Origin of the sequence: Candidatus Oscillochloris fontis (assembly GCF_004138135.1) — a bacterium.
Lineage (GTDB): Bacteria > Chloroflexota > Chloroflexia > Chloroflexales > Chloroflexaceae > Oscillochloris > Oscillochloris fontis.
In genome coordinates this window covers 1-86837 of the sequence record NZ_RYFD01000012.1, presented here as the reverse complement: position 1 = coordinate 86837, position 86837 = coordinate 1, and the positions used below count along the sequence as shown (strand labels likewise).

The window sequence follows — 86837 nt, the reverse complement described above, 5'->3', positions numbered from 1 at the left end:
CCAGCCATACCACACCGGAGGTCTTTGGTCAACCTCCCAGACCTGCTATGAACCAATTTTCAACTAGCACAACCCCCGAGTTAGTAGCTCATACAGAACGGGTGGTACTTTCATATAATCTTTAGTACGGCTAATCCGTAAACCACCCTCAATATCTGCCATATCGCTCTGATCATTGAGATCATCGCTTATTTCGGATTGATCATCACCAATTCCCGCTAGTGTTGCTCCAATCTCACGCCATAGTCCGTCAATCAGGGCATCGCCTTCTAATGTTGCCTGTACATCATCAGGAACAAGATAGACGACACCATCAGGGAAAAAGAGGTATGGACGGTAGCCTTGCCCCTCAAAAACTCGTATCAAACTGTTGTTTATCAAGTTTGAGAGTAACCCACGTGCTTCAGTTAGTTGGTGATACGCTAAACGCGGTGGGTGCGCAGCACCAAAGAGCATGCCCAACGTAGAGCGGAGATTTTGTGCTGTATCACGCCCTCGGCTGTCGCGTTCAGCAACATCTGCTGGATGCGTAATATGAACAAGCACATCAGCAAATGAAGCAAGGTAACGCAGCGTAAGAATACGGCGCTCATCAAGTTGAAGGTGTGGATAGAGGCTCCAATTCATCGCCGCATCTTTTACCTTCTGAGTATTCTGGGCCAGAAAGGTGATGTCATCAAGGTAGTCACGCCAATTCGGGAGAAATGCGTCAAAATTGAGGCGTTCACCTTGGTGCGCAATGATGTTACGAATCTGTGTGATATAGCGCGGATCAATCGAGACACCATGTATTTTGGTATAGTCGTGTACGATGAAGCCGAGAATCCAGACTTGCCATTCAATATCTTGCAATTGTTTTGCTGGAGGCAATAGCTCAGCTATATGTGCTCCGGCAAAAATGCCATTAAAAAGGTGAGCAGAAAGACTCTGATCAGGATTGGCTTGCCCAAACCGTGCCCGTACTTCCGGCGTATAAGCAATAGCCTCTGGTGGAAGTGTTGTCTCTTGTTGGCTTGGCAACACTGCCCCTGAGCCACCTAGGGCAGGAATACGACTGAAAGCGAGTAATAAGTGTGGTGCCAGAGTCTCAACAAAGTGCTGGATCATCGGGTGACGTGAGGCAACTGCACGACGCAGGAGTTCTTGGTGAATCATCATCGGCTCCTATAAGATGATTGGCTCGTCTTCTTCATCCTTACGTTTAAGCCAGAGGGCTTCTGCTTCCAATAGCAGTGCCGCTTGTCCCAAAGCCAATGTATAAGGCTTTTCGTGGCTGTCATGCAGGATGTAAAGAGGAAAGAATGAAGGTAACTTCAGCTTCTGGCGCAGTTCTTTCGGTTCTTTGGTTGTAATATAACCAACTACTCGCTGCCTACGTAAAATCATATTCAGTTGTTTAGTGTCTTCGTTGATGGGTCGCTTAATTGAGAGACCATTGAGCAGTATGGCCTGATTAGACTGGATTCTTGGCTCAAATCGGTCAATCTGAAGAATTAACCGTTCACGATCAGGTAAGAATGATTCAACATAGAGCACCACAGGATGATCATTACTACTGAGACAGTAGCGAAAGCGATCTTGTACCGCTTTCCGTTCTTGTGGGTCTGGGTAACGTATGGCTAGTGCCTCCTGAAATGGCTCGTGGTCAGCAAGGCAGAGATCACTACTCTGGGCAATCACAAGGGCGTCATAACTCAAAAATGTTGATGGATCAGTCGAGTCATCCCAAACTACCACTTGGAAGGGTGAGCTACCACGAAACGACAGTACTTCATCAAGAATAGCCTTGCATTGTGGACTGTTTGGTTCATTCTTACTATTGAGCAGACTGCGATACCGCTTAAGTGCGCTACCAATACTCTTTAGCCCAAGGGTTTTCTGGTACTGCTCCCGAAGTTTTGTGGCTGCCTCAGCATGGCTTCCGCCAAGGCGTCGCTCTTCCATTCCAGCAATGATATGTGCCGCTTGTAATGCACCCCAACGGCGTATATAGCGAGCAAAACCCGTTGTTGAAGGAGAGGCCGCTACTATTGCATCACGTAAGGTCGTCGGACGATCAACTGTATCACCCTCTTGGATCTGACGTTCGTTCAACTCCTTGATAAAGTTGTCATAGATCCAGGGGGTCTTCCCATTAAATAGCGCATGGGCCTCATAATGAGCAAACGCGGGCTGATTACGGCGAACACGACCTAAGCGACCAAAGCGCTGCAAGAAGGTACCCGCATCCGGTGCCTCAAAAATCAGTAGACTGATATTGAAATCTACTCCAACATCTATGGTTGAGGTACCAACGATAATATCGGCGTGCTCCATTGCCATCCGACGTCGCTCAGTGTCGGTTAGGCCTGTATTCTCACCAATCTTCAATGAAGGTAGCTGAGTTTGTAGCATACGGGCAATTCGGCGTGCTTCCACAACACTATTTACAATGATGACACCACGTGGACGTGGTTCACTTACATTAGACCAATGATTTTGAATGACAGTAAGATTGGCTTGAAGCCATTGTTCTAGTGTTTGTTGTTCATTTAATTTATGCAGGTTCAGTTCCGTACCATGAAGCACCTGACGGTAATCACTGCCGGGTTGATGGCTATAAATACCTTGAATTTCACGAACCCGCAGATTGCTTTCGCGTAAAAGTTTGGCAAAAATAGGATTTGGTGTTGCTGAAGAGAATAGAAACCGTGGACGTTTATGCGCAACTTGCGGTGCCGTTGCTTGAAGAAAGAGCATTGCTGTTATTGCTGAGACCATCTGGGGTGTATTAAAGATATGAAACTCATCGAAAATATAGTTTTTGTAGCATGCATTGACGAGGGCAGGTAATTCTTGGATCGAGAGGATATTTGATCCGTAACGGTAATTAATCATCAGATGGAAGATGTCAGGATTTGTAAGGAGTACTTGATGATCCTGCATCAATGCGGCAAGTGCCTCGGCCCGGCGGGCGAATTCAGACCGTTCACTAATAAAATTCCCTAGTACCTCCCCAGTAAGACTCATAAAAGTCAGTTGGTTGGCAAAGGCCCGGTTGTACTCATCAAACTGACGACGCTGATCGTAAGCTAACTCATTAGTTGGATACATCCCGAAGGCACCACGACTGGGATCAATCAAGGTCGGTAAGTATCCCGCCAAACTCTTCCCATCCCCGGTCATCGCCGTGTTGATCACCACATCAACGTCACTGCTACACAATGCCGCGTAGGTCTCGATCTGGTGCTGCGAGAGTTGCCAACCTGGTGGTACGTTCTTGGCAACCTCCACTGGAATCTCTGCTGCATCGGCTAACTTCGAGTAGACCGGGAAGGTGGTGATCTGCATGGATGCTCCTCTCATCACGTCGCTTGTGGCTCTAGCATAACATGCCCCATAGGACTCGGGGAGTCCTAATAACCTGGGAAGATGACATGTTTTGAAGGTCAGAGTAAGTATCGCTGAATAAGATAACACTTCAGTTCAGAGATTGCAAAGTTTAGACTTACATTCTGACCGTAGATGCTAGATGCTTTTTGACGTATACAAGGATCTATTCCCCTCTACCCCTCCCCATACAACTTCACCAGCCGCCCTACCTCCTCGATCATCCGCTGGCGTAGCTCCGGCGGGCTGAGGAGTTCGGCATTGGCTCGGTACCGTAAAAGCGTCTGGATGATGAAGAAGTCGCTGCGCCCCTCCGCTTCGATGATTACGTCACCATTCGCTAACCGCTCGACCACCCGTTGCGCGGTGAAGCGTTGACTCAGTTCGCCTTGGGCCAGGTTGGCCGCTAATCGGTAACGAAAGATTACGGGTTCTCGTGTGCGCTGTATGCCCGGTGGGCGGGTGTGTAAGTATTCAAGGTTTTTGATGCGGTCGATCCGTAGGTCTTGTATCTGTCCGCTTTTGGGGATGTAGGCAACGAGGTAGAAGTGACGATCATAGTACTCGATGGCGTATGGCTCAATACGGGTATGAATACGCTCCTTACCCGCCGATGTGCGGTAGCGGAATGTAAGTAAACGACGACTCACGATGGCGCGCTCCAGATCGGCGATGAGTTGGGCGTAGGGTGTGTAGTTGATTGCGGGTTGCAGCGCAACGCTGCTGCTACGTTGGCTCTGGTAGATTTCGCGTTGTTCGCTGCTTAGTCCTGCTGTGAGGCGTGTCAGTAGGCGTTCAACCGATTCGGTGTATGGATGGTTTGTGCCTATCGTGTCGCGCAGAACTCCGAGGGCTAATAGATCTTCACCACTGTATATCGGTATTCCGCCTTGGAGGGTGTAGGTGATGGGTGAATGCTTGCTGCGCGTGATCACAATACCAAGGGTGGCAAGGTGCTGGATGTCGCGGGTAATCATGCGCCGCGCACTCTGCCGTGATGGGTATGTTGTGGCGAGGCGCTCAAGTAAGTCAGGGTAGCTCAATGGCCCTTCACGGAGGGCGTTGATCAGGGCGTTTAGACGCGTAATGATTGTGGTTGCGCTTTTAGGTGGTGGGATGCTCATATTTGTTGGCTTTGGTTGCCGGTATTGCTGCTGTCTTGTTTGAGTATAGCCGAGAATAGCTCGCATCCTTTTCCCCTTCTCCAACGGTATAGATGTAGTTGGCAGCATGCTTCACCACAGGAGGTGCCTATGGGCAGATGGGATCGCGTGCGTTGGGATGCCGGGGCCGCTGAGGCGGCGATGACGGCGCTGGAACAGGCGGCGCAGCAGGTCGAGCGCCTCGCCACGCAGCGGGTGGATGCGGCTCGTGTGATGCTACGCGAGTGGCGTGGCCCCTTTCGCCAGCAGTTTGATGCGCGTCTGCGCCAAGCCGATGCTGAGGATGCCGCCCTCGTGGCCGATCTGCGCCGTGCCCGCGCTGAGTTGGCGCGCCTCACGCAGTTGGCCCGCGAGGAGCAGGCCCGCCGCGACCGCGCCCGTGCGCGGTGGGAGGCGGAGCAACGTCAACGGCAACAGCAACAGCAGCAGGCGGCTTCGTAGCATTGTTCACTGACGCAAAGGCGCCAAGGCGCAAAGCCTTCAAAATTGGTTCCAATTGCACCCTTTGCGTCTTCGCGCCTTTGCGTCAAGAAGCGGCTCTGCTGGGAGTGGCAACCCATGCACCGCCATAAGGAGCTTCCTCCATGCACCTCGCACCCTTTAATCGCCCGCCTCGCGTCCGCCCGCGCTGGCCCACCGAGTCGATCCAGCTTCCCGCGCCGCCTGCGCCGCCTGCGCGTTCTCACACCGACCACCTGACGATGCTGATGCCGCTCGTTGGCGCGAGCTTGATGGCGTCGGTCTCGGTGGTTGGTGGCGGCAATTGGCTCTTTCTGTTGCCCACCGGCGCGATGGCGGGTTTGGGGGTGGTGGCCGCTGTGCGCTCTGAACGTTCTAATGCTCGTCGTGAGGCGGCCACCTTTGCTACGCGTCAGGCGTTTTTTGAAGATCAGTTGGATGCGGCACGTTCTCGCTTGCACCGCCTCTATGATCAAGAACTCCTGGCGCGTTTGCACCTCGATCCTGACCCAGAGACGCTGCTGGCGATTGTTGGGGTGGGCAGCCGCGCTGCGCCCGATCCGCGTCTCTGGGAGCGTCGCCCAACTGATGATGATTTTCTGCGCCTGCGCCTCGGTCTGGGCGATCTGCCGGCTGCCTCGCAGGCGCTGTTGCCCCCGGCAACTGCCGATAGCCCGGTGGATCTGCGGCTGCCCCGGCTGGCTGCCGAGTATGCCACCTTGCGCCAGGTTCCGATCACGCTGCCTCTCGCCCAACTCGCGGCGTTGGGTGTGGCCGGGCCGCGTCCGCAGGCGCTCGCGCTGCTCTATGCGCTCGTCTGGCAGGCGGTGACGCTCCACGCGCCTGCTGATCTGCGGCTGGCTCTCGTCGCCCATAATGATTCTCCCGCCTGGGAGTGGCTGCGCTGGTTGCCGCATACGGTTCCGCTCCATAATGATCCTGCCTATCGCCAGCGCATGTGTGCGACCACCCCCACTTCAGCGGCGCGGCTGATGAGCGATCTGCTCGATCATGTCAGTCGGCGCCGCGATCTGCCCCGCCGTGATGCTGCGCCGCCGCCCTTGCCGCGCCTCTTGCTGTTGGTGGATGGGGCTGAGGTGGCGGCGACCTACCCTGCCGTGCGTGAGATCATGCGCCACGGGGCCAGTCTGGGGATGGCGGTGGTGGTGGTGGTGGTGGTACACTCCTGGCCCCAGATTCCTGAAGCCTGTGCGGCCATGCTCGATCTTGGCCCCCACGGGGCGCGCTGGGTGTCGGCAGGTGAGGCGTGGCCGAGTGTTGCCTTTCATCCCGATCTGGTTGATCTGGCCCAGAGTGATCGCCTCGCCCGCCGTCTGGCTGCGATTCGGCTGCAAGAGGTTGGTGGGAATCAGGATGTGCCGCGTCAGGTGCGTCTCTTCGATCTCTTGGGTCTGCGCTCCCCCGCCGATCTCTCCCCGCCGCGCTTCTGGGCCGATCCTCCCGCTGGGGCGTGGCGCAGCGATGTGCCGATTGGCGCGCTCGCCGAGGGGCAGCCGATCTTTCTTGACCTGAGTGAGCAGCGCCACGGCCCGCACGGGATTATCGCCGGGGCGACCGGCGCGGGGAAGAGTGTGCTGCTTCAGAGTGTGATTGCCGCGCTCGTTGTCACCCACCATCCGGATCGCTTACAGGTCTTGTTGATTGATTTTAAGGGCGGGGCCGCGCTTTCGATGTTTGCGCCCTTGCCGCATGTGGCCGGTCTCGTCACCGATCTTGAGGGCCGCTTGGCCGAACGCGCGATGACCGCGATTACCAGCGAGTTGCGCCGCCGTAAGGCGTTGCTCAAGACCACGGCGGCGCAGTTTGGCACCAAGGTGGAGCATATCGGTGATTATCGCGCCTTGGCTGCGCTCCACGATCTGCCGCCTTTGCCCAATCTCTTGATCGTGGTGGACGAGTTTGATGAGATGGCGGCCAATTATCAGGAGTTTGTGCATGAGTTGGTGCGGGTGGTGAAGCAGGGCCGTTCGCTGGGGGTGCATCTGCTGGTGGCCACCCAGCAGCCCGCCCGCGCCGTGAGTGATGAGATTAGAAGCCAACTCAAGTTCTTTATTGCCTTGCGGCTGGGCAGTAGTGAGGATAGCCGCGAGATGATCCTCAAGCCTGATGCGGCCTTCTTGCCGACCGATATTCCCGGTCGGGCCTACTTCCGCGCCGGGAATGATCTGCGGCTCTTCCAGGTCGCGCAGGTCACCAACCGCGCTCCGAGCCAGACGGAGCGCGCCGCGCCGCAGGTGCGCTTCGTCTCTGGCGACCAGGAGCATCCTCTAGGTGGGGTTGAAACCGAGGAGGCCGAGCCATCCCGCGAGACCGATCTGGATCACTTGGTGCGCGCTTTGGCGGGGGTTGCGTTGCCCACGCGCCAGCCGCCGATCTGGCGTGCGCCTTTACCGGGGCGGATCGGGCTGGGGCAGTTGGTATCCGAGAATCTCTCCCCTCTCCCGCTTGCGGGAGAGGGGCCGGGGGTGAGGGAAAACACGCTCCTCTCCGCCCCCATCGGGCTGCTCGATATTCCCCAGGAGTGTCGCCAGGAGCCGTTGTGCCTCGATCTGGCCGCTGCCCACCTCGCGCTGATTGGGGCACCAGGGAGTGGCAAGACGCTGCTGCTGCGCACGCTGGTGCTGAGTCTGGCGGCGCACTATGCGCCCCGCGATCTCTGGTGCTACTTGGTGGATGCAGGTGGACAGGGCTTGGCTCCACTGGCCGGTTTGCCCCATGTGGGCGCGTTGATCCAGGCGCGTGAGCGCGAACGGGTGCGGCGCTTGATCCGTATCCTTGATGCGACGATCCGTGAGCGTCAGGATCACCTGCGTGCCGCTGATGTGGCCGATCTCGCTGCCTAACGCGCCCAGACCGGGGCGGCAATGCCCGCACTGCTGGTGATCGTGGATAAGGTGGCGGTGCTGAGTGAGGAGTTCCGCGACGCCCCCGGCGAGACGACGATCCTTGATGATCTGGTGCGGATTGCGCGTGTCGGGCGCAGTTGTGGCATCATTCTGGTGCTGAGTGCCGACCGGGCGAACGATCTGAGTTACCGCCTGCTCTCGCTGTGTGAGGCACGGCTGGCGCTGCGCCAAACCGATCTCCACGATTATTCCGAGGTGCTGGGCGCACGGGTTCAGACGCCCATCCCGGCTACGCTGCCCGGTCGGGCGCTCTGGCTGCACCCCGATCATGGCCCGCTGGAGGTGCAGATTGCGCTGCCCACCACCCATACCGACGATCCCGCCGCTGCGGAGGGCGGGCGCATGCTGGATGCCGAGTTGAGTAGCGACCTGCGCGAGCAGGTGCAGATGCTGGTCCAACGCTGGCAGGATGATCCGCTGTGCCCGCAGCCGGTCGAGCTACTCCCCGAACGGATCAGTCTGGCCAGCCTACCCGCGCTCCCCCCGGCAAGCTCCGGCGTGCAGATCGCGTTGGGTCGTGAGGCGCTTAACCTGGAAGTGGCCGCGCTGCAACTCAGCGCCGAGAACCCCCACGCGCTGATTGTCGGCCCGCGCCGCAGTGGTAAGACCACCCTGCTGCGCACGATCATCCACGGGTTGGCCGCGCAGCACCCCGCCGGGGCACTCGAACTCCTCATCCTGGATAGCCCGCGTGGTGGGTTGGCCGATCTGCGTGCGCTGCCCCACACCAGCCACTATGCGCGGGCCGAGCAGGGGGCGGCGGATCTGATCGCCGCAGTCGCGCAGCTACGCTTGGCCCCGGCAGGCCCGCGCCGGGTGATCGTCATTGATGACTACACGCTCTGCCGCGAACGCATGCGTGAACATCTGACCCCCAGCTATGGCGCTGAACCCAATCTCTTGGCCAACCTGGGCGATCTCGCCCAGAGCGGTGGCATGCAGGGAGTTCACATCCTGCTCACCACCACCCTCACCTACGCCGACGATGCCCTCCTGCGGGCGCTCGATGCCGGGCGCACCGGCACCATCCTCTGGCCCGGTCGCTATGATGGTGGCACACGCTTGTTGGGTATCAGCCTGCCCCTCGCCGAGCAGCGCGACGCTGAACAACCACCCGGTCGCGCCCTGCTCGTCCACGAGGAGAGTCAGGTGGTGGTGCAGGTTGCGGTTTGTTGACGCCAAGACGCCAAGACGCCAAGACGCCAAGACGCCAAGACGCCAAGACGCCAAGACGCCAAGACGCCAAGACGCCAAGATTATATAGAAACCTTTGCGTCTCTGCGCCTTTGCGTCAAACAATAATGCCCGTGTATCCACTGCGTCTCCGCGCCTTTGCGTCAAACAATAATGCCCGTGTATCCACTGCGTCTCCGCGCCTTTGCGTCAAACAATAATGCCCGTGTATCCACTGCGTCTCCGCGCCTTTGCGTCAAACAATAATGCCCGTGTATCCACTGCGTCTCCGCGCCTTTGCGTCAAACAATAATGCCCGTGTATCCACTGCGTCTCCGCGCCTTTGCGTCGAACAATAATGTCCGTGTACCCAACACAATGCAGGAGCTAAATATGCCCCCCACCAACATCACCATCACCCTACACTGGCAGAACCAGCATGGCACCCGTGCCGCCAACATCGTATGTGAAGACAGCCCGCCCCAGACGCTCATTCCCATCCTGCGCGCCGGTTGCGGCCTGCCCGCCGCCGATCCGCAGGGCAGCGCGATCCCCTACCTGTTGCGCGTGGGCAACCCCAGTGGCCCGCACCTCCAGAACGAGCGCCCCCTTAGTCAGCAGGGGGTCTGCGATGGCAGCCACCTCTGGATCGGGGCGCTGCGGGCCAACCCCAGCAGCCCGCGCCACTGTGGCCTGGTGCTGGGGGAGGGCGGGGCGCTGCTGTTGCCCCCAATGGGTGTCGCGATCACCCGCCGTTGGCTGCTTGATGCGCTCGCGCTCTTCCACCCTGACGCCTACGCCCACGAGATGCGCCTCTTTGATGCGGGGCGCTCCGACTACCGTTTTGTCTCCAAGCATCCCCACTGCCGCATCGGGATGATCGCCGGCGTGTGGCAGATTCACACCGAGCGCGACGATGTGGCGACCATTCACAACAATGCCCCGCTCATCCCGCAGCAGCCGCGCCCACTCAGCGATGGTGACACGCTGCAACTCGGTGAGGCGGGGCCGCAGGTGGGGATTATGCTGCTCTAGCGAGATGCTCCATAAACGCCCGCATATCCGGCAGCCGTTGGCGCGGATCATCCGCAGTCGCCTCGGCAATCAGGCTGGTTAGCCCCCGTGGGATGGGCTGGCCAGCCAGCATGGTGCGTAGCGTCATCCCCAGGGCATACACATCCACTAGGGGGCTGGCGGGCATCCCGTGCTGGCTCTCCGGGGCCAGCGCATCGGGCGCGGCATAGATCGCGCTGCGCCGGGGCGCATCCAGGCTCTCCGCCGATCCCAGATCGAGCAACGTCACATGCAAGTGACGCCCCGCTGCCACCAGCAGATTGGCCGGGCGCACATCATAATGCACGATACCCACCCGGCGGTGCAGATGATCGAGCGCCAGCGCCGCTTGGTAGGCAATCGCACATGCCAGATGCGGCGCCAGCCCGCGCCCGCGCCGCCGCCTCAACCACACCGCCACGGTCTCGCCGGGTAGGTAGGCCAGCGCCAGAAACGGGCGCGGCGGCTGCCCATGCAGACTCAGGTAGCCCAGATCGCCGCGCCCACCGTAGCGCTGGGTGTAGAGTTGGGGCAGGTGCGGGTGCGCCGTGCTGGGCAACGCCAACCAGCCGTGTTCATCATGCAAGCCCGCCGCATGGCCGGGGTGCGCCACCTTAAGCGCCGCCAACTCCCCACCGCCACGCGGTCGCCCCAAAAAGACCTCGGCCTGCCCGCCGTGGCCAATCCGGCGCACGGGCTGGAAGCTGCAACTGATGTTGGCGTGCATTAATCTGCCAACTGTAAGCGGCAGCGCACTGCACCGGCCAACCAGAACTCATCGCCCACCTGCAACGCACTCGGCTGGTGCGGGCTGAGACGCAGCCCCCCTGGGCCAAGCGTCGTCCCCTGCGGGCTACCCAGATCCACCAGACTCAGCGTGTGGCCCACCCGGCTCACCCGCACATGTAGATCGGCCACCTGGGGATGATCGAGCTGAATATCGCAGCCGGGGCTACTCCCGATGACGCACTGGCGTTCAGTGAGGCTGTGGCTGACCCACGTTTGCCCCGCCGCGATCACCAACTGGTAGGCGGGGCCAACCGTCTGCGGGCTGCGGCGCTGCCCGCGCTCCGTGACAACTTCCCAACTCTGCGGGCTGGCCCCGTTCTTGTTCGCCACAGGTACCAACGAGCGCGGGCGCACCCAGGCCCATCCGATCCACAACCCCAGGCTCACGCCACCCCCAAAGGGGAGAAGGAGTTGCCATACCAGTGCCGTCGGCAACCAGACCAGACTCAGGCCCAACAGAGACAGCGCCAGCAGGTTGGCGATGACGATGCGTGTGGGTGGCATAGGGGATCTCCTTGGTGTTGACGGAGGTGTCACCCATATACCGTTGGAGCAGGTGGAAAAGATACGTTCCCGCTACCGACTCAGCCACGCCACCGTGCGCCGCCGCGCTTCTTCCGCACTGATCGGCGGAATATAGCCCAGATCGCGCCTAGCCCGTTCCCCACTAAAGAAGAGATCTAGGCAGGTTGAGGCCACCGTATAGCGCGTGAGTGGTGGGGCTGCCGCCAACCACCGTCCTGCCGTTAGGCTAAACAACTCAAAGACCGTGGCTAGGAGATAGGCCGTGCGGTAGGGGATGCTACGCGTAGGCAGCGGTAAGCCCAAGTCATGCAGGAAGGGATCGAAGAAGTTGAAGAAATTCTCCGGCGGATGATCAATGATGAAGTAGCTGGCCCCCGCAATGGGCGAACCGAGCCGCAAGCGCTCGGCGGCGAGCAGGTGGGCATAAACCACATTCTCCACATACACATGGTTGAAGCGTGATCTCCCATCGCCCAGCCGTATGCCCCGGTTCGCCCGCGCTAGATCGAGGACCGCCGGGAAGCGGTGGTTATCACCGGGGCCATACACCCCGGCCAGCCGCAGCGCACAGGTGGCTAAGCCGCCGCGTCCATTCGCGTGCAGCACCTCGCGCTCGGCCAGCATCTTGGTGCGCCCATAAGTATCGAGGTAGCGCGTCGGGTAGGGCAGATCCTCATCCCCGTTGCGGATGGGCCGCCCACTAAAGACTACATCTATCGAGCTGGTGTAGATCAGCCGTTGCACCCCTGCGGCCACACATCCGGCGATCACATGGCGGTTGCCATGCACATTCACCGCATAGAGTTGCTCGGCATGCCCCGGACGCACCTCCACCAACGAGGCCGATTGGTAGACCGTGTCCACCCCGCGACATGCCTCGGCCACCGCTGCCGGATCGCGCAGATCGCCGACCCAATCTTCCACCTGCGGGTTCTGGATGGGCACGCGGTCGAAGACCCGCACTGACTGACCGGCCTGTAACAACGCGGCCACAATATGCCGCCCCACAAATCCCGCCCCACCAATAACCAGACTCTTCTCTGCCTTAGCGGCCATAGCGCAGCGCATCCTCTAGGTCGTGGAAGGTTCGCACCTCGTCCATCTCTAGCCCCAGGCCGACCATCGCCTGGGCTACTTCGGGGCGAATACCCGCCAATGTTACGAGGACACCCAGCAAACGGGCGGCGCGCACCGTATTCAACAAGCCCAAGGCGACTTGGCTATCTACGAGTGGAACGCCACTAACATCCATGATCAGTCGCCGTATCTGGCCACCTTCAAGTGCATCCAGCGTGCGCCCTTGCAGCGCATCAAGCCGGGCGCTATCCAGCGCACCCACCAGCGGCAGCACCAAGGTCTGCGCATCAACCGGCAGTAAGGGGACACTCAGTTCGCGGATGGCCTCGCGCTGCTGGCTAATCTCCTCTAACATCTCAGCCTGCGCCTGCATGCGCGTCTCAACCTCGGCCAGCGCACTCCGCAGTTCCGCCGTTCGCGCATCCACCACCGCTTCGAGCGCATCACGTTGAGCCGCGACCTCTTGTTCATGGCGCAGCGACTCGTACAACGTATCACGCAGCGTGCGCCCAAAACGGGCCACAAAGAAGCCCAGCACCGTTGCTACTGAGAGAAACCCGCCCATCACCCCGCCAATGTTGGCGTCATGCGGAGTGGCAAAGCCCACCAGTGTTGAACCAGTAACTTCGAGCGCTAACACCATCCCGATCCCCAACGCACTCAGCCCGATACTCCAAAACGCCCCGCGCCCTCCAGCGAGTAATCCGGCAAAGATGATCGGCAACGCAAAAGTGAACATGGTCGCACCCGAACTGCGCGTCCCAGTCGAGAAGAGGATGCCCGTACACAGCACCACCACGCTCACACTCGTCAGGATGATCGCTGAGGTAAAATGGCCGCGCCGCAATACCACCAGCGCCAAGATATAGAGTGGTAACTCGATCAGCACCAGTGCGGTCAAACCCAGGGCGATACCGGGTTGTACAGCGGTGAGGAAGGGCAGCGGTAAAGCAAGCAGCGATACCCCGATCAGTGCCAGCAGAAAGGTCTGCACCAAAAAGGACTGGCGCTGCTCAAGCGGATCTTTCATGGTGACGGCATAGAGCCAGGTGTGAAGACGTTGGAGCATAGAAGTTGGCACCATTTCTCACCTGTTATTGATTACCCACGCTTCGGCTTGTTCGCGGGTCTGGATCACCCCGTCGAGATAGGCTGTGCGCAACTCAGCCAAGATCTTGCCAATTGCAGGGCCAGGTGCGATTCCCAGGCGCTGGATGTCGCGGCCATCCAGGGGCAGGCGCAGCGGGCGCATCTCTTCGAGGTAGTGCATAGCGCGTTGCGCAGCTATTCCCGTCTCTGCGTAGTGTAGCACATGGATGGCTACGTCGCTGTACGGGCGGAGCAGTTGATCGATCTGACTCGGACACAGATCGGTGTGGAGTTGCGGCCCAAGATCGCGCAATCGCGGCACATCGCTCAACAGACGCGCAAAGGGGCTGGGCAGGGGGTAACGCTGGGTCAGAGCGTGCAGATCGTCCACTGTAAGATCGTAGCATAACAGCCCCGCCACCACCTGGCTCAACACCACACTCCGTGGCGGATGTGCCGCATAACGCGCCAACCGCGCCGCGAGGTGGGGCGTGGCGTGCAGTCCGGGCACAATCTGGGGCGTGAGTCTCCAGGCATCGGCATGGGCGAGCAGCCGCAGCGGCTGCGGCTCCTCTAGCGCAAGGCAGATTTCGCCCAGGATGCGCTCTGGGCTGAGTAAACCCAAGTAGCCCTGGCTGAGTGCATGGCGGATCTGAATCTGCGTGGCGGGATGGAGATGCAGGCTGAGGCGTGCTGCTAGGCGTACCCCACGCAACAGCCGCGTCGGATCATCGCGGAGGCTCTGCTGGTGCAGCAGACGCAGGCAGCGCTGGGAGAGATCGGCCTGCCCCGCAAAGGGATCGTGCCACTCTCCGGCGCACAGGTGCCCATCCACGATCCGCAGCTCCAGCGCCATGGCATTCACACTAAAATCGCGGCGGCCCAGATCCTCCTCCAACGTGGCTGGTTCTACCACCGGCAATACCGCTGGTTGTGGGTAAACCTCGCGGCGTGCCCGCGCCAGATCGAGTACCACCGCCGCCCCATCAAGATCAAAGGCCAGACTCGCCGTTCCAAACTCCGGGTGCGCAGCGCGCAGGTTCGCCCCCAACTCTGCCACCAGCGCCGCACTCAGTGCGGCCACATCACCCTCCACCACCAGATCTAGATCGCGGCCCAATGGCACCCCCAGCAACAGATCACGGATCACCCCGCCCACTAACCAGAGCGCGGTACCTTGCTGATTCGCCAGCAGCGTTACCTGCTCTAGTAGGTTGGATAGCGGGGGAGGGAGGAGTGAGATGAGTTGGTAAGAAGGATTCATAGGAGGGGCTTACGGTTTCTAGCGCCAATCATCAATCTGAAATGTAGGGTCAAAGGGATTGACAAACCTGACACCTTCCAGCAATGAACCACTCGAAAAGTCCTCGCTCAGTATAATCGGCAATTGGTAGAGGCGGGCTGTTGCCCAAATTTGGGCATCCCAATAGCTCAGTTGATGATCACGTACCCCACGGGCTGCTTCGAGAACAATCAACCCTGATGTCTCATAGATCGTCCACGTCAGTAAGAAATGCTCAATCCGTGTATACGCATCAGCAGGGCTTAGAGGTGCAGTTAGCTTACGGGTAACAGTGACAAAAAACTCAGCAAGAATTTGGGTTGTTAGTGCCCCCATATCGCGCTGAATGAGTTGGTCAAGGAGCAGAATCGCCTTCTGTTGCTTCTGCGGCTCAGCCCGATCATACGCATAGACGAGGATATTCGTGTCAATTAGTACTTTATCGCTCATATAAGTCCTCGCGTCGCCAGGAGCGAGCGCCCTCAACGGGGCCTAATGCAACAAGTTGTGCAAGATAGGCTTGCTCAACGGCCCAGATGCGACGGTCACGGCGCGGCATTTGTACACTTTGCAGGTGCCGGTCTATCGCCTGACGGATGATCTCCGCTTCCGTCACACCCGTCACACCTGCAATACGCTTCAGCATTGTTTCTTGGATCGGCTCTAGGTAGATCTGTTTACGAATTTTGACTGGCATGGGGTACCTCCTTAATATACATTACAATATACATCAAATTCACCTTCGGTGGGGAGACGCATCGTCCCAATGACTTTGACGTGTCCCGATTTGTCATGGATACTTGACAGCCTCCGCATTCAATGGTAGCATAGCGCTGCGTTCGGGCGATTAGCTCAGTTGGTTAGAGCGCCACGTTGACATCGTGGAGGTCAGTGGTTCGAATCCACTATCGCCCACCACCACTCGATTGTACCACGCCGGTTGGGGTCTCCGTTCCGGCGAAGCGCATGCCTCTTGGTACACTACCTTACTCCTAATTTTTCCTTGGTACAGCGGCAGTTGCCGCTCTTTTTTTTGTGTCCCGCCGTCAACAGGGCATGGGTAAAGTCACCTCCGGTGGGGGTTCGGGGGCGGCGAAGCCGCCAAAACACCACAAAAATTGAGGTTTGGGGCGCAGCCCCAAGGGCTTTGCACAAGCCCTGTCGGCATCAACGCTGCCGTTGGCGCATTGCCAATAAGTGGTATGATGAGCCAGTTTCTCCACCCAAGAGGAGGATCATCGTGCGCGTCTTTATCACCGGAATCACTGGGCCGGTAGGCAGCTTCTTAGCCGATCATCTGCTCACCATCCCCGGCCTTGAGCTACACGTCTTTAAGCGTTGGCGCAGCGATCCGCGCCCCATCGAGCACCTGATCGGGCGGGTGACGATCCACGAGGGCGATCTCGAAGATGCCTTCGCGGTGGATACGGCGGTGCAAGCGGCTGCGCCGGATCGGGTCTTCCATCTCGCGGCGCAGAGCTACCCCAGTGCTTCGTGGCAAGCACCGGTGCTGACGATGCGCGCCAATGTTGAGGGGACGCTCAATCTGCTCGAAGCCCTGCGCCGCCACGCGCCCCAGGCCCGCATCCACTTGGCTGGTACCAGCGCTCAGTATGGCACCGTGCGCCCCGATGAGGTACCCATCCGTGAGGATCACCCCATGCGCCCCGGTAGCCCCTATGGGGTCAGTAAGGTGGCGATGGAACTCACCGGCCTCCAGTACCACGATAACTTCGGGATGCATGTTCTGGTCACGCGCTCCTTCAACCACGTCGGCCCGCGCCAGGGAGATCGCTGCTCCATCCAGACCTTCTGCCGCCAGATGGCCGAGATTGAAGCCGGTCGCCAGCCGCCGGTCATGCTCGTGGGCAATCTGGAGCCGCGCCGCGATTTCACCCATACCCGCGATGTGGCCCGCGCCCTCTGGTTGCTGCTTGAACATGGAACACCCGGCGAGGTCTATAATCTCTGCTCCGGGCGCACTACGCGCATCGGCGATATTGTTGATCTGGTGGTCGCACGTGGTCGGGTGCCAGTCGAGGTGCGCCAAGACCCGGCTCGCCTCCGTCCCAGCGATGAGCCGATCCTCCAAGGCGATAACTCCAAACTGCGTGCCGCCACCGGCTGGGAGCCAATCATCGGCATGGAGGAGATTGTCGAAGAGGTGCTGGATTACTGGCGGGCGCAGCTAAAAGGGTTGACTGCTCAGCAGTGAAGCCTTCTTTTTGACGCAAAGGCGCGAAGACGCAAAGATTGAGATTGCTTATGTTGTTGAACGCTTTGCGCCTTGGCGTCTTTGCGTCAAAATCGTGGTTTACGAAGCAGGAGTCTTCTTGTGGGCACCCTCTTTCTCGTCGCCACCCCCATCGGCAACCTCGAAGACATCACCATGCGGGCGCTGCGGGTGCTGCGCGAGGTGCGCCTGATCGCGGCTGAGGATACCCGCCATACCCAGCGCCTCCTTAGCCATTACCAGATCACCACGCACTCGATCTCCTACCACGAGCATAACAAACTGGCCCGTCTGGATGCCATTCTCGCCGCCCTCGCCGAAGGTGATGTGGCCCTCGTCTCCGATGCCGGCACCCCCGGTGTCTCCGACCCCGGCTATGAACTGGTCTGCGCGTGCATCGCCGCCGGGTTCACCGTCACGCCCGTACCCGGCCCCAGCGCCCCGGTAGCTGCCCTGACCGCATCGGGCCTCCCAAGTGACCGCTTCATCTTCGTGGGGTTTCTGCCGCGCCAGGGGGGCGAACGTCGCTCCCTGCTGGCCGAACTGGCCCCTCTGACGGTCTCGCTGGTCTGTTTTGAGGCACCCCATCGCTTAATCGAGGCGCTAGAAGATATTCAGGCCACCCTCGGTGCGCGCCAGATGGTGGTGGCTAAGGATCTCACCAAGCGCTTCGAGGATCTGCGGCGGGGCAGTGTGGGCGATCTTCTGGCCCACTTCCAGGCCAACCCACCCCGTGGTGAGTATACCCTGGTGATCGCGGGCCAGACCGCTAGTGGCGAGCATAAACGTGAGCGCCGCCGCCTGAGTGCGCCGAGTAGTGATGCGCCGCCTACAACCGAGGCGATTGCCGAGCGGCTGCGCCACCTGCGCGACGCCGGGCAGAGCGGCAGCGCGGCGGCGCGCAGCGTCGCCCGCGAGTTGGGGTTGCAAAAGAGCGTCGTCTATGCGATCTGGTTGGAGTTAAACGGGTAGAGGCGCAGTTGCGGGTAGAGGCGCAATATCTTGCGCCTCTACCCGCAACTGCGCCTCCGCCGCATCACTTAGGGGCAGCAACGGCAGCCGCACGTTCGTCTCCGGCAGATCGCTCGTCCACGCCAGCGCCGCCTTCATCGCCGCAGGCGTATTGAGCGGATCGATCTGCGCCCGCAGGTGGCTCAGGCGTGCTTGGGCTGCTGCGACATCCCCGCCCGTATGGTGGGCATCATAGACGGCGCGGATGAGGTGCGGAAAGGCGCTGGCCAGCGCCGTAATTGCACCCGCTGCTCCACCTGCGAGCGCCTGGGCCACCAGCCGATCACTGCCGGTAAAGATCTTCAGGTGCGGGTAGCGTGCGATCAACTGCGAACTATGCACCCAATCACCACTACTATCCTTCATCCCGTAGAAGATCGTCGGGTGGCTCTCTAACAGCCCCTCAATAATCGTCGGCGTAATTGGCACCCCCGTCACTTGCGGAATGTGGTAGAGCAACAGACGGCTCCCGGCGGGCAGCGCATCGGCCAAGGCGCGGTAGTAACTCAGAATCCCCAACTCACTCGGCTGCTTAATGTAAAAGGGCGGCATCACCAACACCGCATCCGCCCCGCGCTCCAGCGCATACCGACTCAGACTGATCGTCTCGGTCAGCGCGGCACAGCCCGTCCCCGCCAAGACCGCCAGATCGCCCTTATGCGCCAGCACCGTCTCCAGCACCCGTTCACGTTCGGCCATACTCATAGATGGCCCCTCACCCGTGGTACCCAGACACAACACTCCATGTAGCCCACCGCGCTCCAAAAAGCGCAGGTACGCGGGCAACCACTCGTAATCAACTGGGCCAACATCACTGGTGAAGGGGGTCAGCATGGCACCGATCACCCCACGAAGTTCAAGCATCATCTACTCCTAGGTAAGAAATGACACAGTTCACCTTTGGATTTCCCGATCATCCCGTAGGGGCGAAGCATCGCCCTCCATGGGTAACCGAGTCCAGCGGTCGCTTTGCAGGCGATGCTTCGCTCGTGCGGTCATAACGCCCATTCCGGTCACGGGATGGGGTTGGGCGATGCCTCGTCTCTACATTATGCTATTATAAAGCCTCCTCACGGTGCCGTTAGCGTTAAAAGAAGGTGCCCATGCATCACGAAGTAAGTGTCGGCGTCACCCTGTTGTTGATCGCGGTCGTGTTGGTCGTTGCCAAACTCTCCGCATTCCTAGAGCGTTTTGGCCAACCCCCAGTTCTCGGCGAACTTCTTGCAGGCGTCCTCCTCGGTAATCTCTATCTGGTCGGGATCACCTTCTTTGAACCGATCAAAGAGAATGCGATTATTCAGTTTATGGCCGAACTGGGCGTGGTGATTCTGCTCTTTCAGGTTGGCCTAGAGACCAACATCCGCGATATGGCACGGGTGGGTATCCGGGCCTTCTTAGTCGCCACGGTGGGCGTGATTGCACCCTTTGTTCTGGGTACCTACTTGGTTGGCCCCTGGCTCATGCCCGGCCTAGAGAGTCACACCTACCTCTTCTTGGGTGCCACTCTCACCGCCACCTCGGTTGGCATTACTGCTCGTGTCTTCCGCGACCTCGGCTTTCTCCAGTCCCAAGAGGCACGCATCGTGCTGGGGGCGGCAGTGATAGATGACGTCATGGGTCTCGTCATCCTCGCCGTCGTCTCCGCCATCGTCACCGTCGGCTCCGTCAGTGCGCTGGATGTCGGGGTGATCATCCTCAAGGCACTCGCCTTCCTGGCAGGCGCGGTGCTGCTCGGCCAAATGGTGGCCAGTTGGTTAGGGCGGATACTGGCCAAGATCAACACCGGCAGCGGCATGAAGTTCACCCTCGCCATCGCCTTCGGCTTCATCTTCGCCTACCTCGCCGAACTGATCGGTCTGGCCCCGATTGTCGGAGCTTTCGCGGCTGGTTTGGTGTTGGATGCGGTACACTTTGAGTCGTTTGAGAACCCACGGGTGGTGTCCGAGATCTACCATGAGATCAAGGAGCACAACATCCAGAATGTCAGCCAGATCGAGAAGATCATGAAACACCATTCCCATCGCCATATCGAAGATATTATCGAGCCGGTGGGAATGCTCCTCACTCCGATCTTCTTCGTCATCACCGGAATGAGTGTCCAGATTACCGCCCTGCTCAACCCCTCCGTCCTTATGGTCGCACTCGGATTCACCATCGCCGCCTTCGTGGGCAAAGTGGTTGCTGGGCTGGTTGCCGGCAACGTGGACAAGCAGATCGTTGGTTGGGGCATGGTGCCGCGTGGCGAGGTTGGGCTGATTTTCGCCGCCACCGGGCGGGCACTCGGCGTGATTGACGATGCCACCTTCTCGGTGATCGTCGTGATGGTGCTGCTCAGTACGTTGCTCACCCCACTCATCCTGACCAACATCATTCGCCGCAAGTTGGCTGTACAGCCGGTGGCGCAATAGGGGAATACCCTATGCCTCCTACTCTTGGTGCGCTCCCTCACCTGCGCTGGCTGCGGCCAGTGGGGGTTGCGCTGATCTACTTTGCCAGTGCCTGGTTGAGTCTTCACGTCGCAGGCTCACCAAATGGTCCGCCAATCTTCTGGCCTACCGCCGGAGTTGCCCTGGCGGCGGTGTTCGTCTATGGTTGGCCTGCTGTATGGGGCATCCTCCTGGGAGGCTTGCTTACCTTTCTGGTTCTCTTTAGCGACCGGATTACGCCGGGCTTAGCCGTATTCAGTGCATGCGCGGTCTTGATTCAGGTTGGTCTCGCTACCTTCCTGCTGCGCCGCTTTGTGCGACCACTTCCGCCGACTACCATTCGGCTCACCCTGCGCGCTATTGGTATTAGCCTTGCCTGTTCGATGATCAGCCCCGCAATGATTGCGATCAGTGTTGGCCTCGTGGGTTTCATGCCCTGGAACCAGATCGCGGGTGTCGTCTCCCGCTGGTGGGTCGGTATTGCGACCGGGATGTTGATGATTGCTCCTGGCTTGATTGTGCTAAGCCAGTGGCGGCATCGTCAACTCGTGGTTCAGCCGTTCCTTTGGCCCGTTACCAGCCTGATGATCGGCCTGGCTCTGCTGACCTTCACCCTCGCCGTGCATGAGGAAGATCGCCAGGTTGCGGTGCGTTTAGAGACCGATGCGAACGAGATGGTGCATACCATTACGACGCGCCTGATCGAGCATGAGTATAATCTGATTGCCCTGAGCTCATTCTATGCTGCATCGCAAGAGGTTGACTTGGCTGAGTTTCGCCAATTTGCAACTCCGCTGCTCGCACGCTCCCCAACGATCCATCTGATGGCATGGGCACCCTATGTCTCGCATGCTGAACGTGCATCGTTTGAACTCTCTCAGCACCTCATTGGCCGCGTGGATTTCACGATTACCCAGCGGACTCCCTCCGGTCAATTTGTTCCTGCTACTCCCCGTGACGACTACTTCCCAGCTACCTTCTTCGAGCCGTTTGAGATCAATCAGGTCGCACTGGGCTTCGATTTAGCCTCTGAACCGGTACGCCATGCAACGCTCACCCGTGCGTGGCAGTCTGGTGAGCGTGCCATGACCAGCCCCATCCATATCGTCTCGCAGCCACATGCTGATCGGTATCTGTTGTTGATGAGTCCGATTTATGTGCGCAACGTTCCACTCACCACCCTCGCTGAACGTAAAGCGGCGCTGCGTGGAATCGTGTATGTCTCGATCCAGATAGACACGCTCGTGAGTTCCGCACTTGATCATCTGACACCCCAGGCGATTGATCTGACCTTCTATGATGTTACCGATGCGGTTCCCCAATTACTCGCCTATCGCTCACTTGATCCCCAGCGCTCTCCGCCGCCACCTGATCCCCAGGCGGCACTTGCCGCTGGCTATAGCTATACCCAGACGTTCACGATCTTTGGGCGGCGCTGGCAGGTGTTGGCGCGTGCGGATACGCCCTATGTCGCCGATATTCGCGGCCGCCTTGCTTGGCCTATTCTGTTGATTGGCCTCGGTTCAGTACTGACTTTTCTCCTCTTTATGGCCGGTTGGTTGCGTAGTACACGTGCGCTGCGTGCGCGTGAGGAGATCTTTTCGGCAATTGTTGCCCAAGCCTTAGATGCGATTGTGTTACTTGACACCTCCAATGGCCGGTTTGTTGAGTTTAATACCGCTGCCCATGAGGGTTTGGGCTATACCCGCGATGAGTTTGTAACGAAGAGTCTTGCTGATATTCAGGTAGAACATTCAGTTGATCAGATTCATAATCATATTGCCCAAATTTTGACAGAAGGTAGCGCTAGTTTCGAGACCCAACACATCCATAAGGATGGTTCGTTACGTGTCGTGGAGGTGCTCGCCCGCCGCCTCAACCTCCAGCGCCAGAACTATATTGCGGCGGTCTGGATCGATATTACTGAGCGTAAGGCTCATGATTCTCGTCTGCATAAGCTCAATCGTGCCTATGTGGTTCTGAGTGCGGTCAATGAGATGATCGTGCGTGAACGTGACCCGCAACGCCTCTTTATGACCACCTGTACGATTTCGGTTGAACGGGGTGGCTTCCGTATGGCTTGGGTCGGCCTTCTTGATCCCACGACTCGTGCGGTGCTGCCCGTAGCGAGTGCCGGGTTCACCAATGGCTATCTGGATCAACTCCAGATTACGCTTGATGAAAATCCACGCGGCCATGGCCCCGTGGCAACCGCACTACGGACGGAGCATTATGTTGTTACCAACGACATTGCGCATGATCCAAAGATGACACCCTGGCGTGCTGCTGCCCTCGAACGCGGCTATGGCGCGGTCGGGGTCTTCCCGCTGATGGTTGGTGGTCATGTGTGTGGCACTATCAACCTCTATGCTGCTGAGGCCAATTTCTTTGATGAAGCTGAGATCCATCTCTTTGATGAGATGGCCAGTGATCTTGCCTTCGCTTTAGAATTTACCGAACAGGAACAACAGCGCCGCGTTGCTGAGGAACAATTACGCACCAATGAACACCGTAGTCGGGTGTTGCTGAATGCTATTCCTGATATGATGTTTCGCTTGAGCCTCGATGGTCGCCTGCTCGACTATTCGGGCAAACCTGATCAACATCTCTATGTCCCACCTGAACACTTTATCGGGCGCATGCTCGATGAGGTCTTGCCCCCTGCTGTCACCGCACAGTGGCGTGCCGCATTACGAGACGCCTCCCATGGCTTGCAGACCTTCGAGTACCAATTGGTGATTGATGATCAACCCACCTTCTTCGAGGCGCGCTTGGCCTTCAATGCAGAAGAGAACGAGGTTGTCGCATTAGTCCGCGATATTACCGAGCGCAAGCAGATGGAGCAAGATCTCCATAACGAACGGAACTCGCTGGCGCGCCGCGTGGCCGAGCGTACCGCTGATCTGAGCCGCGCTAACCAGGAGTTGGCGCGGGCTGTGCGTGCCAAGGATGATTTCTTGGCCAATATGAGCCATGAACTCCGCACGCCGCTTAATGCTATCCTTGCCCTGAGTGAAGGGATGCTCGAACAACTGCGTGGCCCGCTCAATGAACGCCAGATGGCTTCACTGCGTAATATTGAGTCGAGTGGTCTTCATCTGTTATCGCTGATTAACGATATTCTCGATCTCTCGAAGATTGAAGCCGGACGTATGGATCTTCAGACCGATCTTGTCCTGATGAGTGATGTCTGTGCCGCGAGCCTGATCTTTATTAAGGAACAGGCAAACAAGAAACAACTCAAGGTCAATCTCTTCCAAGAGGATATGAGTCTTCGTATCTATGCCGATCAGCGCCGTCTGAAACAGATGTTGGTCAATCTGCTCACCAATGCAGTCAAGTTTACCCCTGTGGGTGGGCGGATCGATCTGATTGTCAATGCCGACGCCAGCCGGGGTGTGCTCGATATGACGGTGGCTGATACGGGGATGGGAATTACGGCTGAGGAGATGCAGCGCCTCTTCAAGCCCTTTATTCAGCTCGATTCGGGCCTGACCCGCCAGCATGAAGGGACGGGGCTGGGCTTGGCGCTGGTGCGACGTTTGGCTGAGTTGCATGGCGGGAGCGTTGCACTGGAGAGTACGCCGGGGGTTGGTAGCCGCTTCACCGTCTCGCTGCCCTATCGGCAGATGGATACATCTACCCCCACCATAACAACCGATGTCCTTGCGTGGATCAAGTTCCGCTCGGCGTTGGTGATTGAGGATTCAGAGACCTCCGGTGAGCAGATCGCTCGTTACTTGGGCGAACTCCGGATTGAGGCGACGATCCATTCCCGTGGTGCGGGCGCACTTGAACGGGTTGTTGCACTCCATCCAGATGTGATCTTCCTCGATCTCCAAATGCCCGATCAATCGGGTTGGGATGTGCTCGCCCAACTCAAGGCTGATCCACAGGTGCGCTCCATCCCAGTGATCATCATCTCGGTGGTAGATGACCGTATCCGGGGTATAGCGTCGGGTGCCTCGGCCTATCTGGTCAAACCGATCTCGCGCGATGTTTTACGTCAAACCCTGTCGAGTATTGGTACGTCTGCCAATAGCTCTTCGCCCTTTAACGATCCTATCGAAGCGCTGCCCAGCATACCCGAAACACCGATTGCCCGTATCCTGTTAGCAGAGGATAATGAGATCAATATTACGGCGATTGGTGATTATCTCTCCGATAAGGGCTATGATCTCACCGTCGCCCGCAATGGCCGTGAGGCAGTTGCACTGGCGAACGAAATCCATCCCGATCTGATCCTCATGGATATTCAGATGCCCGAACTTGATGGCCTCTCCGCCATCCGTCAGTTACGGGCCAACCCTGTCTTCGCTAAGACCCCGATTATCGCGCTCACGGCCCTGGCCATGCCGGGAGACCGTGAGCGCTGTCTGGCTGCCGGAGCGAATGAGTATATGGCTAAGCCGGTCAGCCTGCGCAGCTTGGTTACCATGATGAATCAGTTACTCCAGCCCGAACATTAGCGCACTTGCCCCGCGTATTCACGTAATAGCTTTGAGTCGCTGAGCGCCCGTTGACCCCACAACCGCTCCCGCGCCATCCAGGCCGCGTCGGCATAGCCGGCTTCGAGTTCGAGTGCGCGTTGGTAGTATGCCCAACCCTGCTCAAACTCTCCCTTGGCCGCCAGCGCCGTGCCTAGCCCTGCATTCGCATCCGGGCTTTTGGCTTCGAGTTCCAGTGCCTGCTCCCAGAGGCGAATCGCATCATCGTCGCGTCCCTGCTCATAGAAGATGCCAGCCAGATTGTTGTAGGGTTCGTAGAAGCGTGAATCACGCTCAATCGCGTTCTGAAAACAGATCGAGGCATTGAGCAAATCCCCGCTCTTCAGTGCCTGCTTCCCCGCTTCATTCAGTTCATGGGCATTCAACGTCAGCAGGCAGGGCGGCAGCGGTGTGGGTGTCGTTTGCAATACGGCAGTGCCGAATAATCCTGACGAGCTTGGGGTAGGGATAGGTGTTGTACTAACGGGTTGAGTGAAGCGAATAAACAACATCACTAACCCACCCACGAAGAGGACAATAAGAACGTTGCGCACAAAGCCTCCTCCTCCTGATGAACCATGATCCTCATGTCCACACACGCTCATGCAGGTTTGCAACGGGCAGGTGCGGCAAGTTTGGCTTGTTCGCGATGCGCGGGTCATGCATACCTCCGTTTGGTTTGATTGCGACCTGCGGAGAGAGGCTCCAGTTTTGGTGTTGTTTGGCGGCTGCGCCGCCAAACAACACCAAAAAAGATCTTCGGGGGTGGCGAAGCCGCCCCCGAACCCCCACCGGAGGTGACTCACATGGCGGGCGATGCTTCGCCCTTGCTATTTATATAAGTACCAATCCATGTCGTATTCCGTGCCATTTTTCTCAACGTGCTATAATTCCTCACGGAACACTAATGCAAACAGAAGGAGTACATCCGTGGCCCACAAGTGGAGCAACCCACCTGAGATGCAGATTGATGCCACCAAGACCTATAAGGTCACGATGGATACGACCAAAGGCTTTATCGAACTCGAACTCTACCCCCAGTCCGCCCCGATGACGGTCAACAACTTTGTCTTCCTCGCCAAGCAGGGTTTCTACGATGGCCTCAAGTTCCATCGCGTGATCAGCAACTTTATGATCCAGGGCGGCGATCCTACCGGCACTGGCACGGGTGGCCCCGGCTATAAGTTTGCCGATGAGGTACGCGGCAATCCGCTCACCCACCAGGCGGGGGTCATCTCCATGGCCAACGCTGGCCCGAATACCAATGGCAGCCAGTTCTTTATTACTCATAGCCCCCAGCCCCACCTTGATGGCAAGCACACCGTTTTTGGCCGCGTCGTCAAGGGCATGGATGTCGTCAACGCCATTCGCCAGGGCGATGTGATGGTCGAAGTTTCGATTGATGAATAAGTGACGCACCCCCATTACAAACATGGCGCAGGCAAACAGCCTGCGCCATGTTTGTTTCTGGATTGTGCATTCATTGTTCAGGTACTGTGTTACGGCCTTCTCTATTGACGTAGCCTCTTCATACGCCATATAATGCGTTCTTAACAATTCCCTTTCCAAACTCTCACCGCCTACCCCGCCCTCCCCATGGGCGGCCTCGACGGTTTAGTCAAGGAGGACGACCATGCGAGCATATGGCCCGGAAAGGATCCACAACATCGGCATATTTGGTCACCTCGGCAGCGGCAAGACAACGCTGGCCGAGGCAATGCTGATGACCGCCCACGCCATCCCGCGAATGGGGCGCGTCGAGGATGGCTCAACTACGAGCGATTATGATCCCGACGAAGCCCGTCGCGGGATGTCTGTTTCGCTCTCCGTGCTGCCCCTCGAATGGCACGATGATAAGGTCAATCTGATTGATGTCCCCGGTTTTGCCGATTTTGCCGGTGACATGGCCGCCACGATGCGGATCATTGATGGCGCGGTGATCCTCCTGGATGCCTCCGGTGGCGTTGAGGTCGGTACCGAATTGGCCTGGGAGATGGCGGTGCAGAATAAGGTGCCGCGTCTGCTCTTCGTCAATAAGCTCGACCGCGATAATGCCAATTTCTATCGCACCATCGAGCAGGCCCGCGAACGCCTTGATGCGGCGGTCATTCCGATGCAGATCCCGATTGGAAGCGGCAAGGATTTTAAGGGCGTGATCTCCCTCCGTCAGCAGCGCGCCTGGCTCATCTCGCCTCAGCACGACGGTGGCTTTGTCGAGGCCGACGTTCCTGCCGAGATGAACGATTTGATGCACGAGTGGCGTACCGCGCTGATTGATAAGATCGCCGCAACAAATGATCACCTGATCGAGCGCTATCTGGAGGGTGGTGAGGATGCGCTCACCCGCGAGGAGTTGCTGATTGGGCTGCGTGCTGGTATCGCTGATGGCTCGATTGTCCCGGTCTTCTGTGGCTCGGCGACGGAAGTGACGGGTATTGCCCAGTTGCTCAATGGGATTGTTGACTCAATTCCCTCCGCCGCCCGCAAGCCGGTGTCCGCTACCGACCTTACCTCTGGTGAGGAGATGACGCTGCGGGCTGCCTCCGATGAGCCGCTGAGTGCCTTGGTCTTTAAGACGGTCTCCGATACCTATGGCCGCGTGAGCTACTTCCGCGTCTATAGCGGCGAGATACGCGCTAACTCTACCGCGCTCAATTCGCGCACCCGCAAAGAGGAGCGCATCGCGCATATCTATAGCGTGCGTGGCAAGGAGCAGACTGAGGTTGAGGTGCTTGGAGCCGGAGATATTGGTGTGGTGACGAAGCTCACCGAGACGGCTACCAACGATACGCTCTGTGCGCCCGGTCATCCGCTCCAACTTACGCCGATCACCTTCCCCACCGCTTCCTTTATCGCCACGGTTAAGCCGCATAGCCGCGCCGACCTCGATAAGCTGGGGGTCGCGCTCGGTCGGATGATCGAAGAAGATCCGACCCTCCACACCAACCGCGATGCCCAGACGGGTGAGACCTTGCTCTCAGGGCTTGGTGAGAGCCACCTTGCGCTCATTGCTGAGCGCATGAAGCGCAAGTTTGATGTCAGTATTGATATCGAACTGCCCCGCATCCCCTACCGCGAGTCCATCCGTGGCCGTGCTGAGGCACAGTATCGCCATAAGAAGCAGACTGGCGGTGCCGGTCAGTTCGCCGATGTGACCCTGCGGGTTGAAGCACTCGCGCCCGATCCGACCCGCGAAGATCCGCTGGAGTTTGTCAACGAGATTGTCGGCGGGGTGATCTCACGCGGCTTTATGCCCGCAATTGAGAAGGGTGTCCGCGAGGCCATGGCTGAGGGTCTGCTCTCCGGTAATCCACTGATTGATGTTCGTGTTGCCGTCATTGACGGCAAAGAACACCCAGTTGATAGTAAGGAGATCGCCTTCAAAAGCGCCGGAAAAGAAGCCTTCAAGCTTGCTGCGGCCAAGGCCCACCCCGCGATTACCGAGCCGATCTATCATCTTGAGATCATCGTCCCCGATCAGTTCGCTGGTGACATCATGAGCGACATGAGCACCCGCCGTGGCCGCGTCCAGGGCATGTTGCCCACCGGCACCGGCAAGACGGTCATTACCGCCCAGGCTCCGTTAGCCGAGATCCAGCGCTATGCCACCGACCTCAAGGGTATGACTCAGGGGCGCGGGCGCTTCTCGATGACCTTCGAGCACTACGATGATGTGCCCAGCCACCTTGTGGATGCGATCATCGCTGCGCACAAGAAGGAAGTCGAGGCGGCGCATTAGAAGAGACGCAAGATGTTGCGTCTCTCCTCGTGGGGGAGACGCAACATCTTGCGTCTCTCCACGTGGGGGCAACGCAACATCTTGCGTCTCTTCACGAGACGCAACATCTTGCGTCTCTCCTCGTGGGGGCAACGCAACATCTTGCGTCTCTCCTCGTGGGGGCAACGCAACATCTTGCGTCTCTTCACGAGACGTAACATCTTGCGTCTCTACGGCGTATAAATATACCCCGTCATCCGCGCTTGGTAGGTCACCATGTTGTTCGCATCCGGCCCCCCCACCTGCACCGCACTCCCTACCGTGCTGGGCGGGGCGTTTTGGTTGATCAGCGTACCCGTACCAAACTGCGCTCGTGCTGCGGCCAGGAATGCACTCTGGAGTGCGCTGCGGATCTGGGTCTCGTTCGCACTGGCCGATATCTGTACCGTCACATCGGCCTCGAACTCGCGGGAGGTGAGCGTGGTTGGGGTATTGGTGGCGATGGGGTTGCTGATCGGGGCCAGTAGGCTGTCCGACCAAGCTGGACGCGCAATATAGATATAGGCTCCCATCCCAATTGCGCCAAGTAGCAGCAGCACCAGCATCCAACTGAAGACCGCGATTAGGCTGCCGAGACAGTTACCGCGTGGTTGGGCCACTTGCACTACCGGTGGTGGGGTGGGTGGCGGCGCGGGCCGGGTGGGTGGCGGTGTGGGTGGTGGTGTGGGCCGGGCCGGAGCCGGTGTCGGGGCCGGTGTCGGTTTGTTCGCCACCTGCGCCGCTGGTTGTTGCGGTAAGGCCACCGTCGGTTGGGCCACCCGTACCTGCGCCGGTCTCCGGCTACGCTCTGGGCGCAGCGCATTCCAGAGATCGTTCATGGTGCTGAAGCGATCCTGTGGAACCTTCTGCAACGCCCGTTGGAGCGCCTCGCTGGTGCGCTTCGAGACACTCGAATTGATGCTGTGTGCGGGCGGAAAGTCGAACGGCATCTGCTCGGTCGGGTCGCGCCCGGTGAGCATGTGATGGAGTGTTGCCCCCAGCGCATAGATGTCCGAGGCCGGTGTCGCCAACCCCTGATACTGTTCGGGTGGGGCGTAGCCGGGCGTCCCGATCTGGGTGCCGCGCTCGGTGGGCTTGAAGAGCTTGGTGATGCCGAAGTCCACCAACTTCACCGCCCCCGATGCGTCTTCGATCATCACATTCGAGGGCTTCATGTCGCGGTAGATCAGCCCCTTGCCATGCAAATAGACCAGCACATCACAGATCTGATCCGCATATTCCAGCACCAACGCCTCACTCAGCACCCCGCGCTCATCAACGACCTCCTCCAGATCCTTACCCCGGATGAAATCCATGGTCAGGTAGTGGCGGCCCTCGTCGGTGAAGTGGCTATAGACCCGTGGAATACGTGGGTGATCCAGTCCCTGAAGGAGTTGCGCCTCGGCATTGAAGCGCTCGATGGCCTCGTCACGTTCTCTGGGATCAGTGAACTTATCCAGCATCTCCTTGATCGCGAAGATCTGGCCGCTCTCATCAATCCCCTCGTAGACCGCGCCCTGGCCACCCTGCTTGATCACTCGCGTAATCACATAGCGCCGCTCATCACTGGGCACATGATTATTCAACACCACATCATGGCCGCAGTGCTGGCAGAAGCGCGCACGGCGCAGGTTGGCTTTATGGCACTTGGGGCACAGGATTTGCGTAACCTCAGCCATAATGCTCCAAGTTCTGACGCCAAGGCGCAAAGTCTTTAAGGTAGACTCCCATCAAAATCTTTGCGCCTTGGCGCCTTTGCGTCAACACGGGGCTTCTTTTTACCCCAAGTGTGAATAGTTACCCGCTGATTCTATCTACGCAACCAGAAGCGGTTTTGTTGCAAACGCTCAACGCCAATCCTTCATCCGGTAGCCCAGCCAACCCATGGCACCGAGATCGTCGCGCCAATTCTCGCGCACCTTGACCCACAGTTCCAAAAAGACCTTCTTGTCTACCATCCGTTCAATATCGCGCCGGGCGGTACTGCCGATCCGCTTGAGCATCGTGCCCCCCGCGCCGATCAGGATGCCTTTCTGGCTCTCCTTCTCGACATTGATCGTCATGCGGATGTAGATCGCCTGCTCCTTGGTCTCCCACTCATCCACCTCCACCGCCACCGCATGCGGCACTTCCTGTTGGATGAAGTAGAGCACCTTCTCGCGCACCAACTCCGCCGCCAGTTGCTGTTCGCTCTGATCCGTCACTTGCTCGCTGGGGTAGAGCGCATGACCTACGGGCAGCCGGGCGACAATCTCATCGAGCAGGCTACTCAAACCCTGGCCGCGTTGCGCCGAAATCGCCAACTCCATGGCCCACTGGCCCAAGTCGCGATACTCCTCCAGGTAGGTCGTACCCCGCCGGGGCGGAATGTCCACCTTGTTCAGGAGCAACAGCTTGTGCCCCCGTGAACGCTGCACCTGTTCGGCAATGCTACGGTCAAGCTGGCTGGGCGGCTGGCTGATGTCCACCATAAAGCAGATCACATCCGCATTCGGCAGCGTGCGCTCGGCCAGTTCGACCATAAACTTGCCCAGTTTATGGCTCGGTTGGTGAATGCCGGGCGTATCAATAAAGACAACCTGGGCATCCGTGCGATTCAGGATGCCGCGCACTGGTACGCGGGTGGTCTGGGCGCGGGGCGAAACAATCGTCACCTTCTGGCCCAAGAGGGTATTCAGCAGGGTACTCTTGCCGACATTCGGCTTACCCACCAGCGCCACAAACCCGGAGCGGAGCGTGGGATTCTTCGGCTGCTCGCTGCCCGCCTCGGCCTCCTCGCTCTCCACCTGCTCATCATCATTGGGTTCAGCCGCAAACACCACCGGCCCCTCACCATCCTGGGCCACCTCGTCCAGCGCTACCATCAGCGTGGCCAACCGGGCGAGGCGCTGCGGGTCGAACCCATCCGGCAAGCCCAACTCGACACCCAAAATCCGCTCATCCGCATCCAGATCGAGCAGCGCGGTCTGTGCGAGCGCCTCGTGCTGGATCGCCTCGGCATCGGGGATCAGAATACTCAGAAACCCCGTCTCCATATCCAGCCGCCCAAACTCACCATCCAGCGCCAATTCGAGGTGCGCCAGCGTCACCTCATCATCCAGATCAAGGCGCAGGCCCACCACCATGCCCTCGGCATCAAGCAGCAGATGGGCCGGATACTCCAGGGTGTAGATCGCCTGCCCCGCCTCTAGTTCGGTAAAGTAGGCATAGAGCGTATTGACTTCCGGGTCATGTGAAAACTGTAACATACTCTCTCGTTCAGGTTACTGTATCGCCTGCTGCGGCGCACTTGCCTCACCCTCCGCACTTGGCGTGATAGGCGGCAGTGGCGGTTCGGGTTGGTCGGTCAGCTTGCGATAGAGATAACTCAAGATAATGCGGATAATCGCGGCCACCGGGATACTCATAAAAAGCCCGAAGGCTCCTGCTAAAGCACCCCCGGCAAGAATGGCGAAGATCACCACCGCCGGATGCAGCCGCACCAGCGGCCCCATCACATTCGGGATGATAAAGTGATCTTCAATTTGACGTAACGTGAAGTAAATAATACCCACCAATGCGGCCAATCCCAGGTGCGAAAGACCGAAGGGAATATTCGTTTGGAAGAGCGTGGCAATAACTGCGATCCCCGCCGCCGACCATGGCCCGATAATGGGCAGAATCTCCAGCACCCCCGACGCCACCGCGATCACGAGGGCGTAGGGCACCTTGAGGATGGAGAGCGGAATATAGAGCAGCACCGACATGATCACAATCAGGATCAGTTGGCCACGGATGTAGGCACTAAAGACGGCATCAATCTGCCGCCCCAGGCTACCAATCTCCTCGCGGTAGGGGGCCGGAATAAGATTGCTGGCCCAGCGTTTCAGATGCCCGGCCTCCAGCAACAGGTAGAAGGTGATAATCAGATAGACCAGGATATAGATCACCGTCTCCAGCGCCGAGAAGACCAAACCCGGCACATTCCCACTGAGCCACGTACCGAGATCGCGCACCAGGCTGATCAGTTGCTCTTCGAGGGGACTCAAGTCAATCACAAAGCCGCCCAGGTCAAGCTCCTGGTGGTCTGCGAAGAAATCCGCAATCTGATTCGCCAGTTGAGGAGCAGCGCGCGCCAAGTCGCTCGTCTGCTGCACAATAATCGGCCAGATCCAGGTAAAGAGGCTATACAGCAGCAGGAAGGTGATCACATACATGACCACGATCCAGATTGCGCGCCCGGTTTTGACCCGCCGCTGAAGCCACGAGACCAAGGGATTGAAGAGGTACGCAGTAATGATCGCGGCAATAAAAGGCGGCAGGACGTGCTCAATATGCTGGATGAAGAGAATCGTCAGGGCGACGATAATCCCCGCCGTAATCAACTTAGTTTGGGGCGAAAAGCGAATCGGTTTGGGCATCACGGACATAACGCGCCCCTCGTCACCTGGTGGTACGGGCAGTGGGCCATCCCCACTCCACAATAATAAGCGGGGGCGGCCTTGCCGTCCCCGTCGCTACAGCAGCAACGGTTAGCTCTCCGAACCGCCCCGCCGTAACGGAATATCGGCCTTGAGGTGGTCATTCGACTCACCACGGAGCAGCGTCACCTCGATCTGATCCGGGTCAATGGACGGCAAATAGCGTGCCAACACCTCAGCGATGTCGAGCTTCATCTGCTCCTTCATCTCCGGGGTGAGCTTATAGCGATCATCAACCAACACCGTCGCCAAGCGTTCCTTAGCCACCTGGGCGCTGCGATTGTTGCGCGGACCAAAGATCGAGTTGAAGAAGCCCACAATTCTCCCCTTCCGCTACGCCCGCCGCCGCCCAAAGAGGCCCAACAGCCGCTCAAGCACACCTTGCTGATCGCTGAGTGCCATAAATGGAACATCTTCACCCGCAATCCGTCGTGCCACATTCAAGAATGCCTTGCCGGCCAGCGAGGTTTGATCATAAACGACCGCCTCGCCACGATTGGTTGAAGTGACAATACTCTCATCATCGGGGACGATGCCCACCAAGTTGATCGCCAGCAGTTCGATCACATCTTCAACCGAGAGCATCTCGCCGCGATTCACCAAACGGGGCTTGATACGATTGACAATCAGGCTCGGTGGCCCCTTCTCGGCAGCCTCAACCAAGCCCACAATCCGGTCGGCGTCGCGAACTGCCGAAACCTCCGGCGTGGTCACGATCAACACCTCATCAGCACCAGCAATCGCATTACGAAAGCCACCCTCGATCCCCGCCGGGCTATCAATCAACACATAATCAAACTCACTGCGGAGCTGGTTGGTCAGATCAATCATCTGATTACTACTCACCGCGTCCTTATCGCGAGTCTGTGCGGCGGGGAGGAGACACAATTCAGGCAGCCGCTTATCCTTGATCAAGGCTTGGCGCAGGCGAGCCCGCCCCTCAACCACATCAACCAGATCATAGACGATTCGGTTCTCCAGCCCCATCACCACATCCAGGTTCCGCAGCCCGATGTCGGCATCAATCACCGCCACCTTCGCCCCCTGCATGGCCAGCGCCGTTCCAAGATTTGCGGTTGTGGTGGTCTTACCTACCCCACCCTTACCCGATGTGATCGTGATGATACGCGCCATAACTTCTCCGTTAACCCCGCTTCGCACCTTCCCACGGTTCAACCACAATCTGGTTCTCTTCGATGCGGGCGATCTCCGGGCCAAGATTTTTGGCTTTATCGGGCGAACGAGTAATCTGTTCACAGATACGTAGTTGGGTTGGCCGCAACTCCAAGGCACAGACGACAACATTGGGGTTGCCCAAGGCTCCTGCATGCACCAGACCCATCAACCGCCCCCAGACGACCACACTCCCCCCGGCGATAATCTCAGCCCCAGGGTTGACATCACCGATCAGGGTGATATGCCCATGGTGGCGCAGCACCTGCCCAGAACGGATGGTTCGCGACACCAACATGCCCTCGTGCTCATTCTGAACAGCGGGCTGCGCTGGCTCGGAGTAGCGCGGGAGAGGGCGCGCCGTCACCCCTGAGGCACGTGCCGCATTGCGGCTCTCACGCGCCGTAGCGCCTAAGGCTTCGATCTGTACACCATGCTGCTGAATACTCCCCAGCAAGGTGGTCATCTGTTCGTCATTGATCGCTCGATCACCAATCTCTAGGATCAACCGTGCGCCAGCGAAGAATCCGCTATTCTGCGCCAATTGTTGCTCAAGTGCGCTCATCAGGTGCGCCCACTCGGCAGTATCATCGAGCCGCAGCCGCAGACCGTCGCGCCCGCCTTTAATGCTGATCAGGTCGCCCATGCACCTGTGTCCATTTTGAACGAGAAATAATGGGGTAATTATAGCATACCGAGTAGCGCCGCAATATATTGCGGCGCTACTCCGGGTTCTCCTCGCTATCCTCCGGCACCACATCCCCCGGCATCACCGGGCATATTTGTGGCGGTTCGGCGGGCGGGGTGATCTTGAAATAGGCTTGCATGATCTGGGTGGCCGCTGGTACTGCCATGGTCGAAGATCCGTCGCCGAGATCGCCAGTGCCCTCGATCAGTACCGCTACCACAATCTGCGGGTCGTCGTAGGGCGCAAACCCGACAAACCAGGCATGACTCTGGCGTCGCCCGTCTTCGGTCAGGATCGGCCCAAATTCGGCGGTTCCCGTCTTGCCCGCGATGCTCAGCCCTGAACATTCATCCCGCGCTGCAATGTTTAAGCCCTCGGTTACGGAACGCCGCATGCCGTCGCGGATCACCGCGAGATATTCCGCACTCACCGGGGCGACTGAGCGCACTTCTGGCTCGATCATCCGCAGAATCTCGCCCTCGCTGTTGGTGATCGCCTGCACGACATGCGGGCGGTAGACGGTGCCGTCGCGGGCGATGGCTCCCGCCGCAGCCGCGAGTTGCAAGGGTGTGACTTGGAGGTAGCCCTGGCCAATCGCCATATTGTAGGTGTCGCCGGTGGTCCAACTCTCACGCAGAGTCTGCGCCTTCCAGGTCTTGGTCGGCAGCAATCCCGCTGCCTCCCCGGTGATGTCTACCCCCATCGTGCGCCCAAAGTTGAACCAGGCAAATCCCTCGACGAGTTGATCAATCCCTAGCCCTTCGGTGCGGAAATCTTCGTCTTTGAGGTTGATTACCTGATCATTGCCGCCTGCAATCGAGGCGAAAAAGACGTTCGAGGAGACCCGTAGCGCATCAAGAATGTTGATCTCGCCGTTGTCGCGGTTGCGCACCGAGTTGGGTAAGATGAAGATTGAACCGTTACGCTCGCGCAACCGGATTAGGCCGGGGTCGCGCAGGGTGGTTTCGGGGCTGATGATGCCTTGTTGGAGCGCCGTAATGCCGACAAATTGCTTGATCGTCGAACCCGGTGGGTATTGTCCGGCAATCGCCCGATCTAGCAGCGGGGCGCTGGCCGGGTCTTCGGGGGTGAGCAGGGCTTGTAGTTCGGCGCTCAGGCTCGGATCAACCCAGACATTGTTGTTATAACTGGGGATGCTCACAATCGCGAGGATGCGCCCGTCACGCGGATCTATCGCGACCGCAATCCCGTTGGTGATCGGCTTGTAGTTGCGTTTGTAGTCCTCGGCAACGGTCTGGCGGCGGCGTTCACCCTCGGCGACCCAGCGCTGCATGATCCGCTCGACTTCGGTCTGGAAGGTGGCGTCAATCGTCAGGATCAGGTTGTGGCCATGTTCCACTGGGCGTAGCGTGCCGGTCGAACTGGCCGGACGTTCGAGCGCGTCAACGAGCAGCGTCTCGATGCCAGTCTGCCCGCGCAGTTCGGCTTCGTAGGCGCTCTCAATCCCATCTTTGCCAATCCGGTCATCGCCCTGGTAGGGTGGCAACCCGATACTGCTTGGATCAATCGCTTTGCGAATCAGGCCGCAGCGCCCCGCATGGCCGATTACGTTGTTCATGCTGGTTAGCCACGAGGTGGCTGGATTTTCGGCGACGAGTTCACACTCGCTGATGCGCCCAATATAGCCCAGGGTGTGCGAAAGCGAGGGGATGTTGGCACTCTGCGGGTAGCGCCGCTGGTAGCCTTCAATCACCTGTACGCCGGGCAGGTTGTTGCTGTTCTCGATCACCACCAAGGCGAGTTCAGGGCTAATTGCCTCTTTGACGATCAGATTTTCATAACGCCGAATATTCTGTTTGGTGATCTGTTCTTCGATAATATTATTTAGTTTTAACACATCACTATAGGTAGTGGTCAATTCAAGCGCATGCAGACTCAACTGCGGTGCCACGGTGATCGTGAAGGGCGTGTTGGCTTGAAGTAGGGGTAGCTCGCCAAATTGGCTCAGATCGCTGCGTAGCTCTGGGCGCAGATCGAGCACACTCGTGGGTGAGAGAGTCAGGGTATTGGTAATCCCGGCAATCTGGCTGATCCGCGCCAGTACCAGGTTGCGCCGCTCTGGCTCACTGATCGCCGAGGGTAACCGTCCCGGTGTGATCGCAATCGAATAGATCGGCACACTTTCGGCCAAGATCGTCGTGCCATCAGCGGCAAAGATCTCGCCGCGCCGGGGGGCCACCGTCAAGTAACGCCGCGTCGTCGCTTCGGGGGTCTCGCCAAAGCGTTGCTGGTTGCCCGTGATGATCTGCAACTCATAGAGCCGTCCGATCAAGATGATGGACGTAAGCAGCAGTAGAATGCGCAGCACGATCATGCGTGACATACCCACATCCTCGATCTATGCACGTAACATCCAGCGGAGTAAAAAGAAGATCGGGAGTGTCATAATAAGCGCCAAAAGGGTACCGGGAATGAGTGCGACCCGCAAGGTGTCGCCCCACATGACCGGGCCGGGTTGGATGAGCAGCGCCATCACACTCTCATAGATCAGGCTGGCGACGAGCATGGCGAGGAGCGGCAGGAGTGGCCCCTCAATGCGTAACCGACGGGTGGCGAAGGCCACCGTGATGGTAGCAAGCAACAGGGCGAATGCATGCGTGCCGAGTGGCGTTGCGGCCAGAATATCGAGCATCAATCCGCTGTAGAACGCCCAGCGTACCCCCTGTACCATACCGATGTCGCGGAAGGCGGCCCCCATCCCGATCAGGGTACGACAGATCGTGATCACCAGTAACAACGGCGCACTAAAACCGAGCGGTGTGCGCAGGAGTGTCACCTGCACTAGTGCGAGGACACCGATCAAGAGGATGTAGCCCACTTCACGGGCGACAAGTTCTTCTACTCGTTTTGATTGAGAATCACCCAAACGTAGCGTACCTGATCGGGGTTGACGAAGGGGCGCAGCTCGGCGCTCTGGCCTTGTCCTCCCGGATTGATCTCTTCTATCGAACCAATCGGAATGTTGGCGGGCACGGTGGCAAGATCCAACTGAAGATTGAGCGAGCCAGTCAACCCCGCACTCACCACCGCATCACCGGGGCTGATTGCGGCACTGCGATCCACTTGCCCGATGCTCAAGCGTGATCCGCGCTGCCACTGCCCTTGCACTAAGCCTAAGTGGGCCTGCCCCGCATGCATCACCCGTGCACTGATGCGACTACTCACATCGGTGATCAAGAGCACCTCGGCGGTATGTGTCCCCACCGACTCGATCACCCCCACGAGTGCCGCTGGGCCACTCGGATCTTGGCCGATCACCGCCATACCCACCTGCACCCCATCGGCACTGCCCCGTGCAATCAGCATCACTTGGCGGCCTGCATCGGGCGGGCGCACGGTCACTTCGGCTCCTACCAAGTGCCAGGGCTGTTCGCGCTGGATCTGGAGTTGCTGGCGCAACGACTCGTTCTCGACCTGAGCCTGCTGCAAGCGCAGGTTCTCGGCCTTGAGTTGGCTCACCTCCTGCTCCAACGCGGTGATCGTTGCCCGCAGATCATCTTCACTACGCGGCGCTCCGATCAGATCTTCCGTATGGTTGCGCAGTCCCGTCAGTTGTAGTGCTGCTGGACTGAATGCCTGCTGAAGTAGCATGCGCAACGGGCTGATGATGCCCTGCTGATCAAGGTAGATCAGGCTGAGTGCAACCAGACATAACACCCCCGCCAGCACAAACGGGCGGGCTGAGGCGGGTTGGTCGCTGCGCTCGCGGCGCAACCTCAGCGACCTGTCGTCAAGATAGTCGCGCATAGTCACAATTCATGGTGGGGTAAACGGAGCCGCTATAGTGACGCAAAGGCGCGAAGACGCAAAGGTCGTGGTTGGTCATACTCCTCAAGGCTTTGCGTCAAAATCTTGGCGCTAGGAGTAGGTGTTGGCCCCTACAGCTTGGCCCGTCGGCTGCTCTGGGTACGGGTGAGAATATCCTGGTAGACGCGATTCTCGAAATTCTCGACCATCTTGCCCGCCCCGCGTGCCACGCAGGAGAGTGGATCTTCGGCAATATGGACGGGCATGCGTGTTTCGGCGGCGATACGCTTATCGAGGCCGTGCAGCAACGAGCCACCTCCGGCCAGCGTGATACCGTGCTCCATCACATCGGCCACCAGTTCAGGCGGGGTCTCTTCAAGGGCGGCGCGCACCTCGGCAACGATGGCATTGATCGGCCCAACAATCCCCTCGCGGATCTCGACGCTGCTTACCTCAACCGCCTTGGGCAGCCCGGTCAGCAAGTCACGTCCGCGCAGTACCACCTTGATCTCCTCGTCCAAGGGGTAGGCCGATCCAGCGGCGATCTTGGCCTTCTCGGCCATACGCTCGCCGATCAGCAGATTATATTCGCGACGCGCAAACTGGATGATCGCCTCGTCAATCTCATCACCAGCGGTACGGATGGAGTGATTGATCACGATCCCACCCAGCGAGATGACCGCAACCTCGGTGGTGCCACCACCAATATCCACGATCATCGAACCCATCGGCTCTTCCACCGGCAACCCGGCCCCAATCGCGGCAGCCATCGGCTCCTCAACCACATAGGCTTCGCGGGCCTTAGCATTCAGGGTTGCATCGCGGGCCGCCCGCTTCTCCACCTCGGTGACACCGGAGGGAACCCCCACCACCACCCGTGGGCGCGGGTCCATCAGGCGCATTGAGGAGTAGGCATGGGCCTTCTTGATGAAATAGGCCAGCATCTTCTCGACCACTTCGAAGTCAGCGATGACTCCATCCTTGAGCGGGCGCACCGCGATGATATTGGCTGGGGTCTTCCCTACCATCGCTTTGGCCTCGGCCCCAACGGCGTGTACCTTCTTCGTCTTGCGATCTATTGCTACTACCGATGGCTCGCTGATGACAATGCCCTTGCCCCGCACGTATACGAGGGTATTTGCCGTGCCTAAGTCGATCCCTAGATCACGACTGAAGGCACCAAACAGCGAGTTGATTGGGTTAAAGCCCACAGATATACTCCAAACACATCTGGTTGTTATGGCACACATCCATCTTCGAGTTGCGCCGATGCAGCGACTTATTGCTCGTGATGGTTCGATATTCGCATTGATATAACGCGAACCCACGGGTTCTCCCGCTGAAGGTTCGGCATCCGATTATAGCATAGCTCCTTCGTTGCTTCGCATTCAGATGTACCATGGTAGATGATAAACAGATGATAGCATCATTTGACTTTTAGCAAGCTTTGTGCGACAATAGTACCGTCGTGAAGATTGTAGCGACACTCGGTTAACGTCTGGTCAACAGCCGTGTTAACGTCGGTTCCTGTCGGCATCATTCGGTTTTTCCGCCACATCGAATCACGGCGCTGCTGCTAGTGCTTCTGGCTCCATTCGGGCTGGGAGATTTTTATTGTTGTGAGCACGTCGGTATTGCGCCCAGTCTATCCATTCACCGCCATCGTTGGCCAAGAGCGCCTCAAGCGCGCGCTCATCCTCAATGCGGTCAACCCACGGGTTGGCGGTGTTCTTATCCGTGGCGAAAAGGGTACAGCCAAATCTACGGCGGTACGCGGTCTCGCTCGTCTCCTTCCCTCTATTACGGTAGTCACCGATTGTCCCTATAGCTGCACCCCGGATCGTCCCGCAGGGCTGTGTGCGACATGTCAGTCGCGGATCACAGGGGCGGAATTGCCGACCTACGAGCGCCCGATTCGGCTCGTCGAGTTACCAGTTTCGGCCTCCGAGGATCGCGTGGTGGGGTCGCTAGATCTGGAGCATGCGATTACCGAGGGCCAGCGCCGTTTTGAACCCGGCCTACTCGCGCACGTCAACCGTGGCCTGCTCTATGTTGATGAGGTCAACCTGCTTGATGATCACCTCGTTGATCTGCTGCTTGATGCAGCGGCGATGGGGGTGAATACCGTCGAGCGCGAAGGGGTCAGTATCTCGCACCCGTCCCGTTTCATTCTTGTGGGGACGATGAACCCTGAAGAGGGTGAGTTGCGCCCGCAGTTGCTGGATCGCTTCGGCCTTGCGGTTGAGGTGGTGGGACTGAGTGATATTGGCTCACGGATCGCCGTGATCGAGCGCCGTATGGCCTATGAGGCCGATGCGCAGCAGTTTATGGCCGAGTGGCAAGCCAGCGAGAACGAACTGGCTGATCGCATCGCTGCGGCCAGTCAACTCCTGCCGCGTGTGCAGATCGAGCGCCCCGACATGGCCGCTGTGGCCGGGCTCTGCTTGGAGTTGGGGGTGGATGGCCATCGTGCCGACCTCACCATTCTTGAGACGGCGCGTACCCACGCGGCGTGGAGTGGTCGCTTGTACTTGAGCGCCGAAGATATTCGTCTTGCGGCAGAGTTGGCGTTGCCGCATCGGATGCGTCGCCAACCCTTTGCCGAGATCAAGGTGGATGAGCAGCGCATCGCTCAGATTCTTGAGCGTAGTGGTAAGCCCGCCGAGGGCATGCCTGGCGATGATGTAAAAAAAAAGTCTGAACTAGGCGAAAAGACCGAGTCGGCTGAAGATGGCGATGAGAATGACTCGGGAACCGGCGGCGGCAGTATGACACCAATCGGTAGTGTGGGAACTGGCGAGAGCCAGCAGACGGGTGAGAAGAATAGCGGCGGTAAGCAGATCGAGGCCGAATCGATCTTCCGTACCCGTCGGCTTGAGGCTCAGGCGGATCGCATGCAGCGCCGTTCGCCTGGGAAGCGTTCGCGTTCGCGCACGACGCGCAAACAGGGGCGCTACATCACCAGTAAGATTGTCCCACGTGTTACTGATCTGGCCCTCGATGCGACCCTGCGCGAAGCGGCGATCTACCAGCGCAAGCGGCGGGCAGAGTTGACTCATCAGCCCCATGTCTCCCACCGCCGTCGCCCCAAAGTCTTGATCACCCGTAGCGACCTGCGTCAGAAGGTGCGCGTGCGCCGCACGCGCAATGCTGTCTGCTTCGTGGTTGATGCGAGTTGGAGTATGGCCGCCGAAGAGCGTATGCAGGCCACCAAGGCGGCGGTGCTGTCACTGTTGCGGGACGCCTACCAGCGCCGCGATCAGGTTGGTCTGGTGAGTTTTCAGCGCGACTATGCGCGTGTATTGTTACCCCTGACGAATAGTGTTGAACTCGCTCAGCGTCGGCTCCAGACCATGCCGACCGGTGGGAAGACACCCCTTGCACGAGGGATGCTGACAGCTTATGAGTTGCTGGAGCGTGCCCGGCGTCAGGATCATGAAGTTGTCCCGCTGATGGTGTTGCTAACCGATGGCCAAGCAAATGTCGCCATTGGCAATGCGCCCCCGCAGCAAGAGGCATATGCAATAGCCGATCTGATCGCGGCGCACGATATTCGTGCGATTGTGATTGATACCGAGCACCCGAACTTCGAGCGGGGGCTTTCACGGCGCTTGTCCGAGCACCTGAAGGGGCGCTACTATCGGCTCGAAGATCTGCACGATGACGGCTTAGTGCAGGCCGTCCGACAGCAGATGCAACTCTAATCAAGGGAACATATCGTTTTGTCCACCAACGACGTAGGAGGGATCCAGGAGATGACCGATCAGGTACGTAGGGAAGAAGTCGCTGAGAGCGAGCTGCCGACTACGGTGCTCGACGCAGCCGACGCTCCGGCGGCTCAGGCCGATGCCACCACGCCGGAGCATGCGGCGGAGGAGGCTGAGGCACAGCCTACCCCTGAAACTGAGGCGCAGGTTTCCGCTGAGGCGGAGCCGGTGACGTCGGACGCTTCGGCGACGGGTGCTGAGGCGGAGGGGGAAGACGCGGCTCAGGAGACGGGGGCAGAAGGGGCGAGTTTCACGCCGGTAGCCGAAGAGGGTGGCCGCCCGCGCCGCCTCAAGGATCTCCAGGCAGGGATGGATCTGGAGGGTCGGGTTACCTCGATTGCCCTCTATGGTATCTTCGTTGATCTGGGCGTGGGCCGTGATGGCCTCGTGCATATCTCGGAGATGAGCGATACGCGCATTGACACCCCCTCTGATCTGGTGCAGATCGGCGATACGGTGACGGTGCGGGTCAAGAGTGTTGATCCTGATGTGCGCCGGATTAGCCTCACGATGCGTTCGCAGGAGCGCAGTGAGGGTGGCCGCAGTCGCAGTCGCCCCAAGCGAGCTGAGGTTGATCGTGATCGCCTCTCTTCGCTCAAGGTTGGTGATGTGGTTGATGGTAAGATTACGGGCTTTGCACCCTTCGGTGCCTTTGCTGATATCGGGGTGGGTAAGGATGGCCTCATCCACGTCTCCGAATTGGCCGAGGGCCGTGTCGAGAAGCCTGAGGATGCCGTTAAGGTTGGCGAGCAGTTCAACTTTAAGATCCTGGAGATTGATCCTGATGGCACCCGCATCAGCCTGAGCCTGCGTCGTGCGATGCGCAGCCAGCGCATGCAGGGCTTGGAGCCAGGCCAGATCCTGGATGGTACGGTGAGCGGTCTGGCCCCCTTCGGTGCCTTTGTTGATATTGGGGTTGGGCGTGATGGCCTCGTCCATATCTCGGCGCTCTCCTCCAGCCGCGTTGGCAAGGTTGAGGATGTGGTTAAGGTGGGCGATAAGGTCACCGTTAAGGTGTTGGAGGTTGATCAGCAGAGCAAGCGGATTAGCCTGACCATGCGCCTTGATGATAGTGAACCGACGGTCTCCTACGACGATGAGCCAGCGACTCAGGTCATCCCGCGCACCGGCCCCGGTGCCGCCCCGCGCTTCGCCGCAGCGGCCGCCGCTGCCCGCGAGAACCGGCCTGATCGGGGTGATCGTGGCCGCGACCGCCGCCGCAATCAGTCCCAACCGTCGGTGCCAGAGACGTATAGCACCGAGGATGATACCGAGGAGTTTGTTGGTGATGCCACGCTTGAGGATCTGCTCAGCAAGTATGGCAGCCCATCCAACACTCGTCGTGATCGCCGCAAGGAGCGCGTCGAAGTGGAGGAGACCGAGGGCCAAGATGGTAGCGACCGCCGCCAGCGTGATGCCATCCGGCGCACGCTCCAGCAGGTCGGGCGCGACGATTAGGTAGCGTTCTTCCGAACGCTCGCGTAAGGGCTGGGGACGGTCTTGCCGTCCCCAACCCCATTTTTGCGCGGCTAGGCCATGTGCAAAGTCCTTGGGGCGTAGCCCCAAACCCTAAGTTGTTGTTGTTTGGCGGCTTTGCCGCCAAACAACAACAACAGAGATCTTCGGGGGGCGGCGCAGCCGCCCCCCGAACTCCCACCGTATTTGACCTGTCGTAGCGCGACAAGTATAATGGTGAGAGTTTTTGCCCATACGATGCTAGAGTGCGCACTCTTGCGCAGAGGAGAAATAGACGATGCCAAAGCGAACTTGGCAGCCGAAACGAATTCCACGTCGGCGCAAGCATGGCTTTTTGTCGCGGATGGAGACCAAAGATGGCCGCGAGGTGTTGCGCCGTCGCCGCCTCAAGGGGCGCTGGAAGTTGACCGTGAGCGATGAGCGCCGTGGGGTGCGTCGCGGTCATCGTTAGATGCCACGCTCTTTTGGGGGGGCACTGCGCTGCCTCCCCTCCACACCGGCCACGCTGTTATGAAACGTGCCTATCGTTTGCGGCGACCAGATCAGTTTCGGCGAGCACGCCGCGAAGGCCGTACCTTTGCTACCCCACTCTTCTTGCTCAATCTGGTCGCTGGTCGCCAGAGACGTACCCGTTGTGGGTTTGTAGTCGGAAAGCAGATCGGCGGTGCCGTGCAGCGTAATCGGGCGAAACGACGACTGCGTGAAGTCATGCGTCTGGCCCTTCCTCATATCACCCCCGGCTATGATCTGGTTCTGGTGGTGCGTAGCACCGATGTGATCGAGATGCCATTTGTCACCCTCCAGACGGCGGTTGAGGATCTGTTGCGCCGGGCGCAAGTCTGGCGTACCCCGGCGCTATCGGAGCGTTCATAACCAATTCCTACGGGTTGCTGCGGTGGCTCGTTGTGAGAAGAGGCGTTAATTATGGGTCAAATCTGGGGCGGCTTTGTTGGTCTCCTTGAGCAGATCTTGCTCTGGTTCAGTACGACGACCGGAAGCGTCGGGCTGGGCATTGTCATCTTTACGATCTGCGCTCGTTTGATCATTCTGCCGCTGACACTCACCTCGCTGCGCTCAAGCCGACAGATGCAGCAGATCCAGCCGCTGATCAAAGAGCTACAGCGCAAATATGGCAAGGATCAGCAGAAACTCCAAGAAGAGACACTGAAACTCTACCGCGATTATAAGATCAATCCGGTGGGTGGTTGTCTCCCCGTGCTGCTTCAGTTGCCGATCTTCTTCGGGGTCTATCAGGCGGTCTACCACTTGATGGTGGTGGAGCAACGGGTGAACCTGAGCGCTGGGGCCAAGGCGTCTATGGAGAATCCTGAGGTCGTGGCGCTCTTTAGTGAGAAGTTACTCGGCATTATTGATCTGGGACGTACTGCCTTTGGCCCCCATGGAAGTGGCTTTGCCGACCCGATCTATTTCATCTTGCCCGTTCTCTCTATTCTGCTCCAGTTGCTCCAGACGGCTATGGCTACGCCGCGTGTCCAAGATCCACAGCAGAAGGCGATGACCCAGGCGATGATGTTTATGCCGCTGGTCTTTGGGTATATCGCCTTCACCTTCCCTTCGGGTGCGGTGCTCTACTGGGTGGTGAGTAGTTTGGTGGGCGTGGTTCAGCAGTATTTCACCTCTGGTTGGGGTTCGCTGGCCAACTATCTCAAGTTCTTGCCAGTAGATAGTGGCCCTGGTGCGGCGACGCAGATGGTTCCGGCCATTGCGACCGCTCCGTCAGGTGATGCAACCTCCGTAGGTGAGGCCGCTAAACGGGCTGATTTCTGGACGGTGATGCGTCCGTTGACCGAAACTGAATCGTCAAGCGGGAGCACGAGTGGTTCATCTGAACCGGCTGATACTACCGATGAGGCGATGGAAGAGGCCCGTACCCAGGGTCGTTCGCAGCCAAACCCGCGTCGCCCGCGCCGTCGGCGTTGATTCTAGCCTGAGAGTGTCGCACTAGCGAGGTACACGATGAAGAGCATCGAGATAAGCGCGCGAACAGTCGCTGAGGCCGTGGAGCTTGCTCTTGCCCAACTGGGTAAGGATCGTGACGAGGTGGCTATCGCGGTGCTCGACTCGGGGGAGGCGGGCGATGAGGCACTGGTGCGCGTGACGGTCGTTGATGATGACGACGAGGCGGATGTCGCCCCGCCACCCCTGCTTGATGATGCGGTTGGTGAGGTGGGTGCGATTGCACGCCAGATCCTTGAGGATCTGCTCTCTCGCATGGATATTCATGCCTACGTTACTGCGGTGCTGACCCGCGTGCCCGGCCAGAAGGGTGATGTCGAGGAGACGGTGACGCTGCATGTCGAGGGGGCCGATGAGGAGGCGATGGGCCTGATGATCGGTCGCCGTGGCGAGACCCTGCGTTCGCTCCAGTTCTTGCTCAACCTGCTCGTCAGCCGCCGGGTGCAGAAGTGGCCCCAGGTGGTGGTGGATGTTGGGAACTACCGCCAGCGCCGCCAGGAGTCGCTGGAGGGCTTGGCTCGCCGCATGGCCGAGCGCGTGCGCCAAACCGGGCGCCCGATTATGCTCGAACCGATGGCGGCCTATGAGCGGCGGATTGTTCACCTTGCTCTGCGTGAGGATAAGAGTATCTATACCGAGAGTTCTGGTGAGGGTGAACAGCGCAAGATTGTTATCTATCCGGCCAAATAGTCTCATTTTGGTGGGGGTTCGGGGGCGGTACAGCCGCCCCCGAAGATCTTTTTTGGTGGTGTTGGGCGGCACAGCCGCCCAACACCACCAAACATTGCGTGTTGCCCTATGACAACTCCTACCTACCTCGTCATTGGCGATCTCACCTACGACCTCTTGCCCGATGGGAGTAGCGTTCTGGGCGGTACAGCGCTCTACGCGGCGGCTACGGCGGCATGGTTGGGGGTTCCAGCGGCGATCTTTACGTCGGGTGATCCAGCAAGTCCGCCAAGCCTCCCCAAAGGGGTTGCGGTAGCGTTAGTGCCTACGCCTCAGCCCTCAACCTTCGAGAACCGCTATACGTCCCATGGGCGGCTCCAACTCCTGCATGCGCAGGGGGCTACGTTGCAGATCGCCGATCTGCCTCCGGCTTGGCGTGCGGCTCCATTGGTACACCTTGGCCCACTCACCGGTGAGTTCGGCCTCGATCTGGCCGCCGCCTTCTCCGATGCGCTCGTGGCGGTTACGCCCCAGGGCTGGATGCGTCGTTGGGATCTGCCGCTGCCAGCCCCGATCCGGCGGGTGTCCTGGCATCCCGATCCCGCCGCGCTTGCCCACGTCGATCTGTTGGTCTTGAGTATTGAGGATGTGGGCGGCGATGAGGCGCTGGTGGCGGCGTATGCCCAGCATTGCCACCTCGTCGCGCTGACCCGTGGCTCGCGTGGTTCGACGCTCTATATCGCGGGCGCCCCACACCAGATCGCAGCCTACCCCGCAGAGGAGCGCGACCCCACCGGGGCGGGTGATGTCTTTGCAGCGGCACTGCTGATTCACCTCCATCAGTGTGGCGATCCACTGGCGGCAGCGGCATTTGCGAGTGCGGTGGCGGCCTCTGCCGTTGAGGGGCGCGGGATTACTGCGCTGCCGACCTGGGAGCAGGCTGTCGCACGGATGACAAGCTAACCCACTACATCCTGCGTATTCAGCAGAATGATTTCACTCGCGATCACCTCGGCGATCGTTCCGTTCCGCCCATTGCTCTCGGCCAACTGACGTATCTTCAGACGACCCTCGATATAGATGTGGTCGCCTTTGACGAGCGATTGTTGGCACAGATCGGCGAGTTGATCCCAGGCCACCACATGAAACCACTCTGTCTCGCGGTGAGCCACCCCAGACGAAGAGCGCCACGAGCGGTTGGAGGCGATGCGAAAAGTCGAGATTGCACTGCCCTGCGCGGTATGGCGGATCGTAGGGTTGGCCCCCAAGCGTCCGGTTAGTTGCACTTTGTTCAGATCGCGTGCCATGGCTCACCTGGATTGAAGATAGCACAAATGATCTTTAACAGTGTACGCGACCGAGGATGCTTTGTCAAGCGGGGTTTGGGGCCGTCCAGGGTATGTGCAAAGTCACCTCCGGTGGGGGTGCGGGGGCGGCGCAGCCGCCCCCGCAGATATTTTTTGGTATGTTTTGGCGGCGCAGCCGCCAAAACATACCAAAAATGGGGTTTGGGGCGTAGCCCCAAGAACTTTGCACATGCCCTGTGGGGCCGTCTCTACTCAGGCTCGATACTCCAGCGATAGCCAACTCCACGCACGGACTGGATGTAGATCGGGCGTTGCGGGTTGGGTTCGAGTTTACGGCGCAGGCGCACGATATGTGGACGAATGACGGTACGCGCCTCGTCCTCTTCCATCTGCACGTTTTGGAAGGCTTGGATGATCTGCACACATGGGATCACCATACCGGGTTGACGGGCCAGCGTATGCAGGATCGCAAACTCGGTAGGTGTAACCTCTACCGTTTGGCCACGCATACGCACCGTGTGTTGTTGGATATCAATACTGAGATCGCCCACCCGCAGGCTCGATCCATGGTTGTGGTTGTTTGTGAGCATAGGCTCACTCCCCATCTCCATTCCTTCATCCTTAACGATCTCTTGAAGTTGCTGGTACATCGAACGAATCCGCTCGTGGCGCTGTTGGTTGCTGCGGTAGCGTTCGATCACTGCGGCGACGCGGGTACGCAACGCCTCAATCCCAATCGGCTTGAGCAGATAATCGGCGGCTTCAAGACGCACCGCCTCAATCGCGCTACTCATTGAGCCGTGGGCAGTTAGGATAACAATCGGCAGATGGGGCCACTTACTCCGTGCGATACGCATCACCTCCACCCCATCATCATCACCCAATTGAAGGTCGAGCAACATCAGATCGGCACCGGGATGCTCAAGGAGTTCCAGTGCTTCACTACTGTTACGGGCGCGTTGGACGCGATAACCGGCTTGTGCGAGGGCATCACCGAGGATACGACGCACCACAGCCTCATCATCAACCACGAGGATACTGGCGGTTTCGGTATTGAGAGAGCGTTGCACCATCAATCCTCCTCCAACTCAATCTCATCATCATCTTCGGGGCGTTGCCACGGGCCGGCATCACTCCACGGAAACTGGATAGTGATACTGGTACCCTGGCCAGATCGGCTCTTCACATCAATATGCCCTGTATGTTGCTCAATAATCTGGCGGCTCAGGTAGAGCCCCAAGCCGACACCTTGGGCCTTCTTGGATTGAAAAGGCTCGAAGAGACGGCCAAGTTGTTCGCTACTCATACCAACGCCGGTATCTTGCACCACAATGACACATAGGCGGTCGGTTGGTTTGGCGTGGGTGGTAATCTGGATACTTCCGCCTTCAGTCATGGCTTGTTGGGCATTCAGGACGAGATTCAGGAACACCTGACGCAGCGCATCGGGTTGGCCGGTGATCATGGGCAAGCGTTCCGCAAGGTGGAGGTACAACTTCACCTTGGCCCGTTCGAGTTGACGCTGGGTAAACTGGGCCACTTGGCGTAACAGATGATTCAGATCAACTGCTTCCCATGTGATTTCGGGTGGGCGATAGAGGTTGCGCAGGCTGGCCATTGTGCGACTCATCCGTTCCAACTCACCCAGCGCCAGATCGAGGTACTCGCGGCTACCCTCACTCAGCCCCGGATCAGCGCGGCAGAGTTCGAGGCAACCCATAGCACTCTGAAGCGGATTGCCCACCTCGTGGGCCACACTCGCTGCCAAGCGCCCCAGACTGGTGAGTTGTTCATGGACGAGCAGCCGACGCTGAAGTTCCTCTTGGTGGGTAATATCGCGCCAGCGCTCCAGACACTGTTCGGGGAGATCGGGGCTTTCGCTGATTGGGATGCGATCCACCGTGTACCAACGATGTTGGCCGACCATATCCGAGGAGAGAATGCGCCAGTTGGCATGAATCAGCGGAAAGTTGCCATCCAGGGGAGGAATGATAGCCACCCCATGTTCGGAGGGACCTTGTGGGGTCAGACTGAGATCCGAGAGCGGGGCCAGTTCGCTCCAGATCTGGGCATAATGCTTCCCAACCACATAACGCGGGGATTGGCCAAGAATGCCATAACAGAACGCATTGTTGGCTGCTAAGAGTACCCCCTGGCCATCAACGAGGATCAAACCTTCGGGGAGGTGATCAAACACAATCCGTAATAGATCACGGGAGCGTTGCAGCGCCATTTCATTCTGCGGGTCGGGAAGCATTGCTACGGCCTTCACTACCTGACATATGTACAACGATAGGATACCATGGCAATGCAATAGTTATGTGTTGGTTGTGCTTTTGTTATCACATTGGTTCGCTCCGTTCGCTATACTAGCGACATAGGGAACTCAATCAATACCCACAAGGTTACGCAGAAGACACAAGTGACGCAGAAAAAGTCACACACACTACTTGAAAGGAACCACCATGGCTTCTCGACAGGAACAGATTGCCAGCGCCCTTGAGCGTCTGATGAACAATGCCGGTAGCGATGTCTCTGGCGTAGCTGCGGTCAGCATGGACGGAATCGTCCTCGTCTCCAAACTATCGGCGGACGTGAATGCAGATCGTGTCGGCGCTGTCGCCGCAACGATGATGGGTGTCACCCGTCGTGTATCGGGCGAGTTGAAGATCGGCGTCACCGAAGAGACAATCATCAAGGCTGATAACGGGCTCTTCATGGTACTTCCGGCTGGTGATCAGAGCCTGTTGGCAGTTAACCTGCGTCAGGGAGCTAATCTGGGTCTGGTACGCATCGAAGCCCGCGAAGCTGCCAAGACGATTGGCACCATCCTCTAAAAAGCATAGCTCAGCTTCCCGGGAGTTCCACCAAACTTCCGGGAAGCTGTTGGCATAAAGGAGACCTGTGTATGGATGATCGTAGTAGCTGGCAGATCAAAGACGAGGCCACACTCACCGAGTTGGTGGCCTTGATGAATCTCTCAGCCGAAGAGATTGCCGCGATGAAGGACATGCTCCCAGAGGCACAAGCCTCTGCCCCGGAGATGACGAAGACCTTCTATGAGCGGCTTTTTGCGCATGCGGCCACCGCAGAGTACCTGCAAAATGTCAGCGTTGATCGTCTGCATGGCATGGTTCAGACCTGGTTTGCAGAACTCTTTAGTGGGAAGTATGATACAGCCTATGCGCAGCGTCGCTTGACGATTGGCCATGTGCATGTCAAAATCGGCCTGCCGGTGCGCTACCCACTTGCGATGCTCGATGTGGTGATGCCCTTTGGGGAACAGGTTGCGGCCAAGCATGCCAATCCGACTCTGGCTGCCCAGGCGTTCCGTAAGGTTCTTGCGCTTGATGTGGCGATCTTTAACCAAGCTTACGAAGATAATCAACTCAAGCATCTTGCTGAATTGGTGGGTGGTGAGCGTCTTGCTCGCCGCTTGTTGGCTGGCACCTAAACAGCAGTCTGGTGCGGGTCACTTGCACCCTATATTTTGGGGCTACCTTCCTACAACATACCCTATTCTGAGGAAGGTGGCCTCCTTGGCCTCCTTTCGCTTTTGCGTATGGAGGAGCTATGGCTCTTGATGGTACGCTCCGAGATATGTCCTTGAGTGACCTCTTCCAGGTCTTTCGTATGGGTCCGAAGACTGGAATATTGTTGTTGACAAGTGACGAACAGCGTGGAATCATCTATGTTGCTGCTGGACAACTGATTGATGCGGCGATCATGGCGAGTGAAGATCGCTCGATCTTAGCCTCACATGATGAGGCTGTGATCCTTATGCTCCTTTGGGATGATGCACGCTTTACCTTCCGCCCTACGCAGTCGGTGTTGGATCGACCCTTACGCATGAAACATGATAGTGAGTGGTTGGTCATGGAGAGCTTGCGTCGTCGCGATGACCCGACGCAGGTTATTTCGTACCATACCATCACACTCGATACGCAATTGCAACTCTCACCCTTACCAAGTAGCGCCGAGAGCGGGGTGAGCCTTGATGTCAATCAGTGGCGCATCCTCAGCCAGGTCTCAAGTGCGCCAGATCTGCGTACGATTTGCGAGGCAACCGGAATTGATCCGACCCAAGCCATTCGTACCGTTGCTGAATTGCTCGCGGTGGGTTTGGTGGAGATTGTGCCGCCTAAACTTCAAACGTCTAAGGTTCATGTCCACGAAGAGACACTCTTGCACCATGGCAGGGCAATGTTGGGCAGCGGCCTCTCGGCTGAACAGGGGGGGCATGCGGCTGGCCGAGTTCTGCTCGATGCGATTATGCGGCGCGTCCGCGGGTTGTAACTGAAAGGATCCCTCGACTATGCAGCCGCTCAAGATCGTGATTACTGGGAGTTATTCGGCTGGCAAGACTCAGTTTATCCGTACTATCAGCGATATCGAGACGGTCTCGACTGATTACGCCGTTACTCTCGACGAGGAACGTGAACTCAAGCGTGAAACCACCGTTGCACTCGACTTTGGGACGATTGCAATTAACGATAAGCTCAATCTCTACCTCTTCGGTACACCAGGTCAGGAGCGCTTTGACTTTATGTGGGAGCATCTGGCGCTTGGCGCGTTGGGGTATGTGGTCTTGGTAGATAGTTGTCGTCCGGGCCACTTTGCTGAGACTCAGCGGCTGATGGCGCGCTTTATCGAGATCACCGACGCGCCCTTTGTCGTGGCGGCGAATAAGCAGGATGACCCATCGGCGCTGCCGGTGAGTTATGTGCGTCGCCGTTTGGGTATCCCGCTGGAGATCCCGGTGTTACCGTGTGTCGCCACGGAGCGTCTGAGTGTAAAGACAGTTCTGCTCTCGTTGCTGCGCCATATTGCTTCGCGTTATCAGGAAGATTCGGGTGAGGGTGGGGCGGAGTCCGTTGAGGACTAGGTGTGTGGATCGCCCAAGAAGAATCAAAAATGGCCGCTGTGCGGCCATTTTTGATTCTTCGTATAGCTACACATCGCGCTTTAGGTGGTAGGGGATGCTGGTGACAACCACGTTCTTGTTGAGCATCAACGTGGCCTTGATCAGGAAGCCAGTCTGATTGTGGAGGAGATGTTCCCACCAGTGGGCAGGCACAAACTCTGGTAATACCACGGTGAGTACGTCATCATCGTAGCGCGCATCAAGCTCTCGGATGTAGTTGAAGAGTGGGGTGATGAGTGAGCGGTAGGGTGATTCGAGCACTACGAGTGGTACGTCACACCCCCAGTCGCTCCAGCGCTGCTGGAGCTTGGCGGTATGATCGGGATCAAGGTTGACATAGACCGCCGAGACGTTATCTGGGGCCAGCGAGCGCCCGTACTGAAGTGCAGGGAGCACCCCACGGTGAATACCGCTCACCAGCACGACTGCCGTGTGGCGGCGTAGCGCGATGGGTAGGTCGGCCCCTTCGAGCGAAAGTTGGCGTGCCACGCTGTGGTAGTGGCGGTGGATGCTGTTGAAGATGATCACCAAGATGGGGATGAGAACCATCACGGCCCATGCCCCATGGGTAAATTTGGTGATTGTGAGGACAACCAACACAATTGCGGTCAGACTTGCGCCAATGCTGTTGATGATCGCCCCTCGTTTCCATCCCTCTTCCTTGATACGGAAGTGCCGTCGCACCATGCCAGATTGTGAGAGGGTGAAGGAGATGAAGACACCAATCGCGTAGAGCGGGAGCATCGCGATTTCGTTGGCTTGGAAGATGACCACCAGCATTGCCGAGAAGAAGCCGAGCGCCAGGATGCCATTCGAGAAGACGAGGCGGTCGCCACGCGACGAGAACTGGCGCGGGAGAAAACGATCCCGTGAGAGGAACGAAGCCAGCCGGGGGAAGTCGGCGTAGGCGGTATTGGCCGCTAAGACCAGGATGATGGCGGTGGCGACCTGGATGACAAAATAGATCGGGCCGTTGCCAAAGATGGTGCGGGCAATCTGCGAGATGACGGTCTCGTGGGTGAGTTCGTTAGGGATGGCTCCGTGGGCGTTGGCGAGCCAGGTGATGCCCAAGAACATCGTCACCAGAATCGTGACCATCCAGGTGAGGGTTGAGGCGGCATTTTTAGATTCGGGGCTTTTGAAGGCCGGTACACCATCGCTGATCGCCTCGATTCCCGTAAGCGCGGTACATCCGGCGGCGAATGCGCGCAAGATCAGCCAGAGACCGATGGTTTCGCCATGAATGAATTCATGCGCGAGGTGTTGCTCAACCGGTTTGGCTCCGAAGAGCAGATCGATACTAATACCATACACCACCAGCACGAGAATACTGGCAATGAAGACATACGTCGGAACGGCGAAGATCACGCCGCTCTCTTTAACACCACGCAGATTGGCAAGGGTGACGAGAATAATACAGAACAACGCAATTTCCACTGCGTAGTCCTTGAACCATGGTGCGCCCCACGTAATCGCTAACGAGGTGATGGCCGCGACACCCGCCGAAATACTTACTGCCACGGTGAGAACATAGTCAATCAGCAATGCTCCGGCGGCAATCAGGCCGGGTAGCTTTCCCAGGTTCTCGTGGGCCACAATATAGCCCCCACCGCCTTTGGGGTAGGCACGGATGGTTTGGCGGTAGGAGAAAGCCACCACCACAAGGAGCACCGCAATGCCACCCGCAACTGGAAGAGCGAGACCAAGTGCGGCAGCACCGCCAAGGATGAGGATCGTCAGAATGGCCTCGGTTGCGTAGGCCACCGATGAGAGCGCGTCCGACGAGAAGACAGCCAGGGCTGTGATGCGACTTAGTCGCTCGTGGTGTTGATGTTCGGTTGCAATCGGCTTGCCAACGAGAAAACGCTTGATCTGGCCCACGATACACCATACCTGCGTAGTCCGAGTCACCCCAACTCGGAAGGTTCGAGAATCAATAAAGACGACAACAAAAAACCACCGAACTGGCGGCAGTCCGGCGGAGGTCGGCTGTCGTATTCATCATCGAAGTTGAGTGTTGTACCGGGGGGGGTGATGCCCGGTGTCCAATGCGCGGCGCTGATCATAGCACTTAGGAGGGATGACGTCAATAGGGGATCAGCCCGTAACTGTTCACACTTGGGGTAAAGGAAGCTTCTGATTGACGCAAAGGTGCAAAGACGCAAAGGTTTTGTTGAAGGCTTTGCGTCTTTGCGTCAAAACCTGGATGCTAGGAGAAGTGTGAACAGTTACAGCATCTCATTCTTTTGCCGCAAAGAACGCAGAGAGGATAGCGCCCCATAGGTGTTCGGTTAAGGAACATCGCGTAGGGGCGCGTCGCGACGCGCCCCTACATCCCGTCCTCTGCGGCTACGCAGTATCCTGCCTCTATGCTCGTTTCGGGGAATCCTGCTCATCATTCCCGATCCCTAAGAGGAGCCAATCAAAACTAACCCCCAGAATGTTGTGCAATGCTACCAAAACATCTGCATTGGGTAGCGCATCACCATTCTCAATCCGGCTATAGTGGGTTCGGCTGATATAGACATGCGCAAGTTCCATACGTGCCCGAAGGTACTCTTGGGTCAGATCGAGGGCTTTCCGACGTAGACGTATGCGCGCACCAATGGCACGCGCCAGGGTGTGCTGGTGGGTGAGGTATTCCTCTGGAAGATCGTGCATCCGCTTGGGCATAGTCGCTCCAAGCGGATACTATGCACGCTGATGCCACTTCCATTTCCTTGGATTCTCGGCGTCCTTTGCGGCTCTCCCTACCCTCGCTCGCGGATTGTCGCTGCCGCCTGATACCACGGCTCACGCAGTTCGAGCGGCCACGTATTCACATGACTCGCCAGATCATCCAGCGTCTCGGCATCCCCGATCCAGGCGAGGGCTTCGATGGCCTTGCGCCGCAGGTAGACCGGCACCCCCTCGCGGTCGCTGGTGCGCCCATTGACACTGAACGTACCGAGTTGGAAGCGGCGCAACTCGCGCCCAGCGGCAATGTCCTGGATCACCTGCTTTAGCGTCGGGCCAGGGCGGCCATCGCGCAGTTCGAGGCGCTCCTTCTCAATCCCCATCCCCATCCAGGCGAGGCTCTGTAACGCCTTGCTCTTGATCGTCTGGCTGGGGTTGGTGATCAACAGCCGCATCAACCAGCGGATCACCGTCGGGTTGGCCGCACGCACGCGCCCCGCCAGGTAGGCCAGTTGTTGTGCCGCGCTGTTGGGCAGATCGCGTTCACGCCGCACCAGAATGGTCAACAGCGGCTCGACCAACGTTGGCTCGAAGAGAGTCAGCGCATCCGCCGCTGCCCACATCGTATCCTCCCAGTCATCACTAATCTGCATAGCGGCGTGGTCGCTGGGGCTGAGGATGATACGCAGCAGTTGGCGGACATCGAGCAACTTGCGCTGATCACTGTCAATCATGTCGCCGAGGGCAAAGGCGGCCAGTGCGCGCTCCGGCGGGTGCGGCGAGTAGCGCAGAATATGTTGGAATTCGCGGCGACCCGCTGGCCCCTGCTCCCAGATCTCCATCAAGCGCACCAACATGCGGTCGTTGCGCAGATTACTGATCGAAAAGTTGGCATCGGGCTGTTCACTCGGTGGTTCCGCTAACGAGACCATATCGTGGTAGCCGCGAGTCATCAGCAGATCGTCTGCGCTGAGCATCTGGGTCTGTTGGTGCAGATCAACATTGCCGGGCAGGTAGATATTGCGCAGGGCGCGGGCGGCGGCAATCCGGACATTGGTATATTCATAGCGCGGGCCACTACTCGTCTCACGCACCCGTTCGACCAGAATGCGCCGCAGTTCGTGGCGCACCTGGGGGTGACTTAGTCGCCCCAGCGCGGTGGCCATCTGCTCGCGGCGCTCGGCAACCGGCTCGCGGTCGGCGCGGAGGCGTAAGACGCACGCATCCAGTAACTCCTCACGCAACGCTACTGCTAAGCGGGCATCCTGTTCGGGAGGCAACGCCTCCAGGCAACGCGCCGCGAGTAGGGCGTGGGTGTAACTCCCCGCCCGGATCGCCGCCGCAAGGTGGGCGAAGAGCGGCTCTGGATCGCTGAGCAGACCGGCCAAGGCACACAACACATCCTCCCACCAAACCTGCCGCCGGGGGTTGCTACACAGGCTGATGATGTCACTCACCCGCTCGTCCATATCTGGGCGCACCGCCAGCGCCACCGCCGCACAGTAGGCGTGCAGCGCCGGGTTGACAAAGCGAGTGGCGCTGTGGCCAATGCTTACCAGCACCCGCGCTTCACACAGGGCTTGGTAGAGATCTTCGAGGCTGTAGTCGCGCTCGCGGCGCGTTTCCGCCAGAATACGGAACATGTCATGCAGCGGAATCTGATCGAGGTGGTTCCAGCGACTATACCAGGCCAAGGCCCCCAGGCTGACGCGCGCCACATCACCGGTGCTGTAGCGCGGGGTGAGCAGACTCAACGCCTGATCCAGATACTCCTGCACCACTTGGTTGCGGGTGAGTTGTGCCTGTGGGTTGCCCGCCACCCGTGCATAGATCATGGCTAACAGGCTAGGATCGCTGGCCAATGCGAGCAGCCGATTGTCGCGGATCTGACAAAAGATCTTATAGCCGCCGCGTTCTTCACGTTGGCGGACATAACGTAGGATCTGTTGTTCGCTGAGGGGTTGGAGCACCAACACATGTGCTTGATGGAGGATCTGGGTCGGGAAGTTCTCTTGGGTGGCGGTAATCACGAACTTCTGATCAACCAAGCGGCTACTCATCGCCGCCAGTTCGTGGGCCAGATCGAGCCGTACTTGGGCCGGCAGGCTATCCAGATTATCCAGCAAGAAGATGTAGCGCGGGCGCTGAGCGCTGGGTTGGTATGGGCGGAAGAGATCACAGATCGCATTGCCCAGTGCGGGGTTGGCAATACTGGCCTGCTCGATGATCTGGCGCTCTAAACGCCCCGCTCCACGCTGGCTCTCGTAGCCACTGAGCGAGATCATCATCCCCGGTGGGTCCTGTGGGTTATGTGTTACCTGAACGGCCAGATCATAGGCGATGCGTTGCAGAATCGTCGTCTGCCCGGAGTGGGGCGGGCCAATCACCGCGATCAGGTTGCTCTGGCTCACCAACACCTTGTGCGGGCGTGGTTTGGGCGTCGGCTGGGTGAGCAGGCGGTGCAGCGTTTCGAGCACACTCACACTGGTTGGCGCATCCTCCGGGCGGCTTCGGAGTAGATGCCAACTCTGACCGGGCGCGGCCACCAAGACCCCGGCTTCGATAAACTCCGGCCCACTCCAGCGCAGATAGTCGGGGTTGGCCAGAATGTTGGCCACATACTCCAACTGTACGTTGGGGGCAAAGAGGCGGCCATCGGCTGAGCGCATGTAGAGCGTGGGGATACTCCAGCCCAGATCATCGGTCGCATAGACCCGCCTGCGGGCCGTATTGACCGCGACATCAATGATGCCCTCGCGCAGCAGATGATCGCTCAGGTGGTAGGTGAAGCGCCGGGCGAGGCTGATCTCGATGATCCGCTGCATGGCTAAGACAGACGGCACCCCCCCACTGATCACCAATTGTGCCGCGAGACTATTCATGGAGCGGTGCGGGGAGGTCTGGGCCGTACTACAGGAGATCAGAACGATCAGCCTGGGGCGGCGCGGCTGGGGGAGTTGCTGCATAAGTCCCACCAACTCTTCGCTGGGGTAGAGTTCGCCTTTGCCAGTTTCGCCATGTTCGAGAAGCAGCCGAGTCCCATACTTCTCGGTATAAACTCCGTGGCCCATAAACAGAATAACATCATAGCCACGGACTTCTTCGTGTACCAGGCCACCCTGAGCGATAGCTTGATGCAATGCCTCAGGTGATGCTACGGGCAAGATATCGTAGGCGAACTGGCCCGAACTGATCAGGGCGCTAAAGCGGGTTCGCATATCGCGTGCTTCGCTTTCGCGGCCCACCGGAGCCAGGTTCCAGCGCTCAGCCAGATCACTCGGATCAGCAATGACCAACAGCAGGCGGATGGGCCGCTGATCCACCAGACGCGCCTCATCGAAGGCATCACTCTCAATATAGCGCGAGAAGGCGATGCGGCCATCAGTTGCGAGCGGGCGCGGAGGGGCCATACCGCCACTATCATCAAAGTGGAGCAACTCCCAGGGGATGGCGTGCAGTTCGGGCGCATGCGGGTCGAGCGCTAGGCGCACGCGCAAGATCCGATCCCGCGAGACCGCCGAGGCCCATGCTTGCTGAAACGCGACCGCCAAACGCCCACTTAAGAGCCAGTTGAAGAGATCCAACCCGTAATTGGCAAGGTCTTCACCTAACTCCACCACTGAAATGCCCGCATCCTGGAGTTGGCGATCCTCCTCGGCATGCACCCGCCGCCCACCACTTAGCCACAGCTCAACCGCATAGGTGTAGCTCGTCCCCGTGGTTCGTCGGCTCACTCGTATCAGCAGATCATCTATTGGCTGCATCGGCACCTCCTCGGCTCTATCCTACCCTATTTTGCACCCTCACCATGCGCCATGCTATACTCTCTCCGTTCTCTGCGTGGAAAGCGAGGCAACCGTGACCGCATGGCAGCACATGGGGCGTTTCTTGGTCACTGGACTTCTTCTCTGTTGCTTGGTGGCCTGTCAGCCCCTCTCAGCGGAATCGATCCCGTCTGCGGCCACGGCTCAGCCCCTCCCAGCGCGTACCGTTCTGATTCTCTGGCATGCCTGGCCAGATCCGCAGGATCGTGTGCTGGCTGGGTTGGTTGATCGCTATAACCGAAGCCAGTCTAACGTCCAGATTATCGTCCAGAGTCATTCGGTGGCGACGATCAGCAGTGATCTGGCGCTGGCGGTCAGTGAGGGCGGCGGCCCCCATATGACGCTCATCAAGAGCCATACCCTGGGTACGCTCGTCGAGACTGGTACCATCCTACCGCTCGACGGGTACTTCACCACCACTGAGTTGGGCCAACTTTTGCCCACCACGCTCGCTACTGGGCAGCTACAGACCACGCCCGCGCAGATCTATGGCATCCCGATCACCTTCGATACGCTCGCACTCTACTACAACCAAGCCAACTTTGCTGCCACTCCACCCGCCGACCTTCCCACGCTCCTGCGTGTGGCGCGTGGTCTCACCGATACCCAGAGTGACCCATCCACCTGGGGCTTGGCGTTCAATCTGAGTTTGGATCGGACGATTGGCTACCTCTACGCCTTTGATGGGCGCATCTTCGATACCCAAAACAACGTGGTTATTGGAACTACCGGGCGTGCTGGGGCCGAAGCATGGTTGGCTTGGGTCGAGAGCTTGCACAGTGATCCCCAGATACTCGCCAGTACCGATGGCATCGCGGTTGAGAATGCGATCATGCGCCGCGAAGTCATCATGACTTTTGATTGGTCGTATGCGCTCAGTACCTACCATGATCTCTGGCAGGAACACTTGGGGGTAGCCATGTTGCCTCAACTCGGTGAAGACGCACCACCCGTACAACCCTATGTCCAGACTGATCTGATGGTACTCAACGCCCGCAGTAGCAGCACCGAGCGCCAGATGACGAGCGACTTCATCCGCTATCTCCTCGGCGCTGAAGCCCAGGGCATCCTGCTGCAAGCTGGCTGTCAGCCGACCAGTAGGCTGCTCGATCTGGAACAACAACCCGATCTCAGCCCCTATCTGCGCGAAGCTGCCATCATCTTTCGCCGCCAGGCTGAACAGGGCCAACCCATGCCCAATCGCCGCGAAGCCAACGAGATTGTCTGGAATGTACTCGCCGAGATGCAGGCCAATACCCTCCGCCACCTGCTCACCCCCGAACAAGCGGTGAGCGAAACCGAAGATCTGTTACGCCAGCGGCTCAATCTGACGCCCTAAACTGGCTACATTCTCGTAATGCAAACATGCTATAATCTACTACATTCCCTAATCATTACACTTCGTTGCCTGTGTACGGCCAACATTGCTGATTACCACCGAGTAAGCTAGTTGCCCAGGCTCCCGAAATGTAGTAGAATAAGCCCAGATGGCCGTTAACAGCGGCCTTATCCTGGCACCGACTGCCAGTTCGTTCTCGCCTCTGCTCCAGAACTGCTGACGGCCCCTAAGGAGGATCTGAATGGCAAGCAGAACCGAAGAGATGGTGCGGCATCTGAAGGCCTTGTCCATGAACACACCCGACATCGAAGCTTCAGCCGTCGTGAGTGTTGATGGCCTCATCATGGCTTCGGCGTTGCCGGCGGATGTTGAGGAAGACCGGGTCTCGGCCATGAGCGCAGCCATGCTCTCCCTGGGTGAGCGTATCGCTAATGAGCTTAAGCGTGGCCAGCTCGACCAGGTTTTTGTTCGTGGTGAGGATGGATATGTGATTCTAATGGCTATTGGTGAAGAGGCAGTGCTGACCGCACTTGCGCAGAGCCGTGCCAAACTCGGTCTTGTTTTCCTTGATATGCGCCGAACGGCGAACGAACTGATCAACCTGGTCTAATCCAGGGCGATCCTCCAAAGGTTCAACCGATGCGGGCCGAGCAGCATGCTGCTCGGCCCTGTCTGCGTTGGGGGTGCTACCTACGGGCATGTGTCGTGTAGGGGCGCGTCGCGACGCGCCCCTACATGTTCCTTAACCGAACGTCAGGACAACCCTACTCATTAAACAGGCTGCCCAGGTTGATGCTCGGCCCGCTCCCACTGCTGCTACTGCCAGTAGAAGGCAGATACTGGGCAATCTTCTTGGCCAGATTCATGGCGGGCATCGTCTGGAGCCACACCCGGCCCGGCCCACGCAGGGTCGCCAGGAAGAGCCCCTCGCCACCAAAGAGGATATTCTTAAAGCCGCGTACCATCTCCACATCAAATTGCACGGTTGGTTCGTACATCGCGACGTGGCCGGTATCCACCTTAAGCATCTGATTGGCCTCAAGGGTATACTCGACAATCTCACCATCAAGCTCGACGAAAGCCAAGCCAGGGCCGGTGATCTTCTGCATAATGAAGCCTTCGCCACCAAAGAAACCCGCCCCCAGCTTACGCCGGAAGTGCAGATCGAGGGTGACGCTGCGCTCCGCGCACATGAACGAGTCCTTCTGGCAGATCATCTGCTGGCCGCTGCCCAGGTTAAGCGGCACGATCTTACCGGGGAACTCGGCGGAGAAACCGATGATCCCCATTCCTCCCTGCGAGGTGAAGCTGACCATAAAGAGCGACTCGCCGGAGAACATGCGCTTGAAGGCACCGCCTAAGCCGCCCTCCATGTTGGTCTGCATGTTGATGTTGGCGCTCATCCAACTCATGCCACCGCGCTCGGAGAAGATGGTCTGGTTGGGGGGCAGTTCGATCACCACCGCCTGCATGGTGGTACCGATGATCTTGTACTTGAGGCCACTGGCTCCCTGACCAGCGCCGACAATGGCGGGATCGGGCAGATCAATCCGTTCACCGGGGTGGTTATCATAGACATCGGCCATTGTCTGTGACTCGCTACCGCCACTAGGTGCCATTGGGGCGGATGTGGTGGTTACGGGCGTGCCACAGGTGGTGCAGAAACGGGCATTCGGGGCGAGCTCGGCGTCACAATTGTTGCATCGCATGAGAGATGTCTCCTCTCCAATGCGCCCAATGGCGCATCACTTGCATATCACTGTTGCATTGTACGTCGTTTGGGCAATTTTTGTTTCCGTTTTGCAGCCAAACGGCCACGTAGCATCCAAATAGTGCTACGTGGCCGTTTGCTGGTGTGGGTCTGGGGGCGGCGAAGCCGCCCCCAACGATCATTCATTGTTGGTGTTGTGTGGCGGCGAAGCCGCCACACAACACCAACCACCTACCCTTGGCTGCCCTTACTGAGGGTAGCCAAGAAATCAATATTGGTCTTGGTTTTGGCCATCCGGGTGAGCATCAGTTCGGTGCCTTCGTTATCACCGAGCATACTCACCATACGCCGCAAGGTCCAGACCTGACGCAGTGCATCGGGGCTAAGCAGCAACTCTTCGCGGCGGGTGCTGCTGCGCTGGATGTCGAGGGCCGGGAAGATGCGCTTCTCGGCCAGTTTACGATCCAGGTGCAACTCCATATTGCCGGTGCCCTTAAACTCCTCATAGATCACGTCGTCCATACGCGAACCGGTATCTACCAGACATGTGGCGATGATCGTCAGCGAGCCACCGCCCTCAATATTACGCGCCGCACCAAAGAAACGCTTGGGTGGGTAGAGCGCAACCGGATCAATACCGCCGGAGAGGGTGCGCCCGCTCGGTGGCATGTCCAGGTTGTAGGCGCGCGCCAGACGGGTGATCGAGTCCATCAGGATGACCACGTCCTGCCCGCCTTCAACCAGGCGCTTGGCGCGGTCGAGGGTCATCTCGGCAACCTTGGTGTGATCCTCTACTGGCTCATCAAAGGTCGAGGAGATGACATCACCCTTGACACTACGGCGCATATCGGTCACTTCCTCAGGCCGCTCACCGATCAGGAGCACCATGAGATGAATGTCCTGATAGTTGGAGGTCAGGCCATTGGCAATCGCCTTGAGTAGCATCGTCTTGCCCGCTTTGGGTGGCGAGACAATCAAACCGCGCTGGCCGCGCCCAATCGGGGCGATCAGGTCAACCAATCGCGTATGCAGCAGATTGGGTTCGGTTTCGAGCTTCATTTGCTCATTTGGGAAGATGGGCGTGAGTTGATCGAAGGAGGGGCGTTTGCGGGCAGTTTCGGGGTCAACCCCATTGATCATCTCGACCCGCAAGAGTGAATAGAAGCGCTCGCTCTCCTTGGGAGGGCGAATCTGGCCCCAGATGCGGTCGCCGGTACGCAAACCAAAGCGGCGGATCTGTGATTGGGAGACATAAACATCGTCCGAACCGGGCAGCATGCGGTCGCCGCGCAAGAAGCCGAATCCATCCGAGACGATATCGAGAATGCCATCACTGAAGGTGTTGCCCTGCTCTTCGGATTGTGCCTGAAGCAGCTTGTAGATGAGATCCTGCTTTTTGAGCCCGCTAAAGCCAGTAATATCAAGTTTGCGGGCCATCTCGCGCAGGTCGCTGAGAGTCTTGGACTCCAATTCTGCGACATTCACGACGGGTTTCTCCTTGCGGTCACATAGTACTCTGAGGGTGTTGTGGGTGCAGGTGGATGACAGCGCGGAAGGTACTAGACGAGGAATTGTCTTTTTAGCGGGTCGACTCGGGCATCAACGCTGATCGAGTGACGAGCGGATGGGACACGTCGTGTCGCTTGCGCTGCACTAGGACTCTAGCCTACGGACGTTAGGTGCGGAAACAAAACCATGAAAGCCTACGACCGGCCTTCACACGCGCCGCGCATATAGGTTGCTGCGTGACGTGAGCGAGATTAGGTGCAATGGGACACAGAAGAATGGGGAGTGATGGCCAATGCGTTGGTTGCGACATTGACACAACCCGAAGAGGTTTGCAGGAATCTTCCCTGCTCCTTCGCGGAAGTATAGCATATATGTCAATGATCTGCAACTTTTCCAAATCCCTTTGACATGCGTGCATATGGTTTGCTATACTTTATGACGCAGTGTGTAAAAAACCATATCGCAAGGAGGCCACGACGATGGAGTACGAGCACACCGATGAGATCAAGATGCTGCGCCAGACAATCCGCGACTTTGTGGACAAGGAGATCCGTCCGATCGCGCATGACCTCGACGAAGAGGAACGGGTACCGTTTGAGGTAGTAAAGAAGGCTGGCGAATTGGGGTTGCTCGGTGTGCCATTCCCGGAGAAGTACGGTGGTTTGGACATGGGCATCACCGGCTACTGCGTGTTAATGGAGGAGTTGAACCGTTCCTGTGCGAGCACGGCCACGATCATTGGCGCTCATACCCAACTCACCGCGATGAGCATCCACTTGGGTGGAACCGCAGCCCAAAAGGAGAAGTACCTCAGGGCACTGATCAAGGGCGAGATGATCGGTGCGTGGGCACTCACCGAACCCAACGCAGGCTCAGATGCAGCCCACTTGCAGACAACCGCCGAGTTGCACGGCGATGAGTGGGTGCTGAATGGCCAGAAGATGTGGATCACGAACGGCAGTTTTGCCGATGTGATCGTCGTCCATGCGGTCAATGATCGCCACAAGGGAGCACGGGGTGGTATTACAGCCTTTATTGTCGAGAAGGATACTCCCGGATTCCGTGTTGGTAAGGTCGAACACAAGATGGGCCTCAAGGCGTCGCACACGGCCAGCCTCTTCTTTGAGGATTGCCGCGTATCGGCGGAGAATGTGATTGGTGGGGCACATGGGGTGGGGCACGGGTTCCCATTAGCAATGAAGACGCTGGATATCGGTCGGGTGGGCCTCGGTGGAAGCAGCGTGGGTGGGGCCAAAGAGGCATTTGAACTGAGCCGTAAGTATGCTGTCGAGCGCCATCAGTTCGGGCGTGCTCTGGCCGATTTCCAGGCCATCCAGTTCAAACTAGCTGAAATGGCGGTCAAGATCTATACCATGGAGCAGATCGTCTACGATTGCGCCCGCTTGGTTGATGCTGGGAAACCAGCTACCCTGGAGAGCAGTATTGTCAAGCTCTACTGCACCGAGATGGCCAGCCAAGTGATTGATGAGGCGATCCAGATCTATGGTGGCATGGGCTTCTCACGTGAGGTGCCACTTGAGCGGATGTACCGTGATGCACGTGTCACACGTATCTTTGAGGGTACCAACGAGATCCAGAAGAACGTTATCGCCCGCGAGATCCTTAAAGAAGTTGGCCATAAGATGAAGATGTAAACGATTTGGCCCCGTCGGAGTAGAGACGCAAGATATTGCGTCTCTACTCCGTTGTTTTGGTTATACCAATCTGCTACAATTACCCGCGTGTATATTGATATACATAAATTTAATGGTTGATGCGAACCAAAATGATGAGGAGCACTCGATGAAAGCAGCGGACTTCAACATGCAGCAGGCGCTTCAGTTCCACCCCCAGGATGGATTACTGAAACTTGGTGATAGCCGAGTGATCGTGATGGGCACCGAGGCGATAGGTTCGCTCTACCAGGAGTTGTTTAACGTCGGTGATATCATTGCGGCTCAGGTGGTGATGCGCCGCTTTGGCGAAGCCAATGGCCGTGAGCGGGCACGTATGGTCAAGGAGATGTTCAAGCCAGAAAGCCAAGAGGAGTGGTTGGCTTTTGGTCCCACCATTCATGCCTGGGAAGGTGTGGGCTTGCCCAAGTTGGCCGTATTTGAGCATGATGCCGCTGCCAAGAAGTTTCGTCTGCTGGTGGAGTTTAAGGATAGTTACTTGGCTGAGCAGTATGTGCGCGTGATGGGCCCGGCGACTGAGCCGGTTTGCTGGCAGTTGGCGGGCTATATTGCTGGGTATTGTAGTGTGGTCTTTGGGATGGATCTGCACTGCCGTGAAACCAAATGTGTCGCCAAGGGCGATCCGCACTGTGAGTTTGATACCCGCCCGCGCCACGAGTGGCTCTAAACCCCGTTCTGTGCCTGCGTCGGCTCTGCCACCGCTGTTCTGTGATCAACAGAACAGCGGTGTTTGCTTGATGGATGGACATCACTACCCACGCGCAATATCACGCACCAGATCGGTAATTGAGAGTACACCAATTGGGCGCACGCCGCCTTCGGCATCTTCAATCACCACCACCCGATGAATATGGCGCTCCATCATACGGCGGCTGGCATACTGAAGCGAATCCTCAGAACGTACCGAAACTACATCCGTGACCATAATGTGCCCAGCGGTGAGGCCGCGCCAATTCTTCCAATATTGCTCGTAGAGGCGGGCGTTGACGAGATCGGTACGTGAGATCAGGCCGATCATGTTGCCAACTTCATCCACCACTACCAATGCACTAATATCTTGTTCGGTCATCTGGCGGGCGACATCCTGAACCGGCGTGTCACGCTGGCATGTCAACACGCCACGATGCATCACTTCACTCACCGTGCGCTCCATCAGGGCATCCTTTCAGCGGTATTGGGACGTTCATTGGGTTAAGGGTAGTGTACACTGTTTGGCATACTCGGTCAAACCGTTGACGTAGCCCCTCCTCGGTGCTATCATATCCGCAGTACCTTCAAGATGGATCGCGATGACGAGGACGAGTAACCCGGCAACCACCGCCAGGGAGGGGGCGTCAGAGACTGGAAACGCCTCTCGGTATGGAACTGGGCCAAAACCACCTCCGAGCGGGCCTCGGAACCCCCAGCGGGTAGTATGAGGCCACGGGTTGCGCCCGTTACAGCGCCCCAGAGTGTGCATCATACCCATGGTGCATCGAATGTGGGTGGAACCACGAAGCAAACCTTCGTCCCATGCGGACGCGGGTTTTTTGGTGTTTAGGAGTAGTTGACTCATGTCGCAACGTCCACCACGTCGCCGCGTGCCGCGCCCGGTACGCCGCCGCCCACCGCGTCGGGGGTGTCTCAATCAGTTGCTGGTGCTCGCGACGGTGCTTCTGGTTGGCGTGGCGATCTATGGCTTCTTCCTGCGCCCGGCACTCAGTAGTATGCTCGGTGCGCAGATCAGTGAACGGATCGCCCCACTAACCCAGGCTGAAGCGTTGGGCGACGCCGCGCTGCCCGGTGTGATTGCAGCCTTGCCCTCTGGCCCGGTGGTGGTCGAGCAGGCCCAGGCAAATGCCTTCCTCGCCGATCATCAGGGGGACTATGGGCCGCTGGAGCAGGCGCAACTCCAGTTTCGCCCCGGTGAGGCCAGCGCGAATGTGCAGGCGCTGGGGGTGCGCGGGGTGGTGCGCAGTGGGGTGGCGGTGGTGGATGGCCGCATCACGCTCGTCAATCCCCAGATTGATGGCCCGCTAGGGCTGATCGTCTCCAGCCAGGATCTGATCAACCCGTTGCTGGATCGCTTGAATGCCGAGTTGGCCAATCAGGGCCGCGTGATTGAGGATATTCAGATTGAGGATGGCCGCGTGGTTGTGATTACCCGCTAAGGCTTTCTCTATAGAAACAGGAGGCTCCTAATGCCCGTCTCACCCGACAATGACCCCTACTACCGTCTGCGCCACTCGTTAGCCCATGTGATGGCCGAGGCGGTCTTGCAGATCTTCCCCGAAGGCAAGGTGGCGATTGGGCCACCGATTGAGCATGGCTTCTACTACGACTTTGATCTGCCGCGTGCGCTCACGCCAGAGGATCTGGGCGCTATTGAGCATGGCATGCAGAAGATCATTGCCGGGAACTTCCCCTTCACCTACCGCGAGGTGAGTGCCGCTGAGGCACGCCAGATCTTCGCCAACCAACCCTACAAGTTGGAGTTGATTGATGGCCTCTCCAAAGGGCTTGATGAGAATGGCGAGACCCACCATGGCGATACGGTCATCTCGACCTATACCCACGATACGTTTGAGGATCTCTGTCGTGGCCCGCACCTGGAGCATACCGGCCAGATCCCCGCTGAGGGCTTCAAGCTGATGAGTATTGCCGGTGCCTATTGGCGTGGCGATGAGAAGCAGAAGCAGTTGCAGCGTATCTATGGGACGGCGTGGAATAGTAAAGCCGAGCTTGAGCAGCATATCCACAATCTGGAAGAGGCCAAGCGCCGCGACCACCGCAAGCTGGGCAAGGAGTTGGGCCTCTTCTTCTTCTCCGAGGATGTGGGGCCAGGGTTGCCGCTCTTTACGCCCAAGGGCGAGATCCTGCGCTACGAGATGGAACGTTATGTGCGCGAGGTGCAGACGCGCTACGGCTACCAGCATGTCTGGACGGGGAATGTGGTCAAGGAGCAACTCTACCACCGCTCTGGCCACTACGAGAACTACCGCGATAGCATGTTCCCGCCCATGGTCGAGAGCGAAGATCTGGTCTTCCGGCTCAAGCCGATGAACTGCCCCAGCCACATGACGCTCTTCAACCAGATGGGCGTGATCAGCTACCGTGATCTGCCTATGCGCTTTGCCGAGTTTGCCACGCTCTACCGCTACGAGGATAGCGGGGCCTTGAATGGCTTGACCCGCGTGCGCGCCTTGACGCAGGATGATTGCCACATCTTCTGTCTCCCCGACCAGATTCAGGAAGAGTTCAACCTGGCGCTCAACCTGATTCGTGAGGTGCTGGAGACCTACCACTTCAGTGACTATAAGGTGCGCCTCTCGCTGCGTGGCGATACGGGCAAGTTTGTGGCCGATGATGAGAAGTGGGAGCAGGCCACCAGTGCGCTGCGGGCGGCGCTCGATGCCAACGGGGTTGAATATACCGAGGAGGAGGGCGAGGCGGCCTTCTATGGCCCCAAAGCCGACTTCCTGGCGCGGGATGTACTGGGCCGCGAGTGGCAACTCAGCACGATCCAGGTAGACTTCATCCAGCCCTCGCGGCTGGGCTGCGAATATATCGGCGAGGACAACCAGCCCCACACGCCGGTTGTGCTACACCGCGCCGTAACCGGCACCACCGAGCGCTTCCTGGGCGTCCTGATCGAGCACTACGCCGGAGCCTTCCCACTCTGGCTGGCCCCGGTGCAGGCGGTGATCATCCCGATTACCGACAAGCAGATGGAAGCCGCCCAAGCGGTGCGCCAACGCCTGATGGCAGTCGGGATGCGGGTTGAAGTGGATAACAGCCGTGACCGCATGCAGGGCAAGATCCGGCGCGCCCAGTTGCAGAAGATCCCCTATATGCTTATAATCGGCAACAAAGAGCTAGAAGCCGGTGCGGTTGCTGTGCGCATGCGTTCCGGCGAAGATCTCGGTGCAATCCCAGTAGACGACTTCATCGCCCGCGCCCTGGAAGAGATCAAAACCCGTTCGTAAGGTCATACTGACTTCCGGGAAGCTCTAAGCTTCCCGGAAGCTGGCCTACCATGAGTAACTTCATAAACCCCTCATCGCGAAGGAGACCCGCATGACCGTCGAGTCCGATACTCTGGTGGAGGCCGCCCGCCGTTTCGGTGAGGTCATCGCGGCGGAGCGCGCCTCAACTGTTGCTGCCCTAGAGGCTGAACGTGCGGCGACGATCAAGATCATTGCCGCGCTACGCAAAGAGAATGAGCGTCACGCCCGCGCATCGGGAGGCAAGTTTGTGGTTGGGTTGCTCCTCGGTGCCGCGATTGGGGCCGCCGTGGTGAGTATGGCCGTCTCTGAACCGGGTGAAGAGACACGGGTGAACTTCAAGCTCAAGGCCGATGACCTGCGTAGTACCCTGACCAAACGGGTGCAGGTGGCGATTGAGGCGGGCAAACGGGCGGCAGCGGCGGCGGAACAGGAATTGTGGGCGCAATACCGCCAGCGGGTTGCGCCAAGCACATGAACGACAACTGTTCACGATAGAGGGAAATAAAAGCCTCATACTGACGCAAAGGCGCAAAGACGCAAAGGGTTTAAGAGGGGTCTATCTTGAAAGCTTTGCGCCTTAGCGTCTTTGCGTCAAAACCAAAATGCTAGAAGAAGTGTGAACAGTTAGCATGAACGCCGAAATCATTGCCATAGGCTCCGAGTTGCTGTTGGGGGCGACCGTAGACACCAACAGTACCTACCTCGCTCGCCAATTGGCGGCGGCGGGGATCAACCTCTTCCGCAAAGCGGTGGTGGGCGACAATACCGAGCGCATCGCGGCCATGGTGCGTGAGGCATTGGAACGGGTGGATCTGGTGATCTGTACGGGTGGGTTAGGCCCAACCGTGGATGACGTGACCCGTGAAGGGGTGGCGTTGGCCTTGGGACGCGAGTTGGAGTTTTATGAGGAGTTGCTGGAACAGATCGCGGCGCGTTTTGCGGCCATGAACCGCACGATGAGTCCCAGCAACCGCCAGCAAGCCTATTTGCCCGCCGGTGCGCGAGCGATAGAGAACCCACGTGGCACCGCGCCTGCGTTTCTGGTTGAGGATGTGCGGGGCACCGTGATCGTATTGCCCGGTGTGCCCCACGAGATGCGCTACCTCTTTGAGCATGCCGTGGTGTCCTACCTGCGCAATGAGCGTGGCATCACCAGCGTCATCCTGGTGAAGACGCTGCACGCGGTGGGGTTGGGCGAGAGCGTGATCGGCGAGATGGTGGCCGACCTGATGCAGGCCGAGAACCCCACGCTGGGCATCTCGGCCAAGCAGGCGCACTACGAGTTACGGATTGGTGCCCGCGCTAACAGCTACGCCGAGGCCGAGGGGTTGGTGGCGCAGGTGGAGGCTACCATCCGCGAGCGTCTGGGCAACAACCTGATCGGCGCTGAAGCGCTGGCGGAGCGAGTGGTGCGGATGTTGACCGAGCGTAACCTGACCCTGACGATCTACGAGGGCACCCTGATGGCCCCGATCTACCGGGCGTTGAGTGCAACCCCGAATGGCCTCGATCATGTGCGTGGGGTACTCATCCATCCGCTGGATCGCCCGACCGACGAGCATGGGGCTGCCTCGCTGGCGTTGGCCGGGGCGATCAGTGCCGCCGACCGCTGGCGCAGTGATCTGGGGTTGGCGGTGCAGGCGTCGAGCACCAGTGATGAGCGCGGCTTCACGGCGGTGAGCGTGGCGCTCTGCACCTCCACCGGAGTACACCAAGTCACCCGTTCCTACGACCTGAACCAGCCGGAGGGCTGGGAGTTTGTGGGTACGCTGGCGCTTGATCTGCTGCGCGAGTATATGATGTCTGATACAAATGCTGCATCCATTTGAGTCGCTGGCGCGTACAATAGATATCGCATAGACGATGCGACCCTGATACAAGGGAGGCTTCATCATGGATATTGGACGCGCCTTCAGTTTTGTCTTTGAGGATGAAGAGTGGATCACGATTATTCTCATCGGTGGCCTGATCATGCTCGTGCCCATCCTGGGCCAGATCGTGTTGCTGGGGTTTCTCTTTGAGACCGCACGGAATGTAGTTATGGGCCAGAGCCGCCCCTTGCCGCGCTGGAACCATCTGGGTGAGACCTTCACCAATGGCTTGCCCACCTTCGTGATCCAGATCGTCTACTCGCTGCCGGTTCTATTGCTCGTGTGTGCCTTCTCCTGCTTCCTCATGCTGAGTGGCGGGGCAATGGGGCGCAATGAAGATGCCATCGCGGGGATGGCCATGTTGAGCATGTTCTGCTTCATGCCGCTGATGCTGATCATCGCCCTGGTGCTGCAACCGATCACCCTGGCGGCTATGGTGCGCCATATTCAGACCGGCGAACTCAGCCCGGCACTCAAGGTTGGCGATGTGATCGCCATGGTGCGCAGTAACCTGAGTGGTTGGCTCATCCTGTGGCTGCTCCAGATCCTGTGTGGTCTGGTGGCGAGTGTGGGGAGTGTTGCCTTTGGCGTGGGCGCACTCTTTACCAGCGTGTATGCCGCCGCTGTCTTTGGCCACCTGCTAGGCCAGATGACGCAACAGACGCTGCCCGCCGGGATGCGCCCGTTGTAGGTGGCGAGGTTGCGCCTCATATCTCAATTGGTGTTTGGCGGCAAAGCCGCCAAACACCAACAAAAAAAGATCTTCGGAGGTGGCTGCACCACCCTCGAAGATTATTCGCCACCAAAAAATGAAGATTGAGAGGGGTGGAACCTATGGACAATGTGAAGATCGAGGCCAAAGAACTCCTCTACCCCTCGAACCTACTCACGATAAGTCGGCTACTCCTGCTCCCGGTGACACTCTTCTACCTTGGGCGCCCGGAGCGGCGGCGCGAGGCATTGGCGTGCTTCGCGTTTACGATGTTCACCGACGCGATAGACGGGCCAATCGCACGTTCGCGGGGTGAAGTCTCGCGGCTGGGCGAGTTGCTCGATCCGATTGCCGACAAACTCGTGCTTGACTCAACCGCGATCATGCTCTCGCGCACACGCGGCTTTCCCTGGCCGATCACCGGATTGATCCTCTTCCGCGACATCGGGATTCTGCTGGCGGCATTGGTGGTGTTGGGGCGGCGCGCTAAGATTACCACCGCCCAATCGAGCGGCAAAGCCACGACGGTTGCGCTCACCGCCGCCACACTCGGCTATGTCGCCGACGGGCCACGCAGTGGGCGGCCACTCCTCTGGATCGCGATGATCCCCTTTGGGATCTCGTTTGTGCAGTATGGGGTGCGCTTTATCCGCCTGATGCGGGGGCAGAATCACCCCTCCGGGTCAAACTCCCCCTGACGATTCTCACCCTGGCGAATTGAGGTTGGGGTCTCGATCCAGCCGCGCCGCAGCGCGAAGAGTACCGCCTGGGTACGATCATTGAGCGAGAGCTTGCGCAGGATGGACGAGATATGATTCTTGACCGTCTGGGTACTGATGCTGAGTGAGTCGGCGATCTCTTTATTACTCCCACCAGCCGCAATACGCTCAAGCACCTCGATCTCACGATCACTGAGTGGGGTAAAGATGGGGAACTCGGCAGCGGGATCGATACTCGTTGCATCAGGCAGGCTACGGAACTGCGAAAGCACCCGCTTGGCCACCTGAGGTTCCTCAAGCACCACATCGTTAATCACATACTCGCCGCGTGTCACCCGGCGCAAAATATCCACCAACGCTTGGGGCTTCACATCCTTGGAGCGATACGCAGCCGCCCCGGCACGTAGGGCATTAAAGGCTTGCTCATCGCTCTCGTGCATGCTGAGCATCACCACGCCGATGCTGGGATACTGCCGCCGCACCTGACGGGTCAGGTCAAGGCCATTCATTCCCGGCAGATTGAGATCAACCAGCATCGCATTCGGCTCATGGTTGGGGCCAGCCGCCTCTAGCCACGTCAGCGCCGCCTCAGCACTCGCCGCCTCACCCACAATCTGAATATCCTCCTCCGAAGAGAAGAGCGCCCAGCGCACCCCCTGACGAAAGAGCGGGTGATCATCAACGATCAGCAGCTTTATGGTAGGGTTGGTGGGCATGGGAGCGGCTCCTTTCCGAGTGTGCTGAGCCAATGCAGATAGGTCTGCTCTGGATCGCTCAGGCCATTGATCCCTGCGGCACGCAGCAGACGATAGGTTTGGGCAAGCGGCAACCCCACTACTGCGGTATAACTTCCACGCACTGCCCGCACTAAGCGCCCACCCAAGCCCTGAATCCCATACGACCCCGCTTTATCGAGGGGCTCGCCGGTTGCCACATAGGCATTGATTTCATCCACACTCAGCGCTGCGATCTCCACCTCACTCACGACCAGATCAAACCAGATCCGATAGGAGTGTGCTGAACATGAGATCGGAAGAGTCTCGCCCGCCATCACATGGGCCAAGGAGATCGACTCGTGCTGGATGACACACAAACCAGTATAGACCATATGGCTACGCCCGGAGAGTTGGGTCAACATCTGGTACGCATTGTGGAGGTCACGCGGTTTATTCAGCACCTGCCCATCAATCATCACAATCGTATCGGCACCGAGGACGGTCGTATGGTGTGGAGAGAGAACCGCAGCGTGACTCGCTTTGCGCCATGCCAGGAGTGAGGGATGAGTAGTATGAGGCAGTGGAAAAGGCGGCAATGCAGCGAGAACAGCGGAAGGTACAGGATCATCACGATCTTCAGCATCGCTAATCAGGGTATGGTAACTCGGACCCAGAAGCCCAAGCAACTCGTGACGACGTGGCGATCCTGATGCGAGCACGAGACGAATCTGATCGAGCTCGATGGGCAGTGGAGGTTCCACTGATGACATAGGTATGTGTGGGTATTGCAGCTTGCGTAGGAAGCGATAGCGCCGATCATATCATGCTGCCCCGTAATCTGCAAGCCCCGCATCCTTTATAACTGCTCAAACGGTATACCTGTGATGCTCCCAATTCTGAGATCAAGGAGAACCCGTATGCAGACCCCACGCCGCCGTTCGCTATCTAAGCTCAACCCGCCCGTGATCACGCTCTTGTTTGGCCTCATGATGCTGCTCTTTCTCGTTGGGTGTAACAACCAAACAACCAGCACGAGTAGTAGCCGCACCCCAGTGGCGCAGGCCACTCCTGAACCAACAGCAAGCATAAAGCCCTCCCCGACATCCCAGAATAGCGAGCGAATGCACACGCTGGCGATTGGCAGCACGGTGAGTGTTGCCGAACTGACCGGCACGCTTGATGTTGCCTATCGTACCTGGATGATCGCCCTGACGACCTACGACATCCCCACCGCTGAGTTGCTCTATCGTCCGGTTGCGAGCACTAACCCACAGCAAGAGATTGAAGACTCTATGGATCTGCTGAAGTCTGTTCTATCTGGCACTGCGCAACCGGAGTTAGGCGATTTTAATGATCTCCGTGAATCGGGTGCTTATGTGGATGCCAATGATCCAACGCTCCACCACGTAGTGACCCAGATCATCTTTGAAAAGGGCGAGGTCTGTTTTGAGGGTACTGCCGCCGAAGATGCCGATGGCTGGCATGTGCGCTCCTGGGGCATGATCAGTACGGAGGAGTGTCAGGTGGCCTTAGAACAGATCGCCATTCAAAACTGAATGAGCGTATCTTTTTACCCTGCTGAAACGGTATAGATAGTGCAAACTCTGACTCACCGTAGTAACACAGGAGGAACCCAATGAGCGACCGCGTCCTTTCGACTGGTACCGCCCGCAACGCCATTTCACGTTTCCAGAACATCGTTAATGGCCCGCTGCTCGACCAGATCAATGAACTGCACGCCCAGGGGCAGATTCTCTCCGATGCGAACAATTGGGATGGCCAGTTGGCCAGCCAGTTTCGGGGCTACTGGGCCGAAACCAACGGCAAGCTGCGCACGGTGCAGCAGACCCTAGAGGAGATGCGCCGCCAAATCGCCCAGATCAATCAGAACATTATGCAGGCAGGTGGCAACTCGTAGGGGCGAAGCATCGCCCCCAATCCAGCCTTCATTCCCCATCCATATAGCGGGCGATGCTTCGCCCCTACCCAAGCACCAGCGCCACGCAGCGCTGGTGCTTGATCCTCAGAGGTGCCTATGATTAGTTCGGCATGCCCTCCGAATATGCTCTTCTTTGTTCAAACCCTGAGCGCCCACGCCGATGAACTTGGCAACCAGAGTCGCCGGGTGGGTGATGCCGTCGCCCATGCAGCGGCACGCTGTCAGGAGTATTCGCTCGGTAGCATCCCTAGCATGAGTGGGCGACTGATGCGCTTGAGCCGCCGCAATACCGAGTTGGCCAACCAAGTCCGTGGGGTGGCCACCACGTTCAGTATTGCTGATCGTCAGTCCCTCACCCTGGGCACAGTCGGAGCATCCCCGCCGAGTTTGTGGCAGCAGGTGGCGAGCCTCCAACAAGCTACGCAAGAGTGGGTGGCGGATGTCGAGCGCGGGATAGGGGTGGTGAATGACTCGATCACCAACCTTGATCGCTGGGCTTGGAATACGATGGCATTCAGTCTCTTAGAAGCACTGCGCGAACTTAATGCGAGTGAGGATGTAGATTTCAGACATATTCGGCCAGTGCTTATAGATCTGGCAGCTATGCTGGGCTTGATCATGGTTGGGGATGGCGAATGGCTCTTCAAACCCAATCAGCCCATGGAACAACTGAAGATCATCCACCAAGGCTTCTGGAACATGGCCTTCAACAAGGTTGATCCGGCCATCCTGCTGCCCTTGGCCGAAGAGATCGAGCGCCTCAATCTGCGGATGCGCGGAACCCTCTTTGCTGCGCCGCATGCTCGCCCCCAGCCTTGGCGCGAGTTCTATGTCTGGGCGATTGATGCGTTTGTTGGTTCACAAGTCAATTATACAACTGGACAGATAGACCTGCCCGCATGGTCGCTGATGGCCGGTGAGCATAGCGCGATCAGCCCCTACTATAACGAGCAGGTGACATGGCAGCAGATCCAGCCCCATGAGCATATCATCGCCATTTGTGGCCTCGATCCGGGGAATATGCATGCGGCTCCCAACGGATTAGTCGCGGTGCTTCTCACCGCCTACGGCCATGATCCGCTCAAGCATAGCTACTACCAACTGGTCAAGCAGCGCTTCCTGGCCTACTTGGATCACATCCCCCCCGGCGACACACTCAACTTCACTGGCCATAGTATGGGCGGCGGGATGACCATGATGCTGCTCAATGACCCAGAGATTCAGCAACGCCTGCTCGCGGATGGGTATCAGATCCACAGCATCACCACCTATGGCGCGGTGCGCCCGGAAGACCCGCAGCGCAACGGGTTCCCACCCAGCCAGCCGAGTCCAGAGATCGCTACCCTCTTGGCCAATACCGAGGTGCGTTTCTATGTTGATCCAGAGGATCGTTTGGCCATGAATGTCGGTGCTGGGCATCTTGATGCCAATGGTATGCCCTTGCCAAATGTCTATTTTGTGGAGAATAACAAGCTCGACGACCCGATCCAGGCGCATACCAGCTACGATGATCCGAAGAAGTATCGCGAGTTACCGCCTGAACTCCAGCAACTCCCGTTTGCGGTTGACTCGCCATCCTTCCATAGCTGCCGCCATCCCGATCAGATCCCCTTACTCGATAATCCACCCCCGATGCCTGATGAGCCACCGGAGATTACGTTGCCGTTTGGGTAGGCAGGCTCACCCAGAAGCGGCTACCCTGGCCAATCTGACTCTCTACCCCAATCTGGCCGCCGTGCAGGTGGATGATCTGGCGGGCGATGGCGAGTCCTAGCCCACTGCCGCCCTGCCCCCGACTGCGGGAACGGTCGGCACGCCAGAAACGCTCAAAGACGTGCGGTAGATCGTCGGCGGCAATTCCCGTACCCTGATCGCTGATTGCGATCAGCACATGCTTGGGGCGCTGTGGATCACGTTCGGCATTCACATGGATTGTGCTACCTGCCGAACTGTGGCGCAGCGCATTGGCCAGGAAGTTGGTTAGCACCTGAACAATCCGTTCGCTATCTGCCTGGATACGGGGCAGATCGGGGGCGATCACGAGGCTCAGGCTCACCCCTCGCGCATTGGCGGGTTCGCTGAAGAGACTGCTCATCCGCATGAGGAGCGGCTCGACCAAGATCGGTTCGAGGTGCAAACGCAGGTGCCCCGATTCGGCCAACGAGAGTTCGCGTAGATCATCAACCAGACGGTGCAAGCCGATGGTGCTGTCATAGATCGTGGCAATCTCGGCCTTGCTCAGTGGGTAGACATCATCCAAAATGGCGCGCAGGTTGCCCTGGATGACGCTCAGGGGGGTACGCAGTTCGTGGGCAATATCGGCGACCATGTGGCGACGCTGTTCCTCCGCCGCCTCTAGTGCCGCTGCCATCTCGTTGAAGGCGCTCCCCACCTCGGCCACCTCCTCCGGCCCCGCTTGGGCAACTCGTTCATCAAAGTGGCCCAGCGCAATCCGCCGCGCCGAACTGGAGAGTTGGGCGAGTGGTGCGGCAAGGTTGCGCGCCACGATCAGACCGAGTAGTATACCGATCACTCCGGCTACCAGACCAGCCTGGATGATCGCTAGATTGATTTGGCTCAGAAAGTGCTGCGCCGCCTGTGAGAGCGCCGCACTGGTATGCTGCTCGGCAACCAGATAGCCCACAATCTGGCCTGCGGCAACCACCGGGGTGGCTGTGCTGAGTTGCCCTTGACTCAATCGTCCACCCTGGGTTGGGTAAATAATCTGCCCGGTCGTATCAGCCAGGATCAGGCTTATCGTGTTGCGCCCCATCCCCTGGCCGCGCCCCATCCCCTGGCCATGCGCCGGCCCGCTGTTATTCAGATACGCCTCCAGAATGGCCGTGGCTGCGGCCCAACCAGCATCGCGCTGGTACGCCGCCCCCAGACTCTCAGGTAGCCCGGAACTCACCACTTGGCTCTGGGCTAGGTAGTTGCGAAAGGTCGAATCGGCTTGGAGGTTGGTGAGCCACGCCACCGTTAGAACGCTGACCAGAATGACCGCCGCGAAACCGAGACTCAGTTGCACCCAGAGTTTGCGCATACTCGTCTACTCCTGGCGCAGCCGATAGCCCACCCCATAGACGGTCTCGATCAGGGGGGCCGCGTGGGGGTCGCGTTCAATCTTTTTGCGCAGATTCTTGATGTGGCTATCAACTGTGCGTTCCATTCCCGCGTAGGCATAGCCCAATCCCTGCTCGATCAGATCTAAGCGGGTGAAGGCATGGCCGGGATTGCGCATCAGTAGCGCCAGCAGATCAAACTCGCTGGGGGTCAGATCCAATGGTGCCCCGGCGAGCGTGGCGCGATGTGCGTCCAGATCAAGGTTGATCGCGCCATAACTGAGGCGTTGGGGTAACTGGGGCGGCCCAGCGCCGCGCCGCAAAACCGCCCGCACTCTGGCGACAACTTCACGCGGGTTAAAGGGCTTGCCGATATAGTCATCGGCTCCCAACTCCAAGCCCACGATGCGGTCGGTATCTTCCACCCGTGCAGTCAACATAATGATCGGCATCCCACCCAGATGCGGGTCGCTACGCAGCGTCTGCACGATACTATACCCATCACGGTCGGGCAGCATGAGATCAAGCACAAGCAGATCGGGCCGCTCGGTACGAGCGAGACGCAGGGTAGCCTCGCCGTCATAGGCAGTGAGGATGCGATAGCCAGCTTGTTCCAGATACGAACTCACCAGTCGCACGATCTGGCGGTCATCATCGGTGACGAGGATGGTCTGCATATATGGTGCCTCATCTGGTGGAGGTTTGGGGGCGGCAATCCGCCCCCGAAGAATTTTTTGGTGTTGTTTGGCGGCGTAGCCGCCAAACAACACCAAAAGAAGGATTCTGCGGGTAGTGTAGCAGATGAGTATGGAGAAATGGTGGAGATTGGGGGCGGCGCAAGCCGCCCCAAGATACAGTTAGGGGCGTTGTGGTGGCATAGCCACCACAACGCCCCTCAAACCAAGCCGTCGCTGAAGGAGCGATCTTACGCCGCGTGCTTGGCAGGCTTGCCCTCTTCGGTGCCCTCGACCTCAGCCTCGATCTTGGCGACCGCATCGCGTGGCATGACGGTGCGGAAGATGCTGCGGAAGGTGGTCTCCCAGTTGGCCAGCACCTCAGCCGCGCGGGGGCTGCCGGTCAGTTCGACGTGACGGCGCAGCAACTGAAGCACCCGGGTCTCATCACGCGAACTCAGCGGTCGCAACTCGATCAACTGCGGGTTGTAGCGCTGGGCCAGTTTGTTGTGCTCGTCGAGAATGTAGGCGACACCACCGGTCATACCCGCCCCGAAGTTACGCCCGGTGGAACCGAGGATGACGACTGCGCCGCCGGTCATGTATTCGCAGCCGTGGTCGCCCACGCCCTCCACAACAGCGACCGCGCCGGAGTTGCGGACGGCGAAGCGCTCGCCGACCTGCCCAGCGACGAAGAGTTCACCGCCGGTGGCCCCGTAGAGCAGGGTGTTCCCAGCGATCACGTTCTCGTGCCAGGGGTAGCTCGCCTTTGCGCTCGGTGCGATGGTGATCACCCCGCCCGACATACCCTTACCGACATAGTCGTTGGCGTCGCCACGCAGGTGCAACTCGACACCGGGGGCGGTGAAGACACCGAAGCTCTGACCGGCACTGCCCTGGAAGGTGATCTTGATCGTTCCGGCGGGCAGCCCCTTATCGCCATAGATCTGGCCAATCGCACCACTCAGGCGCGCCCCCACCGAGCGGTGGCGGTTGCGGATGGCGTAGGTCAGCTCGACCGGCCCGCGTGCCGAGAGGGCACTCTTGGTATCCTGGATGATCTGGTCATTCAGGCTATCCTCAGATGGGAGGTGGTTGGCCTGGCCCATATGGCGGATGTCGTTGCCCTCGATCAACTTGGCCGCGCCCAGCAGTGGGGTGAGGTCAAGCAGATCGGCACCCGGCAGATCGCACTCCTTCTGGCGTAACAGGTCAGCCCGACCGACCGCCTCATTCAGTGAGCGCAGGCCGAGCGAAGCCAGGATCTCACGGATCTCCTGAGCCATGTAGCGGAAGAAGGCCATCACCATCTCCGGCTTACCGGGGAACTTGGCGCGCAGGTCGGCGCGCTGGGTGGCGATACCCACCGGGCAGGTGTTATTGTGGCAGGCACGGGCCATAATACAGCCCTCGGCGATCAGTGCCGCCGTGCCAAAGGAGAACTCGTCGGCCCCTAGCATCGCCGCGATCACCAGATCGCGCCCGGTCTTCATCCCACCATCGGCGCGCAACCGTACCCGCCCGCGCAGGCCGTTGAGCACCAGCGTCTGCTGGGTCTCGGCGAGGCCCAACTCCCAGGGGATACCGGCATTCTTGATGCTGCTCAGTGGCGAGGCACCCGTGCCACCATTGTTGCCACTGATCAGAATCACATCCGAGTAGCCCTTGGCGACACCCGCCGCGACCGTGCCGACACCGGCGGTGGCCACCAGCTTGACCGAGACGAAGGCATTCGGGTTGACCTGCTTGAGGTCGTAGATCAGCTGGGCCAGGTCTTCAATGCTGTAGATGTCGTGGTGCGGGGGCGGCGAGATCAGTGCCACGCCGGGCACTGTGTGGCGGATGCGGGCGATCTCCTCGTTGACCTTGTGGCCGGGCAACTGGCCACCCTCACCGGGCTTGGCACCCTGAGCCATCTTGATCTGCAACTCGGCGGCGCTGGCCAGATAGGCCGGGGTGACACCGAAGCGCCCGGAGGCTACCTGCTTGATGCGGCTGTTGCGCTCATCCTTAAAGCGCTCGGCATCCTCGCCACCCTCACCGCTGTTGGACATACCACCCAGGCGGTTCATGGCGATAGCGAGCGTGACATGCGACTCAGAACTGGTCGAACCGTGGCTCATGGCCGCCGTCGAGAAGCGCGCCAGGATCGCCTCGATAGACTCAACCTCATCGAGCGGCACGGGCGGGCCAGCCGCAATCATATCGAGCAAATCGTGTGGCTCGATAGGCGTGCGGCCATTGACCAACGCAGCATAGCGGCGGTAGGTCGCGTAGCCATCCTCGGAGGGCGTGGGGCTGCTGTTGTCATGCTCCAAGGCGTGATCGCTCTGCACGGCGCGGTGGAGCGCCTGAACCACGGGCGGGCTGAAGGCGTGGGACTCGCCATCCTTCTTGAACTTGTAGAACCCAGGGTGGGGCAGCAGCGTCGAGTCTTCGCGCATCGGGAAGGCGCGCCGGTGGCGTGCCAGCATATCGCTCTCCAGTTTAGCGAAGGAGATCCCGCCAATGCGGGTCGGCGTACTGACAAAGCACTGGTCAATCAGTTCTTGCGAGACACCGACAGCCTCGAAGATCTGGGCACCACAGTAGCTATCTAGCGCCGCGATGCCCATCTTGGACATCGTCTTGAGCAGACCCTTCTCTAGGGCGTGGATGAAGTGATGCTCGGCTTCATTCGAGATCGCCACCAAACGTGCCGCATCCGGCTCACCGGGCATCGCATCCTTGCGCTTGCGCTCCTTGAGCACATCACGGTCTACCGCGATCTGGCGCACACTCGCCAGGGCCAAGTAGGGGTTAATCGCCTCGGCCCCATAGCCCACCAGACATGCGAGGTGATGCACCTCGCGCATCTCGCCCGTCTCCAGGATGAGACTATGCAGCGAGCGCAGACCCGTGCGGATGAGGTGGTGATGCACCGCACCAACCGCCAGGAGCGAAGAGATCGGCGCGTGGTCGGCATCAACACCCTTGTCGCTGATGATCACCATGGCCGCGCCACCGCGCACCGCCGCTTCGGCATCCGCGCAGAGCCGGTTGAGCGCCTCGATCAGGCTCGAACCCTTCACCGGCATGAGTGAGGAGACGGTGACACTCCGCAGACGCGGATCTTCAACCTGACGCAACGCCTCCATCTGGGCATTGGTGAGTACCGGCGAGATGAGTTGATAGAGGTGACAATGCTCCGGCGTCTCGGCGAGCAAGTTCCGGCGAATACCGACCGCCACGCTGAGCGACATCACCAACTCCTCACGCAGTGAGTCAATCGGCGGGTTGGTAACCTCAGCAAAGCGCTGCTTAAAGAACTGGAAGAGCGGGCGGCCCAACTCAGCCTGCGACAACACCGCAGTCGGCGTATCATCACCCATCGAACCAACCGGCTCTTGACCGGTCATCAGCATGGGCTTGAGGACAACCTTCAACTCCTCAGAGGTATAGCCAAAGGCCATCTGGAGCGCACTGAGCAGCGCCGGATCACGCTCTTCGAGCAGCGTGCTATCCTCCAGATTCTCCATCGCCTTCATATGCTCGCCGAGCCAGCGATCATAGGGCTGCTGGGTGGCCAATTGGGTCTTAATCTCATCGTTGGTATAGAAGGTGCCGGTGAGCGTATCTACCGCGATCATCTGACCGGGGCCGAGCTTACCCTTACGCACCACACGGGCATCATCAATCTGCACCGCACCCACTTCGGAGCCGGAGATCACCAGACCATCATCGGTGACAATATAGCGTGCCGGGCGCAGACCATTGCGGTCGAGCGTTGTCCCCACGATGCGACCATCGGAGAACGTAAGCGCAGCGGGGCCGTCCCATGGCTCAACCAGACAAGCGTGGTACTGGTAGAAAGCGCGCAATGCGGGGTTCAGATCGGCAATCTTCTCCCAAGCTTCGGGCACCAGCATCGTCATCGCGTGGCGGATATCGCGCCCAGCGATCACGATCATCTCCAGGGCGTTATCGAGTTGGGACGAATCGCTACTAGTGGTATCGAGCACCGGAGTGAGCAACGCCGACTCATCGGAGCCACCGGGGATAAAATCTTCCGGTAGACGCAACTCAGCCTCACGCGCCCGCATCCAGTTGGCATTGCCCTGGATGGTATTGATCTCACCATTGTGCGAGAGCATACGGAAGGGCTGCGCACGCTCCCAGGTCGGGAAGGTATTGGTGGAGTAGCGCTGGTGATAGACCGCAATCGCGGTGAGAAACTGGGGATCGCGCAGATCGGTGTAGAACTCAGCCAGATTGGTGCCGAGCAACAGACCCTTATAGACCACCGTGTTACACGAGAGCGAGGGCACATAGGCGAGCAGCCCCTTGGAGGCAAAGATCGCCTCCATCTGCTTGCGAGCCAGGTAGAGCCGACGCTCATCGGTGGTGGTGGGGCCAGCAGCGGGGCGCTCGATAATCGCCTGCATGATCGTCGGCATCGCCGTCAGTGCGCGGGCACCCAGCGCATCAGGATTAACCGGCACGGAACGCCAGGTGAGCACCCGGAAGCCACGCGCCTCAATCGCCTCAGCCGCAATCTTCTGCGCCTCAGCACACTCAGCTTGGCTCTGAGGCATAAAGAACATACCCAGCGCGAGACGATCCGGCTCAGCCGTCAGATCACGAGTGGCCAGTTCGCGCAACAGCAACTCACGGGGTAACTGCACCAAGACACCAGCCCCGTCACCCGTCTTGGCATCATCCGCCACAGCACCACGGTGCTCAAGATTACAGAGCGCCTCAAGGGCCATCGAAAGCGTGCCATGATCGGCCTTGCCATTCATTCGCGCAACAAAACCGATGCCGCAGGCATCATGCTCAAAACGGGGGTCATAGAGACCGTGGACATCTCGCTCAGGAAGTTGCATTGTTGTCACCCTCACAACTGGCTGAAAAACACACAAACGCTCGCTATAGCCTCAAGGACATTGAGGTGGAGCGAGCGCCATTGTCGTATCAGTTGGGTACCGCACAAGTGCGGCAGATAGCCAAACGGCCCCCGGTGCGCGTCGTCGTGCGAAAGGGGGCGCACCGCAGTGTCGAAACACCGGGTGGATCAGATGAGGAGCCGAGCGAACCGCAGGTTTAACTAGTGGATAGTGCCTACCAAAAAATACGGGAACTCAGGATGCCGAGTTCTCGTTGGAGCGTCTTTGCGCCAGGGCAGAGGGGACAAGTTAAACATCGGTTTGGTATCACATCGAACTATACTCGCTTGTCTAACTTCTGTCAAGCCGAGTTAGACAAGCAGACAAACCGGGAAGTTGTAAACTTGAGATTACCTAGCAGTATCGTTCAGGGGCTGGGCGGCGTTGTACTCGTCTTCACGCTAGCAGCACCACCCAACCAGCAATCGCGGTAATCATGCACAAAATTGCGCATTGTTCGCGGAGCGCGGCCAAGCAATCGCGTAGCGTCGGGTGTCACGGTCGCGGTCAACCCCAACCGAGCCGTGGTATAGATCGCAAGCATTACCAGCACAAAATCCCATTCGTAGCCACGCTGTCGCATACGCCGGATGAAGGTAAGCACCGAGGAGGGCGGATAGACGATCTGGCGATCAAACTCCTCGGTCATGATCTGCGCAACCGTCGTATAGGTCAGTGCGTCCGCGCCGGTGAGTGGATACGCTCGCTGATCATGCCCTGAGGAGCACAGGATTGTCGCCGCAATCTCCGCGATGTCGCGTACATCAATAAAACTTGTGCGTCCGTTACCAGCCGGAACGTCAATCTCACTTCGCTCACAAATAGTTTCACGGTGGATCGTGCTCAAGTTCTGCATGAAGAAACTGGCGCGCAAGAATGTCCACGGGATACCTGACGCCTGGATCGTGCGTTCGATCTTGTAGTGTGGCACAAAGCGATTGTGTTCAGCGCCAAGTAACGAGAGAAACACGATCTGTTCGACCCCCGCCCGCTGCGCCGCAGTAATGAACGGCGCGATGGTGGTGCGAATATCGGTGATCGCTGGTGGTCGAACCAGAAACAGATGTCATAAACCGCAGGGGCTAAAGCCCCACGGCTTGTGCCTCAACCCGAACGCCGAAGCGTTGGGATGGACACCATAGGCTGTATGACCGCAGCCCGCTCGCGGATATTCAGCGCCGCGTTATGGTCAGCAGGAGCGCTATGGCCGCACTGCACACAACAAAATTCAGCCTGCGAACGCCGGTTCGCTCGCGCCCTATGCCCGCACGCATGGCACGTTTGGCTCGTGTAGGCCGGGTCGATCACGCGCACGGTCACGCCGGCCATCTTCGCCTTGTAGGCGATACCGGCGCGAAGCTGCGCGAAGGCCCAATTGCTGTGTCGTGCTCGTTGCGTTGGCCCCGTAACCCTCGCCCGCTGGCGAATATGGGTCAGTTCCTCAAGCCCAATCGCCCGCTTCGTGCATTCTGCCTTCGCAACCAGTTTCTTGCTGATCCCGTGGTTCACGTCTCGTTGATACCGACGCTGCCGTCCCGACACCTGGCGCAAGCGACGCTTGGCCGACTTCGTACCAACCGCTTGCAGCGCCTTCTTGCGCCCCGCGTACCACTGCCGCTTGCGCTCTACGTCCTTGCCGGTATAGGATTCACCGTCACTATCGGTCGCAAGGTTGACGATGCCCAGGTCTACCCCAAGCACGTCGTCAACTTCTTGCTCGGTCGGTTCGGGAATATCGCAGGTCGCAAGCACGTACCACGCGCCTTTGCGGTAGACCAGATCGCTCTCGCCGTGCTGGTACGCAAGGAAGGCGCGTTGCCGTTCGCCGGTCAGGAACGGGATCGACAGCCGCCCGTCGAGGGTCCAAATGGACACCTTGCGCGCCGGCAAGGCCCACGACAAGATCCGGTCGTCATAGGCAATGCTGCCATGTCGCCGGAAGGTGCGCATGGTCGTGGTGTCGAGCTTGTAGGCATCTCCGACCTTCGCGATCACGCGGATCGCCAACTGCGACGACAGCCCGTAGGTTGCACGAATGCTCAAGTAGCACAACTTTTGCAAGTCAAACTTCTTGAAGGTGCGCGTATTCCACGCAAGCGCACTTACCGCGTCACACGCCGCGTTCGCCGCCTCAAGGGTGCGCAGCAAGGCGTCTGCCTGCGCGGCGGTGGGGGTGAGTTTGACTTGTGCGATGAGCTTCATAGCAAGAAGTATATCACAACAAGTAAGGAACGATCAAGCGATGATAACCAGGAGCCGGACTCGCGGCGCGTCTATCCGAGGTGCGATTCCTCCGTGCGCCGCGCCCGCGTTTCCTCCGCGAGGGCTACAGCCCTGCGGCTTCCACGCGGGTCTTTTTCTGGTAACTATTCACTAGTCCGTAAATTAAGACCTCTTGTGTTCTATCGCCACGTCACTTAGACTGGTGGCATGAAAAAACAGCACCTCACC

Annotated in this window: 72 protein-coding genes and 1 tRNA gene; 35 read left to right on the top strand and 38 right to left on the bottom strand. The window is 58.7% G+C overall.

The genetic code is table 11. The annotated features are described in order from the left end of the window. Positions 1–63: 63 nt before the first annotated feature. The 3 genes from cas10d to EKD03_RS06985 form a co-directional block, all read right to left on the bottom strand. Complete coding sequence (gene cas10d / locus EKD03_RS06995) at positions 64–1158, bottom strand: type I-D CRISPR-associated protein Cas10d/Csc3 (RefSeq protein WP_129628987.1); 1095 nt, start codon at positions 1156–1158, stop codon at positions 64–66. A 6-nt stretch (positions 1159–1164) separates the two neighbouring features. Then, positions 1165–3330: a type I-D CRISPR-associated helicase Cas3' gene (gene cas3, locus EKD03_RS06990; protein WP_161569201.1), complete on the bottom strand. Its 2166-nt coding sequence runs from the start codon at positions 3328–3330 to the stop codon at positions 1165–1167. A 215-nt stretch (positions 3331–3545) separates the two neighbouring features. Next, entirely contained in the window at positions 3546–4412 is an 867-nt protein-coding gene (locus EKD03_RS06985) for a helix-turn-helix transcriptional regulator (protein WP_161569200.1), read from the bottom strand. 210 nt (positions 4413–4622) lie between these two features. Between EKD03_RS06985 and EKD03_RS06980 the strand changes: the two genes are divergently transcribed. From EKD03_RS06980 to EKD03_RS06970, 4 genes are all read left to right on the top strand, one after another. Continuing rightward, positions 4623–4973, top strand: a complete 351-nt coding sequence (locus EKD03_RS06980; protein ID WP_129628980.1) for a hypothetical protein — start codon at positions 4623–4625, stop codon at positions 4971–4973. A 143-nt stretch (positions 4974–5116) separates the two neighbouring features. Beyond that, on the top strand, positions 5117–7855 hold the full coding sequence (locus EKD03_RS06975; RefSeq protein ID WP_238613427.1) for an FtsK/SpoIIIE domain-containing protein: 2739 nt from the start codon (positions 5117–5119) through the stop codon (positions 7853–7855). Positions 7856–7876: 21 nt separating this feature from the next. Further along, positions 7877–9094, top strand: a complete 1218-nt coding sequence (locus tag EKD03_RS18795) for an FtsK/SpoIIIE domain-containing protein (RefSeq protein WP_238613426.1) — start codon at positions 7877–7879, stop codon at positions 9092–9094. A 390-nt stretch (positions 9095–9484) separates the two neighbouring features. After that, positions 9485–10126, top strand: coding sequence for a hypothetical protein (locus tag EKD03_RS06970; RefSeq protein WP_129628978.1), 642 nt, complete (start codon positions 9485–9487; stop codon positions 10124–10126). Here the strand turns inward: EKD03_RS06970 and EKD03_RS06965 are convergent. The 7 genes from EKD03_RS06965 to EKD03_RS06935 all read right to left on the bottom strand — a co-directional run bounded on the left by EKD03_RS06965 (position 10113) and on the right by EKD03_RS06935 (position 15603). Beyond that, a complete protein-coding gene (locus tag EKD03_RS06965) occupies positions 10113–10871 on the bottom strand; it encodes a protein kinase domain-containing protein (protein WP_129628976.1) in 759 nt (252 codons plus the stop codon). The genes EKD03_RS06970 and EKD03_RS06965 overlap by 14 nt on opposite strands. Beyond that, positions 10871–11437, bottom strand: coding sequence for an FHA domain-containing protein (locus EKD03_RS06960; protein WP_129628974.1), 567 nt, complete (start codon positions 11435–11437; stop codon positions 10871–10873). Before EKD03_RS06960 ends, EKD03_RS06965 begins: the two co-directional genes overlap by 1 nt. A 72-nt stretch (positions 11438–11509) precedes the next feature. Continuing rightward, positions 11510–12514: an NAD-dependent epimerase/dehydratase family protein gene (locus EKD03_RS06955; protein WP_129628972.1), complete on the bottom strand. Its 1005-nt coding sequence runs from the start codon at positions 12512–12514 to the stop codon at positions 11510–11512. Continuing rightward, positions 12504–13604: an STAS domain-containing protein gene (locus EKD03_RS06950; protein ID WP_161569199.1), complete on the bottom strand. Its 1101-nt coding sequence runs from the start codon at positions 13602–13604 to the stop codon at positions 12504–12506. Before EKD03_RS06950 ends, EKD03_RS06955 begins: the two co-directional genes overlap by 11 nt. An 18-nt stretch (positions 13605–13622) precedes the next feature. After that, positions 13623–14888, bottom strand: a complete 1266-nt coding sequence (locus EKD03_RS06945; RefSeq protein ID WP_129628968.1) for a tRNA nucleotidyltransferase/poly(A) polymerase family protein — start codon at positions 14886–14888, stop codon at positions 13623–13625. An 18-nt stretch (positions 14889–14906) separates the two neighbouring features. Beyond that, on the bottom strand, positions 14907–15356 hold the full coding sequence (locus tag EKD03_RS06940; protein ID WP_129628965.1) for a PIN domain-containing protein: 450 nt from the start codon (positions 15354–15356) through the stop codon (positions 14907–14909). Further along, positions 15346–15603 carry a hypothetical protein gene (locus EKD03_RS06935; RefSeq protein ID WP_202976773.1) on the bottom strand — a complete coding sequence of 86 codons (258 nt, stop codon included), beginning with the start codon at positions 15601–15603 and terminating at the stop codon, positions 15346–15348. The genes EKD03_RS06940 and EKD03_RS06935 overlap by 11 nt, the downstream gene beginning before the upstream one ends. 144 nt (positions 15604–15747) lie before the next feature. On the opposite strand from EKD03_RS06935, the gene EKD03_RS06930 reads away from it, so the two are divergent. The 3 genes from EKD03_RS06930 to rsmI all read left to right on the top strand — a co-directional run bounded on the left by EKD03_RS06930 (position 15748) and on the right by rsmI (position 18111). Further along, positions 15748–15824, top strand: a tRNA-Val gene (locus EKD03_RS06930). 322 nt (positions 15825–16146) lie between these two features. Beyond that, positions 16147–17121 carry a GDP-mannose 4,6-dehydratase gene (locus EKD03_RS06925; protein ID WP_129628963.1) on the top strand — a complete coding sequence of 325 codons (975 nt, stop codon included), beginning with the start codon at positions 16147–16149 and terminating at the stop codon, positions 17119–17121. Between the two features lie 120 nt (positions 17122–17241). Further along, the gene (gene rsmI, locus EKD03_RS06920; protein WP_129628961.1) at positions 17242–18111 is read left to right on the top strand and encodes a 16S rRNA (cytidine(1402)-2'-O)-methyltransferase; all 870 of its coding nucleotides are present in this window, start codon (positions 17242–17244) and stop codon (positions 18109–18111) included. Here the strand turns inward: rsmI and EKD03_RS06915 are convergent. Next, entirely contained in the window at positions 18100–19014 is a 915-nt protein-coding gene (locus tag EKD03_RS06915) for a dihydrodipicolinate synthase family protein (protein WP_129628995.1), read from the bottom strand. The genes rsmI and EKD03_RS06915 overlap by 12 nt on opposite strands. 239 nt (positions 19015–19253) lie before the next feature. On the opposite strand from EKD03_RS06915, the gene EKD03_RS06910 reads away from it, so the two are divergent. Together EKD03_RS06910 and EKD03_RS06905 are read left to right on the top strand one after the other, a co-directional pair. After that, the gene (locus EKD03_RS06910) at positions 19254–20558 is read left to right on the top strand and encodes a cation:proton antiporter (protein WP_129628959.1); all 1305 of its coding nucleotides are present in this window, start codon (positions 19254–19256) and stop codon (positions 20556–20558) included. Between the two features lie 11 nt (positions 20559–20569). After that, on the top strand, positions 20570–25045 hold the full coding sequence (locus tag EKD03_RS06905; protein ID WP_129628957.1) for a response regulator: 4476 nt from the start codon (positions 20570–20572) through the stop codon (positions 25043–25045). Here the strand turns inward: EKD03_RS06905 and EKD03_RS06900 are convergent. Next, positions 25042–25617 carry a tetratricopeptide repeat protein gene (locus tag EKD03_RS06900; protein WP_161569198.1) on the bottom strand — a complete coding sequence of 192 codons (576 nt, stop codon included), beginning with the start codon at positions 25615–25617 and terminating at the stop codon, positions 25042–25044. The two genes, EKD03_RS06905 and EKD03_RS06900, sit on opposite strands and share 4 nt — an antisense overlap. A 376-nt stretch (positions 25618–25993) precedes the next feature. Between EKD03_RS06900 and EKD03_RS06895 the strand changes: the two genes are divergently transcribed. Both EKD03_RS06895 and fusA read left to right on the top strand, forming a co-directional pair. Then, the gene (locus EKD03_RS06895) at positions 25994–26473 is read left to right on the top strand and encodes a peptidylprolyl isomerase (RefSeq protein ID WP_129628953.1); all 480 of its coding nucleotides are present in this window, start codon (positions 25994–25996) and stop codon (positions 26471–26473) included. Between the two features lie 223 nt (positions 26474–26696). Continuing rightward, positions 26697–28802, top strand: a complete 2106-nt coding sequence (gene fusA / locus EKD03_RS06890; RefSeq protein ID WP_129628951.1) for an elongation factor G — start codon at positions 26697–26699, stop codon at positions 28800–28802. A gap of 209 nt (positions 28803–29011) precedes the next feature. Here the strand turns inward: fusA and EKD03_RS06885 are convergent, their stop codons facing one another. The 10 genes from EKD03_RS06885 to EKD03_RS06840 all read right to left on the bottom strand — a co-directional run bounded on the left by EKD03_RS06885 (position 29012) and on the right by EKD03_RS06840 (position 40120). After that, positions 29012–30499: a serine/threonine-protein kinase gene (locus EKD03_RS06885; RefSeq protein ID WP_129628949.1), complete on the bottom strand. Its 1488-nt coding sequence runs from the start codon at positions 30497–30499 to the stop codon at positions 29012–29014. A gap of 168 nt (positions 30500–30667) precedes the next feature. Next, positions 30668–32068 carry a GTPase Era gene (era, locus tag EKD03_RS06880; protein ID WP_129628947.1) on the bottom strand — a complete coding sequence of 467 codons (1401 nt, stop codon included), beginning with the start codon at positions 32066–32068 and terminating at the stop codon, positions 30668–30670. 15 nt (positions 32069–32083) lie between these two features. Further along, positions 32084–33229 (bottom strand): AI-2E family transporter, encoded by a 1146-nt coding sequence (locus EKD03_RS06875; RefSeq protein ID WP_129628945.1) that lies wholly within the window; start codon positions 33227–33229, stop codon positions 32084–32086. A gap of 102 nt (positions 33230–33331) precedes the next feature. Next, positions 33332–33598, bottom strand: coding sequence for a cell division topological specificity factor MinE (gene minE, locus EKD03_RS06870; protein WP_129628943.1), 267 nt, complete (start codon positions 33596–33598; stop codon positions 33332–33334). A gap of 15 nt (positions 33599–33613) precedes the next feature. Next, on the bottom strand, positions 33614–34414 hold the full coding sequence (gene minD, locus EKD03_RS06865) for a septum site-determining protein MinD (protein WP_129628941.1): 801 nt from the start codon (positions 34412–34414) through the stop codon (positions 33614–33616). 10 nt (positions 34415–34424) lie between these two features. Then, entirely contained in the window at positions 34425–35099 is a 675-nt protein-coding gene (gene minC / locus EKD03_RS06860) for a septum site-determining protein MinC (RefSeq protein WP_129628940.1), read from the bottom strand. 76 nt (positions 35100–35175) lie between these two features. Next, entirely contained in the window at positions 35176–37485 is a 2310-nt protein-coding gene (locus EKD03_RS06855) for a penicillin-binding transpeptidase domain-containing protein (RefSeq protein WP_129628938.1), read from the bottom strand. A gap of 15 nt (positions 37486–37500) precedes the next feature. Further along, complete coding sequence (gene mreD, locus EKD03_RS06850; RefSeq protein WP_129628936.1) at positions 37501–38028, bottom strand: rod shape-determining protein MreD; 528 nt, start codon at positions 38026–38028, stop codon at positions 37501–37503. Then, positions 38001–38909 carry a rod shape-determining protein MreC gene (gene mreC / locus EKD03_RS06845; RefSeq protein WP_129628934.1) on the bottom strand — a complete coding sequence of 303 codons (909 nt, stop codon included), beginning with the start codon at positions 38907–38909 and terminating at the stop codon, positions 38001–38003. Before mreC ends, mreD begins: the two co-directional genes overlap by 28 nt. A 131-nt stretch (positions 38910–39040) precedes the next feature. After that, a complete protein-coding gene (locus tag EKD03_RS06840; protein ID WP_129628932.1) occupies positions 39041–40120 on the bottom strand; it encodes a rod shape-determining protein in 1080 nt (359 codons plus the stop codon). A gap of 408 nt (positions 40121–40528) precedes the next feature. Here EKD03_RS06840 and EKD03_RS06835 point away from each other — a divergent pair, with 408 nt between their 5' ends. From EKD03_RS06835 to EKD03_RS06805, 7 genes are all read left to right on the top strand, one after another. Next, positions 40529–42613, top strand: coding sequence for a putative cobaltochelatase (locus EKD03_RS06835; protein ID WP_238613425.1), 2085 nt, complete (start codon positions 40529–40531; stop codon positions 42611–42613). A gap of 51 nt (positions 42614–42664) precedes the next feature. Next, positions 42665–44134 (top strand): S1 RNA-binding domain-containing protein, encoded by a 1470-nt coding sequence (locus EKD03_RS18945; RefSeq protein ID WP_129628993.1) that lies wholly within the window; start codon positions 42665–42667, stop codon positions 44132–44134. Between the two features lie 295 nt (positions 44135–44429). Further along, positions 44430–44603 carry a 50S ribosomal protein L34 gene (gene rpmH / locus EKD03_RS06825; RefSeq protein WP_044199273.1) on the top strand — a complete coding sequence of 58 codons (174 nt, stop codon included), beginning with the start codon at positions 44430–44432 and terminating at the stop codon, positions 44601–44603. Between the two features lie 59 nt (positions 44604–44662). Next, positions 44663–45025, top strand: a complete 363-nt coding sequence (gene rnpA / locus EKD03_RS06820; RefSeq protein ID WP_129628928.1) for a ribonuclease P protein component — start codon at positions 44663–44665, stop codon at positions 45023–45025. A gap of 51 nt (positions 45026–45076) precedes the next feature. Beyond that, positions 45077–46093: a YidC/Oxa1 family membrane protein insertase gene (locus EKD03_RS06815; RefSeq protein ID WP_129628926.1), complete on the top strand. Its 1017-nt coding sequence runs from the start codon at positions 45077–45079 to the stop codon at positions 46091–46093. Between the two features lie 36 nt (positions 46094–46129). Beyond that, positions 46130–46819, top strand: coding sequence for an RNA-binding cell elongation regulator Jag/EloR (jag, locus tag EKD03_RS06810; protein WP_129628924.1), 690 nt, complete (start codon positions 46130–46132; stop codon positions 46817–46819). A gap of 108 nt (positions 46820–46927) precedes the next feature. Next, the gene (locus EKD03_RS06805; protein WP_129628922.1) at positions 46928–47761 is read left to right on the top strand and encodes a PfkB family carbohydrate kinase; all 834 of its coding nucleotides are present in this window, start codon (positions 46928–46930) and stop codon (positions 47759–47761) included. On the opposite strand, the gene EKD03_RS06800 is transcribed toward EKD03_RS06805, so the two are convergent. From EKD03_RS06800 to EKD03_RS06790, 3 genes are all read right to left on the bottom strand, one after another. After that, a complete protein-coding gene (locus EKD03_RS06800) occupies positions 47758–48105 on the bottom strand; it encodes a single-stranded DNA-binding protein (protein WP_129628921.1) in 348 nt (115 codons plus the stop codon). The genes EKD03_RS06805 and EKD03_RS06800 overlap by 4 nt on opposite strands. 248 nt (positions 48106–48353) lie before the next feature. Further along, entirely contained in the window at positions 48354–49178 is an 825-nt protein-coding gene (locus EKD03_RS06795; RefSeq protein WP_129628919.1) for a response regulator transcription factor, read from the bottom strand. Further along, entirely contained in the window at positions 49178–50362 is a 1185-nt protein-coding gene (locus EKD03_RS06790; RefSeq protein ID WP_129628917.1) for a two-component system sensor histidine kinase NtrB, read from the bottom strand. The genes EKD03_RS06795 and EKD03_RS06790 overlap by 1 nt, the downstream gene beginning before the upstream one ends. Before the next feature lie 208 nt (positions 50363–50570). On the opposite strand from EKD03_RS06790, the gene EKD03_RS06785 reads away from it, so the two are divergent. From EKD03_RS06785 to EKD03_RS06770, 4 genes are all read left to right on the top strand, one after another. After that, entirely contained in the window at positions 50571–50942 is a 372-nt protein-coding gene (locus EKD03_RS06785; protein ID WP_129628915.1) for a roadblock/LC7 domain-containing protein, read from the top strand. Positions 50943–51013: 71 nt separating this feature from the next. Then, positions 51014–51559, top strand: a complete 546-nt coding sequence (locus tag EKD03_RS06780) for a protoglobin domain-containing protein (RefSeq protein ID WP_129628913.1) — start codon at positions 51014–51016, stop codon at positions 51557–51559. A gap of 119 nt (positions 51560–51678) precedes the next feature. Continuing rightward, positions 51679–52401, top strand: a complete 723-nt coding sequence (locus tag EKD03_RS06775; RefSeq protein ID WP_129628911.1) for a DUF4388 domain-containing protein — start codon at positions 51679–51681, stop codon at positions 52399–52401. A gap of 19 nt (positions 52402–52420) precedes the next feature. Beyond that, positions 52421–52990 (top strand): GTP-binding protein, encoded by a 570-nt coding sequence (locus EKD03_RS06770; RefSeq protein WP_129628909.1) that lies wholly within the window; start codon positions 52421–52423, stop codon positions 52988–52990. 66 nt (positions 52991–53056) lie between these two features. On the opposite strand, the gene EKD03_RS06765 is transcribed toward EKD03_RS06770, so the two are convergent. From EKD03_RS06765 to EKD03_RS06755, 3 genes are all read right to left on the bottom strand, one after another. Beyond that, positions 53057–54910, bottom strand: coding sequence for an APC family permease (locus EKD03_RS06765; RefSeq protein ID WP_238613423.1), 1854 nt, complete (start codon positions 54908–54910; stop codon positions 53057–53059). 486 nt (positions 54911–55396) lie between these two features. Next, positions 55397–55702: a helix-turn-helix domain-containing protein gene (locus tag EKD03_RS06760; protein ID WP_129628907.1), complete on the bottom strand. Its 306-nt coding sequence runs from the start codon at positions 55700–55702 to the stop codon at positions 55397–55399. 77 nt (positions 55703–55779) lie between these two features. Then, positions 55780–59469, bottom strand: coding sequence for a CHAT domain-containing protein (locus EKD03_RS06755; protein WP_129628905.1), 3690 nt, complete (start codon positions 59467–59469; stop codon positions 55780–55782). Between the two features lie 94 nt (positions 59470–59563). On the opposite strand from EKD03_RS06755, the gene EKD03_RS06750 reads away from it, so the two are divergent. Both EKD03_RS06750 and EKD03_RS06745 read left to right on the top strand, forming a co-directional pair. Continuing rightward, positions 59564–60868 carry a sugar ABC transporter substrate-binding protein gene (locus EKD03_RS06750; RefSeq protein ID WP_129628903.1) on the top strand — a complete coding sequence of 435 codons (1305 nt, stop codon included), beginning with the start codon at positions 59564–59566 and terminating at the stop codon, positions 60866–60868. A 241-nt stretch (positions 60869–61109) separates the two neighbouring features. Then, the gene (locus EKD03_RS06745) at positions 61110–61478 is read left to right on the top strand and encodes a roadblock/LC7 domain-containing protein (protein WP_044199265.1); all 369 of its coding nucleotides are present in this window, start codon (positions 61110–61112) and stop codon (positions 61476–61478) included. A 154-nt stretch (positions 61479–61632) separates the two neighbouring features. Here EKD03_RS06745 and EKD03_RS06740 read toward each other — a convergent pair whose 3' ends face one another. Next, positions 61633–62577 carry a TIGR00266 family protein gene (locus EKD03_RS06740; RefSeq protein ID WP_129628901.1) on the bottom strand — a complete coding sequence of 315 codons (945 nt, stop codon included), beginning with the start codon at positions 62575–62577 and terminating at the stop codon, positions 61633–61635. 233 nt (positions 62578–62810) lie between these two features. Then, the gene (gene rho / locus EKD03_RS06735; RefSeq protein WP_129628899.1) at positions 62811–64064 is read right to left on the bottom strand and encodes a transcription termination factor Rho; all 1254 of its coding nucleotides are present in this window, start codon (positions 64062–64064) and stop codon (positions 62811–62813) included. 503 nt (positions 64065–64567) lie between these two features. Here rho and EKD03_RS06730 point away from each other — a divergent pair. Then, entirely contained in the window at positions 64568–65743 is a 1176-nt protein-coding gene (locus EKD03_RS06730; protein WP_129628897.1) for an acyl-CoA dehydrogenase family protein, read from the top strand. 148 nt (positions 65744–65891) lie between these two features. Then, positions 65892–66449, top strand: a complete 558-nt coding sequence (locus EKD03_RS06725) for a XylR N-terminal domain-containing protein (protein ID WP_238613422.1) — start codon at positions 65892–65894, stop codon at positions 66447–66449. Positions 66450–66533: 84 nt separating this feature from the next. Here EKD03_RS06725 and EKD03_RS06720 read toward each other — a convergent pair whose 3' ends face one another. After that, positions 66534–66935 (bottom strand): CBS domain-containing protein, encoded by a 402-nt coding sequence (locus EKD03_RS06720; RefSeq protein ID WP_129628893.1) that lies wholly within the window; start codon positions 66933–66935, stop codon positions 66534–66536. A gap of 400 nt (positions 66936–67335) precedes the next feature. Between EKD03_RS06720 and EKD03_RS06715 the strand changes: the two genes are divergently transcribed. From EKD03_RS06715 to EKD03_RS06690, 6 genes are all read left to right on the top strand, one after another. Continuing rightward, the gene (locus EKD03_RS06715; RefSeq protein WP_129628891.1) at positions 67336–67932 is read left to right on the top strand and encodes a hypothetical protein; all 597 of its coding nucleotides are present in this window, start codon (positions 67336–67338) and stop codon (positions 67930–67932) included. A 30-nt stretch (positions 67933–67962) separates the two neighbouring features. Beyond that, positions 67963–69747: a threonine--tRNA ligase gene (gene thrS, locus EKD03_RS06710; RefSeq protein WP_129628889.1), complete on the top strand. Its 1785-nt coding sequence runs from the start codon at positions 67963–67965 to the stop codon at positions 69745–69747. A 91-nt stretch (positions 69748–69838) separates the two neighbouring features. Continuing rightward, positions 69839–70243, top strand: a complete 405-nt coding sequence (locus EKD03_RS06705; RefSeq protein WP_129628887.1) for a hypothetical protein — start codon at positions 69839–69841, stop codon at positions 70241–70243. A 154-nt stretch (positions 70244–70397) separates the two neighbouring features. Next, positions 70398–71597, top strand: coding sequence for a competence/damage-inducible protein A (locus EKD03_RS06700; RefSeq protein WP_129628885.1), 1200 nt, complete (start codon positions 70398–70400; stop codon positions 71595–71597). Between the two features lie 64 nt (positions 71598–71661). Then, positions 71662–72330 (top strand): DUF4013 domain-containing protein, encoded by a 669-nt coding sequence (locus tag EKD03_RS06695; RefSeq protein WP_129628883.1) that lies wholly within the window; start codon positions 71662–71664, stop codon positions 72328–72330. A 143-nt stretch (positions 72331–72473) separates the two neighbouring features. Further along, positions 72474–73049: a CDP-alcohol phosphatidyltransferase family protein gene (locus tag EKD03_RS06690; protein WP_129628881.1), complete on the top strand. Its 576-nt coding sequence runs from the start codon at positions 72474–72476 to the stop codon at positions 73047–73049. Here EKD03_RS06690 and EKD03_RS06685 read toward each other — a convergent pair. Together EKD03_RS06685 and EKD03_RS06680 are read right to left on the bottom strand one after the other, a co-directional pair. Beyond that, positions 73022–73786 (bottom strand): response regulator, encoded by a 765-nt coding sequence (locus EKD03_RS06685; protein ID WP_129628879.1) that lies wholly within the window; start codon positions 73784–73786, stop codon positions 73022–73024. The genes EKD03_RS06690 and EKD03_RS06685 overlap by 28 nt on opposite strands. Further along, the gene (locus EKD03_RS06680; RefSeq protein WP_174842825.1) at positions 73765–74556 is read right to left on the bottom strand and encodes a Maf family protein; all 792 of its coding nucleotides are present in this window, start codon (positions 74554–74556) and stop codon (positions 73765–73767) included. Before EKD03_RS06680 ends, EKD03_RS06685 begins: the two co-directional genes overlap by 22 nt. A 147-nt stretch (positions 74557–74703) precedes the next feature. Here EKD03_RS06680 and EKD03_RS06675 point away from each other — a divergent pair, with 147 nt between their 5' ends. The 3 genes from EKD03_RS06675 (at position 74704) to EKD03_RS06665 (ending at position 77399) form a co-directional block, all read left to right on the top strand. Beyond that, positions 74704–75342 (top strand): hypothetical protein, encoded by a 639-nt coding sequence (locus tag EKD03_RS06675; protein ID WP_129628877.1) that lies wholly within the window; start codon positions 74704–74706, stop codon positions 75340–75342. 80 nt (positions 75343–75422) lie between these two features. After that, entirely contained in the window at positions 75423–75704 is a 282-nt protein-coding gene (locus tag EKD03_RS06670; protein WP_129628875.1) for a WXG100 family type VII secretion target, read from the top strand. A 117-nt stretch (positions 75705–75821) separates the two neighbouring features. Then, positions 75822–77399, top strand: coding sequence for a hypothetical protein (locus EKD03_RS06665; RefSeq protein WP_129628873.1), 1578 nt, complete (start codon positions 75822–75824; stop codon positions 77397–77399). Here the strand turns inward: EKD03_RS06665 and EKD03_RS06660 are convergent. The 5 genes from EKD03_RS06660 to EKD03_RS06635 form a co-directional block, all read right to left on the bottom strand. Continuing rightward, positions 77380–78768 (bottom strand): sensor histidine kinase, encoded by a 1389-nt coding sequence (locus EKD03_RS06660; RefSeq protein WP_129628871.1) that lies wholly within the window; start codon positions 78766–78768, stop codon positions 77380–77382. The genes EKD03_RS06665 and EKD03_RS06660 overlap by 20 nt on opposite strands. A 6-nt stretch (positions 78769–78774) precedes the next feature. Further along, positions 78775–79464, bottom strand: a complete 690-nt coding sequence (locus EKD03_RS06655) for a response regulator transcription factor (RefSeq protein ID WP_129628869.1) — start codon at positions 79462–79464, stop codon at positions 78775–78777. A gap of 248 nt (positions 79465–79712) precedes the next feature. After that, the gene (gene gltB / locus EKD03_RS06645; protein WP_129628865.1) at positions 79713–84326 is read right to left on the bottom strand and encodes a glutamate synthase large subunit; all 4614 of its coding nucleotides are present in this window, start codon (positions 84324–84326) and stop codon (positions 79713–79715) included. 427 nt (positions 84327–84753) lie between these two features. Beyond that, positions 84754–85392, bottom strand: a complete 639-nt coding sequence (locus EKD03_RS06640) for an NmrA family NAD(P)-binding protein (RefSeq protein WP_274542401.1) — start codon at positions 85390–85392, stop codon at positions 84754–84756. 98 nt (positions 85393–85490) lie between these two features. Continuing rightward, entirely contained in the window at positions 85491–86588 is a 1098-nt protein-coding gene (locus EKD03_RS06635) for an RNA-guided endonuclease InsQ/TnpB family protein (RefSeq protein WP_129628860.1), read from the bottom strand. Positions 86589–86837: the final 249 nt, after the last annotated feature.

What these genes read in the sequence shown, in the direction of transcription:
- EKD03_RS06705 (WP_129628887.1), top strand. Translation starts at nt 69,839, where the DNA reads ATGACCGTCGAGTCCGATACTCTGGTGGAGGCCGCCCGCCGTTTCGGT.
- mreC (WP_129628934.1), bottom strand. Translation starts at nt 38,909, where the DNA reads ATGCGCGACTATCTTGACGACAGGTCGCTGAGGTTGCGCCGCGAGCGC.
- EKD03_RS06910 (WP_129628959.1), top strand. Translation starts at nt 19,254, where the DNA reads ATGCATCACGAAGTAAGTGTCGGCGTCACCCTGTTGTTGATCGCGGTC.
- EKD03_RS06800 (WP_129628921.1), bottom strand. Translation starts at nt 48,105, where the DNA reads ATGGCACGCGATCTGAACAAAGTGCAACTAACCGGACGCTTGGGGGCC.
- jag (WP_129628924.1), top strand. Translation starts at nt 46,130, where the DNA reads ATGAAGAGCATCGAGATAAGCGCGCGAACAGTCGCTGAGGCCGTGGAG.
- thrS (WP_129628889.1), top strand. Translation starts at nt 67,963, where the DNA reads ATGCCCGTCTCACCCGACAATGACCCCTACTACCGTCTGCGCCACTCG.
- EKD03_RS06960 (WP_129628974.1), bottom strand. Translation starts at nt 11,437, where the DNA reads ATGCCACCCACACGCATCGTCATCGCCAACCTGCTGGCGCTGTCTCTG.
- EKD03_RS06940 (WP_129628965.1), bottom strand. Translation starts at nt 15,356, where the DNA reads ATGAGCGATAAAGTACTAATTGACACGAATATCCTCGTCTATGCGTAT.
- EKD03_RS06905 (WP_129628957.1), top strand. Translation starts at nt 20,570, where the DNA reads ATGCCTCCTACTCTTGGTGCGCTCCCTCACCTGCGCTGGCTGCGGCCA.
- EKD03_RS06700 (WP_129628885.1), top strand. Translation starts at nt 70,398, where the DNA reads ATGAACGCCGAAATCATTGCCATAGGCTCCGAGTTGCTGTTGGGGGCG.
- EKD03_RS06690 (WP_129628881.1), top strand. Translation starts at nt 72,474, where the DNA reads ATGGACAATGTGAAGATCGAGGCCAAAGAACTCCTCTACCCCTCGAAC.
- EKD03_RS06950 (WP_161569199.1), bottom strand. Translation starts at nt 13,604, where the DNA reads ATGCTCCAACGTCTTCACACCTGGCTCTATGCCGTCACCATGAAAGAT.
- EKD03_RS18795 (WP_238613426.1), top strand. Translation starts at nt 7,877, where the DNA reads ATGCCCGCACTGCTGGTGATCGTGGATAAGGTGGCGGTGCTGAGTGAG.
- EKD03_RS06805 (WP_129628922.1), top strand. Translation starts at nt 46,928, where the DNA reads ATGACAACTCCTACCTACCTCGTCATTGGCGATCTCACCTACGACCTC.
- EKD03_RS06680 (WP_174842825.1), bottom strand. Translation starts at nt 74,556, where the DNA reads ATGTCATCAGTGGAACCTCCACTGCCCATCGAGCTCGATCAGATTCGT.
- EKD03_RS06980 (WP_129628980.1), top strand. Translation starts at nt 4,623, where the DNA reads ATGGGCAGATGGGATCGCGTGCGTTGGGATGCCGGGGCCGCTGAGGCG.
- EKD03_RS06725 (WP_238613422.1), top strand. Translation starts at nt 65,892, where the DNA reads ATGAAAGCAGCGGACTTCAACATGCAGCAGGCGCTTCAGTTCCACCCC.
- EKD03_RS06775 (WP_129628911.1), top strand. Translation starts at nt 51,679, where the DNA reads ATGGCTCTTGATGGTACGCTCCGAGATATGTCCTTGAGTGACCTCTTC.
- EKD03_RS06660 (WP_129628871.1), bottom strand. Translation starts at nt 78,768, where the DNA reads ATGCGCAAACTCTGGGTGCAACTGAGTCTCGGTTTCGCGGCGGTCATT.
- rpmH (WP_044199273.1), top strand. Translation starts at nt 44,430, where the DNA reads ATGCCAAAGCGAACTTGGCAGCCGAAACGAATTCCACGTCGGCGCAAG.
- EKD03_RS06885 (WP_129628949.1), bottom strand. Translation starts at nt 30,499, where the DNA reads ATGGCTGAGGTTACGCAAATCCTGTGCCCCAAGTGCCATAAAGCCAAC.
- EKD03_RS06970 (WP_129628978.1), top strand. Translation starts at nt 9,485, where the DNA reads ATGCCCCCCACCAACATCACCATCACCCTACACTGGCAGAACCAGCAT.
- EKD03_RS06975 (WP_238613427.1), top strand. Translation starts at nt 5,117, where the DNA reads ATGCACCTCGCACCCTTTAATCGCCCGCCTCGCGTCCGCCCGCGCTGG.
- EKD03_RS06655 (WP_129628869.1), bottom strand. Translation starts at nt 79,464, where the DNA reads ATGCAGACCATCCTCGTCACCGATGATGACCGCCAGATCGTGCGACTG.
- minD (WP_129628941.1), bottom strand. Translation starts at nt 34,414, where the DNA reads ATGGCGCGTATCATCACGATCACATCGGGTAAGGGTGGGGTAGGTAAG.
- cas3 (WP_161569201.1), bottom strand. Translation starts at nt 3,330, where the DNA reads ATGCAGATCACCACCTTCCCGGTCTACTCGAAGTTAGCCGATGCAGCA.
- EKD03_RS06755 (WP_129628905.1), bottom strand. Translation starts at nt 59,469, where the DNA reads ATGCAGCCAATAGATGATCTGCTGATACGAGTGAGCCGACGAACCACG.
- EKD03_RS06965 (WP_129628976.1), bottom strand. Translation starts at nt 10,871, where the DNA reads ATGCACGCCAACATCAGTTGCAGCTTCCAGCCCGTGCGCCGGATTGGC.
- era (WP_129628947.1), bottom strand. Translation starts at nt 32,068, where the DNA reads ATGTTACAGTTTTCACATGACCCGGAAGTCAATACGCTCTATGCCTAC.
- EKD03_RS06855 (WP_129628938.1), bottom strand. Translation starts at nt 37,485, where the DNA reads ATGTCACGCATGATCGTGCTGCGCATTCTACTGCTGCTTACGTCCATC.
- EKD03_RS06795 (WP_129628919.1), bottom strand. Translation starts at nt 49,178, where the DNA reads ATGGTGCAACGCTCTCTCAATACCGAAACCGCCAGTATCCTCGTGGTT.
- minC (WP_129628940.1), bottom strand. Translation starts at nt 35,099, where the DNA reads ATGGGCGACCTGATCAGCATTAAAGGCGGGCGCGACGGTCTGCGGCTG.
- gltB (WP_129628865.1), bottom strand. Translation starts at nt 84,326, where the DNA reads ATGCAACTTCCTGAGCGAGATGTCCACGGTCTCTATGACCCCCGTTTT.
- EKD03_RS06635 (WP_129628860.1), bottom strand. Translation starts at nt 86,588, where the DNA reads ATGAAGCTCATCGCACAAGTCAAACTCACCCCCACCGCCGCGCAGGCA.
- EKD03_RS06720 (WP_129628893.1), bottom strand. Translation starts at nt 66,935, where the DNA reads ATGGAGCGCACGGTGAGTGAAGTGATGCATCGTGGCGTGTTGACATGC.
- EKD03_RS06790 (WP_129628917.1), bottom strand. Translation starts at nt 50,362, where the DNA reads ATGCTTCCCGACCCGCAGAATGAAATGGCGCTGCAACGCTCCCGTGAT.
- EKD03_RS06945 (WP_129628968.1), bottom strand. Translation starts at nt 14,888, where the DNA reads ATGAATCCTTCTTACCAACTCATCTCACTCCTCCCTCCCCCGCTATCC.
- fusA (WP_129628951.1), top strand. Translation starts at nt 26,697, where the DNA reads ATGCGAGCATATGGCCCGGAAAGGATCCACAACATCGGCATATTTGGT.
- EKD03_RS06675 (WP_129628877.1), top strand. Translation starts at nt 74,704, where the DNA reads ATGCAGACCCCACGCCGCCGTTCGCTATCTAAGCTCAACCCGCCCGTG.
- EKD03_RS06815 (WP_129628926.1), top strand. Translation starts at nt 45,077, where the DNA reads ATGGGTCAAATCTGGGGCGGCTTTGTTGGTCTCCTTGAGCAGATCTTG.
- EKD03_RS06715 (WP_129628891.1), top strand. Translation starts at nt 67,336, where the DNA reads ATGTCGCAACGTCCACCACGTCGCCGCGTGCCGCGCCCGGTACGCCGC.
- EKD03_RS06695 (WP_129628883.1), top strand. Translation starts at nt 71,662, where the DNA reads ATGGATATTGGACGCGCCTTCAGTTTTGTCTTTGAGGATGAAGAGTGG.
- EKD03_RS06730 (WP_129628897.1), top strand. Translation starts at nt 64,568, where the DNA reads ATGGAGTACGAGCACACCGATGAGATCAAGATGCTGCGCCAGACAATC.
- cas10d (WP_129628987.1), bottom strand. Translation starts at nt 1,158, where the DNA reads ATGATGATTCACCAAGAACTCCTGCGTCGTGCAGTTGCCTCACGTCAC.
- EKD03_RS06665 (WP_129628873.1), top strand. Translation starts at nt 75,822, where the DNA reads ATGATTAGTTCGGCATGCCCTCCGAATATGCTCTTCTTTGTTCAAACC.
- EKD03_RS06740 (WP_129628901.1), bottom strand. Translation starts at nt 62,577, where the DNA reads ATGCGATGCAACAATTGTGACGCCGAGCTCGCCCCGAATGCCCGTTTC.
- EKD03_RS06955 (WP_129628972.1), bottom strand. Translation starts at nt 12,514, where the DNA reads ATGGCCGCTAAGGCAGAGAAGAGTCTGGTTATTGGTGGGGCGGGATTT.
- EKD03_RS06915 (WP_129628995.1), bottom strand. Translation starts at nt 19,014, where the DNA reads ATGCTTGAACTTCGTGGGGTGATCGGTGCCATGCTGACCCCCTTCACC.
- EKD03_RS06685 (WP_129628879.1), bottom strand. Translation starts at nt 73,786, where the DNA reads ATGCCCACCAACCCTACCATAAAGCTGCTGATCGTTGATGATCACCCG.
- EKD03_RS06745 (WP_044199265.1), top strand. Translation starts at nt 61,110, where the DNA reads ATGGCAAGCAGAACCGAAGAGATGGTGCGGCATCTGAAGGCCTTGTCC.
- EKD03_RS18945 (WP_129628993.1), top strand. Translation starts at nt 42,665, where the DNA reads ATGACCGATCAGGTACGTAGGGAAGAAGTCGCTGAGAGCGAGCTGCCG.
- EKD03_RS06670 (WP_129628875.1), top strand. Translation starts at nt 75,423, where the DNA reads ATGAGCGACCGCGTCCTTTCGACTGGTACCGCCCGCAACGCCATTTCA.
- EKD03_RS06875 (WP_129628945.1), bottom strand. Translation starts at nt 33,229, where the DNA reads ATGTCCGTGATGCCCAAACCGATTCGCTTTTCGCCCCAAACTAAGTTG.
- EKD03_RS06780 (WP_129628913.1), top strand. Translation starts at nt 51,014, where the DNA reads ATGGATGATCGTAGTAGCTGGCAGATCAAAGACGAGGCCACACTCACC.
- EKD03_RS06770 (WP_129628909.1), top strand. Translation starts at nt 52,421, where the DNA reads ATGCAGCCGCTCAAGATCGTGATTACTGGGAGTTATTCGGCTGGCAAG.
- rnpA (WP_129628928.1), top strand. Translation starts at nt 44,663, where the DNA reads ATGAAACGTGCCTATCGTTTGCGGCGACCAGATCAGTTTCGGCGAGCA.
- EKD03_RS06785 (WP_129628915.1), top strand. Translation starts at nt 50,571, where the DNA reads ATGGCTTCTCGACAGGAACAGATTGCCAGCGCCCTTGAGCGTCTGATG.
- EKD03_RS06935 (WP_202976773.1), bottom strand. Translation starts at nt 15,603, where the DNA reads ATGCCAGTCAAAATTCGTAAACAGATCTACCTAGAGCCGATCCAAGAA.
- EKD03_RS06760 (WP_129628907.1), bottom strand. Translation starts at nt 55,702, where the DNA reads ATGCCCAAGCGGATGCACGATCTTCCAGAGGAATACCTCACCCACCAG.